General features: G+C 65.9%; 106 protein-coding genes (2 of these 106 cut by a window edge). 57 read left to right on the top strand and 49 right to left on the bottom strand.

The genetic code is table 11. The features are described 5' to 3' along the window. Positions 1–635, top strand: the 3' end of a protein-coding gene (locus BRADO_RS28785; RefSeq protein ID WP_012029723.1) for a TAXI family TRAP transporter solute-binding subunit. Its footprint begins 769 nt before the window's first position; the window shows 635 of its 1,404 coding nt (coding positions 770–1,404); the start codon falls outside the window, past its left edge; its stop codon occupies positions 633–635. 339 nt (positions 636–974) lie between these two features. Next, positions 975–2,126, top strand: coding sequence for a serine hydrolase (locus BRADO_RS28780; RefSeq protein ID WP_050781051.1), 1,152 nt, complete (start codon positions 975–977; stop codon positions 2,124–2,126). A 69-nt stretch (positions 2,127–2,195) separates the two neighbouring features. Here BRADO_RS28780 and BRADO_RS35190 read toward each other — a convergent pair whose 3' ends face one another. Next, entirely contained in the window at positions 2,196–2,357 is a 162-nt protein-coding gene (locus BRADO_RS35190; protein WP_012029721.1) for a hypothetical protein, read from the bottom strand. A 182-nt stretch (positions 2,358–2,539) separates the two neighbouring features. Beyond that, positions 2,540–3,106, bottom strand: coding sequence for a hypothetical protein (locus BRADO_RS28775; protein ID WP_041757091.1), 567 nt, complete (start codon positions 3,104–3,106; stop codon positions 2,540–2,542). Positions 3,107–3,428: 322 nt separating this feature from the next. Here BRADO_RS28775 and BRADO_RS28770 point away from each other — a divergent pair, with 322 nt between their 5' ends. Continuing rightward, positions 3,429–4,328, top strand: a complete 900-nt coding sequence (locus tag BRADO_RS28770) for an NAD(P)-dependent oxidoreductase (protein ID WP_012029718.1) — start codon at positions 3,429–3,431, stop codon at positions 4,326–4,328. 171 nt (positions 4,329–4,499) lie between these two features. On the opposite strand, the gene BRADO_RS28765 is transcribed toward BRADO_RS28770, so the two are convergent. The 5 genes from BRADO_RS28765 to BRADO_RS28745 all read right to left on the bottom strand — a co-directional run bounded on the left by BRADO_RS28765 (position 4,500) and on the right by BRADO_RS28745 (position 9,595). Further along, positions 4,500–5,279, bottom strand: a complete 780-nt coding sequence (locus BRADO_RS28765) for an ABC transporter permease (protein ID WP_012029717.1) — start codon at positions 5,277–5,279, stop codon at positions 4,500–4,502. After that, positions 5,276–6,385, bottom strand: coding sequence for an ABC transporter permease (locus BRADO_RS28760; RefSeq protein ID WP_012029716.1), 1,110 nt, complete (start codon positions 6,383–6,385; stop codon positions 5,276–5,278). Before BRADO_RS28760 ends, BRADO_RS28765 begins: the two co-directional genes overlap by 4 nt. Before the next feature lie 35 nt (positions 6,386–6,420). Continuing rightward, a complete protein-coding gene (locus tag BRADO_RS28755; RefSeq protein ID WP_012029715.1) occupies positions 6,421–7,515 on the bottom strand; it encodes an ABC transporter ATP-binding protein in 1,095 nt (364 codons plus the stop codon). Between the two features lie 90 nt (positions 7,516–7,605). After that, a complete protein-coding gene (locus BRADO_RS28750; RefSeq protein ID WP_012029714.1) occupies positions 7,606–8,721 on the bottom strand; it encodes an ABC transporter substrate-binding protein in 1,116 nt (371 codons plus the stop codon). Positions 8,722–9,160: 439 nt separating this feature from the next. Next, positions 9,161–9,595: a helix-turn-helix domain-containing protein gene (locus tag BRADO_RS28745; protein WP_012029713.1), complete on the bottom strand. Its 435-nt coding sequence runs from the start codon at positions 9,593–9,595 to the stop codon at positions 9,161–9,163. Positions 9,596–9,738: 143 nt separating this feature from the next. Here BRADO_RS28745 and BRADO_RS28740 point away from each other — a divergent pair, with 143 nt between their 5' ends. Continuing rightward, positions 9,739–10,626 carry an SDR family oxidoreductase gene (locus tag BRADO_RS28740; RefSeq protein ID WP_041757792.1) on the top strand — a complete coding sequence of 296 codons (888 nt, stop codon included), beginning with the start codon at positions 9,739–9,741 and terminating at the stop codon, positions 10,624–10,626. A 58-nt stretch (positions 10,627–10,684) separates the two neighbouring features. Here BRADO_RS28740 and BRADO_RS28735 read toward each other — a convergent pair whose 3' ends face one another. The 3 genes from BRADO_RS28735 to BRADO_RS28725 all read right to left on the bottom strand — a co-directional run bounded on the left by BRADO_RS28735 (position 10,685) and on the right by BRADO_RS28725 (position 16,057). Beyond that, positions 10,685–10,891 carry a hypothetical protein gene (locus BRADO_RS28735; protein ID WP_012029711.1) on the bottom strand — a complete coding sequence of 69 codons (207 nt, stop codon included), beginning with the start codon at positions 10,889–10,891 and terminating at the stop codon, positions 10,685–10,687. Between the two features lie 250 nt (positions 10,892–11,141). Next, a complete protein-coding gene (locus BRADO_RS28730) occupies positions 11,142–14,324 on the bottom strand; it encodes an efflux RND transporter permease subunit (protein ID WP_012029710.1) in 3,183 nt (1,060 codons plus the stop codon). 500 nt (positions 14,325–14,824) lie between these two features. Then, the gene (locus tag BRADO_RS28725; RefSeq protein ID WP_012029709.1) at positions 14,825–16,057 is read right to left on the bottom strand and encodes an efflux RND transporter periplasmic adaptor subunit; all 1,233 of its coding nucleotides are present in this window, start codon (positions 16,055–16,057) and stop codon (positions 14,825–14,827) included. Positions 16,058–16,248: 191 nt separating this feature from the next. On the opposite strand from BRADO_RS28725, the gene BRADO_RS28720 reads away from it, so the two are divergent. Next, complete coding sequence (locus BRADO_RS28720) at positions 16,249–16,851, top strand: TetR/AcrR family transcriptional regulator (protein ID WP_012029708.1); 603 nt, start codon at positions 16,249–16,251, stop codon at positions 16,849–16,851. Between the two features lie 72 nt (positions 16,852–16,923). On the opposite strand, the gene BRADO_RS28715 is transcribed toward BRADO_RS28720, so the two are convergent. Further along, positions 16,924–17,793 carry an adenylate/guanylate cyclase domain-containing protein gene (locus tag BRADO_RS28715; protein WP_041757089.1) on the bottom strand — a complete coding sequence of 290 codons (870 nt, stop codon included), beginning with the start codon at positions 17,791–17,793 and terminating at the stop codon, positions 16,924–16,926. Between the two features lie 130 nt (positions 17,794–17,923). Between BRADO_RS28715 and BRADO_RS28710 the strand changes: the two genes are divergently transcribed. After that, positions 17,924–19,399, top strand: coding sequence for a M81 family metallopeptidase (locus BRADO_RS28710; RefSeq protein WP_012029706.1), 1,476 nt, complete (start codon positions 17,924–17,926; stop codon positions 19,397–19,399). Positions 19,400–19,647: 248 nt separating this feature from the next. Here BRADO_RS28710 and BRADO_RS28705 read toward each other — a convergent pair whose 3' ends face one another. The 3 genes from BRADO_RS28705 to BRADO_RS28695 form a co-directional block, all read right to left on the bottom strand. Continuing rightward, positions 19,648–21,240 carry an OprO/OprP family phosphate-selective porin gene (locus tag BRADO_RS28705; RefSeq protein ID WP_085972825.1) on the bottom strand — a complete coding sequence of 531 codons (1,593 nt, stop codon included), beginning with the start codon at positions 21,238–21,240 and terminating at the stop codon, positions 19,648–19,650. Between the two features lie 232 nt (positions 21,241–21,472). Continuing rightward, positions 21,473–23,122: an MFS transporter gene (locus BRADO_RS28700; protein ID WP_012029704.1), complete on the bottom strand. Its 1,650-nt coding sequence runs from the start codon at positions 23,120–23,122 to the stop codon at positions 21,473–21,475. Beyond that, positions 23,109–24,239: an HlyD family secretion protein gene (locus BRADO_RS28695; RefSeq protein ID WP_012029703.1), complete on the bottom strand. Its 1,131-nt coding sequence runs from the start codon at positions 24,237–24,239 to the stop codon at positions 23,109–23,111. Before BRADO_RS28695 ends, BRADO_RS28700 begins: the two co-directional genes overlap by 14 nt. A 503-nt stretch (positions 24,240–24,742) precedes the next feature. Here BRADO_RS28695 and galE point away from each other — a divergent pair. Next, the gene (galE, locus tag BRADO_RS28690) at positions 24,743–25,738 is read left to right on the top strand and encodes a UDP-glucose 4-epimerase GalE (protein ID WP_012029702.1); all 996 of its coding nucleotides are present in this window, start codon (positions 24,743–24,745) and stop codon (positions 25,736–25,738) included. A 32-nt stretch (positions 25,739–25,770) separates the two neighbouring features. Here the strand turns inward: galE and BRADO_RS28685 are convergent, their stop codons facing one another. From BRADO_RS28685 to BRADO_RS28670, 4 genes are all read right to left on the bottom strand, one after another. Continuing rightward, the gene (locus BRADO_RS28685; RefSeq protein ID WP_244422909.1) at positions 25,771–26,100 is read right to left on the bottom strand and encodes a hypothetical protein; all 330 of its coding nucleotides are present in this window, start codon (positions 26,098–26,100) and stop codon (positions 25,771–25,773) included. A gap of 113 nt (positions 26,101–26,213) precedes the next feature. Beyond that, the gene (hydA, locus tag BRADO_RS28680) at positions 26,214–27,668 is read right to left on the bottom strand and encodes a dihydropyrimidinase (RefSeq protein WP_012029700.1); all 1,455 of its coding nucleotides are present in this window, start codon (positions 27,666–27,668) and stop codon (positions 26,214–26,216) included. Positions 27,669–27,800: 132 nt separating this feature from the next. Beyond that, positions 27,801–29,054: an acyltransferase family protein gene (locus tag BRADO_RS28675; protein WP_012029699.1), complete on the bottom strand. Its 1,254-nt coding sequence runs from the start codon at positions 29,052–29,054 to the stop codon at positions 27,801–27,803. 94 nt (positions 29,055–29,148) lie between these two features. Further along, the gene (locus BRADO_RS28670) at positions 29,149–30,309 is read right to left on the bottom strand and encodes a helix-turn-helix domain-containing protein (protein ID WP_012029698.1); all 1,161 of its coding nucleotides are present in this window, start codon (positions 30,307–30,309) and stop codon (positions 29,149–29,151) included. A gap of 181 nt (positions 30,310–30,490) precedes the next feature. On the opposite strand from BRADO_RS28670, the gene BRADO_RS28665 reads away from it, so the two are divergent. Continuing rightward, a complete protein-coding gene (locus tag BRADO_RS28665) occupies positions 30,491–30,979 on the top strand; it encodes a hypothetical protein (RefSeq protein WP_244422908.1) in 489 nt (162 codons plus the stop codon). Between the two features lie 213 nt (positions 30,980–31,192). On the opposite strand, the gene BRADO_RS28660 is transcribed toward BRADO_RS28665, so the two are convergent. Both BRADO_RS28660 and BRADO_RS28655 read right to left on the bottom strand, forming a co-directional pair. Further along, the gene (locus BRADO_RS28660) at positions 31,193–32,818 is read right to left on the bottom strand and encodes an ABC transporter substrate-binding protein (RefSeq protein WP_041757085.1); all 1,626 of its coding nucleotides are present in this window, start codon (positions 32,816–32,818) and stop codon (positions 31,193–31,195) included. A 365-nt stretch (positions 32,819–33,183) separates the two neighbouring features. Continuing rightward, entirely contained in the window at positions 33,184–33,798 is a 615-nt protein-coding gene (locus BRADO_RS28655) for a TetR/AcrR family transcriptional regulator (protein ID WP_083795069.1), read from the bottom strand. Between the two features lie 102 nt (positions 33,799–33,900). On the opposite strand from BRADO_RS28655, the gene BRADO_RS28650 reads away from it, so the two are divergent. The 4 genes from BRADO_RS28650 to BRADO_RS28635 all read left to right on the top strand — a co-directional run bounded on the left by BRADO_RS28650 (position 33,901) and on the right by BRADO_RS28635 (position 37,359). Continuing rightward, on the top strand, positions 33,901–34,599 hold the full coding sequence (locus tag BRADO_RS28650; protein ID WP_012029694.1) for a PspA/IM30 family protein: 699 nt from the start codon (positions 33,901–33,903) through the stop codon (positions 34,597–34,599). A 64-nt stretch (positions 34,600–34,663) separates the two neighbouring features. Further along, the gene (locus tag BRADO_RS28645) at positions 34,664–34,939 is read left to right on the top strand and encodes a YiaA/YiaB family inner membrane protein (RefSeq protein WP_012029693.1); all 276 of its coding nucleotides are present in this window, start codon (positions 34,664–34,666) and stop codon (positions 34,937–34,939) included. A gap of 219 nt (positions 34,940–35,158) precedes the next feature. Continuing rightward, positions 35,159–36,163: a hypothetical protein gene (locus BRADO_RS28640; protein WP_012029692.1), complete on the top strand. Its 1,005-nt coding sequence runs from the start codon at positions 35,159–35,161 to the stop codon at positions 36,161–36,163. Next, complete coding sequence (locus BRADO_RS28635; protein WP_012029691.1) at positions 36,163–37,359, top strand: hypothetical protein; 1,197 nt, start codon at positions 36,163–36,165, stop codon at positions 37,357–37,359. Before BRADO_RS28640 ends, BRADO_RS28635 begins: the two co-directional genes overlap by 1 nt. Here the strand turns inward: BRADO_RS28635 and BRADO_RS28630 are convergent, their stop codons facing one another. Further along, a complete protein-coding gene (locus BRADO_RS28630; protein WP_012029690.1) occupies positions 37,360–38,208 on the bottom strand; it encodes an SDR family oxidoreductase in 849 nt (282 codons plus the stop codon). It lies immediately after the preceding gene. A 146-nt stretch (positions 38,209–38,354) separates the two neighbouring features. Beyond that, entirely contained in the window at positions 38,355–38,744 is a 390-nt protein-coding gene (locus tag BRADO_RS28625) for a winged helix-turn-helix domain-containing protein (protein WP_012029689.1), read from the bottom strand. 100 nt (positions 38,745–38,844) lie between these two features. On the opposite strand from BRADO_RS28625, the gene BRADO_RS28620 reads away from it, so the two are divergent. From BRADO_RS28620 to BRADO_RS28580, 9 genes are all read left to right on the top strand, one after another. Next, positions 38,845–39,969 carry an alkene reductase gene (locus tag BRADO_RS28620; RefSeq protein WP_012029688.1) on the top strand — a complete coding sequence of 375 codons (1,125 nt, stop codon included), beginning with the start codon at positions 38,845–38,847 and terminating at the stop codon, positions 39,967–39,969. A 149-nt stretch (positions 39,970–40,118) separates the two neighbouring features. Next, on the top strand, positions 40,119–41,783 hold the full coding sequence (locus BRADO_RS28615; protein WP_012029687.1) for a thiamine pyrophosphate-binding protein: 1,665 nt from the start codon (positions 40,119–40,121) through the stop codon (positions 41,781–41,783). Positions 41,784–42,580: 797 nt separating this feature from the next. After that, positions 42,581–43,963 carry a M20 family metallopeptidase gene (locus BRADO_RS28610; RefSeq protein ID WP_012029686.1) on the top strand — a complete coding sequence of 461 codons (1,383 nt, stop codon included), beginning with the start codon at positions 42,581–42,583 and terminating at the stop codon, positions 43,961–43,963. Positions 43,964–44,524: 561 nt separating this feature from the next. Further along, positions 44,525–45,439 (top strand): amino acid ABC transporter substrate-binding protein, encoded by a 915-nt coding sequence (locus BRADO_RS28605; RefSeq protein ID WP_012029685.1) that lies wholly within the window; start codon positions 44,525–44,527, stop codon positions 45,437–45,439. A gap of 124 nt (positions 45,440–45,563) precedes the next feature. Then, positions 45,564–46,295, top strand: a complete 732-nt coding sequence (locus tag BRADO_RS28600) for an amino acid ABC transporter permease (RefSeq protein ID WP_012029684.1) — start codon at positions 45,564–45,566, stop codon at positions 46,293–46,295. 1 nt (position 46,296) lies between these two features. Beyond that, complete coding sequence (locus BRADO_RS28595; protein ID WP_012029683.1) at positions 46,297–46,989, top strand: amino acid ABC transporter permease; 693 nt, start codon at positions 46,297–46,299, stop codon at positions 46,987–46,989. Between the two features lie 9 nt (positions 46,990–46,998). Further along, the gene (locus BRADO_RS28590; protein WP_012029682.1) at positions 46,999–47,730 is read left to right on the top strand and encodes an amino acid ABC transporter ATP-binding protein; all 732 of its coding nucleotides are present in this window, start codon (positions 46,999–47,001) and stop codon (positions 47,728–47,730) included. Positions 47,731–47,998: 268 nt separating this feature from the next. After that, positions 47,999–48,859 (top strand): D-amino-acid transaminase, encoded by an 861-nt coding sequence (locus BRADO_RS28585; protein WP_012029681.1) that lies wholly within the window; start codon positions 47,999–48,001, stop codon positions 48,857–48,859. A gap of 93 nt (positions 48,860–48,952) precedes the next feature. Continuing rightward, complete coding sequence (locus BRADO_RS28580) at positions 48,953–49,552, top strand: DUF1080 domain-containing protein (RefSeq protein WP_173363517.1); 600 nt, start codon at positions 48,953–48,955, stop codon at positions 49,550–49,552. On the opposite strand, the gene BRADO_RS35530 is transcribed toward BRADO_RS28580, so the two are convergent. The 3 genes from BRADO_RS35530 to BRADO_RS28570 form a co-directional block, all read right to left on the bottom strand. Further along, positions 49,539–49,697, bottom strand: a complete 159-nt coding sequence (locus tag BRADO_RS35530; RefSeq protein ID WP_173363516.1) for a hypothetical protein — start codon at positions 49,695–49,697, stop codon at positions 49,539–49,541. The genes BRADO_RS28580 and BRADO_RS35530 overlap by 14 nt on opposite strands. Positions 49,698–49,768: 71 nt before the next feature. Next, positions 49,769–50,368, bottom strand: coding sequence for an NAD(P)H:quinone oxidoreductase (gene wrbA / locus BRADO_RS28575; RefSeq protein ID WP_012029679.1), 600 nt, complete (start codon positions 50,366–50,368; stop codon positions 49,769–49,771). A gap of 36 nt (positions 50,369–50,404) precedes the next feature. Next, positions 50,405–51,103 (bottom strand): pirin family protein, encoded by a 699-nt coding sequence (locus BRADO_RS28570; protein WP_012029678.1) that lies wholly within the window; start codon positions 51,101–51,103, stop codon positions 50,405–50,407. Positions 51,104–51,230: 127 nt separating this feature from the next. Between BRADO_RS28570 and BRADO_RS28565 the strand changes: the two genes are divergently transcribed. Next, on the top strand, positions 51,231–52,139 hold the full coding sequence (locus tag BRADO_RS28565; RefSeq protein WP_012029677.1) for a LysR family transcriptional regulator: 909 nt from the start codon (positions 51,231–51,233) through the stop codon (positions 52,137–52,139). 13 nt (positions 52,140–52,152) lie between these two features. Here the strand turns inward: BRADO_RS28565 and BRADO_RS28560 are convergent, their stop codons facing one another. Together BRADO_RS28560 and BRADO_RS28555 are read right to left on the bottom strand one after the other, a co-directional pair. Then, positions 52,153–52,620, bottom strand: a complete 468-nt coding sequence (locus BRADO_RS28560; RefSeq protein WP_012029676.1) for a YbaK/EbsC family protein — start codon at positions 52,618–52,620, stop codon at positions 52,153–52,155. Positions 52,621–52,634: 14 nt separating this feature from the next. Beyond that, complete coding sequence (locus BRADO_RS28555) at positions 52,635–53,519, bottom strand: 4-hydroxyphenyl-beta-ketoacyl-CoA hydrolase (RefSeq protein WP_012029675.1); 885 nt, start codon at positions 53,517–53,519, stop codon at positions 52,635–52,637. Positions 53,520–53,785: 266 nt separating this feature from the next. Between BRADO_RS28555 and ykgO the strand changes: the two genes are divergently transcribed. The 3 genes from ykgO (at position 53,786) to BRADO_RS28540 (ending at position 55,013) form a co-directional block, all read left to right on the top strand. Next, positions 53,786–53,911 carry a type B 50S ribosomal protein L36 gene (ykgO, locus tag BRADO_RS28550; protein ID WP_006611362.1) on the top strand — a complete coding sequence of 42 codons (126 nt, stop codon included), beginning with the start codon at positions 53,786–53,788 and terminating at the stop codon, positions 53,909–53,911. Between the two features lie 96 nt (positions 53,912–54,007). Then, the gene (locus BRADO_RS28545; RefSeq protein WP_041757082.1) at positions 54,008–54,652 is read left to right on the top strand and encodes a tetratricopeptide repeat protein; all 645 of its coding nucleotides are present in this window, start codon (positions 54,008–54,010) and stop codon (positions 54,650–54,652) included. A gap of 100 nt (positions 54,653–54,752) precedes the next feature. Next, complete coding sequence (locus BRADO_RS28540; protein ID WP_012029673.1) at positions 54,753–55,013, top strand: hypothetical protein; 261 nt, start codon at positions 54,753–54,755, stop codon at positions 55,011–55,013. Positions 55,014–55,074: 61 nt separating this feature from the next. Here BRADO_RS28540 and BRADO_RS28535 read toward each other — a convergent pair whose 3' ends face one another. Beyond that, complete coding sequence (locus tag BRADO_RS28535; RefSeq protein WP_006611365.1) at positions 55,075–55,257, bottom strand: hypothetical protein; 183 nt, start codon at positions 55,255–55,257, stop codon at positions 55,075–55,077. 251 nt (positions 55,258–55,508) lie between these two features. Between BRADO_RS28535 and BRADO_RS28530 the strand changes: the two genes are divergently transcribed. Next, entirely contained in the window at positions 55,509–56,468 is a 960-nt protein-coding gene (locus tag BRADO_RS28530; protein WP_012029672.1) for an alpha/beta fold hydrolase, read from the top strand. A 62-nt stretch (positions 56,469–56,530) separates the two neighbouring features. Here BRADO_RS28530 and cycA read toward each other — a convergent pair whose 3' ends face one another. Then, on the bottom strand, positions 56,531–56,926 hold the full coding sequence (gene cycA, locus BRADO_RS28525; RefSeq protein ID WP_012029671.1) for a cytochrome c-550 CycA: 396 nt from the start codon (positions 56,924–56,926) through the stop codon (positions 56,531–56,533). Positions 56,927–57,128: 202 nt separating this feature from the next. Here cycA and BRADO_RS28520 point away from each other — a divergent pair, with 202 nt between their 5' ends. Beyond that, a complete protein-coding gene (locus BRADO_RS28520) occupies positions 57,129–58,622 on the top strand; it encodes an FAD-linked oxidase C-terminal domain-containing protein (RefSeq protein WP_012029670.1) in 1,494 nt (497 codons plus the stop codon). Positions 58,623–59,819: 1,197 nt separating this feature from the next. On the opposite strand, the gene BRADO_RS28515 is transcribed toward BRADO_RS28520, so the two are convergent. The 3 genes from BRADO_RS28515 to BRADO_RS36040 form a co-directional block, all read right to left on the bottom strand. Beyond that, a complete protein-coding gene (locus tag BRADO_RS28515) occupies positions 59,820–60,443 on the bottom strand; it encodes a hypothetical protein (protein ID WP_012029669.1) in 624 nt (207 codons plus the stop codon). A gap of 514 nt (positions 60,444–60,957) precedes the next feature. Beyond that, on the bottom strand, positions 60,958–62,124 hold the full coding sequence (locus BRADO_RS28510) for a DUF262 domain-containing protein (protein ID WP_197535371.1): 1,167 nt from the start codon (positions 62,122–62,124) through the stop codon (positions 60,958–60,960). 149 nt (positions 62,125–62,273) lie between these two features. Beyond that, entirely contained in the window at positions 62,274–62,429 is a 156-nt protein-coding gene (locus tag BRADO_RS36040; protein ID WP_012029666.1) for a BrnA antitoxin family protein, read from the bottom strand. 649 nt (positions 62,430–63,078) lie between these two features. Here BRADO_RS36040 and BRADO_RS28500 point away from each other — a divergent pair. The 4 genes from BRADO_RS28500 to BRADO_RS28485 all read left to right on the top strand — a co-directional run bounded on the left by BRADO_RS28500 (position 63,079) and on the right by BRADO_RS28485 (position 67,584). Then, positions 63,079–64,317, top strand: coding sequence for an FAD-binding protein (locus BRADO_RS28500; protein WP_012029664.1), 1,239 nt, complete (start codon positions 63,079–63,081; stop codon positions 64,315–64,317). Further along, a complete protein-coding gene (gene glcF / locus BRADO_RS28495) occupies positions 64,314–65,633 on the top strand; it encodes a glycolate oxidase subunit GlcF (protein WP_012029663.1) in 1,320 nt (439 codons plus the stop codon). Before BRADO_RS28500 ends, glcF begins: the two co-directional genes overlap by 4 nt. A gap of 74 nt (positions 65,634–65,707) precedes the next feature. Continuing rightward, the gene (locus tag BRADO_RS28490; protein WP_012029662.1) at positions 65,708–66,175 is read left to right on the top strand and encodes a hypothetical protein; all 468 of its coding nucleotides are present in this window, start codon (positions 65,708–65,710) and stop codon (positions 66,173–66,175) included. A gap of 416 nt (positions 66,176–66,591) precedes the next feature. Next, the gene (locus BRADO_RS28485; protein WP_012029661.1) at positions 66,592–67,584 is read left to right on the top strand and encodes a TorF family putative porin; all 993 of its coding nucleotides are present in this window, start codon (positions 66,592–66,594) and stop codon (positions 67,582–67,584) included. A 236-nt stretch (positions 67,585–67,820) separates the two neighbouring features. On the opposite strand, the gene BRADO_RS28480 is transcribed toward BRADO_RS28485, so the two are convergent. Beyond that, entirely contained in the window at positions 67,821–69,581 is a 1,761-nt protein-coding gene (locus BRADO_RS28480) for an ABC transporter ATP-binding protein/permease (RefSeq protein ID WP_012029660.1), read from the bottom strand. Between the two features lie 319 nt (positions 69,582–69,900). Here BRADO_RS28480 and BRADO_RS28475 point away from each other — a divergent pair, with 319 nt between their 5' ends. Continuing rightward, positions 69,901–71,565 carry an L-lactate permease gene (locus BRADO_RS28475; RefSeq protein ID WP_012029659.1) on the top strand — a complete coding sequence of 555 codons (1,665 nt, stop codon included), beginning with the start codon at positions 69,901–69,903 and terminating at the stop codon, positions 71,563–71,565. A gap of 220 nt (positions 71,566–71,785) precedes the next feature. After that, positions 71,786–72,145, top strand: a complete 360-nt coding sequence (locus BRADO_RS28470) for an META domain-containing protein (protein ID WP_050781113.1) — start codon at positions 71,786–71,788, stop codon at positions 72,143–72,145. Between the two features lie 298 nt (positions 72,146–72,443). Here the strand turns inward: BRADO_RS28470 and BRADO_RS28465 are convergent, their stop codons facing one another. The 3 genes from BRADO_RS28465 to groES form a co-directional block, all read right to left on the bottom strand. Next, positions 72,444–73,634 (bottom strand): hypothetical protein, encoded by a 1,191-nt coding sequence (locus BRADO_RS28465; RefSeq protein ID WP_012029657.1) that lies wholly within the window; start codon positions 73,632–73,634, stop codon positions 72,444–72,446. 150 nt (positions 73,635–73,784) lie between these two features. Then, positions 73,785–75,428, bottom strand: coding sequence for a chaperonin GroEL (groL, locus tag BRADO_RS28460; protein ID WP_012029656.1), 1,644 nt, complete (start codon positions 75,426–75,428; stop codon positions 73,785–73,787). Positions 75,429–75,563: 135 nt separating this feature from the next. Continuing rightward, entirely contained in the window at positions 75,564–75,860 is a 297-nt protein-coding gene (gene groES / locus BRADO_RS28455; protein ID WP_008961387.1) for a co-chaperone GroES, read from the bottom strand. A gap of 331 nt (positions 75,861–76,191) precedes the next feature. On the opposite strand from groES, the gene BRADO_RS28450 reads away from it, so the two are divergent. Continuing rightward, positions 76,192–76,701, top strand: coding sequence for a hypothetical protein (locus BRADO_RS28450; RefSeq protein ID WP_012029655.1), 510 nt, complete (start codon positions 76,192–76,194; stop codon positions 76,699–76,701). A 90-nt stretch (positions 76,702–76,791) separates the two neighbouring features. Here the strand turns inward: BRADO_RS28450 and BRADO_RS28445 are convergent, their stop codons facing one another. Beyond that, a complete protein-coding gene (locus BRADO_RS28445) occupies positions 76,792–77,571 on the bottom strand; it encodes a protein phosphatase CheZ (RefSeq protein WP_012029654.1) in 780 nt (259 codons plus the stop codon). 306 nt (positions 77,572–77,877) lie between these two features. Here BRADO_RS28445 and BRADO_RS28440 point away from each other — a divergent pair, with 306 nt between their 5' ends. Next, positions 77,878–78,681 (top strand): L,D-transpeptidase, encoded by an 804-nt coding sequence (locus tag BRADO_RS28440; RefSeq protein WP_012029653.1) that lies wholly within the window; start codon positions 77,878–77,880, stop codon positions 78,679–78,681. A 79-nt stretch (positions 78,682–78,760) separates the two neighbouring features. Here the strand turns inward: BRADO_RS28440 and BRADO_RS28435 are convergent, their stop codons facing one another. The 6 genes from BRADO_RS28435 to BRADO_RS28410 all read right to left on the bottom strand — a co-directional run bounded on the left by BRADO_RS28435 (position 78,761) and on the right by BRADO_RS28410 (position 84,700). Then, positions 78,761–79,570 (bottom strand): DUF2076 domain-containing protein, encoded by an 810-nt coding sequence (locus tag BRADO_RS28435; RefSeq protein WP_012029652.1) that lies wholly within the window; start codon positions 79,568–79,570, stop codon positions 78,761–78,763. Positions 79,571–79,744: 174 nt separating this feature from the next. Next, on the bottom strand, positions 79,745–80,587 hold the full coding sequence (locus tag BRADO_RS28430; protein ID WP_012029651.1) for a ChbG/HpnK family deacetylase: 843 nt from the start codon (positions 80,585–80,587) through the stop codon (positions 79,745–79,747). After that, positions 80,584–81,624 (bottom strand): glycosyltransferase family 2 protein, encoded by a 1,041-nt coding sequence (locus BRADO_RS28425; RefSeq protein ID WP_012029650.1) that lies wholly within the window; start codon positions 81,622–81,624, stop codon positions 80,584–80,586. Before BRADO_RS28425 ends, BRADO_RS28430 begins: the two co-directional genes overlap by 4 nt. Before the next feature lie 70 nt (positions 81,625–81,694). Next, positions 81,695–82,672: an ATP phosphoribosyltransferase gene (gene hisG / locus BRADO_RS28420; protein WP_012029649.1), complete on the bottom strand. Its 978-nt coding sequence runs from the start codon at positions 82,670–82,672 to the stop codon at positions 81,695–81,697. Next, positions 82,669–83,829: an ATP phosphoribosyltransferase regulatory subunit gene (locus tag BRADO_RS28415; protein ID WP_012029648.1), complete on the bottom strand. Its 1,161-nt coding sequence runs from the start codon at positions 83,827–83,829 to the stop codon at positions 82,669–82,671. Before BRADO_RS28415 ends, hisG begins: the two co-directional genes overlap by 4 nt. 121 nt (positions 83,830–83,950) lie before the next feature. Next, on the bottom strand, positions 83,951–84,700 hold the full coding sequence (locus BRADO_RS28410; RefSeq protein ID WP_012029647.1) for a 16S rRNA (uracil(1498)-N(3))-methyltransferase: 750 nt from the start codon (positions 84,698–84,700) through the stop codon (positions 83,951–83,953). Between the two features lie 219 nt (positions 84,701–84,919). On the opposite strand from BRADO_RS28410, the gene BRADO_RS28405 reads away from it, so the two are divergent. The 3 genes from BRADO_RS28405 (at position 84,920) to ubiA (ending at position 87,235) form a co-directional block, all read left to right on the top strand. Continuing rightward, the gene (locus BRADO_RS28405; protein ID WP_041757078.1) at positions 84,920–85,396 is read left to right on the top strand and encodes a hypothetical protein; all 477 of its coding nucleotides are present in this window, start codon (positions 84,920–84,922) and stop codon (positions 85,394–85,396) included. A gap of 235 nt (positions 85,397–85,631) precedes the next feature. Beyond that, positions 85,632–86,306: a hypothetical protein gene (locus BRADO_RS28400; protein WP_012029645.1), complete on the top strand. Its 675-nt coding sequence runs from the start codon at positions 85,632–85,634 to the stop codon at positions 86,304–86,306. After that, complete coding sequence (ubiA, locus tag BRADO_RS28395; protein WP_012029644.1) at positions 86,303–87,235, top strand: 4-hydroxybenzoate octaprenyltransferase; 933 nt, start codon at positions 86,303–86,305, stop codon at positions 87,233–87,235. The genes BRADO_RS28400 and ubiA overlap by 4 nt, the downstream gene beginning before the upstream one ends. Here the strand turns inward: ubiA and BRADO_RS28390 are convergent, their stop codons facing one another. Next, on the bottom strand, positions 87,236–87,760 hold the full coding sequence (locus BRADO_RS28390; protein WP_012029643.1) for a DUF6101 family protein: 525 nt from the start codon (positions 87,758–87,760) through the stop codon (positions 87,236–87,238). 283 nt (positions 87,761–88,043) lie between these two features. On the opposite strand from BRADO_RS28390, the gene BRADO_RS28385 reads away from it, so the two are divergent. The 6 genes from BRADO_RS28385 to lpxK all read left to right on the top strand — a co-directional run bounded on the left by BRADO_RS28385 (position 88,044) and on the right by lpxK (position 93,658). Next, positions 88,044–89,438 (top strand): TldD/PmbA family protein, encoded by a 1,395-nt coding sequence (locus tag BRADO_RS28385; RefSeq protein WP_012029642.1) that lies wholly within the window; start codon positions 88,044–88,046, stop codon positions 89,436–89,438. Positions 89,439–89,496: 58 nt separating this feature from the next. Beyond that, a complete protein-coding gene (locus BRADO_RS28380) occupies positions 89,497–90,243 on the top strand; it encodes a 3'(2'),5'-bisphosphate nucleotidase CysQ (RefSeq protein WP_012029641.1) in 747 nt (248 codons plus the stop codon). A gap of 87 nt (positions 90,244–90,330) precedes the next feature. Further along, the gene (locus BRADO_RS28375) at positions 90,331–90,570 is read left to right on the top strand and encodes a DUF4170 domain-containing protein (RefSeq protein ID WP_008961403.1); all 240 of its coding nucleotides are present in this window, start codon (positions 90,331–90,333) and stop codon (positions 90,568–90,570) included. Positions 90,571–90,587: 17 nt separating this feature from the next. Then, complete coding sequence (locus BRADO_RS28370; protein WP_012029640.1) at positions 90,588–91,358, top strand: lysophospholipid acyltransferase family protein; 771 nt, start codon at positions 90,588–90,590, stop codon at positions 91,356–91,358. Further along, on the top strand, positions 91,351–92,658 hold the full coding sequence (locus BRADO_RS28365; RefSeq protein WP_012029639.1) for a 3-deoxy-D-manno-octulosonic acid transferase: 1,308 nt from the start codon (positions 91,351–91,353) through the stop codon (positions 92,656–92,658). The genes BRADO_RS28370 and BRADO_RS28365 overlap by 8 nt, the downstream gene beginning before the upstream one ends. Next, entirely contained in the window at positions 92,651–93,658 is a 1,008-nt protein-coding gene (gene lpxK / locus BRADO_RS28360; RefSeq protein ID WP_012029638.1) for a tetraacyldisaccharide 4'-kinase, read from the top strand. Before BRADO_RS28365 ends, lpxK begins: the two co-directional genes overlap by 8 nt. Here the strand turns inward: lpxK and BRADO_RS28355 are convergent. Next, entirely contained in the window at positions 93,655–93,882 is a 228-nt protein-coding gene (locus tag BRADO_RS28355) for a DUF2093 domain-containing protein (RefSeq protein WP_012041933.1), read from the bottom strand. The genes lpxK and BRADO_RS28355 overlap by 4 nt on opposite strands. A 185-nt stretch (positions 93,883–94,067) precedes the next feature. On the opposite strand from BRADO_RS28355, the gene BRADO_RS28350 reads away from it, so the two are divergent. Beyond that, the gene (locus tag BRADO_RS28350) at positions 94,068–94,892 is read left to right on the top strand and encodes a dienelactone hydrolase family protein (protein WP_012029637.1); all 825 of its coding nucleotides are present in this window, start codon (positions 94,068–94,070) and stop codon (positions 94,890–94,892) included. A gap of 7 nt (positions 94,893–94,899) precedes the next feature. On the opposite strand, the gene xseA is transcribed toward BRADO_RS28350, so the two are convergent. Beyond that, positions 94,900–96,516, bottom strand: a complete 1,617-nt coding sequence (gene xseA, locus BRADO_RS28345) for an exodeoxyribonuclease VII large subunit (RefSeq protein ID WP_012029636.1) — start codon at positions 96,514–96,516, stop codon at positions 94,900–94,902. A 135-nt stretch (positions 96,517–96,651) separates the two neighbouring features. Here xseA and BRADO_RS28340 point away from each other — a divergent pair, with 135 nt between their 5' ends. From BRADO_RS28340 to BRADO_RS28300, 9 genes are all read left to right on the top strand, one after another. Then, the gene (locus BRADO_RS28340) at positions 96,652–97,635 is read left to right on the top strand and encodes an alpha/beta hydrolase (RefSeq protein WP_173363515.1); all 984 of its coding nucleotides are present in this window, start codon (positions 96,652–96,654) and stop codon (positions 97,633–97,635) included. Between the two features lie 14 nt (positions 97,636–97,649). Beyond that, positions 97,650–98,198, top strand: coding sequence for a hypothetical protein (locus BRADO_RS28335; protein ID WP_012029634.1), 549 nt, complete (start codon positions 97,650–97,652; stop codon positions 98,196–98,198). A gap of 5 nt (positions 98,199–98,203) precedes the next feature. Continuing rightward, positions 98,204–98,518, top strand: a complete 315-nt coding sequence (locus BRADO_RS28330; protein ID WP_012029633.1) for a transcriptional regulator — start codon at positions 98,204–98,206, stop codon at positions 98,516–98,518. Between the two features lie 70 nt (positions 98,519–98,588). Continuing rightward, the gene (gene purD / locus BRADO_RS28325) at positions 98,589–99,872 is read left to right on the top strand and encodes a phosphoribosylamine--glycine ligase (RefSeq protein ID WP_012029632.1); all 1,284 of its coding nucleotides are present in this window, start codon (positions 98,589–98,591) and stop codon (positions 99,870–99,872) included. Between the two features lie 155 nt (positions 99,873–100,027). Then, positions 100,028–103,258, top strand: a complete 3,231-nt coding sequence (locus BRADO_RS28320) for an adenylate/guanylate cyclase domain-containing protein (RefSeq protein WP_012029631.1) — start codon at positions 100,028–100,030, stop codon at positions 103,256–103,258. A 57-nt stretch (positions 103,259–103,315) separates the two neighbouring features. Then, the gene (locus BRADO_RS28315; protein ID WP_244422906.1) at positions 103,316–103,804 is read left to right on the top strand and encodes a hypothetical protein; all 489 of its coding nucleotides are present in this window, start codon (positions 103,316–103,318) and stop codon (positions 103,802–103,804) included. Next, positions 103,801–104,499, top strand: a complete 699-nt coding sequence (locus BRADO_RS28310; protein WP_012029629.1) for a class I SAM-dependent methyltransferase — start codon at positions 103,801–103,803, stop codon at positions 104,497–104,499. The genes BRADO_RS28315 and BRADO_RS28310 overlap by 4 nt, the downstream gene beginning before the upstream one ends. Positions 104,500–104,555: 56 nt before the next feature. After that, entirely contained in the window at positions 104,556–105,800 is a 1,245-nt protein-coding gene (locus BRADO_RS28305) for a cytochrome P450 (RefSeq protein ID WP_244422905.1), read from the top strand. A gap of 27 nt (positions 105,801–105,827) precedes the next feature. Further along, positions 105,828–106,733: an alpha/beta fold hydrolase gene (locus BRADO_RS28300; protein ID WP_012029627.1), complete on the top strand. Its 906-nt coding sequence runs from the start codon at positions 105,828–105,830 to the stop codon at positions 106,731–106,733. Positions 106,734–106,735: 2 nt separating this feature from the next. Here the strand turns inward: BRADO_RS28300 and BRADO_RS28295 are convergent, their stop codons facing one another. Continuing rightward, positions 106,736–107,182, bottom strand: a complete 447-nt coding sequence (locus tag BRADO_RS28295) for a nucleoside deaminase (RefSeq protein ID WP_012029626.1) — start codon at positions 107,180–107,182, stop codon at positions 106,736–106,738. Positions 107,183–107,313: 131 nt separating this feature from the next. On the opposite strand from BRADO_RS28295, the gene BRADO_RS28290 reads away from it, so the two are divergent. Next, on the top strand, positions 107,314–109,365 hold the full coding sequence (locus tag BRADO_RS28290) for a pseudouridine synthase (RefSeq protein ID WP_012029625.1): 2,052 nt from the start codon (positions 107,314–107,316) through the stop codon (positions 109,363–109,365). Positions 109,366–109,587: 222 nt separating this feature from the next. Next, positions 109,588–110,142, top strand: coding sequence for a 16S rRNA (guanine(966)-N(2))-methyltransferase RsmD (gene rsmD, locus BRADO_RS28285; protein ID WP_012029624.1), 555 nt, complete (start codon positions 109,588–109,590; stop codon positions 110,140–110,142). Between the two features lie 224 nt (positions 110,143–110,366). On the opposite strand, the gene mutL is transcribed toward rsmD, so the two are convergent. After that, positions 110,367–112,208, bottom strand: a complete 1,842-nt coding sequence (gene mutL / locus BRADO_RS28280) for a DNA mismatch repair endonuclease MutL (RefSeq protein WP_012029623.1) — start codon at positions 112,206–112,208, stop codon at positions 110,367–110,369. A 204-nt stretch (positions 112,209–112,412) separates the two neighbouring features. On the opposite strand from mutL, the gene BRADO_RS28275 reads away from it, so the two are divergent. Continuing rightward, complete coding sequence (locus tag BRADO_RS28275) at positions 112,413–112,724, top strand: ribbon-helix-helix domain-containing protein (RefSeq protein ID WP_012029622.1); 312 nt, start codon at positions 112,413–112,415, stop codon at positions 112,722–112,724. 216 nt (positions 112,725–112,940) lie between these two features. On the opposite strand, the gene BRADO_RS28270 is transcribed toward BRADO_RS28275, so the two are convergent. Then, a protein-coding gene (locus BRADO_RS28270) for a GMC family oxidoreductase (RefSeq protein ID WP_012029621.1) crosses the window boundary here: on the bottom strand, positions 112,941–114,293 show its 3' portion. Its footprint extends 216 nt past the window's final position; the window shows 1,353 of its 1,569 coding nt (coding positions 217–1,569); its start codon lies off the right edge, out of view; its stop codon occupies positions 112,941–112,943.

The following is a 114,293-nucleotide window of genomic DNA, read 5'->3' as shown; positions in this document are numbered from 1 at the left end:
GCGCGAAACCGGCCTGGCCGGAGGACAAGGTCGACACGATCAGCGTGAACCATCTGATTCTGGCCAAGAAGGAATTGTCGGAAGCCAGGGCGGCGGCCTTCTTCCGGCAGCTCTTCGCGGTCCGCGACACGATCACGCAAGGTCTCGCCGGCGCCGCCCACATCGCGAAGCCCGATACCGAGAAGGAGACCGAACCATCCGTGCATCGCGGCGCCGCGGCGGTGATCAACGGCACCGAGCGAACCTTTCTGGACAAATACAGCGACTACTTCTGGTTTGCCCTGCTCGTTCTCTCCGGCCTCGGTTCGGCCGCCGAATGGCTGCGCCGCTATCTGAATCGGGATGAGCCGGACGACGACACCAGCCGCCGCAGCCGCGTTCTCGCCGCGGTGTCCGAGGTTCGCAATGCCGCGTCTGAGCAGGATCTGCTGACATGGCAACGCGAGGTCGACGCGATCATCGTCGAGACTCTCAAGGGCTATGACGACGGCGCCATCGACCAGGACGACCTGAGCGCATTCAGCCTGGTGCTCGAGTTGTTCAACCACGCCGTTGCCGAGAGGCGAGCGACGCTGCAGAGCGGCGCCGCCGATCAGCCATGGACAACAGGTCCAACTCTCGCCTCCAGGCGATAGGGCGGGGCCTGACGAGGATCATCGGCGCGTCGGCCTGCGGCAATCGGACGTCTGCTTCTGGGGATCAACCGTGGGTCGCCCATCATCGGACCAAGCACTGTCTCTGACTGATGTCGAACCCTGAAGTCGTCGCAGCCGACGTCTGCCTATTGAGGGTGCCCGGAAATAAGTCGTCGCATGGCGGACGGTCGCTTCTGACCGGTGAGAAGTCGGGCTATCACTGCGCAGAGCGTGCGGGGGCGCAAACGTCTGGACGCAACGTCTCGCTCGAGACCATTTTGGTGTAGTGTCTCGGCCAAGTCAGAACTGTCCCATCTTGCCAGGAATGGAGCAAACCGCATGCGACTCCAGATTGTTGCGCTGGCAGCATTGCTCGCGTTCAATCCGCTCCCGTCTCGCGCCGAGCAGGCGGATTGCGGCACGCCAGCGGCCCTGGACGACGGCTGGACGATCGCGAGGCCGGACGAGGTGGGCCTCGATGGGGCGCGTCTGTGCGCGATCGCCGAGCGGCTCAGGGTGACGAATGCGAACGTTCATGGCGTGGTGATCGTCCGCCGCGGCAAGCTGGTGTTCGAGCAGTATTTCGCAGGCTACGATGAACCTTGGGGCGGTGATTCAGGGCGCTACGAATTCAAGGCCACGACGATGCACGACCTGCGCTCGATCACGAAGAGCGTCGTGTCGCTCCTAGTGGGGATCGCGCTTGATCGCAAGCTGATCGAAAGCCTCGACGAGCCCGTCACCAAATACGTCCCGGACTATTCGGATGTGAAGGCAGCTGGCTGGGACAGGATCACGCTGCGGCATCTGATCAAGATGTCGTCCGGCCTGCAATGGAATGAAAACCTGCCGTGGGACGACAAGAATGACGAATGGCATCTGGTGAATGATTCGGACCCGCTGCGTTACGTGATGCAGAAGCCGTTCGTTTTCGAGCCGGGCACGTTCTTCACCTACAATGGCGGGGGGACCGAGCTCCTCGGCAAGGTCATCGAAAAAGCGTCCGGGAAACGGATCGACGTGTTCGCCGACGAGGTGCTCTTCAAACCGCTCGGGATCACCGATTGGCAGTGGAAGGACTATCGCAACGGCCATCTGGCCAAGGCCTCCGGGCTGCGCCTGCGTCCGCGCGATGCCGCAAAGATAGGGCAGCTGATTCTTGACGGCGGCGAGTGGCAGGGGCGCCGTATCCTCCCCTCCGCGTGGATCGCCGAATCGATCAGGCCCCGGCTTCAGGCGACGAACATGTTCGGTGGCCTGTTCTTTTATGGCTATCAATGGTGGATCGGCCGCTCGCTCGTCAACGAGCGAGCGGTCACGTGGATCGCCGGTCAGGGCCTGGGCGGGCAGCGATTGGTCATCGCTCCAGCCGAACAACTCGTGATGATGGTCACCCAGGGCCTCTATGGCAGCGCGCGGCAGGGGCAGGCGACGTTCGATCTGCTGGCCAACTTCGTTCTGCCGACGGAGCTTATCGAGGGGCCTCGCTGACGGCCTGCTGCGACAGAGCCGATATGGCAGATAGTCCAGCGGGCTCGGTCGAACTGCGACGCCCCCCGCTCAGAAAAAGCCGGGACTGAGGTCGACGCCGTAGGTCATCGTCATTGCAACGACGAACAAGCCGGCGGCCAGCAACAGCAGGAGCTGCTTGAGCAGCGCGTCTGAAATGCGATCCGATCTGTCAGAAAAGGCTTTTGAAACAACTTTGGCCAGAGCCGCCATTCGCGACCTCCATCTCGCCCCAATACAAAGTCAGTCGGTCGGGCGAGCGCAAAGGTTCACGCCGGCAAGGCGATAGAGGCCATTTACAGGGCGGGCAGTCTTGTCGCGGCCTGCAGACGCGCAGGCCGCGATGGCTTCACCTCAGATGAGGCGAGGAGTCGACATGGTCCGCGTGGTCGCAACTAGCGCGAGCTTTTCGACCGCCTGATGTCGGCGACCTTGAACTTGCCCCCGGCCATCAGGCTCGTGCAATGCCACCAGACCTTGTTGCGATCCCAGCCAAGGAAGCGCTTGGTGTCGTGGCAATCCGCATAGTCGGTGTAGGTGAGCGTGTCCGTGCACTGCGTGTCCATCTTCTGGAATTCATGGTCGGACGCGTTGCATCCGACCCAGGGCTTGTTGCCGGTCGGGAAGCTGGTTTCGCAGCCACCATCGCAGCTCGAGGCGGACTTCTCGAGCTGAATGAACTTGCCCTGGATCGCCGCCGTCTGGGCCGACATCCTCATCTCGGCGCCCAAGGGCGTGAAGTCCGCGTCAGCCTTCGGCGCAGCGGTCGACGCGACCCTGCGCGCGGTCGACGGGCCCGCCGCCTCATGCGGCCGATGCGGCTTCGCCAGCTTCGGTGCGTCGACCGTGACGCTCGGAATCGAGGTGGCGGGTGCGATCTGTGATGCTGCCGGGCCGCACAGCAACACGGCTGCCAACCCAGCGACGGCTGAGGGCACGACGACGCTTAACGACTTTCTCATGACAACGTCCTTTCCCGGGCGGCCGCAGCCCCCGCTTGCGTATACCACACCGAATTACCTATCACGAATTCGGGAACAAGGCTACGGGAGCGCCGCGAAAAATCATGGCCCGCCAACATGCGACGGCCGCAGGACGTGGACTGATGACGATGCGTGGCTGGTCTGGCCTTGAGCCCACCGAGGCTCGGAAGCCGTGGTCCAATCCATCCATCGGAACGTTTTGAGCTGCTTGCTCCGGAGGTCGCTTCGGAGGTTCCTATGGATCGGCCATGAGCGAAGCTGATAGAACCGACCCGACGCAGTCAGAAGGATCACAACAACAATGACAGTCAAGCGCGTAGTGTTCACCGGGGGGACGGGCAAGGCCGGCAGGCATGTGCTGCCGCATCTGCAGAGCAAGGGTTATCAGTTGCTCAATGTGGATCTCAAGCCGTTCGATCATCCCGGCATCAGCACGCTGATCGCCGACCTCTCCGACAGCGGGCAGGCGTTCAATGCGCTGACGACGCATTACGGTTTTGGCGGTTTCAACGCCGGCCGGCCGGCGCAGGCGCCGGACGCGGTCGTCCATTTCGCGGCGATCCCGCGCGTGCTGATCGCGCCCGACAACGAGACCTTCCGGGTCAACACGATCTCGACCTACAACGTGATCGAGGCGGCCGCGAAGCTCGGCGTGCGCAAGATCATCATCGCCTCCAGCGAGACGACTTACGGCGTGTGCTTTGCCGAGGGCGACAAGGACTTCCACAGCTTTCCGCTCGAGGAGGATTACGACATCGACCCCATGGATTCCTACGGGCTGTCGAAGGTCGTGAACGAGAAGACCGCCCGCGCGTTCGCGATGCGCTACGGCATCGACATCTATTGTTTGCGGATCGGCAACGTCATCGAGCCGCATGAATACGACATGTTTCCGCGCTTCCTCGCCGACCCGCCGTCACGCAAGCGCAATGCGTGGTCCTACATCGACGCGCGCGACCTCGGCGAGATCGTGCATCTGGCGATTCAGAAGGACGGGCTCGGCTTCCAGGTGTTCAACGCGGTGAATGACACGGTGACCGCCAACATCCCGACCCGCGAATTGCTCCGGCGTTATTGTCCGAACGTGCCCGTCACCCGCGAGCTCGGCGAGCGCGAGGCGCCGCTGTCGAACCGCAAGGCGCGCGGGGTGCTCGGGTTCAAGGAAGAGCACGACTGGCGGAAATATGTGAAGGTGGGATAGGTCGGAGCGATCTGCGCGACGATCGACGTCGCAGCCCTGCCTCTTTCCGTGGTCATGGCCGGGCTTGTCCCGGCCATCCACGTCGCACCGCTCGCGAAGCACCACGTGGATGCCCGGGACAAGCCCGGGCATGACGAGTAACCCAATCGGCAGACGTCCTCGCAGCCTCGCTCACGCCATGCGCCGCCGGATCGCCAGCATTGCGAGCGACAGCGCAATGGTGCCGACGATGAACACGGCCGCCGCCGAGACGATCGCCGGGCTGATGTTCTCGCGGATGGTGGCGAACATCTGCCGCGCCAAAGTGCGCTGGTTGGGGCCAGCGACGAACAGGGTCAGCACGACCTCGTCGAGCGAGGTGGCGAAGGCGAATAGCGCGCCGGAGATGATCCCGGGCAGGGCGATCGGTAGAGTGACCGAGAACAACACGGTCGCCGGCCCGGCGCCGAGGCTGGCGGCAGCCTGTTCCAATCGGATATCGACGCCCTGCAGCGCCGAGGAGACGTTGACCAGCACGAACGGCACGGCCACGACGGTGTGGGCGATGATGACGCCGAGATAGGTGTTGGTGAGGCCGTAGCGCGCGAACATCAGCTGCATGCCGACGCCGAGCACGACCGCCGGCACGACCATCGGCAGCAGGAAGATTGTGCGAAGCGTGGAGAACAGCAGCGAGGCGCGCTTGCCGCGCAGGCCGAGCGCGGCGAGGGTGCCGAGCAGCGTCGCGAGCGCCGTGGTGCCCGCGCCGATCAGCAGGCTGTTGACGATGGAGAGGCGCCAGGAGTCGGCGGTGACGAGCTCGCGGAACCAGCGCGTCGAATAGCCGGGAATGGGATAGTTGAGAAAGACGCTGTCGGTCAGCGACAGCGGCAGCACGGCCACCAGCGGGCCGAGCAGAAACACCACGGCGAGCGCGGCGAACACCGCTTTGAGGATCGGCAGCGGCCTCATGCGCGCTGCTCCTCGACCGTCAGGCGCATATAGATGGCGTAGAGCAGGATGGTCATCACCAAAAGCACCAGGCCGAGCGCGCCGGCCATGCCCCAGTTCGCCGCCCCGGTCGCGTAATAGGCGATGACAGACGAGATCATCTGGTCATTGGCGCCGCCGATCAGCGCCGGCGTGATGTAGTAGCCGAGGGCGGCCATGAACACGAGCAGCGCTCCGGAGACGACGCCGCGCATCGACAGCGGCAGCAGCACATGAAGGAAGGCGCGCAAGGGATGCGCGCCGAGCGAGGCCGCCGCCGGCATCAAATTGCGCGGGATCGCGATCAGCACGCTGAAGATCGGCAGCACCATGAACGGCAGCAGCACATGGGTCATCGCGATGACGACGCCAAGCCGGTTGAACATCAGCGGCACCGGTCCTGAGGTCAGGCCGAGTCCCCTCAGCGTGGCGTTGATTAGCCCGTTGTCCTGCAGCACGACATACCAGGCCGCGGTGCGCACCAGGAGCGAGGTCCACAGCGGCAGCAGCACGGCGCCGAGCAGCACCTGCCGGCGCCAGCCCTCGACGGACGCTGCGACCATCGCATAGGGCAGGCCGATCAGGATGCAGGCGAGCGTCACCAGCGCCGACGTCACGAACGTCCGGATCATGATCAGGCGGTTGGCCGACGCGCCCTCCGGCATCGCCGCGACGTTGCCCGCAGAATTGCGCTCCAGATCGACGGCGGCGAGCAGGTTCTTGTCGGTCCAGGGCGAGGCGACGGCCTCGCCGATGGTCACCCAATACGAGGTCTCGGTCCAGCGCGAGTCGATGTTTGCGAGGTCAACCGTACCCGCGCCGTCGAGCGCGCGGCGGGTCTTGCCGAGCAGGCTACGGAAGCCGGACTGCGCGCTGTTGAGGCGGCGGACGAGATCGCCGAACTGCTCGTCGTTCCGGAGCGCGCGGATGTCATCGGCGAGGGCGGCCTGTGCCGTCGCCGGCGGCGTGCCGCTGCGGTCCCAGTCGGACAATGCGCGCGCGGTGCGCGGCAGCGCCTCGGTCGCGACGGGATCGGACACGGCCGATTTCATCATCGTCACCAGCGGCACGACGAAGAAGGACAGCATGAACGCCAGCAGCGGCGCGAGCAGCAGGGCGGCCTTCAGGCGCTGGCTGATGTCTGGCCGCATGATCCCACCACCCAGACATCCGACGCGGCGAACGACAGCGAGACGTCGCGGCCGACCTCCGCCGCCTCGCTCGTCCGGTCGCCCTTGATGATCAGCCGCTGCTCGCCCACAGCAGCGACGAGTCGCATGTGATCGCCGAAATAGACGGCGTCGAGGATGCGCGCGGTCATACGATTTGCCGTGGCCGCGGCGTGATCATTGATATGGATCGCCTCGGGGCGGATCGAGACCCGCACCTTGCCGCCGTCGATCCGTTCCGTGCCGGCATGCGCCGACAAGGAGAGTCCGGAGTCCGTCGTCAGTCGCATCGCGTCGCCGGCCTGATCATCGACCTTGCAGGTCAGCAGATTGGTCTCGCCGATGAACTCGGCGACGAACGGCGTGCGCGGCAATTCATAGATTTCGCGCGGCGTGCCGATCTGCTCGATCTTGCCGTGGTTGAAAACGGCGATGCGGTCGGACATCGTCAGCGCCTCGTCCTGGTCATGGGTGACGAACACGATGGTCAGGCCGAGCCGGCGGTGCAGGTCGCGGATGTCAAGCTGCATCTGCTCGCGCAGCTTCTTGTCGAGCGCGCCGAGCGGCTCGTCCATCAGCACGACCTGTGGCTCGAACACCAGCGCGCGGGCCAGAGCCACGCGCTGCTGCTGGCCGCCGGAGAGCTGGGCCGGCTTGCGCTCGGCCATCGCCGACAGCTTCACCATGTCGAGCACGCGCGCGACGCGCGTCGCAATCTCGGTCTTCGGCGCGTTCCGCATCTTCAGCGGAAAGGCGATGTTGTCGCGCACGCTCATATGCGGAAACAGCGCGTAGTTCTGGAACACCACGCCCATGTTGCGCTTGTGCGGCGGCAGCCCGTCGACCCTGATGCCGCCGACCTCGATCGTGCCGCTGGTCGGCTGCTCGAAGCCGGCCAGCATCATCAAGAGCGTGGTCTTGCCGGAGCCGGAGGGGCCGAGCAGGGCGATGAACTCGCCTCTGGTGATGTCGAGATCGAGATGGTCGACGACGGTCAGCGGGCCGAAGCGCTTGACCACCTGCCGGAACGAAATGAAGGGGCTGTCCATGAACGCTGGCTTTTCAGCGCCGATTGCGCCGGAACTCATGCACGAGGAAGGCGGACGCGCGAAGGATCGCGCGCCCGATCGGCGATGGCCTCAGCGCGCCAGCCAGGCGTTGAAGCGCTTCGACAGCTCTTCGGAATTGTCGGTCCAGAAGCCGACGTCGAGCGCGATCGCCTGCTTGAGATTGTCCGGCGTGGTCGGCAGCTCCGCGGCGTACTTCTCCGGCACCAGCTTGGCGGCGGCGATGTTCGGCAGGCCGTAGGCGATGTATTCCGGCAGCTTGGCCTGGTTGTCGGCCTGGCTCGCAAAGGCGATGAAGGCCATCGCGGCGTCCTTGTTCGGCGAGCCCTTCAGCACGACCCAGCTGTCGACCGCATAGATGCTGCCCGGGAAAACGAAGCCGAAATGCTTGCCCTCGGTGCGGTTGATGGCGGTGATGCGGCCGTTATAGACCGAGGTCATTGCAACCTGGCCCGACGACAGCAGCTGCAGCGGCTGCGCGCCGGCTTCCCACCAGACGATGTCGGCCTTGAGCGCGTCGAGCTTCTTGAAGGCGCGCTCGACACCCTCCTTGGTCTTCAGCACCTTGTAGACGTCGGCGGCCGGCACGCCGTCGGCCATCAGCGCGAATTCCAGCGTGTATTTCGCGCCCTTGCGCAGGCCGCGCTTGCCGGGAAACTTCGTCGTGTCCCAGAAGTCCGCCCAGGTCTTCGGCCCATCCTTGATCTTGTCGCTGTCGAACGCCATGCCGGTGGACCAGACGATCGCGCCGACGCCGCAATCGCTGACGCCGGCCGGAATGAAGCCCTCCTTGCCGCCGAGCTTGCTCCAGTCGATCTTCTCATAGATGCCGTCGCTGCAGCCGAGCTCGAGCTCCTCGGCCTCGACCTGCACCGCATCCCAGTTCGGCACGCCCGCCTTCACCTTGGCCTGCAGCACGCCGTAGCCGCCATCCCAGCTCTCGTCGAGCACGGTGGCGCCGAGCTTGGCGGCGAACGGCTGGAAATAGATCTTGCGCTGCGCGTCCTGGTAGTTGCCGCCCCACGACACGACGGTGAGGTCGCGCGCCTGCGCTGACGCCGCGACGCTGATCAGAGCGGCCGCGGCGACCAGAATCGCGGTCGCGACGCGTATCGGCGCGCGCGATGCGGCCCGATCCGTCCTGTTCGACATCATTGCGTTGGTGGGGGTGGTCCGCAGAGACAACATGCTCGATGATCCGTCGCGCTTTTGAATGGTACAAAAAAGCTACCGGCTGTCCAAAGCTCTGGCAAGCGCGAGTTTTGACCTGATCCTGATGCTAGTTTGGCGTTAGCGCTCCGTTGGGCGGCAGCACAGCAAGGCCAGAACGGTCGCATATGACGATCGCAGTGTTGCGCTCGTTTGTCCCCACGTCGTCATGGCCGGGCTTGTCCCGGCCATCCACGTCGGCCGGCGTGCTGAGAACGACGTGGATGCCCGGGCCTTCGCCGCGCCGAAGCGGCTTCGGCGGCGCAGGCGGGACGGAGCCCGGGCATGACGACGTGGAGACGGATTCGCGAAAAGCTCAGAGTGGGCAGATGCGATGGCTGCTTAGCAGGTGGAGCGCTGCTGCAAGACCCTTAAGCCATAGCTGCGTGCGAACAAGACGCGTCTGCGTTGCGATCGCTCACTCCGGCGCGACGCTCTCGTCGAATCTCTGCCGCGCCGATTTGATCTCGGCCTGGTGCTGCTCGGCCCAGCCGATCAGGCGCGACATCGGCTCGAGCAGGCTCTGCCCGAGCGCCGTGACGCTGTACTCGACACTCGGCGGCACGGTGGGGATGACGCGCCGCGCAATCAGCCCGTCGCGCTGCAGGTCGCGCAGGGTCTGCGTCAGCATGCGTTGCGAGATGTCATCGATCTCGCGCCTGAGCTCGCCGAAACGATGCGGACGGGTGCCGAGCACGGCGAGGATCAGCACGCTCCATTTATCGCCGATCTGATTGATCACCGTGCGGATCGGGCAGTCGTCGATCGAAACGAACTTCTCCTTCCAGGCGCGCGGCCCCTCCGCAGGCGCCGATGCGTCAGCGAACGCCTTGGCCGGGGCAGTTCCCTTCATGTGCCTATCTCCCAGAAAACTGCCTTCTTTCGACAAACGATGCCCGTTCCTAATGTAGTGCAGGTCTCAGAAAGAGACCTTAGCCCGCTGCGCGCAGCGTCGCCAACATTTTGACCCCAGCAGCCCCTCGACGAAAGTTAATGATGTCCAAATCTCTCCTCGTGACCGGCGCCGCCGGCCAGCTCGGCCGCGCCGTCATCCGTCACCTCCTGACCACCCTGAAGGTGCCGGCCACCAGCATCGTCGCGACGACCCGCAAGCCGGAGCAGTTGCAGGAGCTGGCCGCGCAAGGCGTCACCGTCCGGGCGGCGGATTTCGACGATCCGCAGTCGTTGGCCGCAGCCTTTGCCGGTGCGCAGCGCATGCTGCTGATCTCGACCGACCGGCTCGATCGCCCCGGCTATCGCGCGGAGCAGCATGGCCGCGCCATCGCTGCCGCGGAGCAGGCCGGCGTCGAGCATGTCGTCTACACGTCGATGCCGAAGCCGGAGAACTCCCCGCTGCTGATTTCGCCGGACCACGCGCTGACGGAGGCCGCTCTCCAGAACAGCCAGCTCGCCGGTTGGACCGTCCTGCGCAATCACTGGTACTTCGAGAACCTGCTGATGTCGTTGCCGCAGATCCTGGGTTCGGGACGCTGGTTTACCGCGGACGAGGGCGGCGGCGCAGCCGATATCTCCCGCGACGATCTTGCACGTGCCGCCGCGACGGTGCTGGCCGGCGACTTCACGGGTCAGCAGAGGTTCACGCTGAGCGGCGCCAAGGCCCTCACGAAGGTCGAGCAGGCGCAGATCATCTCGGCTGCGCTGGGCAAGCCCATCGAGGTGGTGCAGGTGCCGCTTGAAGGCTTGATCCAGGGCATGGTGGGCGCCGGTCTGCCGCGGCCGTTAGCCGAGGTCTTCGCCTCGTTCGACACGAACACCGCGCAAGGCCGCGTCGCCGAGGTCACGCGCGACTATCAGATGATCACCGGCGCCGCGCCCCAGAGCTTTGCGGATTGGGTCGGGACCATCAAGGCGACCCTCGCGTAAGCCCCAGACCGATACGTGGCGGGCCGGGTCCCGCCACGTGCGCTGCTGTTGACGGCGATCAGACGCTCTCGGCGCCGGGACAGCGTTGTGCGGCGCTTGGATCGTTGGCTTGACGATCCACCACCAGCGCCAATGTCGTCGGAGTCGTCCCAAAGCGCGTGGTCGGCGCAGGCAAACGACGGGGCAGGCCGTGGACGCCGATGCGCTCGAAACCCTGCGCCGTCTTCATCAGCCTGGCGGCAACGAGATGATTCAAAAAATCCATATTGCAACTCCTTCAGTCAGATGACCCGGCGGCCTGGTGCGGGAAAGGCCGCCGGGTCGGCGCAACGTGCTGGAGTTGGCGTCCTCCATCTCGCTGCGCTGGTCTGTGATCCGTTTCACAGTCGTGCAGAAGTGATCGTGAATTGGATCATCGGGGATGCTTGACGGGGACGCCGACTGTCACTTGCCTTTACGGAGCAAGAGACGATTGGGTTTGCGGCGTCCGACGGCAGGCCTGTTCACATTTCTGTTTACTCCGCGGGTTGAGCTGCGACCGTGCCGTGGTCGTTGTGCTGGATCAGCGGCTTCATCCCGGTCAGCGTCCGCAGCAGCACGTAGAACACGGGCGTCAGGAACAGGCCGAACACGGTGACTCCGATCATGCCGGAGAACACCGCGACGCCCATCGCGCGCCGCATCTCCGAACCGGCGCCGGTCGACAGCACCAGCGGCAGCACGCCCATGATGAACGCCATCGACGTCATCAGGATCGGCCGTAGCCGCAGACGGCTGGCCTCGATCGCCGCGCGGAGCGGCGTGCGCCCGGCGAATTCGAGCTCGCGCGCGAACTCGACGATCAGGATCGCGTTCTTGGCGGAGAGGCCGACGAGCACGATCAGGCCGATCTGGGTGAAGATGTTGTTGTCGCCCTTCGAGATGTAGACGCCGGCCATTGCCGCCAGCAGGGCCATCGGCACGATCATCAGGATCGCCAGCGGCAAGGTCAGGCTCTCGTAGAGCGCCGCCAGCACCAGGAACACCAGCAGGATCGCGAGCGGAAACACCCAGAGCCCGGAGTTGCCGGCGATGAACTCCTGATAGGTCAGGTCGGTCCATTCGAAGGCGAAGCCCGGCGGCAGCACCTCCGCGGCGATCCGCTCGGCGGCGGCCTGCGCCTGGCCCGACGAGAACCCGGGCGCCGCGGCTGCGTTGATGTCCGCCGACAGGAAGCCGTTGTAGCGGATGGCGCGCTCAGGCCCGGCGCTCTGCCTGACGTTGAGCAGTGCCGACAGCGGCACCATGTCGCCGGAAGCCGAGCGCACCTTGAGCTGGCGGATGTCGTCGGCGCGGGCCCGGAACGGCGCATCGGCCTGCACGCGCACCGAGTAGGTGCGGCCGAACTTGTTGAAGTCGTTCACGTAGTAGGAGCCGAGGTAGATCTGCAGGGTGTTGAACACTTCCGTGACGGGAACGCCGAGTTGCAGCGCCTTGGTGCGGTCGATGTCGGCGAACAGCTGCGGCACGTTGACCTGGAAGCTTGAGAATGCGCCGGCGATCTCCGGTGACTTCTGCAGGGCTCCCATGAAGGCGGTGGTGACGTCGTTGAGCGCGTCGTAGCCGCGGCCGGCGCGGTCCTCGATCTGCAGCTTGAAGCCGCCGATCGTGCCGAGGCCGTTGACCGGCGGCGGCGGGAACATCGCGATGAACGCGTCCTGGATCCCTGCGTATTTCTTGTTGAGCTGCAGGGCGATCGCGCCGCCCGACAGCGACGGATCCTTGCGCTCGTCGAACGGCTTCAGCCCGGAGAACACGATGCCGGCGTTGGACGAGTTGGTGAAGCCGGAGATCGACAGGCCCGGAAAGGCGATCGAGCTCTCGACACCAGGCTGCGTCAGCGCGATATCGCTCATCTTGCGGATCACCTCTTCCGACCGGTCGAGCGTGGCGCCGTCCGGCAGCCGCGCGAAGCCGACCAGATATTGCTTGTCCTGGCCCGGCACGAAGCCGCCCGGCACCTGCTTGAACAGAAAGCCTGTCGCGCCGATCAGCAGCACGTAGAGCATCATCACGGCGGCCTTGCCCGAAATCACCCGGGAGACGCTGCCACTGTAATTGTCGGAAGCGCGGACGAAGGCGCGGTTGAAGCCGCGGAAGAACCAGCCGAGCGAGCGGTCGAGGATGCGGGTGAGGCGGTCCTTCGGGTCGTGGTGGCCCTTGAGCAGCAGCGCCGACAGTGCCGGCGACAGGGTGAGCGAGTTCACGGCCGAGATCACGGTGGAGATCGCAATCGTCAGCGCGAACTGCTTGTAGAACTGACCGGTCAAGCCGGAGATGAAGGCGAGCGGCACGAACACCGCGACCAGCACCAGCGCGATCGCGATGATCGGGCCGGACACCTCACGCATCGCCTGATAGGTGGCGTCGCGCGGCGACAGTCCCGATTCGATGTTGCGCTCGACGTTCTCGACCACGACGATGGCGTCGTCGACGACGATGCCGATCGCGAGCACCAGGCCGAACAGGCTGAGCGCGTTGATCGAGAAGCCGAACAGATGCATCACCGCGAAGGTGCCGACGATCGAGACGGGCACGGCCAGCAGCGGGATGATCGAGGCGCGCCAGGTCTGCAGGAACAGGATCACTACGATCACGACCAGCACGATCGCCTCGAACAGCGTGTGCACCACGGCCTCGATCGAGGAGCGCACGAACTGGGTCGGATCGTAGACGATGTGATATTCGACGCCTTCCGGCATCGTCTTCTTGATCTCCGCCATGGTGGCGCGGACGTTGTCGGAGATCTGCAGCGCGTTGGAGCCGGGCGCCTGGAAGATCGGGATCGCCACCGCCTGCTTGTTGTCGAGCAGCGAGCGCAGGCCGTATTCGGAGGCGCCGAGCTCGATGCGGGCGACGTCGCGCAGCCGCGTGACCTCGCCATGCGCGCCGGTTTTGACGACGATGTCGGCGAACTGGTCCTCGTTGGACAGCCGTCCCTCAGCGTTCACCGAGAGCTGCAAATCGAGGCCCTTGACGCTCGGCGACGCACCGACCACGCCGGCGGCGGCCTCGACGTTCTGCGCCTGGATCGCCTTGACGATGTCGCTGGCCGACAGGCCATGCTCGGCCGCCTTCTGCGGGTCGACCCACACCCGCATCGAATAGTCGCCGGCCCCGAACAGCTGCACGTCACCGACGCCGTCGATGCGCGCCAGCCGGTCCTTGACGTTGAGCACCGCGTAGTTGCGCAGATACGTCGTGTCGTAGCGGCCATTGGGCGAGATCAGATGCACGACCATGGTGAGATCGGGCGAGCTCTTCTTGGTGATGACGCCGAGCTGGCGCACGACGTTGGGCAGCCGCGGCTCGGCCTGCTGCACCCGGTTCTGTACCAGCTGCGTCGCCTTGTCCGGATCGGTGCCGAGCTTGAAGGTGACGGTGAGCGTCATGGCGCCGTCGGTGGTCGCCTGGCTGCTCATATAGAGCATGTTCTCGACACCGTTGATTTGCTCCTCGATCGGCGTCGCCACCGTCTCGGCGATCACCTTCGGATTAGCGCCGGGATAGGTCGCGCGCACCACGACGGAGGGCGGCACGACGTCGGGATATTCCGAGATCGGCATCGAGAACAGCGCGATGAGACCGCCGAGAAAGATGAGCGTCGACAGCACACCTGCGAAGATCGGCCGGTCGATGAAGAATTTAGAGAGGTTCATGGAAGGCCCCGTGGTCGGGAGAGGTCAGCGCGTGGCTGACGTTGTGAGTTGTCGGTGGGCTTGTTCAAAGACGCTGAGCGGCGCCAAATAGGATCTCGCTGTCGCCTCACCCTCGGCGTCGTCCCGGCGAACGCCGGGACCCATACCGCGGATGGATGATTGGAGAAAAAGACTGCGGGTTATCTTTCTTTGTCGACAAGCGAGGCCGGTGGCTATGGGTCCCGGCGTTCGCCGGGACGACGACTGTGGGTGGCGTTGGCAGCTGAGCATCATCAGCAGGTGACCTCTAAGGCTGTGTTTGCTCGTGTTGTTGTGCTCGTCGCCGCCTCACCCTCGGTGTCGTCCCGGCGAACGCCGGGACCCATACCGCGGACGGCTGATTGGTGAAAAAGACTGCGGGTCATCTTTCTTTGTCGATAAGCAAGTCCGGTGGTTATGGGTCCCGGCGTTCGCCGGGACGACGGCTGTGGGTGGCGTTGGCAGCCGTGATCCATTGACGCTCAGCGCTGCGCCACCTGTTTCGCATCCGCCCCATCCCGCGCGCCCATCTCGGCGACCTGCGTCTTCAGCAGCGCGCCCGGGCGCACCCGTTGCAGGCCGTTGACGACCACGCGCTCACCAGGCTTCAGCCCGGCCGAGATGATGCGCAGACCCTCGATGCTGCCGCCGATCGTGACCGGGCGGTACACCGCGCGCTCGTCGTCGCCGACCACCATCACGAACTTCTTGTCCTGGTCGGTGCCGATGGCGCGCTCGTCGAGCAGCACCAGGGATTGCTGTTGCGGCTGGCCCATGCGGACGCGGGCGAACTGGCCGGGGATCAAGGTGCCGGTCTCGTTCTCGAACACGGCGCGGACGCGGATGGTGCCGGTCTGGCCCTGCACCTGGTTGTCGATCAGCTGGATGTGGCCGGAGGCCGTGATGCCGCCCGACGTCGTCATCTCCACCGGGATGCGGTCGAGATTGCCGCGCTTGCCAGACCCATCGGCCACAGCCGCCAGCGCCCGCAGCACGACATCCTCGGTGGCGTCGAAGCTCGCATAGATCGGATTGACGGAAACGAGGTTGGTCAGCACCGGCGAGGCGGAGCCGGCGGCGACGAGGTTGCCGACGGTGACCTCGATCCGGCCGACCCGGCCGTCGACCGGCGCGCGAACCTGCGTGTAGTCGAGATTGAGCTTCGCTGCCTGCAGCGCGGCTTCCGCCGCCTTGACGTTGGCGATCGCCTCGCGATTGCCGTTGTCGCGCTGGTCGTAGTCGCGCTTGGTCACGATCGAATTGCCGACCAGCTGGGCGCCGCGCTCCAGCTCGCTGGCGGCGAAGGCCGCGCGGGCGCGGGCGGCTTCGAGTTGTGCCTGCGCACGGTCGACCTCGGCGGCATAGGGCGCCGGATCGATCTTGAACAGGACGTCGCCGGCCTTCACCAGCGAGCCCTCGGTAAAATTGGTGGCGAGGATGGCGCCGGCAACGCGCGGCCGGACCTCGACGCGCTCGACCGCTTCGAGGCGGCCGGAGAATTCATCCCACAGGCTGGCCTTGCGCGGCTCGACAACGGAGACGGTCACCGCGACGGCCTGCTCAGGCGCGGCGGCCCGGGCGGCCTGCGGCATCGGGCTGACATGGAAATAGTGCGAGCCGGCATAAGAGCCGGCGGCGATCACCGCGCCGACGACGGCAGCGGTGCTGAGCCACCGCTTCAGGCGGCCGGAGGAAACGGGGGTGGGCGAAGGCATTGGCGCGCTCCAGATTTGTAGTGCTCGCTACAAATGTGGCGCTGGCAACTCGTTCGCAAGAGACTTATGTAACGGATGCTACGAAAAACCTAGACGGAACTTTGGCGGCTGCGGCAGATCAAAGAAATGGCCAGGAATCGCAAATAGATAAGAAATCGATCGGGGCGGAGACGAAGACAGGAGATTTGCAGATGGGTATCGGACGGCCCCGGACTTTCGACCGCGACACCGCGCTGGAGCAAGCCATGGAGGTGTTCTGGCGCCATGGCTATGAGGGCGCGACCATCGCCCAGCTCACCGACGCCATGGGCATTAACCCGCCGAGCCTCTACGCCGCGTTCGGCAGCAAGGAGGCGCTGCTGAAGGCTGCGCTGGATCGCTACACGGCGCGTCGCGAGGCGTGGATGGAGGAGGTGCTGAGCGCGCCGACGGCCCGTGAGGTCACCGCGCGGATGCTGATGGGTGTCGCCGAGAAGCAGACCGACCCGTCCAATCCACCGGGCTGCCTTCTGGTGCAGGGCGGGCTCGCCTGCGGCTCGGGCTCATCCAATGTCCCGTTCGAGCTCGCCGCCCGCCGCGCCCAGACCGAGGAGCAGCTCCGCCATCGCTTCGAGCGCGCGAAGGAGGAGCGCGATCTGGCCGCGACCGCCGACCCCGCCGCGCTCGCGCGCTATGTCTCCGCCGTGATCACCGGCATGAGCGTGATGGCGTCGTCTGGCGCCGACCGCGAGGCGCTGGCGCAGGTCGCGGCCGTGGCGGTCAAGGCCATCGAGGATCAGTCGGTGCGCGCGTAACGGCGACATGTCCGGCAAAGGGCCGTCGAGGACAGCAACCGCGGATTCGACCCGGTGACGGTCGATGCCCGCTCAGTCCTGGCGTGTCCGGCCCCGCTCACGCTCATCGGACGGCTTGTTCTGGAGCATCGTCCGCATGATGCCGCCGAACAGCAAGACTGCGACGGGCCAGTGAAACCAGATTTTGTGCAGGCCGGTGAACACATTGATCAGAAACAGAAAGGCCGACACCGTGAGGCTCGTTGCGAGCGGGCGGGGCAGAGCTGCGAAGTAACTCGACACGGTGCTCGATACGGTGCTTGCCGATGCGGATCGGTGGTCCCCGTCGCGTAAGGAAGGTCGCGCGGCCGAGGCCGCGAATGCGCGCGTGCGCAGCGCGCCGTCGTCAACCGGAGTGTCCGGTCGCTGGCCGGCGTGGCCGCCGACCGTGACACGATAGCTGGTGACGGGCGCGACGTTCTTGAGCTGTTGCTGACCGAGACAGTCAAAGCCGATCGAGAGCTTGTTATGAACCTGATCGTAGACAGGGGCAGAGACCACGATGCCGCCGGGCTCCGCCAATTCCTGCAAACGCGCGGCGATGTTGACGCCATCGCCGAAGATGTCCGAGCCGTCCACCATCACGTCGCCGAGATTGACGCCGATGCGAAACTGCATCCTCTGCGCGTCAGGAGCGGTCGATGGCTGACTCGAGATTTCCTGCTGAATCTCGACCGCGCATTGCACGGCCTCGACGACGCTGGGGAACTCCGCGATCACGGCATCGCCCCAGGTGTTGACGACGCGGCCCTCGTGGCGCTCCACCAGTCGCGCAATGGCTGCGCGATAGCGGCGCAGTGTCTCCAGCGTGCCGGCCTCGTCCGCGCCCATCAGGCGGGAATAGCCGTGCACATCCGCGCACAGCACTGTCGTCAACCGCCGTTTCAATTTATCGTCCGCCATCGGCCGCATGGTAGCCTCTCCGGCGGCCAAATGCATCAGGCATCGGTGGCTGCGGCCGGGTCGCCGCTGCGGCGGGTCGGACAGGACGAGCCGCCTGCCTTCCCTCGACACCGAACGGATCAGCTTTTTCATGCGTGTCTTCTCTGCCGCCCTCGCGACTGAAACCAACACGTTCGCGCCGATGCCGACCGGCATCGCGACGTTCCACGAGCGGGCGTATTTTCCCGCCGGAACGCATCCGGACAAGATGCAGATGCACGGCGGGCCGTTGTGGGCCGCGCGGCAAGTCGGACCGGCCAGGGGCTGGACGCTGATCGAAGGCCTCGTCGCCGCCGCCGTGCCGAACGGGCTCGTCACCCGTGCGGCGTTCGAGACCTTGCGCGACCAGATCCTCGCCGACCTCAAGGCCGCGCTGCCGATCGACATGGCCCTGATCGGCCTGCACGGCGCGATGATCGCCGACGGCACTGATGATTGCGAGGGCGATCTGCTGTCGCGGATCCGCGAGATCGCGGGCCCTGACGTCGTGATCGGCGCGACGCTCGATCCGCACGTCCATATGAGCGATCTCATGGTCGAGAGCGCGGATCTCCTGATCTGCTGGAAAGAATATCCGCACACGGACATCCTCGAGCGCGCGCAGGATCTGGTGAAGCACTGCACCGAACTGGCCGAGAAGCGGCTGACGCTGCGCAAGGCGCTGGTCGACACCGACATGATCGTGACCCTGCACACCACGCGCGAGCCGGTGCGCAGCTTCGTCGACCGCATCACCGCGCTGGAAGGCAAGGACGGCATCGTGTCGGCGTCCATCGTGCACGGCTTCGGCTGGGGCGACACGCCGGCGATGGGCACCAAGGTGCTGGTCTATAGCGATGCGGCGGTTGATCCCGACGGCGCGAAAGCGCAAGGCTTGGCGCGCAAGCTCGCGGATGAGCTGATCGGCATGCGTGAGGCCGTGACCGAGCGCATGCCCGGCGTCGATGCCGCGCTGGACCAGGCGCTGGCGAAGCACGGCACCATCGTGCTCGGCGACGCCAGCGACAATCCCGGCGGCGGTGCGCCGGGCGATTCCACCTTCATCCTGCGCCGCGTGCTCGAACGGAACATCGAGAACGTCTGCGTCGGCCCGATGTGGGATCCGATCGCGGTGCGCATCGCCTTCGATGCCGGCGTCGGCGCCAAGCTGCCGTTGCGTATCGGCGGCAAGATCGGGCCGCTGTCCGGTGCTCCGGTCGATGCGACCTGGGAGATCAAGGCGCTGAAGGAAAACATGGTGATGACGGGGCTTGCCGGCACGCCGGCCAAGCTCGGCGATTGCGCGCTGATCGAAAGCCAAGGTGTGGAGGTCGTGATCACGACCTTCCGTTGCCAGGCCTTCGGGAAGGACTTCTTCACGCAGCTCGGCTGTGATCCTTCGACGCGCAAGCTCGTGGTGGTGAAATCGGCCCAGCATTTCCGCGCATCATTCGCGCCGATCGCGGCCGACATCATCATGGTCGATGCGCCCGGCGTGGTCGCGCGCGACGTGACGACGTTGCCGTACACCAAGATCAAGCGTCCGAAATGGCCGCTCGACGAGCTGCCGCAACCATCGCGGGAATGATGTCCCAGAATGCGACGCTCACGGCGATGCGGTTAACGTTCGGAACGCGGCTGGAACGAACCGCGTCCGAATCGCTGGCGAATCACGGGTTGGGGGTCTGTTCACGGCTAGATGTCGTGTCTCACCGCAGGCGCCCACGAGATGCAGCGAGCGCATGCACCGAAATGGCGACCGCAGCCGGCCAATCGTAAACGCAAAAGGCCCGGCAGATGCCGGGCCTTCATCGTCAAGAGCGCGTCCTGCGTGCCTCAGAACGCCACCTGGGTGCGGAAGCCGACCGCGTCGAACTTCGAGCCCGTGTTGACCGTGCTGGTCGCGCTCGCCTGCCGCGCGATGTCGCCATGCAGGTAGTTGAGCATGAAGCGGATGTTGCCGCTGACGTACCAGTTGAGGCCGGCGGTGTAGATGTTCTGGCGGCCGCCGGCGATGCCGGCCGCGGTGGCGAGCTGGTCGTTGAGATCGACGGTCGAGAACCGGCCGGCGATTTCCCACGCGCCCCAATCGCCGGACTGCCAGGCGAACGGGCGCGCCGGCGTGATGCCGGAATAGGAGGCCGTCGCCGGGTTGTATTTGTGCCGCTCGCCCGTCAGCACGTAGCTCGCCTCAGCATAGCCGCCGTCCAACTTCAGGTTGCGCGCGCCGAACGGCGGCAGGCCGGTATTGGCGCCGCGCTCGACATTGTACCAGTAGTACTCGCCCTGGAAGAAGAACGAGCCGTAGGTTGCGGCCGCCTCGATGCCGTACACCTGGGCGTTCGAGACGTTGGCGATCGCACCGGTCGAGATCAGCGTCGTCGGATCGATGCGCAGCTCGGGCCGGTCGCTCAAGGTGAGCGTCTGTGCGCCGGTGACGGTGTTGCGCGCCGGCTGGATCAGGTCCTCGAAATTGCCGCCGAGATGCAGCGAATAGTCGGAGCCGCTGACGAGCTGTCCGGCCGCGCGCGCGACCACGCCATATTGTTCGGTCGAGCCGTTGGGGGTCACGCTCGAATAGGAGTGGATCTGGCCCGTCGTCGGCCCGGTGACATAGGCGCCGGCCCAGAACGTGTCGTTCCACCAGCGGCTGCCGATGGCGGAGCGGAAATCGCCGGCCGCGATGTTGGTCGCGATCACGTTGGAGGAAGCACGCTCCATGAACAGGATGTCGTTGGAGCTCGTCGCCTCGGCGAGCGTCCACGGCACGTCCATGATGCCGCCTTCGATGGCCATCTTGCCGCCGAACGGCCGGATGCCGGTGTAGCTCAGATAGGCGTTCTCGATGCCGGAGACGCCGCCGCCCGGCAGCGAGCCGGCCGCGGTGCCGCCGAAGCCGTCGGACGTGCCGCCGAAATCATAGACCAGGGCGTAATTCCAATCGCCGAGGAATTTGCCCAGCACGCCGATGCGGGCGCGCCGGACGTTCTCGCCGTTGTCCAGGCGTTGCGGCGCGGTCGCCGCGCTGTTCGGACGGAAGTCGTAGCCGCCGACATCCCAATGCACGCGGCTGGTGAGCGAGATGCAATTCTGCTCGTCCGCGGTGCAGATCGTCGGCCGGTTGTTCGGCATGGTCACGACCACGCCCGACGGCGCCACCGCGCCCTTCACCGGGATCGCCGCATTGGCATTGGCCACCGCGGTCTTGATTTCCGCCTTGGCAGTGTCGGCCTTGGCGCTCGCGCTGGCCGCGGCCTGGGCGTTGGCCGATGTCTGCCTCTGCAGGCGATCCAGCTTCTGCTCCATCAGCCGCAGCTGCTGCTTGAGCAGCGCGATCTCGGCATCGCTGCCGTTGCCCGATTGCGCCTGTGCTGATGAAGTTGTCAGTGTTCCGATCACGGCCAACGCCGCCGCGGCATGCTTGCGCATGATGTCAAGTCCCCGTTGTTGTTTGATCCGCCCTGCCGTCAACGACTTTAGGAATCGCAGATGAACGCAGTGCGACAGCGTGGCGGTGATCGGGCATTCAGGTGTTTCAAACAAGTCGGATTTTCGAGTTCCATGCGAGGATGATCATCATTTGATCAACTGCTCGCGGATCCGTCTGTCGCGAATAAGCAACAGATGATTAGTTGTTAGTCACGCTGGCCCGGAGATTATCTTATGTGAATCTTGCGGCGATGCGCTTCACCCAGCCTGCGCCGAAGCGGACGGGGGTCGGGGAGAACGGACCCGGCGGCGCGCGCGTGATCAATGCGACCAGCCCGAGTGCGGTGATCGCGAGCCAGAAGCATAGCCAGAACGCATCGAGATAGGCCAGCACATTGGCCTCGCGCTGGACCTCGGCGGCCAGCGTCCCGATCGCGCGGGCCTTGGCCTGGGCGCCGCCGTGGGCGGTGAAAAAGCCGGTCAGCCGCTGCAGCGCGCGGGCGACATCGCCGTCGCCGCGCTGGATGTTGAGGCCGAGAGTGGCCGAATGCATTTGCTCGCGCACCCGCAGCCACGTGCCCATCAGCGCGACGCCGATCTCGGCGCCGCCGAGCCGCATGATCTGGATGTAGGCGGCGAACGAGGTCGCGCGCGCCGGATCGGAGTTGGACAGCGCCAAAATGATGATCGGCAGCAGGGTCAACGCTTGACCAATCGATTGCAGTACCACGATGACGATGAAGTCCTCGCGCGCCCAGGCGTGGGTCAGCTGCGTGCCCATCAGATTGGCCGCGGCGAACGCGCTGAGGCCGAACACGACGACGATGCGGGGATCGAGATGGCGCAGCATCGCGATCGAGAGCGGGACCAGCACGAGCATCGGCAAGGCGCCATAGAGCAACAGCAGCGAGCCGCTCTGCTCGGGGCGCAGTTGCGTGATCGTAGCGAGGAAGTTCGGCACCAGCGACGCGTTCGACAGGCTGGTCAGCGTGTACAGCAGAATGACCGCCAGCGAGAGCCCGATGTTGCGCGAAAGCAGCACGTTGACATGCGCCCATGGCTGCGGCGCCAGCGCCTCGTTGACGAGAAACAGCACGAACAGCACGGCGCCGCCGGCCAGCAGCGCCACCACCGTGCCGGATTGCAGCCAGTCGAGCCGGTTGCCCTGATCGAGGCCGGCATAGATCATCGACACGGCGCTGCCGAGCAGCAGCATGCCGCCCCAGTCGGCGTTCTCGAGCAGCGTGCGATTGACCGGTTCGCTCGGCGTCCCGAGATAGACCATCAGTGCCATCAGGGGGGCCAGCACGACGCCCTGCCAGTACAGCCACTGCCAGCCGAGATGCTCGACATAGAAGCCGACCAGCGACGTCGAGGTGTCCAGTGCGACGCCGACGCGGATCGAGTAGATCGAGATTGCCGGCAGCCACCAGCGGATCGGCAGGTTGCGGAAGACGATCATCAAGGTTGCCGGCACGAAGGTGCCGAGCAGCATGCCGTGGATGATCGCGAGCGTGATCAGGGTCGGGTAGTCGCGCACGAACGGAATGATGAGCGACACCGCGGCATAGATCAGGCTCGGAACGCCGAGCACGCGGCGCAGGCCGAACGCCGTGGCGAGCCAGGCCACGGCGGGCGCGATGAAGATCTGCGAGCCGATCGCGGCGGTCGACAGCCACGCGCCCTGGTCGAAGCCGAGCCCGAACGCGCCGCGCAGATCGGGCAAACCGACCGAGGTGAGACGGCTGTCGAAATTGGCGAGGAAGGAGCCGAGCAGCACGGCGCCGACCGCGAACAGCGGCTGCGGCGCGACGCCGCCGCGCGACAGCGGTCCGCGATCGGCGGCGCTGATGCTCTCGCTCGTCGGGTCACTTGCCGCCATCGGCAGCGCCCGCGGTGCGGATGTGGGTCACCACCGACATGCCCGGCAGCAGGCGCGCGAGCAACGGCTGATCGGCATCGAGCGCGATGCGCACGGGAATGCGCTGCACGACCTTGGTGAAATTGCCGGTCGCATTGTCAGGCGGCAGCAGCGCGAATTGCGAGCCGGAGGCCGGCGCGATCCGCTCGACCCGGCCGTGCAGCTTCTCGCCCGGAAACGAGTCCACGGTGACGTCGACCGGCTGACCGGGCGCGACATGCGTGAGCTGGGTCTCCTTGTAATTCGCGATGATGAAGACCTGCGGCAGCGGCACCACGGCGATCAGGCTGCTGCCGATGTTGACGTAGTCGCCGGTCTGCACCTGGCGCTGACCGACGACTCCGTCGAACGGCGCCGTGATCTTGGTGTAGCCGAGCTTCAGCCTGGCGGCGGCCAGCGCCGCTTTGGCGCCGGCGAGGTCGGCGCCGCGCTGCGTCTTGGTGCCGGTGAGCACCTCCAGCTGATGGCGCTGCGCGGCGATGACGGCGCGGCTGGCGCGCACGTCTGCCTGCGCCTTGGCATAGGCGGCGGTGGCTTGCTCGAGCCGTTGCCGCGTGCCGGCCTCGGTCTGCGACAGCGACTGCTGGCGCTCCTCCTCCTGCCGCGCCTGCACCTCGGCGGCGCCCGCCGAGACCTGCTGCGCCTCGGCCTGGGCGATGGTCGCGTATTGCAGCTCGATCTGGTTGCCGAGATTGTCAAGCGCCGCCTGTGCCGCCGCGACATTGGCCTCGGCCTGCGCGACCTGCGCCTCGTAGTCGGCCGGATCGATCTGGATCAGGATGTCGCCGGCCTTGACCTGCTGGAAATCGCTGACCGCGACCTTCAGCACCTCGCCGGCGACGCGGCTCGAGAGCTGGGTGAGGTCGGCGCGGACATAGGCGTCGTTGGTCGACTGCGTCGTGGCGTTGCCGGTCCAGGCGTCCCAGCGCGTCGTCGCGAGCGCCACGAACCCCAACGCAACGATGACGGCCAGCAGCGGAATGGCGAGGCGCGCCCAGAGGCCGGGCGACGCAGCGGGCGAGGGCGGTTGCGGCGCTGCCGCGCGCGACGCCGCATCGACGTTGCTCGTTTCACTCACGATGCGCCCTCCTGCATCACGTTTCGACGCCGGACTATTGCTACCTCATTCTGCGTCCCGCGCCACCTCGACTCCGGAATGGCGCCTGCGCGCGCACACCGATGGAACCGGGTGGATCGCGGTCGTCGCCACGCGAAGACAATCTCAGCACCGCCCCGATGCAGGATTGTTCCAGAACGCGACACCGAAGAGCTCCGCTGTTAACGCTCGGAACGCGGCTGGAACGAACCGCGTCCGAATCGATTGCGAATCGCGGTACGATACTTGTTCACTGCCAGATCTCGTCGCTCCGCGTTGCGGCTCTCTATATGCAGTGTTTGCCCGGTCCGCTCTCCTACGAATGACGCCACGACGGTTAACCGGTGAGCGACGAGCGCAGCGAACGCCGTCCGGCGCCACCTTGCAGGTAGTTGAATTTGCTCCGACTGCAACGCTCGCTTATGGTGCTTGGTATTTGGCGCTCAGCTTCATCCATTGATTGCAGGTAAAGGGCATAACGACTCATGAGTACGAAAGGCGCGATCCTGATCGCCGGCGGCGCCGGCTATATCGGAGCTCATTGCAGCAAGGCGGTCGCCGAAGCCGGCTTCACGCCGGTCGTCTATGACAATCTGACGACGGGCCATCGCGGCTTCGTGCAATGGGGGCCGCTGATGGTCGGCGATATCGCCGACAGCATCAAGATCGCGAGCACGATCCGGCAATACGACGTCAAGGCGGTGATGCACTTCGCGGCCTGGAGCGCCGTCGGCGAGTCGGTGGCCGATCCGCAGAAATATTACCTCAACAACGTCGCCGGCACGCTGGGCCTGTTGCAGGGCATGCGCGAGGCCGGCTGCACGCGGCTCGTGTTCTCCTCGACCGGCGCAGTCTACGGCAATGCCGGGCGCGAGCCGATCCCGGAGAGCGCGGCGGGGCCGACCGTCAATCCTTACGGCCGTTCCAAATACATGATCGAGCAGATCCTGGCCGACTATCGCGCCGCCTACGGCTTCTCCGCCACCGCGCTGCGCTACTTCAACGCCTGCGGCGCCGACGCGTCAGGCACGATCGGCGAGTTGCGCGATCCCGAGACGCATCTGATTCCGCGCGCGCTGATGGCGATCCTCGGGCACGTGCCCGACTTCGCGATCTTCGGCACCGACTACGAGACACCTGACGGCACCGCAGTGCGCGATTACATTCACGTCGACGACCTCGCCGCCGCCCATATCGCCGCGCTCGGCCGGCTGCTGGAAGGGGGTGCCGGCGGCGCCTACAATCTGGGGACCGGCAGCGGCTATTCCGTGCGCGAGATCGTCGATGCGATCCGCAACGAGACCGGCGAGCAGGTGCCGCTGGTTTATCGCGAGCGCCGCGCCGGCGATCCGCCGATCCTGGTCGCCGATCCCACCCGCGCCGAGCAGGAACTCGGCTTCAAGGCGCGCCGCTCCGATCTCGGCCACGTCATCCGCTCGGCCTGGGCCTGGCATCAGAAGGCGCATCCGCGCATCGTCTGAGCGCGACGTGTCCGCGCCTGTCGCGGGACAGGTTACGCCGCCGCCGGCGGCGTGTGCGCGAACGCGTCCATCACGATCATTTCCGCGTGCTCGTCGTCGACAGACCAGCACCCGATTTCCGCGTGGTCGCGGAAGAAGTGCACGCTGTGGACCGGCGAGCGGACGTCGTCGCCGCGAATCATCCGGAGCAGGCTCTGCGCCACGCGGCAATGATCGCCGGGCAGCCTGAGATCGAAGAATGCGTCGCCATAGCCCGGCAGGATGGTGCCGGCCGAATCGCGAACTTCCATGCGCAACTGTGCCATGCTCGCATTTGACGACAGCAACAGTTTCCGCCCGGTAAATGCCGCCGCGCCGGGCATGATTCGCGCGACGATCTGAGGCGAGCAATTCGCCGCTGCGCCTCCGCCGACGATGACAGCGGAGGGCGGGATGGCCGCGGATCACTTCCGACAGGACTTCGGAAGCCGATCGTCTAGGGCGTGACCATCTCGCGCGCGACGGCGCGCGGCGCGGTGATCTCCTTCCAGGTGGAATTGGCGACATGCACGGACGGAAAGGCCGGCCGCTCGACATAGCGGCCGTCGCCGGCTTGCGCGCGCAACTCGCCGTCGCGCCAGGCGATGCGTCCACGCGACACCGTCATGGCGGGGCCGCCGGTGCAGGTGAAGCCTTCGAAGACGTTGTAGTCGATGCGGCTGACCTGACGGCTGGCGCGGATCGTCTTGTGGGCGGCCGGGTCCCACACCACCAGGTCAGCATCGGAGCCCGCCATGATCGCGCCCTTGCGCGGGAAGATATTGAGGATGCGCGCGATATTCGCCGAGGTGACCGCGACGAACTCCTCCTTGGTCAGCCGTCCGGTGCCGACGCCGGCCGTCCACAGCAGCGGCATCCGGTCCTCGAGCCCGCCGGTGCCGTTCGGAATCCTGCGGAAGTCGCCGCGGCCGAGGCGCTTCTGCGCCAGCGTGAAGGCGCAATGATCGGTCGCGACCACCTGCAGCGAGCCCGATTGCAGTCCGGCCCACAGGCTGTCCTGATGCGCCCGGTCGCGGAACGGCGGCGACATCACGCAGGCCGCGGCATGGTCCCAGTCGTCACGGCGATATTCGCTGTCGTCGAGCAGCAGATGCTGGATCAGCGGCTCGCCATAGACGCGCTGGCCGGCGGCGCGGGCGCGCGCGATCGCCTCGTGCGACTGGCGGCAGCTGGTGTGCACGACATAGAGCGGCGCGCCCGTCATGTCGGCGATCATGATCGCGCGGCTGGTCGCCTCGCCCTCGACCTCCGGTGGGCGCGAGAACGCGTGGCCCTCCGGCCCGTCGATGCCGCGCGCCAGTATCGCCTCCTGCATGCGTGCGACGACGTCGCCGTTCTCGGCATGGACCAGCGGCATTGCGCCGAGCGCTGCGCAACGCGCGAACGAGTTGTACAACTCGTCGTCATTCACCATCAGCGCGCCCTTGTAGGCCATGAAATGCTTGAAGGTGTTGATGCCGTAGGTCTTGACCACCACCTCCATCTCGTCGAACACCTGCTTCGACCAGGAGGTCACGGCCATGTGGAAGCCGTAGTCGGCCGCAGCCTTCTCCGATTTGCGCCGCCAGTCCTGATAGGCCGCGAGCATCGACTGCCCGGGGTCGGGGATGCAGAAATCCACCACCATTGTGGTGCCGCCTGACAGCCCCGCCTTAGTGCCCCATTCGAAATCGTCGGCCGACACCGTTCCCATGAAGCCGAGCTCGAGATGGGTGTGCGGATCGATGCCGCCAGGAAGCACATAGCAGCCATCGGCATCGATCACCTCGGCCGACAGCGGCGGCTCGATCGCGGTGCCGACGGCAACGATCGTCCCGCTTTGGATGAGCACGTCGGCGCGGCGGGAATGATCGTGGTTCACCACCGTGCCGCCACGGATGAACAGGGACATGGGCTGGCCTCGCGCTCGTCGCGACGCAGTTGCAGGACGCCGCATCTTGAATCTAGCGCGGCCGCGCCGACTCGCGCTGATCAAAATTTGACCAGGAGCGGCGCGGCAGCAGGCATCGGGGATGCGTCGGCGCTACGTGCGCACGGAATCGCCGATGACAGGCATCGGTGCCGCTGGCCGATTGATGCGCTTGCCGTTCAGCATCCGGCCCAGGACGGTATCGCGTACGAGCCAATGATAGCTCGCCAGCATGGTCGGCATCGCCACGAGCAGGATCAACGCGTATTTCGCCGGCCATGGCCAGTCGAGTTGCGACACCGCGACCTGCAGCGCCATCACGATCGGCAGGTGGATCAGATAAAGCCAGTAGGAGGCATCGGCGAGATAGCGCCTGGCGGGGCTGAAGCCCGCCATGAAGCGCAACGCCAGCCCGATCGCCGCGAAGCTCGTGGTCCAGATCGCCAGCGCATAGACGATCGCGCCCGCGAGCCTGAGGGTTGAGAGGTCGACCGGTGCGGCCCAGACGCGCCGGGCCACCATGGCGACGCCGAGCGCCAGCGCGAAGCTGAGGCCGGTCAGGACGATCGCTGCGGCCGCGTTGAACATCCAGCGCTGCTCCAGCACCTTCAGCAGCGCGATCTGCCGATGCAGCAGCCAGCCGACCGCGAAGGCGGTGCCAAAGCCGATCCAGGCCTGCCCGTTGGTGATCAGCGACTGGTCCGGCGTGCGCACGCCGATGAAGCCGACCCATCTCGGATCGAGGCTGAGCGCGATCATGATCGGCAGCGCGAGGATCGCCGGCGCGAGCCGGCTGTGCATGATCCGCGCGAACAGCCGATCGGCCGCCGCATGCCACCGTCCGTCGGTGTCGATCACGGCCACGCCCCAGCGCAGCAGCAGCGCCGCGGCGTAGAGTTCGATCAGCACGTAGAGAAACCACAGATGCGTCAGCGGAAAGCGCGGCAGATCCGGCGGCCAGCCGCCCATGCTGGGCACCGGTCCACCATGTGGAAACTGGCTGGCCCACATGACGACGACAGCCATCGGCACGAACAAGATCGGCCAGGTGACCACCAGCGGCAGCGCAATTCTCAGCAGACGGTCCTTGACGAAGCCCGTGACGCCGCGCCGGTGCAGGCTCATGCGGGCGAACAGGCCGGCCATCAGGAAGAAGGTGGTCATCCGGAACACGTGGATGACGAAAGTCACGATGCCGAGCATCGCGCTCGGATGCGTGTCCTCTATGAACCAGGTCCGCGTTGGTCCCGGCGGCACGAACGAGATTGCCGAATGCAGCACGATGCCGAGCAAAAGGGCGATCGCTCTGACCGCATCGAGCGCATGCAGCCGTTCGGACGTGGAGGCAGGTGAGGTGGTGCTGGGCATGAAATCCTCGCGAGCGACGAAACGGTGCCTTTCACCCTTGCGTCCGCCAGCCCTTGCGTGTCGGCCGGATCGCGAATTCGGCCAGCCGAATCTTTCAGTCGGCTTGCCGAATCTTCAAATCGGCCGTCGTGGCCGGCGCCTTGCGGCGGAATTCCGTCGGCGTCATGCCCGTTGCCGCCTTGAAGGCGCGGTTGAACGGTCCGATCGACTGGAAGCCGGCATCGATTGCGATCGTCAGCACCGGTACCTCGCGCTGGCTGGGATCCGCCAGCGCGGCCTTGGCATCGTCGATCCGGTAGCGGTTGAGAAAGGCGTTGAAGTTGCGGTGGCCGAGGCCCTCGTTGATCGCCTGCCGCAGCCGATATTCCGGCACGTTGAGCTTGGCGGCGAGACCGCCGATCGACAGCCCTTCCTGGCGATAAATTCGCTCGGCGGTCATGAGATGGTCGAGCCGGCGCAGCAGCAGCGGTGCGACGACCGGGCGCGGGTCGGCCGGCCCGGCGGCTGGCGTCTCGTCGGAGATGCCGGCCGTCACGACGACCGGACTCGCTAACGCCGCGGCGGCGTTCGCTCCGAAAAGCATCCAGCTTGCCAGCATCGCCAGCGCGCAGAGCGTCAGCGCGCTGATCAAGCTGCCGACTCCGCCGGTGTTGGCGACGAGCCCGAGCGGCGCCACGGGCAGTGGCAGCAGAGGCGGCCCCGCGACGAAGACGATGAAGCCGAGGTTCAGGACGACCACGGCCATGCGCAGCAGCCGGCGCCGCGCGATCAGGTCGTCACGCCAGGTCGACACCGTCTGTACGATCGCGAGCAGCGATAAGACGAGCGCCACGGCCGACAGGCCCTTGGCGCAGACCTTGGTGACGGCGGGCCACATCGGCCAGCTCAGCGACGCCGTGAAGCCGAGCGCGATCACCGCCAGCCAGACCGCGCCGTGCCAGCGCCGCAGCGTAAACTCGTCGTCGAACGCCGCGCGCGCCCATAGCCAGAACACCACCGGCTGCGCCGACAGGATCGGCAGCGTCCACCAATAGGTGGATGCCGGGACGAACGGCGCGGTGGCGATGGCGAAGCCGGCGCCGCCGGCCGACATCACAAGACCGAGAATGGCCAGCGCATTTGCAGGGCGCAGCCTGATCAGCACCAGAACGATCATCGTGAACAGGCCACTCGCGGCGCCGCGCAGCCCGAGATCAATCGCAGTGAGACCGATGTCGTGCACGCCTGCCGAGCTCCGTTGTGGCAACCCGGCCATCTTGCATCCTGAGCGTGCCGTCGACAATGCCGACGAGCTAAAGGAAGGTGCAACCGTGAGCGGATTGCGGCGTCGGCGACTCCGAGCTGCGAGGATGTTGCGGGATCGAAAGCGGTTAGGCTAACTTCACCCATGCGAGAACATGGATCGATCTCGTGTGCGCGATCGCCTATCACGACAAATGAGCATCAGCGGCGTGTTCATGGAGAGGCGAGAAGCGATGTGGATTGTTCTGGCGTCGGCCGTGCTTTGGTCGTCGATCCGGCCGGCCGTCGCGGGGCTGGACGACTTCAAGGTCGCCGCGATCGAGGTTGTCGACGACTATGATCCGGCCGACATCAGTCCGATGGGCCATCGGCCGCGGCCGCTGATCAAGGTGACGCTGTCCTCGGATGTGGACCTGCGGGACTTTGCCAAGGATGGCTTTCATGTTGGCGTCAACGTCGGTGTTTGCCTGCAGGGCAGCTTCACCATCGACGAGACCAAGAACTTGAGGGGAGCGTATGTCTACGACACGTCCGGCAATCTGATCGAGCATCGGGTGATCGTGTCACCCCCTGCGTCCCAGCATGCTTATCACTTCTATGTCGCCGTTGCATTCAGGCCTCTGTTCGAGCCGATACCGGGACAGCTTCAGCCGTTTTCATGGGACCTTCGCACGAGGCCGTAAGACGTCTGCTTCGTGAGCAGGGGCGGTACCATGCTCGGAACGCGCTTTGCGACGAATCTCGTGATGATCCCGGCAACTGATATTACTGAGGCCATCGCGCGCAGTGAGCGTGCGAAGTAGGCCGCCGGCGCCAAGAGAAGCGTCATTCGAGATCGGCGCTGACCGCCCCTCGCCATGGCTGCCGTGCCGCCCGATGGACGTCGGCCGGACCTGCTAGTCCAGATCGATCGCGTGATACTGCCCGGTCTTGTCGAGCTGGGTGCCCCAGACTTTGTGCAGCGCCTGGTGGTCGGAGGGGCCGAAGCTCACCTTGGAGCCGACGCCGAGCTCGTAGTTCTGCATCGCCTCGAGATTGGTGACCAGCGACTCGGTATCGAGCGCGGGACCAGTCCGTCGCAGCCCCTCGATCAGGATATTGGCCGTGAGATAGGCTTCCAGCGATGTGTAGTCGGCCGGCTCGCCCGGAAAATACTTGGCGAGCGCCTTCTTGTAACTCAGCGTGACAGAGGCGTAGCCGTCGACGGCCGGGGTGACCTGGGTGCAGATCACGCCATCGGCATATTTGGGTCCGAGCACCATGAGCTCGCCGGCGAGCCCCGTGCTGCCGACGCCGGAGATCGTCGCGTAGATCATGTCGGGATAGAGGTCGCGGGTCTTTTCGATGAACTTCGCAGCGGCCCGGAAGGTGGCGACGAGGACGACGGCCTTGATGACAGGCCGCTGCCGCTTCAGCTGCGCGATGGCCTCGTCGACATTGACGGTGTTGCGGTTGTAGCTCATGCGGAAGATCTCGCCGGCATTGCCGCCGCGCAGCCCGCGCATCGCCTTGACAACGCCGTCCCAGCCGGCATCGCCATAGGCGTCCTGCTGGGTGAGTACGCCGATGTCCTGCGGACGCAGCCGGCGGTTCTTGACGAGATAGCGCACGATCGCGTCGGCCTCCTCGGCATAGCCAGCCCGGTAGTTGAAGACGTAGCGGTCGGGCGGATCCCGTCGCAGCGAGGGCGCGCCGGTGAAGGCGCCGAAATACAACGCATGGCGCTCGAGCGCGTAGGGGACGGAGATCAGCGCGGTCGGGCTGCCATAGTTCTCCACGAAGCCGAACACCTTCTGCTGCTCGTAGAGGTCCTTCATCGCATTCAGCGTTCGCGTCGGCTCGTAGGCATCGTCGGCCGTGGTGAGCTTGAGCTGACGGCCATGCACGCCGCCGTCCTCATTGACCTGCGCGAAGGCGAGCTCGATGCCGAGCTTGAGCTGGCGGCCCATCTCCCGGGCTGGGCCCGAGAACGGAGCGGCCATGCCGAAGCGGATCTCGGTGTCGGTCACGCCCTGGACCGCGGGCTGCGCGCTGGCCTGCGCGGCCACGGCCGCATTGGCCATCCGCGTGTCGAACTTCGGCACACGGTCCTCCTCCCTCAGGCGCGCGCCAGCATCGGGAGCAATCGCGGGAGCGGCGTTCGCCGATGGCGCGTCTTGCACCTGGGCGAACGCCTGCGAAGCGCGAATCGAAACCGAGGGGACGCTCGCGGTCGCTGTCGCGTCCGTGCTGCTGTCGGCGGCGACCGAGGCAGGCCAACGGATCGGCAGCTTGATCGCGGCAAATCCGGCCACGCCCGCGGCTATAACGACGAGTCCGAGGATTCTGAACACACCGAACGAGCGTCTTTGCCGCGGCGCTGGCGGCAGTTCCTGCACGCCGAAGCGCGCGGCGAACTCCGCGGGCGTCGGCCGGTCGCGCTCGTCGCGCCAGGCTGGTTCATACAGCGCACGCCGGTCATCATCGTAGCCCGGGGCGAAGGGCGGATCACGGTCGTCATTAGGCGCACGCAAATGTCTCACGAATTCCCCCTCGCCTCGCGCATCCCATCTTTATTGGCGTTTTCTTCCTGGGATGCGGCGGCCATCCACTGCAGATGCTGCCGGCCTGACGGCCGCGGCCATGCAGCCAGCCGGTGCAGACCTGACGAACTAACACTCATCGTCGAGTGCCGGTCGATCGGCAAGTTCCCGATAAATTGTCTGGAACAAGTCCGAACGTTGCCATGATAGTGCGAAGCAATGCGGCGTTAGTTTGTTCGCGCCACCCTTGTGGACAGGCGTGATCGATCAGGCGGCGTCTCCCCGAGACGTCATCTCATTTGATAGTTGGGAGCGCCGGACGCCGCTCGCGTCCGGCATGGCAGAGCCGTGTCAATCTTGCCTGGCTAAGCGGTCTTTGCCGCCGACACGAGTCCCGTCACCATGGCCTGCACCATGGTTGCGATCTGCTGGCGCAAGGCTGCGAGCGGTACCGCGATCAGCTTCTGCTCCAGACCGAGTGCGACCATGCCGTGGACCGCGGAGAACAGGCTGCGCGCGGTGACGCTGATGTCATCGAACGAGCGCTGCGGAAACAGCGCGGCGAGCGGCTGGTGGATGTGGCGGAACAGATGCATCTGGTCGGCGATCGCCCAGTCGGGCAGCGGCTTCTCCGGCGGCATGCGGTGCTCGAACAGGGCGCGCCAGAGCTCCAGATTGTGAGCGGCGAAATCGCAATAAGCGATGGCGATGCGCACCAGCGCGCCTTCCGAGTCGGGTGGTCCCGCGCTCTCCGCTTGCGACAGCTCGGCGTCGAGCCGGGCCAAGGTGCGCGATCCGACCATCAGCACCAGTTCGTCGACATCGGCGACGAGATTGTAGACTGCGCCGTTGGCGACGCCGATCTCCTGGGCGAGATCGCGCGTCTTTAGGCCCGCGAGCCCCTTGGTCCGGATCATCCGCTCAGCGGCCTCGATCAGGGCCTCGCGCTGTTTCGCGCGTCGTTCCAGTGTTTTAGACATCATTAACCAAAATATTGAGCGACGCTCAAAAATTCTCTTGAGCAACGCTCAGGGTTGCGCTATAACAAACCTATGAGCGATGCTCATAACAGGGAGTTCACAATGTTCAAGACCGTTCTGACGCTGTTTCGGGGCACCGTCGCCGTCGCAGAGGAGGAGCTGCAGGACCGGACCGCGCTCTTGATCCTGGATCAACAGATGCGCGACGCGGCGGCGGCTGTCGAGCGCAGCAAGCGCGCGCTGGCGCTGGCCACCGCCCAGGACCAGCAGGAGGGCAGGCGGCTGGAGGCGACGCTTGCGCGCATCACCGATCTTGAGGTGCGCGCGACGGCCGCGCTCGATGGGGGCCGCGAGGATCTCGCGCGCGAGGCCGCGCAGGCGATTGCCGGTCTGGAGGCCGAGCGTGATGCCGCCAGGACCGCGCGGGCGCTGTTCGCCACCGAGATCGCGCGGCTGAAGCGGCATGTCGCGAACGCCGAGGCGCGGATCGCCGAGCTCGATCGTGGCCGCCGCATCGCCCGCGCCGCAGAGGCCGTGCGCAATCTGCGCCGCGGTGGCATCGAGGCGGCGCGTCCCTACGAATGCACCTTGCCCGAGGCGGAGGCGACGCTGAAGCGGCTGCGCGAGCGGCAGATGGAGGCGCAGGCCGCCGACGAAGCCCTGATGGAGCTCGACGCCGCCAGCGGCCCGATCACGACCGCCGAGAAGCTCGCCGAGCAGGGCTTCGGCCCGCGCATCAAGACCACCGCCGATGATGTGCTGGCGCGGCTGAAAGCCGCCCGCAGCGCGCCGGCGAATTGAATTCTCGTCACGACGATCTCCACCCGCTTCCGTCCATCAACGTCAATCATCACAGGAGCCGACCATGAACCAGAACGTCCAGCCGCACTCGAGCGCCTTCATCAGCTTCGCCTACGCCTCTTTCGGAGCTTCCGCCTTCCTCGTCGCCCTCGGCGTGTTCTTCATGCCGATCGATCTCTGGATGAAGGGCTATCTGACGATGGGCATCGTGATGCTGGTGCAGACCTGCGTGACCTTGACCAAGACGCTGCGCGACCGCCACGAGAGCAGCAAGCTCGTCAACCGCATCGAGGACGCCCGCGCCGAGCGCCTGCTGATGGAAGTGTCGAAGGCGGCATGACGACGTGGCCTCCATCATCCTCGAGACGCCCCCTTGAGTCTTGAACCACGAGGTCCGTGATGGCAGGCGGTGGATGCGGCGGCATCCGCCGCCTGCCGTCGTTCAACGCGCGTTTACCGTGACTGACGCTTCGTCGCCGACCGTGGCCACGCATTAACGCCAGCGGGGCAAACATCGCGACGAGCAAGCCGTTGGCGGCCACGCCGAGCGAGGAAGGGAATGAACGTCGTCGCAGCCGCCAAGCGCATCACCGGCCATGTCGGTTTCTGGCTCAGGGCGCTCGGCCAGGAGGCGATGGACCTGTCGCTGCGCACCCACGCGGATCTGCGCACGCGCATCGTCGAAAGTCCGGGAACGACGCTGGACGATACGGCATTGGCTGCGCTGGTGGCCGATCTCCGTGCCGTCGCCGGCAACACGCTGCCCGCGGGCGATCTCACCTACGGCATCTTCTCAGGCCAGCGCGAGGCGCTCGCCCGCGCCATCATTACGCTCGTCTCCGACGCCACGACGGGCCGGCCGATCGCCTTCAACGCGCTCGCCGTCATGCAGGTCGCGCGCGACGGCGAGACGCAGCAGGTGATCCATCTCGGCCTGGTCATGGTCGATCCCGACGCGCGCGGCAAGGGCCTGTCCGGCGTACTCTACGGCCTGACCACGCTGCTGCTGTTCATCCGCGACGGCTTGCGGCCGAAATGGATCTCCAACGTCACCCAGGTGCCGGCGGTGGCCGGCATGGTCTGCGAGACGTTCTCCGACGTCTATCCCTCGCCGCAGCCGGAGGCGCGGCAAAGCTTCACCCATCTGCAGCTCGCACGCGGCATCATGCGGGCGCACCGTGCGGTATTCGGCGTCGGCGACGAGGCCGGCTTCGACGAGACGCGCTTCGTCATCACCAATGCCTATACCGGCGGCTCGGACGCGCTGAAGAAGCGCTTCGACGAGGCGCCGAAGCATCGCGACGACATCTACAACGGCTTCTGCGCGCGCGAGCTGGACTACGACAGGGGCGACGACCTCTTGCAGCTCGGCCGCATCGATATGGCCGCCGCCCGACGTTATCTCCTGCGCGAGATTCCCTCCGGCTCGCTGCCCGCGCTGCTGGCGACCTCGGCCGTGCTGGCGCTGCAACGGATGATCCTGCCGCTGCTGCACTGGCTCGACGACAGCAGAACCTTCGGCATCTTGCGGCCGCGGCGGCCGTCCGGCGAGGCCGCGCCATGATGCCGGTCGTGATCGCCGATTCCGTCGTCAATCTCTGCGGCGCCATCGGTCTTGCGGTGGCCGCCGCGATGTTGCACCGGCGTGACCCGAGGGGAGCACTGACAGCACGGCTGGTCGCTCTCTTGGGGCTGGTCGCTGTGCTGTTCCTGCTGCGCGGCATCGCCTGGTGGAGCGACAATGCCACGCTCGACCGCATCTCGCTGATCCCCGCTGCGCTGATCCCGCTCGGCGCGCTCGCCGTCACCGAGGGCCTGCTGCGCCGGCACGCCCGTCGCGGGCTGAAGCTTGCCGCGCTGCTCGGCGGCGCCGCGCTCGCCGCGGCCGGGGCGCTCGGCCCGGTCGAGCTCGAGACCCATCACACCGCGGTGCTGTCGGCATTCCAGCTCGCCGGCTTCGCCATCTGCGCGTTACTCCTGCTTCGTCGCGACCAAGCGAGCCTGCTCGCGTGGGAAAACCGGGCGATCGATCGCGTCGCGCTCGGCGCGCTGATCGTCATTCCCTTCATCATCACCGATTTCCGCGTGCTTGCGCCGGACATGCCGGTGCGGCTCGGCGCGCTCGGCGCGCTGCTCGCCGTGACCGCGATCCTGATCGCGGGCACGAGCTCGGAGGCGCAGCGCCAGGGCGTGTGGCTGACGGTGCTGCGGATCGCCGGCGCGGCCGTGCTCGGCGCGGCCGCGGCAGCCTTGTCTCCCGATGTCGACGCCGCCCAGTTGTCGCGCTTCTGCGCGGTTGCGATGGCCGGCGTGCTCACGATCGGGCTGCTGGGCGATGCCCTGCGCGCCGTGCTCGAAGCCCGCGAGCCGGGCGTGCTGGATTCGATCGGCGCCTCGGGCGCTGCCACCCGCGACGAGCTGATCGCCGAATTGACCCGCCAGCCGATCTTCGAGAGCGCGCGCCGCTATCGTGAGGATTCGCTTGCAGCCTTCGATCCGCCGCTGCTGCGGGATTTTCTCGCCGCACGCCGCGTGTTGCGCCGGGCCGACGCGCCGTGGGGGCGGGCCGCCACCGATCCGGCCGTCGAGCGCATGGTGGCGCTGATGGACGCGCGCCATGCGACGCATGTCATCGTGCTGTCGCACCAGCCGGTCGATCTCATCGTGCTCGCGGTGTCTGTGATCGCGGCCGACCCGGCCACCGAGACCGCGCTCGCGCTGGTCAGGCGCCTGCTGGTGCAGGCGCCCGAGACGTCCTGATCACTGCTTCACGAACGCCGCGAACGCCTCCGCGTAGTCCGCATGCCAGCGCGAAAGCGGCGGCCGGTTCTCGACGATGTCGCCGGCGGCCCAAAGGATGCGCCGCTCGTCGAGCGCGCGCGGCACGTCGTTGTCCGGACACAGTACGTAGAAGTCGCCGGCCTGCACGCGCTCCAGCATGAAGTCCACCGTCTGCTCCGGCGTCCACGCGGCAGCCGGCTTCTCGACGCGGCCGTTTGCCGTAAGCGGCGTGAACACGAAGCCCGGAATGAACAGATGCGCCGTCACCTGGCAATCCCTGGTGTTGCGCAGCTCGTGCTGCAGCGCCTCGGTGAACGCCTTCACGCCGGCCTTGGAGACGTTGTAGGCGGGATCGCCGGGCGGCGTGGTGATGCCCTGCTTGGAGCCGGTGTTGATGATCAGCGCCGGCCGCCCTTGCGCGATCATGCCGGGGGCGAACACCTGCGAGCCATGGATGATGCCCCACAGATTGACACCGAGAATGCGCTGCCAAGTCTCCTCCGGTCCGAACATCCTGCTGCCCGGCTGGATGCCGGCATTGTTCATCAAAACATCGACGGCGCCGAACCGCTGGCGCACGGCTTCTTCGAGCGCGGCCACGCTGTCGCGGCTGCCGACGTCGACCTTCGCCGTCATGATGGCGGCCCCGCCGCGTGTCGCTTCCGCCGTCACTTGGGTGGCGGCCTCGCGGAGGCGCGCGTCATCGACATCGGCGATGCAGACATTCATGCCGCGTGCGGCGAAGCGCTTCGCCGCGGCGAGGCCGATGCCGGAGGCGCCTCCGGTGACGACGGCTGTTTGATCGGGGGACAAGGCAGGGTGGGACACGGGCAGGCTCTCCGGCAAGGATGATGACGACATTTGTCTATGACGTTCTGGCGCGGCCGCAAGATCATCGCGTCAGGTCATGACAGGTCTTCGCGGCTGCAACGCAGCCCGCAGCTTCCGGTTGCTGCCCTGTCGCGTCGGCCGGGCTACGACGCGGCCTTCTCGCCGCGTGCCTTCCTCGGCTTCTCGATCTCGCTGCGAAGTGCGGCGAGATCCTTCTTCACCGCGTTCGCGGCATCGCGCTCGATGCGGCGGTAACGTTCGACCAATTGCGCGCCGAACGCGGTCAGCGCAGCGCCGCCGCCGTTCCGGCCGCCGGTCTGCCGCGCCACCGCCGGCTGCCGGCAGACCCGGTTGATCTCGTCGACGAGGTCCCAGGCGCGCTTGTAGGACATGTCCATGGCGCGCCCGGCCGCCGAGATCGAGCCGTGCTTCTCGATGTTCTCCAGCAGCGCGATCTTGCCCGGTCCGATCCGGCTGCCGTCATCGAGATCGATGCGCAGGCTGAGGGAGGGCAGGGCGTTCGCTTTCGGCATGGAGGGTCTGCTCGGACTGAGGTGGCGCGGACATTGCCACCATCATGTTTTGCGAACAAGATGATCCCAATCGACAAACACAACGTCCTCAGGGGGAGAAATGCTGCCTGCGCTGTTTTCGCCGCTCACGATCGGTCCTTACCATCTCAAGCATCGCGTCGTGATGGCGCCGCTGACCCGCATGCGCGCCGCCAGGGAGACGCTCGCGCCGCGCAAGCTCAACGTGGAATACTATGCGCAGCGCGCGACGCCGGGCGGCCTGATCATCGCCGAGGCCTCGCCGGTGCTGCCGACCGGCACCGGCAGTCCGAACGTGCCGGGCATCTATAGCGAGGGGCAGGTCGCCGGCTGGAGACAGGTGGTCGACGCCGTCCACGCCAAGGGCGGACTCATCTTCCTGCAGCTCTGGCATGTCGGCCGTGTGTCGCATTCCTCGTTCCAGCCGGGCGGCGCGCCACCGGTGGCGCCCTCGGCGATCGCGATTCCCGACGATCTCAAGGCGATGACGGCGGACGGCAAGGGCGCAGCCTATGAGACGCCGCGCGCGCTCGAGACCGATGAGATTCCGGCGCTCGTCGCCGCCTATGGTCAGGCCGCGCGCAATGCGATGGCGGCCGGCTTCGACGGCGTCGAGGTGCACGGCGCGAACGGCTATCTGATCGAGCAGTTCCTGCAGACCCGCAGCAACCAGCGCACCGACCGCTATGGCGGCTCCATCGAGAACCGATGCCGCTTCCTGATCGAGGTGACGGAAGCCGTGATCGCCGCCTGCGGCGCCGACAAGGTCGGCGTGCGGCTGTCGCCTTACGGCATCGCCAACGGCTCCGGCGAGGCCGATCCGATGCCGCTGTATACGCACGCGATTGAGGCCCTCAACAAGCTCGGCATCGCTTACCTGCACCTGATCGAGCCGCGCTCCTCCGGTGCCGGCCGCGCCGATGTCAACTGGCAGAACGTGCCGTCGGCGATCGCCCTGTTCCGGCTGGTCTGGAAGGGCGTGCTGATCGGCGCCGGCGGCTTCACCGGCGAGCCGGCGGAGGCCGCGATCCAGGCGGGGCATGCGGACGCCATCGCCTTCGGCCGCTACTTCATCAGCAATCCGGACCTGCCCGCCCGCCTGCAGCACGGCTGGCCGCTGACGCCCTACAACCGCCCGACCTTCTACGGCGGCGAGGAGAAGGGCTACACGGACTATCCGGTGTATGACGCGACGGTGACGGCATAGTCCGCAGCTCTCTCCGTCGTCATTGCGAGGAGCGCAGCGACCAAGCAATCCAGAGTCGCGCGCGCCGCCCCTGGATTGCTTCGCTTCGCTCGCAATGACGGGGAGAGCCTGCAATTACAAACAACATCGCAGCCCGGAGGAAACGCACCATGAAAAACCGCACCACCGGACGCTCGGCCTTTCTCGCGCTGCTCAAGGACGAGGGCATCACGCATCTGTTCGGCAACCCCGGGACCACCGAGCTGCCGGTGATGCATGCGCTGAAGGACCATCCCGATCTCACCTATGTGATGGCGATGCAGGAGAGCCTGGTGGTGGCGATCGCCGACGGCTTCAGCCGCGCCTCGGGACGGCTGGTCGCCTGTAACGTCCATGTCGCGCCGGGGCTCGGCAATGCGATGGGCTCGCTCTACAACGCGCAGTTCACCGGCACGCCGATGATCCTTACCGCCGGCCAGCAGGAGCAGAGCCACGGCCTGATGGAGCCGCTGCTTTATGGCCCGCTGGTGCGCATGGCCGAGCCGCTGGTGAAATGGGCGGTCGAGGTGACGCGGCTCGAGGATCTGCCGCGCATTGTCAGACGCGCCGCCAAGGTCGCGACCACGCCGCCGACCGGACCGGTGTTCATCTCGCTGCCCGGCGACATCCTCAACGCCGAGGCCGGCATCGAGCTCGGCCGCGCGACGCGGGTCGATGCCCGCGTGCTCCCCTCGGCGAGCGCATTGCAAGCATTGGCGCAGCGCATTTTGAAAGCCCAGCGGCCGGTGATCATCACCGGCGACGAGATCGTCAAGAGCGATGCGCTGCGGGCCGCCGCCGACTTCGCCGCGGCGATCGGCGCGCCCGTGCATCAGCAGTCGGCGCCCTATGGGGCGCATTTCCTCTCCGAGCATCCCTGCTACATCGGCTCGTTGTCGCGCACGCAGAAGCAGGTGCGCGACCTCCTGGCGCCGCATGATCTCCTGATCGTGCTCGGCGCCGATCCGCTGCGCATGTCCGTCCACAGCGAGACCGAGCCGCTGCCCGAGGGCCTGCCGATCGTCCAGATCGGCCTCGTGGACTGGGAGCTGGGGAAGAATTTCGGCGCCGAGATCGCGCTCAAGGCCGACGTCCGCGAGACCTTGCTGCAACTGACGCCGCTGCTGCGCGCGCTCGGCGGTTCGGCCCTGCAGGCCGCCGCGCAAGCGCGCATCGCGGAGCTGTCACCGAAGAACTGGAGCGCCCGCCGCCGCACGCTGACGACGCAGATCGAAGCCGCGCGCGAGCGGACGCCGATCGATCCGGACTATCTGGCGCTGCAGGTCGCGCAGGCCGTGCCGGAGCATGGCATCCTGGTCGACGAGGGCCTGACCTCGGCGCGCTACATGACGGCGTTGTGGCCGTATCGCGACCGCTACAATTATCACGGCCTCGCCTCCGGCGGCATCGGCTGGGGCCTGCCGGCCTCGGTCGGCGTCAGCCTCGCCAATCCCGATCGCCCCGTGGTGTGCTACTCCGGCGACGGCAGCGCGATGTATTCGATCCAGGCGCTGTGGACCGCCGCCCACCACAAGCTTCCGCTCTCGGTCGTCATCGTCAACAATGGCGGCTATCGCATCATCAAGCAGCGCCTGCTGTCGTTCCACGGCGACGACAACTACATCGGCATGGATTTCGTCGACCCGCCGGTGGATTTTGCCAGCCTGGCAAAGTCGCTCGGTTGCGAGGCGCTGCGCGTCAGCGATCCGCGCGAGCTGAAGCCTGTGCTGTCGGAGGCCTTCCGCCGCCCCGGCACCAAGCTGATCGAGGTGATGGTCAGCAACGCGGTGAATTGAAGAGCGCGAACTCCTTCCCCTCATGGTGAGGAGCGCCGCTTGCGGCGCGTTCGGGCGATGCGCTTGCATCGCCCTGAGAACCATGAGGCCACGGTCCGGGCCTCGCCCTTCGAGACGCACGCCTGCGGCGGGCTCCTCAGGGTGAGGGTTCAAAGTTCGTATGGAGCGCGTCTAGAACCGTGAGACTCCAGGCGAATTTCGCTTTACGAATACCCGAATATATGCTTTATTTCCGAAATCCCGCCTCACACGGAGGGGCGCATCGCGATCGTCACGACTCGCGAGGTGGGGATGCGACGGCTGTCGGTATGCCGCAGCGTGGGGAAGCCTGCGCGGACGAACGGCATCTGGCGGACGCAAAGGCGTGTGGTCCTGGCACCCCGACGCTGGTGCCAAGCTGGCGGGCGATGATCCTGCCGGCGACGGTGGCTATCGAGCCGGACACCGGGGAGAGCGCGCTATACGCGTAAAAACCGTCGCGCGGGGAATGCCGGGATGACCGGCTGAACCTGTGGTGACTGCCGCCTGCTTTTTTTCTGCAGGCGGGCCATGGGTGAGGCCTTCACCCGGCATTCCCCGCGCCCTCCGTTGATCGAGGGTGTTCAAGGCGACAAGCTCGGATGCGCAATTGCATCGCGAGAACGAGGGTGCGCGTGCCGGTGTTCATGCCAAGGCGCGAGACGGGCGGTTCCGAAATCCGAGACCAGGCCGATGCTCTACTGAATTCAAAGCCAGCCCCTTCCGCTGGCCCCATGATCCCGATATGACGCCGCCTTCGTCGTGACTGGAAAAGCGCCATGACCAGGATTGATGCAATCGCCCGTGCCCGTCAGAGCCTGACCAGCGGTGACTTCCTGGCCGAGCTCGGCCGCCGCGTCGCCTATCGCACCGAGAGCCTCAATCCCGAGCGGAAAGAGGAGCTCGCATCCTATCTCACCAACGAGCTGACGCCGTCCTTTGCCGAACTCGGCTTCACCTCCGAGCTCGTGGCCTCGCCGAGCGGCCGCTCGCCGTTCCTGATTGCAACCTGTCATGAGAGCGACAGCGCCCCGACCGTGCTGAGCTACGGCCATGGTGACACCGTCGACGGCATGACCGGCGAATGGCGTGACGGCCGCGATCCCTGGTCGGTGACGCCGGCGGGCAATCGCCTTTATGGCCGTGGCACCGCCGACAACAAGGGCCAGCACAGCATCAACATGGCGGCGCTGCGCGCGGTGCGCGAGGCCCGCGGCGGCAAGCTCGGCTTCAATGCCAAATTCATCATCGAGATGGGCGAGGAGATCGGCTCGCCGGATCTCGCCAAGGTGGCCGACCTCAAGCGCGAGGCGCTCAAGGCCGACGTCTTCATCGGCTCCGATGGCCCGCGGCTGTCGACCGCGCGTCCCACCATCTTTCTCGGCTGCCGCGGCGGCATCCGGCTGCATCTCGACGTCAATCTGCGCGAGGGCGGCAATCACTCCGGCAATTGGGGCGGCGTGCTCGCCAACCCCGCCACCATCCTCGCCAATGCGATCGCGACGCTGGTCGACGGCCACGGCCGCATCAAACTGGAGTCGCTGAAGCCGCCGCGCCTCACCAACGCGATCCGCGCCATCCTCGCCGACGTGAAGGTCGAGCCGACCGCCGACGAGCCGGCGCTGTCGGACAATTGGGGCGAGGAAGGTCTGACGCCGGCGGAGCGGCTGTATGCCTGGAACACGCTCGAGGTGCTGGCGATATCCTCCGGCAATATCGACAAGCCGGCGAACGCGATTCCGGGCCGCGCCCGCGCCGTGCTGCAACTGCGCTTCGTGGTCGGCACCAAGGTCGACACCATCGTCGAGGACGTGAAGGCCCATCTCGTCGCACACGGCTTCCCGATGATCGATGTCACCATGACGCAAGGCTTCGCGGCCTCGCGCGCCGACATCGACAGCCCCTGGATCAAATGGGCCGCGGACTCCATCAGGATGAGCACCGGCAAGCCGCCCGCCGTGCTGCCGAACTTCGGCGGCTCGCTGCCGAACGACGTGTTTGCCGACGTGCTGAAGATGCCGACCATGTGGGTCCCGCACTCCTACCCCGGCTGCTCGCAGCACGCGCCGGACGAGCACATTCTTCTGGATGTTACGGAAGAGGCGTTGGGTTTGATGGCGGGACTGTTCTGGGATCTGGGCGAGTTGCGGAAGCCGCTGTGAGTTGGGGAGAAGGATGAGAACACCTCGCTTGGAGCCGGTGGTGCTGATCGCTCACTGCTTGAGACGGCTAGGCAAGAGTTGTTGCGGCGATGTTCATCGCCTGCGGCCGCCCTTCGAGACGCCCGCTTTAGGCGGGCTCCTCAGGGCGAGGACTGGTGGATTTGATAAAGCTCGGTGGTGCCCCTCATGGTGAGGAGCGACGCGCCGATTGAGCAGACGTTAGTCAAGCTGACGGCGCGCGGCGCGTCTCGAACCATGAGGCCCGCCGGCCGCGGTTGCAGCGCGCCGGGGAACCGCTCGCGTGAGGCTTTCGTCTGGTCGTCCGACTGCTGTGGGCCTCGTAGTTTACCATCACGGCGTTTGGCGCGGCATCGGCCGGAACGTCTTGTCGAAGGGGATGCCCGACAGGCAATTTGTCGCAAGCGTCCGAGAACTTCCCGCCGCGGGGCGGTCTATGGTGCCCGCGCTCTCCCGGGCCGGAGATCGTCCGAAGCCGGGGCATTTTGAGTTTGTTCGGGTTCATGCAAGCATCCGGCACTCAGCCGAATTGAGGAGATACAGATGAAGCAGCTTCGCCTATTCGGCCTCGCCTTCGCCGCCGCGCTTTGCGCCGGCCAAGTGCAGGCGGAAGACCTGACGGGGACCTTGAAGACCATCAAGGAGACCGGTGCCATCACGCTCGGCGTCCGCGACTCCTCGATCCCATTCTCCTATCTCGACGACAATCAGAAGCCGGTCGGCTTCGCGATCGACATCTGCATGGGCATCGTCGATGCCGTGAAGAAGGAGCTCAAGCTCGACAAGCTCGAGGTCAAGCTCAACCCGGTGACGTCGTCGACGCGCATCCCGCTGCTCGCCAACGGCACCATCGACCTGGAATGCGGCTCGACCACCAACAATGCCGAGCGCCAGAAGCAGATCTCCTTCACCAACACCCACTTCCTGACGGCGAGCCGCTACGTCTCGAAGAAGGCGAGCAACATCACCAAGATCGATGATCTGAAGGGCAAGCCGGTCGTATCGACCGCCGGCACCACCAACATCAAGCAGCTGACCGAGGCCAATGCCGCGCGCGGCCTCGGCATCAACATCATCCCGGCCAAGGATCACGCCGAAGCCTTCCTGATGGTCGAGACCGATCGCGCGGTGGCCTTCGTGATGGACGACATCCTGCTCGCCAGCCTCGTCGCCAGCTCGAAGGATCCGGCCGCCTACGTCATCTCCAGCGACGCGTTCTCCAAGCCCGAGCCCTACGGAATCATGCTGCGCAAGGACGATCCGCAGTTCAAGAAGGTCGTCGATGCCGCCACCGCCAAGATCTACACCAGCGGCGAGGGCGCCAAGCTGTACGACAAATGGTTCATGCAGAAGATCCCGCCGAAGGGCCTGAACCTGAATACCCCGATCTCCGCCGAGCTGAAGGCCGAGTTCGCCAAGCCGTCGGATTCGCCGGACCCGGAATCGTACAAGCCGTAAGTTAGGCCAACTCCCGCGGCAAACTCGCTGCGCCCCTCCCCCTTGCGGGGAGTGGAGCGCAGCGTCGCTCGTGGCGACGTCCCGTGATCCGGCTAACGAGTCAGTTTTTCCTCAGGACAACCCCGTGAACTACACCTGGAACTGGCACATCTTCCTGGAGCCGAACCCGACCGGGGCCGGCACCTATTTCGACATGCTGCTGGCGGGGCTGAAGGTCACGATCGTGACCTCGCTGTCGGCCTGGTTGATCGCGCTGATCTTCGGCACGATCGTCGGCATCCTGCGCTCGCTGCCGTCGAAGCTCGCGGGCTGGATCGGCTTCCTCTACGTCGAATTCTTCCGCAACATGCCGCTGCTGGTGCAGCTGTTCCTGTGGTTCTTCGTGCTGCCGGAGCTGTTGCCGCGCGCCGCCGGCCTGTGGCTGAAGCAGATGCCGAATGCGCCGTTCTTTACAGCCGCGGTCGGCATCGGCCTGTTCATGTCGGCGCGCGTCGCGGTGCAGCTGGCGGCCGGTATCGGATCGCTGCCGCGCGGACAGAAGATGGCCGCGACCGCGCTGGGGCTGACCACCTTGCAGGTCTATCGCTATGTGCTGCTGCCAATGGCCTTCCGCATCATCCTGCCGCCGCTGACGTCGGAGTTCCTCAACACCGTCAAGAACAGCGCGGTGGCCATCACCATCGGCTTGATCGAGCTGACCGGCGCGGCGCGCGCGATGCAGGAATTCTCCTTCCAGGTGTTCGAGGCGTTCAGCGCGGCGACCCTGATGTATCTCGTCATCAACATCATCGTCGTGATCGGCATGCGCCTGCTGGAGCGCGCGGTGGCGATCCCTGGCTACATCACGGGCAAATGAGATGCTGGCCAATTTCGACTTCGACGTCATCCGCCGCTCGCTGAGCTACCTGTTCATCGACGGCATGACTTTCACGCTGACGCTGACCGCGCTGTCGGCGTTCGGCGGTCTCGTGTTCGGCACCTTGATCGCGATGATGCGGCTGTCGGGCTATCGCGTGATGGGCTGGATCGCCGGGCTCTATGTCGACTTCATGCGCTCGCTGCCGCTGGTGCTGGTGATCTTCTGGTTCTACTTCCTGGTCCCCTATATCGGGCAGTGGATCACCGGCTCGTCCAGGCCGATCAAGGTCGGCGCCTTCGCCTCGTCCTTGATCACCTTCATCATGTTCGAGGCGGCGTATTTCTCCGAGATCATGCGGGCCGGCATCCAGTCGATCTCGCGGGGACAGCCGGCCGCGGCCTCGGCGCTCGGCCTCACTTACGCGCAGACCATGCGCTACGTCGTGCTGCCGCAAGCGTTCCGCAACATGCTGCCGGTGCTGCTGACCCAGACAATCGTGCTGTTCCAGGACACCTCGCTGGTCTACGTGCTCTCGATCCCGGACTTCCTCGGCGCGGCGTCGAAGGTGGCGCAGCGCGACGGCCGGCTGGTCGAGATGTACCTGTTCGCCGCATTGGTCTACTTCACCATCTCCTGCATCGCGTCCTACGGCGTCCGCCGCCTGCAGTCGCGCATCGCCATCATCAGGTAGTCGGCTCCCATGATCGAAATCAGCCACGTCAACAAATGGTACAGCCCGACCTTCCAGGTGCTGAAGGACTGCACCACGTCCGTCGCCAAGGGCGAGGTCGTGGTGGTCTGCGGCCCCTCGGGCTCGGGCAAGTCGACCCTGATCAAATGCGTCAACGCGCTGGAGCCGTTCCAGGACGGCACGATCACGATCGACGGCCTCAAGGTCAATGATCCCAAGACCAACCTGCCGAAGCTGCGCTCGCGCGTCGGCATGGTATTCCAGCACTTCGAGCTGTTTCCGCATTTGACGATCATCGAGAATCTCTGCCTCGCCCAGCAGAAGGTGCTGGGGCGCGGCCGCGAGGAAGCGATCGCCAAGGGCCGGAAGCTTCTCGAGCGCGTCGGGCTGAAGGAGCAGGCGGAGAAGTTTCCGGCGCAGCTGTCCGGCGGCCAGCAGCAGCGCGTCGCCATTGCACGCGCGCTCGCGATGGACCCGATCGCGATGCTGTTCGACGAGCCGACCTCGGCGCTCGACCCGGAGATGATCAGCGAGGTGCTCGACGTCATGGTCGACCTCGCTCGCGAGGGCATGACCATGATGGTCGTCACCCACGAGATGGGTTTTGCCAGGAAAGTCGCCCACCGCGTCATCTTCATGGACCGCGGCGAGATCGTCGAGGACGCCAAGAAGGAAGACTTCTTCGGCCAACCCCGCAGCGAGCGCGCGCAGCAGTTCTTGTCGAAGATCCTGTCGCACTGATTTTTGGGGTTCTACGCGAGCTGTCGCGCCGACGGCGGTCAGCTCCCTCTCCCCGTTCTTCACGGGGAGAGGGTTGGGGTGAGGGGCAGCCGCACGGGAGGTGCATGCCGTGAGACCTGTACCCCCTCACCCGGATCGCATCTGACGATGCGATCCGACCTCTCCCCGCATCCGCCTTCGCTCTTCGAGCTACGGCGGACAAGAGCGGGGAGAGGTGAAGAGAGAGCGGTGTACTCGTCGTACACTTCGTACATAAGGAGAAGTTACCTTGGACCCGATCGCTTACGTCAACGGCACCTTTGTGCCGCTCTCCGAGGCCAAGGTCTCGGTGCTCGATCGCGGCTTCCTGTTCGCCGACGGCATCTATGAAGTCGCCGCCGTGCTCGACGGCAAGCTGGTCGACAGCGAGTCCCATCTCGCCCGCCTGGAACGCTCCGTCGGCGAGATCGGCCTCGCGCTGCCGGAGAGTCTGTCGCGCATCGAGGAACTGCAAAAAGAGCTGGTCGCGCGCAACCAACTCGACCAGGGCATGGTCTACCTCCAGGTCACCCGCGGCGCCGACAAGGGCCGCGACTTCCCGTTCCCCAAGGGTGACGTCAAGCCGACCCTGGTGATGTTCGTCACGGCGAAGAACATCGTCGATGCGCCCTCGGCCAAGACCGGCATCGGCGTCATTACCGTCCCCGACATCCGCTGGGCACGCCGCGACATCAAGAGCGTCGCGCTGCTCGCACAGGTGCTGGCGAAGCAGGCGGCGGCAGCCGCCGGCGCCAGCGAGGCCTGGATGGTGGAGGACGGCCATGTCACCGAGGGCGGCTCGTCGTCGACCTTCATCCTGACCCAGGACGATGTCATCGTCACCCGGCCGAACTCGAACGCCATCCTGCCGGGCTGCACCCGCAAGGCGGTTGTCAAGCTCGCCGAGGAGCGCCAGCTCAAGGTCGAGGAGCGGCTGTTCACGGTCGAAGAGGCGCTCGCCGCCAAGGAAGCCTTCATCACCAGCGCCAGCTCGTTCGTGCAGCCGGTGGTCACGATCGACGGCAAGCCGGTCGGCGACGGCAAGGTGGGGCCGGTGGCGACGCGGCTGCGCGAGATCTATGTCGATTTTGCGCGTGCCACGGCGGTGTAGTTGAGAGAGCAGGTGCAGCATCGAAACTCGTTTGCATTGTCCGGCGCTTTGCTATCGTGGCGGAGCAACACAAGAATGCAGGGAGGAGTTTCGATGCGTAAATGCTGGGGCGTGCTCGCGGCTGGTGTGGTGATGACGGGCGCTGCGTTGACGATGATCCGGGCGGCATCGGCCGATGACGGCTGGGTCACTCTGGTCGACGGCGACAAGAAGGTGGAGTTCACCGAGGTCGGGAAGGCCAATTGGGAGGCCAAGGACGGCGCGCTGATGGCCGACAAGCTCGATGGCAAGGATCCGTCCTATCTGGTGACCAAGACCAGCTACAAGGATTTCCAGATCAAGGCCGAGTTCTGGGTCGACGATGCCGCCAACAGCGGCATCTTCATCCGTTGCGACCAGGCGGACAAGATCGACTCCAACATCTGCTACGAGGTCAACATCTTCGACAAGCGGCCCGACCCGAAATACGGCACCGGCGCGATCGTGGACGTCTCGAAGGTCGATCCGATGCCGAAGGCCGGCGGCAAGTGGAATACATATGAGATCACCGCCAAGGGCACACGGCTGACCGTGATCTTCAACGGCGAGAAGACCGCCGATGTCGATGACAGCAAGCACGCGGCAGGTCCCATCGCCCTGCAATACGGCTCCGGCATCGTGAAGTTCAAGAAGGTGCAGATCAAGCCGCTGTAGCGGCTTTGGCGGCCGCGCATTCCGGGCAGCGGCGCTGGCCTCGGCTCGCGCGATAGAGGCCCTTGCAGTACCAATGGCGCGCCATCATCTGCAGGGGATGGCGGGCCAGCCGGGCCAGCGTCACCAGTTCAAGCATGGCGGGCATTGCGGACTCCACGACTTTCTTTCGATGAGATGGGGCGGCACTTCGAAGCCAGAAGTGCCGCCCCGGTCGCATCAGCCATGCAGCTTCTTTGCGGTTTCGGCGATCACGCGCCCCTGATAGCGCGCCCCCGCCAGTTCGTTCTCGCTCGGCTGCCGGCTGCCATCGCCGCCGGTGATCGTGGTCGCGCCGTAAGGCGAGCCGCCGGTGACCTCGTCGAGCTTCATCTGGCCGGCAAAGCCGTAGTTGAGGCCGACGATGGTCATGCCGAAGTGCAGCAGGTTGGTGATGATCGTGAACAGCGTGGTCTCCTGGCCGCCATGCTGGGTCGCGGTCGAAGTGAAGGCACCGCCGACCTTGCCGTTCAGCGCACCCTTGGCCCAGAGGCCGCCGGCCTGGTCGAGGAAATTGGCCATCTGCGAGGCCATGCGGCCGAAGCGTGTGCCGGTGCCAACGATGATCGCGTCGTAGTCGGCGAGCTCCTCGATCTTGGCGATCGGCGCGGCCTGGTCCAGCTTGTAGTACGAGGCCTTGGCGACGTCGTCCGGCACGAGCTCCGGCACGCGCTTGATGTCGACGGTGGCGCCGGCCTCGCGGGCGCCTTCGGCGACGGCATTGGCCATCGCTTCGATGTGGCCATAGGCGGAGTAGTAGAGGACGAGAACCTTGGTCATGGCAGTCTCCGTGGGTATGAAGCTGAAAAGAAGCGGTTAAGCGGCGTCCACCAGCACCAGCTCGGAATCCTCGAGCGCGGTGATCTTGAGCGTGGCCTCGTCGCGGATGGCGGCGCCGTCCCGGGCGTTGACTCGGACGCCGTTGACTTCGACGCTGCCGGCGGCGGGCACGAGATAGATATGCCGCGCTTTGTCGGCACTGTATTCGGCGGTTTCGCCGGCCCTCAGCGTGGTGCCGAGCACGCGCGCCTTGGCGCGGATCGGCAGCGCATCGGCGTCATCAGCGAATCCCGAGGCGAGCGTGACCAGCTTGCCGGAGCGGTCGGACTTCGGGAACGGCTTGGCGCCCCAGGTGGGCTGGCCGCCATCGGTGGTCGGCTCGATCCAGATCTGGAAAATTCGCGTCGTGGTCGGCTCGAGATTGTATTCGGAGTGGCGGATGCCGCTGCCTGCGCTCATCACCTGAACGTCGCCGGCTTCGGTGCGGCCCTTGTTGCCGAGGCTGTCCTGGTGCGTGATCGCGCCTTCACGGACATAGGTGATGATTTCCATGTTGCGATGGGGATGCGCCGGGAAGCCGGTGTTCGGCGCGATCTCGTCGTCGTTCCAGACGCGCAGCGCGCCATGGCCCATGTTGCTGGGGTCGTAATAGCTCGCGAAAGAGAAGTGGTGCCTGGCCTTCAGCCAGCCGTGGTCGGCGCCGCCCAGCGCCGCAAAGGGCTTGAGTTCGATCATGGGTCTGCTCCTCAGGTTGCAACGGCGGACTGGCCGCGTCGCGTTGGGCATTGGAATAAGGGAGCGGTCGGAGTATATAAATAGAAACTGTTGAAACCTATTGTTTCCAAAAACGAGATTTGAGTCGATGGCGCGACTTCCGGATTTCGAGGCGATGGCGATCTTCGCCAAGGTCGTCGAGCTGCGCTCGTTTGCCGGAGCTGCGCAGGAGCTGAGCCTCTCCAAAGCCTCGGTCTCGAAGGCGGTCAGCCGGCTCGAGGAGCGCCTGGGCACGCGGCTGTTCAACCGGACGTCGCGGCGGCTGGCGCTGACCGATGCCGGCCAGCGCCTCTCCGAGCGTGCGGCACAGCTGCTCGCCGATGGCGAGGCCGCGGAGACCGAGGCGCTGGCGCAGTCATTGACGCCGCGGGGCCTGGTGCGCTTCGCGGTGCCGATGACCTTCGGCGTCAAGAAGATCGCTCCGCTGCTGCCGGCCTTCCTGGAGCAGTACCCCGAGGTCTCGATCGACCTGCATATGAGTGATGCCACCGTCGACCTGATCGGCGAGGGTTTCGACCTCGCTTTGCGTATCGCGCGCCTGCCGGATTCCTCGCTCGTCGCGCGCCGGCTCTGTCCGATGCCGCGCTACACGGTGGCTGCGCCATCCTACCTGAAGCGCCACGGGCGGCCGACGCATCCGATGCATCTCGCCGAGCACAAATGCTTCGGCTACGCCTATCTCTCGACGGCCGGCGTCTGGCACTACACCAATGCCGCGGGCGAGCCGGCGAGCGTGCGCCCCGCCGGACAGCTGCGCGTCAACAATGGCGAGGCGCTGTTGCCGGCGGTGCTGGCGGGGCTCGGGATCGCCGATCTGCCGGACTTCATCGTCGGTGATGCCATCGCGTCGGGCGAGGTCGAGGTTGTGCTGGAGGGCTGGAGCCAGCCGGAGGGCGCGATGCATCTGGTGATGCCGCCCGGCGGCCCGCGGCCGGCGCGGGTCGAGGTGCTCTCGGAGTTCCTGGTCAAAGAGCTCGCAAAAGCAAAGAAGCGGTGATCGCGTGCGCCGCTCAGGCCTGCACCTCGCAGACGTCGACCCATTCGGCCGATGTCAGCTCGGCCATCCGCTCCGGCGTGATCTTCACCGCGCTGTGGGTGGAGCCTGCCGCTGGCACCACGATGTCGAATGCCTTCAGCGAGAGATCGCAATACACCGGCAGCGGCGACTTCAGCCCGAACGGGCAGACCCCGCCGACCTCGTGGCCGGTGATGTCGGCGACCTCGTCGAGGCCGAGCATCTTCGGCTTGCCGCCGAACAGTGCCTTGACCTTCTTGTTGTCCATCCGCGCATGGCCCGCCGCGACGATCAGGATGACGCGGTCGCCGACACGCAGCGAGAGTGTCTTGGCGATGCGTGCGGGCTCGACGCCATAGGCCTCAGCCGCGAGCGCGACGGTGGCCGAACTATGGGCGGAGACGAGCACCTCGATGTTGGGGGCCTTTTCGGCGAAGAACGCGCGGACGGATTCGAGGCTCATGCTGGCTGACGATCTCAGATCCCGAGCAGCTTGCGGGCGTTGGCCTTCAGCACCTTCGGCCGGATCTCCTCGCGGATCTCCAGCTTGGCGAAATCGGCCAGCCAGCGGTCCGGCGTGATGACGGGCCAGTCGGAGCCGAACAGCATCTTGTCCTGCAGGATCGAGTTGATGTAGCGCACCAGGATTGGCGGGAAGTACTTCGGCGACCAGCCCGACAGGTCGATGTAGACGTTCGGCTTGTGGGTCGCGACCGACAGCGCCTCCTCCTGCCAGGGGAAGGAGGGGTGGGCGAGGATGATCTTGAGGTCGGGGAAATCGGCCGCGACGTCGTCCATGTACATAGGGTTCGAATATTTCAGCCGCATCCCCATGCCGCCCGGCATGCCCGAGCCGACGCCGGTCTGTCCGGTGTGGAACAGCGCGATCGCGCCGCCCTCATTGATCGCCTCGTAGAGCGGATAGGCGAGACGGTCGTTGGCGTAGAAGCCCTGCATCGTCGGATGAAACTTGAAGCCGCGGACGCCATACTCCTCGATCAGCTTGCGCGCCTCGCGCACGCCGAGCTTGCCCTTGTGCGGGTCGATGGAGACGAACGGGATCAGCACATCGAGATGGTCGGAGGCGACCTCGAGCATCTCGTAATTGTTGTAGCGGCGGAAGCCGGTCTCGCGCTCGGCATCGACCGGGAAGATCACGGCCGCGATGTTCTTGGAGCGGTAATAGGCCGCGGTTTCCGGCACGGTCGGCGGATGCTTGTGCGGCGACTTGAAGTACTCGGCCATCTGGGCCTGGAAATCGTCGTAGCCGTCATCCGCATGCATGCCGCAGGGCTCCTCGGCATGGGTGTGGATGTCGATGGCGACGACGTCGTCGATCTTGGGCAGAGCGAGCTTGGGCATGGGCGTTCCCGGCGGTTGGTTCTTGGCTTTGTAAAATTGATTATACCATATAACGAATTTGGCAATCGGCAATTGGGCCGCCTGCCGAGTTCCGATCTCCTCCACCGGCCGGCCTCTGTTGAAGCCGGCGCCACAATCGTTGACATCCGCCGGGCCGGTGGCTAGAAACCGGCCACTCCGGGCGACCTAGTCGCCAGCGGAAATCCATTCCTATTTGCCACTTCCGGCCTGTCCAACACGGCCTTTCAAACGCATCAGGATGTCCCATGAAGGTCCGTAACTCGCTGAAGTCGCTGCGTGGCCGCCACCGTGCCAACCGTCTGGTCCGCCGCAAGGGCCGCGTCTATGTGATCAACAAGGTCCAGCGCCGCTTCAAGGCGCGCCAGGGCTGATCCCGTAGTTTCCCCCTCGCCATGAGGGGCTTTCTCACAGGTCTTTGAGGCGTGTCCTGCTTTGCAGGACGCGCCGACTGCGTTTAGACTTGAGGGATGGTCAAGCGATCCTTGCGGGCGCTCCTGCTCGCCACCCTTGTGTCCTCGGTTCCGGTTCTTTCGGCTCCGCACCTTGCCTTCGCGCAGGGTGAACCTCGATCGGCCGTCAAGCCCAAGCCTCCCGAGGCGCCCCCGAAGCTGCCCAAGGTCGGTGCCGACAAGACCAAGGGCCTCGATTTCCTGTTCGGCGCCTTGAAGGCGGCCCCCGACGAGATCAGCGCCAAGCACGTCGAGGCTCGGATCTGGGCGATCTGGCTGCAGACCCCCAGCGACACCGTCGCGCTGCTGATGGCGCGGTCCAAGGCCGCGATGGACGCGAAGCAGAACGAGGTCGCGCTCAAGCTGCTGGATTCGGTGATCAAGCTGCGGCCCGACTATGTCGAGGCCTGGAACCGCCGGGCCACCATATATTACCTCCAGAACGACTATGGCCGTTCGCTCTCGGACATCCAGCAGGTGCTGGTCAGGGAGCCGCGGCACTTCGGCGCGCTCGCCGGCCTCGGCATGATCATGCAGGACCTCGGCGAGGAAAAACGGGCGCTTGATGCCTTCCGCAAGGCGCTCGACGTCAATCCGCACCTCGAGAAGGTGCCGGAGCTGGTCAAAACCCTGACCGAGAAGGTCGAGGGCCGCGACATCTAGCCGTAACGGCCGATTAACCATGTCTGGACGGCCGTCCTTGCCGGTCCGGCCGCGCGAGCCTAGCTGCCTTGAATCGAGGAAGGTCGGCAGGAGAGACGCGATGCGGCGTGCGGTGCTGACGGCAGCGCTGGTGATGATGATGGCTTCAACCGCTTCGACCGTGGTCTGGGCCGAGGATCCGGATTTGTTCTGGGTGGTCGGAAACCGCGCCGCAAATCGCTGCGAGATCGTGACCAGCAACCCCGTCATCATTGGGGACATCTGGTTCGCGTCAGGGCCGTTCAAGTCGAAAGACGACGCCAAGCTGGCGCGCTCGACGATCAACGCGTGCCCGAACAAGGACGTGACGCAGGAAGACTGAACGCAGGATAACTGAACGCCAGAGGACTGGTCGGCGGCGTGATCCGCCCCGGTCAGCCCGATCAGTGAAACGCGGTGCTGCGGCGCTCCGGCATGCCGTACTGCGCGGCTGCGGCATACAGCTGCGCGATCTCGGCCTCGAGATGCTCGTTGACCAGCAGCAGCGCCTTCAGCGCGCCGCGGATATCGCCGTTGCAGCTCGCGACGATCTCGTCGATCGCTGACTCGCTTGAACGAAAGCTCATCGGTAACCCCCTCCCAAAACACCAAACAAAACGCAGGGCCGGTCATCGTAGTTCGACGCCACAATGACCCGACCGGAAGTAATTCACGGTCATCAGCCGATTGCGAGGAAAAGTCCCGACCATGGTTATAAAATGGCCGACGACGCGGTGATGACAGGTTTCCCGGGCTAAACGACCGGATGCGGCCAGTGGATCTGCAACCCGCGCCGGTCGCGTCCGTAACTGTCTTGGTGACAGGCAGAAAACTCTCAATGATTTCAATGTTCTTAGTGGGCATTCTGGCAGTGCTCGCGCTCATCACCCGTGCCGGCGTCGCCCTCGTCGAGCGCCGGTACCCGGCGCAGGGGCAGGTCATCGATGTCAACGGCGCCCGCATCAATCTTGTGGATATCGGGCCGCGCGACGTCCGGACGCCGCCTTTGTTGCTGCTTCACGGCGCCAGCTCGAACCTCGAGGCGATGCGCAAGCCGCTCGGCGACATGCTCGCGCAGCGGCATCGGGTGCTGCTGGTCGACCGTCCCGGCCATGGCTGGAGTCCGCGCATGCGCGAGGAGGACTCCACGCCGGCCGCGCAGGCGCGGATGCTGAACGAGGCGCTCGGCCGGCTCGATGTCGGGCCGGTGATCCTGGTGGTGCACTCCTGGAGCGGCGCTCTCGGCCTGCGCATGGCGCTGGATTTCCCGGAGCGGGTCGCCGGTCTCGTGATGCTGGCGCCGGTGGCCTATCCCTGGCGCGGCGGGGTCGGGCAATACAACGCGGCCGTCACGACGCCGGTCATCGGCCCGCTGCTGGCCCACACCATCACTCTGCCGCTCGGGCTTGCGCTGATGGGGCCGGGCGCCCGCGGCGTGTTTGCGCCGCAGCCGTTGCCGGATGATTTCGTCGACCAGAGCGCGACGCCGCTGCTGCTGCGCCCGCGCGAGTTCCTGGCCAATGCGCGCGACCTCGTCACCCTCAAGCAGGCGGTGATCGAGCAGGCGCCGCGCTATGGCGAGATCAAGGCGCCGGTCACGATCCTGGCCGGCGATGCCGACAAGACAGTCTACACCGACATCCATGCGCGGCGGCTGGCGGAGGTGTTGCCGCAGACCCGCCTGATCGTCGTGCCCGACCTCGGCCACATGGTCCAGAATGCGGTGCCGGAGCTCGTCGCCGACGAGGTCGACCGGATGGCCGGCGCGCTCACCGCGACCGAGGCTGCCGCGCCTTGAAAACGAAAAAGCCCCGGCGCGCGGCCGGGGCTTCGAAGGCGGAGCGGACGTGGCGCGGCCGCTTACTGCTTCTGCTTGCCGTCCTTGTCGAACGACGAGACATAGGCCCAGAGGTTGTTGACCTCGGTCTCGTTCTTGATGCCGGCGAAGGTCATCTTGGTGCCTGGGATCTTGGCCTTCGGATCCTTGATGTATTCCTTGAACACGGCCTCGTTCCAGGTGATGCCCGAGTTCTTGTTGGCTTCGGAATAATTGTAGTCCGGCACGGTGCCCGACTTGCGGCCGTCGAGGCCGTTCAGCTCCGGGCCCACCTTGTTCTTCGCACCCTCGCCGATCGCATGGCAGGGCAGGCACTTGTTGAAGGACGTCTTGCCGGCGGCCGCGTCCTGCGCCAGCGCGGCAGTGGCCAGCGACGACGTGGCGAAAATGACGAACGCGCTCAAAGTCAGTTTCTTCATGGATCAGGCTCTGTGGGTTACGAGACGAATGGGTGGGCAGGTTGTTGCATGGCCTCAGGCGACGCACAAGCGCCGAAGCGGCGACCGGAATCAGCACATCGGCGAAGCTTGCTCTGTCGCAAACAACGCAGCTGATCCGCTGCCTGTTCAAACCGTTTCCGTTGTGCTTGATATCCAACAGAAATCGATCCGGAGGACCACGATGGCCATCATGATGCCGGAAGCTGATCAGGCGGTGCTGGCGCGCCGCGGCGACATCGTCGCTGCACTGCGCGCGATCGTGCCGGGCGAGGGCGTCATCGACAGTGCCGCCGAGATGCTGCCCTATGAGTCCGACGGATTGATGGCCTATCGCCAGCCGCCGATGGTCGTGGTGCTGCCGGAGACCACGGCACAGGTTTCGCAGGTTCTGAGATATTGCCACGGCCAAGGCATCAAGGTGGTTCCGCGCGGCTCCGGAACCTCGCTGTCCGGCGGTGCCTTGCCGCTGGCTGATGGCGTGCTGCTTGGGCTGGGCAAGTTCAAGCGCATCCGCGAGATCGACTTCGATAACCGCGTCGTCGTCACCGAGCCTGGAGTCACCAACCTCGCCATCAGCCAGGCGGTGGCGCATGCCGGCTTCTACTACGCGCCCGACCCGTCGTCGCAGATCGCCTGCTCGATCGGCGGCAATGTCGCGGAGAATTCCGGCGGCGTGCACTGCCTGAAATACGGCATGACCACCAACAACGTGCTCGGCTGCGAGCTCGTGCTGATGAATGGCGAGGTGTTGCGCATCGGAGGCAAGTGCACGGAGAATGCCGGCTATGATCTGATGGGCCTGATCACCGGCTCGGAGGGGCTGCTCGGCGTGGTCACCGAGGTCACCGTGCGCATCCTGCAAAAACCGGAGACGGCGCGCGCGCTGATGGTCGGCTTCACGCAAGTCGAGGCCGCCGGCGAATGCGTCGCGCGCATCATCGGCGCCGGCATCATCCCCGGCGGCATGGAGATGATGGACAAGCCGGCGATCCACGCCGCCGAGGCCTTCGTCCATGCCGGCTATCCGCTCGACGTCGAGGCGCTCTTGATCATCGAGCTCGACGGCCCCGGCGTCGAGGTCGACGAGCTGATCAGTCGCGTCGAGGCCATCGCCAACGGCTGCGGCTCGACCACCTGCCGGATCTCCACCTCCGAGGCCGAGCGCAACCTGTTCTGGGCCGGCCGCAAGGCGGCGTTCCCCGCGGTCGGGCGCATCTCGCCGGACTATCTCTGCATGGACGGCACCATCCCGCGCGGCGCGCTGCCGAAGGCGCTCGCGCGCATCCGCGAGCTGTCGGAAAAATATCAGCTCGGCTGCGCCAACGTCTTCCATGCCGGCGACGGCAATCTGCATCCGCTGATCCTCTACGACGCCAACAAGCCCGGCGAGATGGAGCGCGCCGAAGCCTTCGGCGCCGACATCCTGCGCTGCTGCGTCGAGCTCGGCGGCGTCCTCACCGGCGAGCACGGTGTCGGCATCGAGAAGCGCGACCTGATGCCCGACATGTTCACCGAGATCGACCTCAACCAGCAGCAGCGCGTGAAATGCGCGTTCGATCATTTGGGCCTGCTGAATCCGGGCAAGGTGTTTCCGACCCTGCACCGCTGCGCCGAGCTCGGACGGATGCACGTGCACGCCGGCAAGCTGGCGTTTCCGGATCTGCCGCGGTTCTGAGGCGCGCAGGCCTTTCCGCGCCGTCATTGCGAGCGCAGCGAAGCAATCCAGGGGCGTAGGCGGGACTCTGGATTGCTTCCGCCTTCGAGCTTCGGCGGACAAGTCGCTTCGCTCGCAATGACAGCGGAGAGAGTCCGACTCCATATCCGCCCGATCACGCGACGACGAAATCGTAGGGTGGGCAAAGCGCCGCCGAAAGGCGGCGCGTGCCCACCGTCCATCAGCGCCCCGTGCGTCAAGACGGTGGGCACGGCGCCACTGCGATCGTGCGCGAGGAAAACTCCGTGCCTCGCCTTTGCCCACCCTACGGCTCCGTCGCTTGTCTCTCCCCACGTCACCTGCCCGATCGCGCCCACGCTCTCTCCCCACGTCATTCCGGGGCGCCCGCAGGGCGAGCCCGGAATCCATAACCACAGGCCGCTATGTGAGGCACGCCGGCAGCTCCACCTCGCTCCACCAACATCCGCTCGTGGATATGGATTCCGGGCTCATCGCTGCGCGATGCCCCGGAATGACGGTGGAGAGAGCCTGCCTTCATCCATATTCCACCCTTCAGACACACGCCCGCAATCCCGCGGCGTCCTCCGCCCAGGTGATGCGTCCGTCCGCCCCCCAAACCAAACGAGAGGGCACGGGGAATGCCGGGTGAAGGCCTCACCCATGGCCCGCCTGCAACAAAAAAAGCAGGCGGCAGTCACCACAGGTTCAGCCGAACATCCGGCATTCCCCGCGTGGCGGTCTTAACGCTTATACGTGCTCGCCCCGGGGATCGGCGTTCTTGTCCCCGTCGCCGACGCGACGCGCCAAGGCGTCATCGCCGGCTTAGCCTCAGCACCGGGAGGCCAGGCCTACACGATTTCACGTCCGCATCGGACTCGTTCGTCGGCGCGACACAAAGCCACGCTGCGACCCGACACGGCCACCACATCCCCACCCCACGTATCGTGACGACCGCGCGTACGCCCCTCTCGGAGGGGTGAGTCGGGTGGAGTATGGCATGGATTTCGGGAAAATGGAATGTGAATCGTGGTTGTATCCGACGGGGTGAAGTCTTGCTTTGAAACTGTTAGAAAAAAACGAGTTCTAAAGCACGCAGATTCTTGCTCTGTCTGTCGCTTTCCGCATTCTCGTTGCGAGAGAAGCGCAAAGTTGATTTGCCGCAACGGGCGGCACGAGACCGGCTTAGTCACAGGCCTTTTACTTCGAGTCCTTCGAAGCTGCGCAGACGGCATCAAGGCCAAGAACTAGCAGAACAACTACCGCCACAGCTACGCCTGTGGCAGGAATAGCACCGAGAGGCGGCCCCAAATAGGCCAGAAGGCTGCCAGCTCCGACTTTTATCATCCCCTTTGGGGTTGCGATATCGGCTGCTTCCTTCAATCCAATCTCCGTAAGGATATCCTTCACTTTCTTGCGGGTTTCTGCATCGTCGCAAATATACTGATGTACCGACTTTACAAACGCTCTTGCCAGAAACGTTTCACGCTTGAGCCTTAAAGCGACGTCTTTGCCCGACTCTCCGGGACGCCTGTCGGGGTAAACGGTCAGCACTCGTATTTGCCAGTCTTTCGAAGACTTCTTAGCGAGAAGGGGAGGATCAATTATCCAACGATGGGGGACTTCACCTGCCTTGTGAGGAACTACAAGACTGAAATCCATCTTCATCGATACGCCCAGAATATGCCGGAACCGGCGGAGCCGACGACGATTATCGGCGTCTTCAAGGATTTTCCTGAACGACTGGCCGTAGTCTTTGCGCGCAATGGCATCAAAGGTGCTCAATACGCTTTCGTACTCGTCGGAGATTGTGGCTTTGGGCATCCGCGGAATCCCTAAACGTGTTTCGATCAGATTTCGTGCGCGATGATGTTGAGGCGGCGCGCAATGTCTTAAAAATAACTACGAAGTTTTTCTCTTAGAAACGGCTCCGCCGTTAAGTAATTGTGCGGCATACGCCGTCAGAAGTACTGATCGATCCTCGGCGAATTTCTCAAAGTTGTCCTCCCATGTAGACGGCGGAAGGAAGTTAGCCTCTTCGAGTTCTTGAATATCTTCGCTTAGCTTTTTGCGATATGCGCTGGGAGCGCTTCCAGAAATGATATTGTTGTCGGTCCTCGAAAGAAAGCAAATGTTGGCCAAGCAAGAGTCATCAATGTTCGATTTTTTGGCGCCCTTTAAGAAACTTCTGGGGTGAATATGATGAAACTCGTTTCGATTATAGTCCTTGAGTGCCTTGCGCAGGTCGATCTTATTTCCACTTAGAAATGATCGCGGGCCGTTTTGTGCGAGAAGTAGAATGAACGTGCGGGAAATTACGGAGTTAAGGCGAAAAGTGTTATTGAGAAAAAAAGGTGTTGCCAAGCCCCGCAGTGGGGTGAGTGAGTGTTGTAATTGAGCCCTCCGACAGCTTAGCGAACTCAATGACGTCCTCACGCAAACTCTTGATCGGCTGGCTATTGTACTTCCTATGAATGCATGTGTGCCAAAACCACCGTAGAATTTCTCTGCGCTGAGTATTACTAATTTTCTTTTGTTTTTGCGGATCACCCGCGAAAAATACGCTTAGTGGGACGAGAAGGTTGTCGTATGGGAGATTGTCAAGCCCTTCGACATGCAGATTCTTGCGAAGAAAGTCGATGGCGCCCTTAATTCCGGTAACGACGTTATCAAAGTTGTCGCGAACCTTCGATCCATTCAATGAAATCAAAGAGTCTGGTGAAGGGTCGCGCTGCATGACTGCGCTGCAGCACCTCAGTAGAAGATTTTTATCGCTTCCCACATCTTTGAAGCCGAATGGGGTGAGGTCAGCCGCCAATTCTTCAAAACGCTGATTGAGATCGAAATCGCCACTCCACGTCCAAGCGCTTAGTAGCTGCACGGTGTCCAGTTCAACGCCTCTCTGATTGACGCGCTCGAACACAATTGCGACAGCGGTCTTGTCTTCGGTTGTAATCGTTTGGACCGGGATAAGGGCCTCCTTAAAGCGCGCCTGAATTTTGTCGAGCCGTGCGATTGTTGTGTCATCGTACTGGCTAGTCTCCTTTCGATACCGGACTGGATCAAACAAGCACCCTATCGGAAAGTGCTTTTCCTGGATCACATCCTCGTCTTCCAGCGCAGTGAAGGATGATTCTTGCGCGTTCTCGCTCGCCTTCATGTCATAGTAGATCTTTGTCCAAAGCGGTTTGGGAGTTGCCGCGACTTCTGTTTGAAAAACGCCAAATATTGATGTGATCCGCTGTTGACCATCGAGAATATAGTCTGTTGGATATTCGGGGTCGTTCTGCGGAAGGTGGAACGGCCCAAGGTCGCGCTCCCGGGTTAGCTCCTGCCTGGTGCGCCAAAGTAGAATCGAGCCGAAAGGGTAGCCCTTGTAGATGCTATCCATAAGGTAAGCGACTCTCTCTGGATTCCAAACGAAGCCCCGCTGAAAGTTTGGGACGCGCATGCGCCCAGCGATCAGCTCTTGAATAATCTTGCGGATATTGAGGGGCTCAGACACCAATCTGCTCCAGAACAGCTCGTGCAGGTTGTGGCAATTCTGTGCAGAAATCAAGCGTAAGCGCGGAGGGCCGATTAGCCGAAGGCGTAATCCGCGGCGCGGCTCGAAGGTCGGCGGGTTACGCTTCGTCAGCCCGCCTTACGGACCATTCAGGCGGCCCGGCCGGGTGACTTCTTTGCTGCCTTGCGCTTGGTCGTGGGCTTCTTGCTGACGATCTCGACCAGGGCGTCATCTATTTTCGTCTGCCAGCCCGGTCCCTTCGATTTGAAGTACTTCACGACCGCGGGGCTCAGGCGGATGCTCACCGGGATCTTGGTCGCTGCTTTTGCGGACCCCGCTGGGCGATGGTTTTCGCAATCTCGGGGAAGACCTCGGAAAATGGCTTGGCCCTGGAGAAGTCGCTCGCGGTCCATTCCGGATTGTCCGAGACAGCTTTCATGTCGGCCTTGGAGTAGGCGCGCTTCGTCTTAGCTGGCGGCATTGAACAGCTCCCTTTCCTTCTTGGAGGCCGGGCGCATCGAGATCACTGATGTTCCTTCGAGGCTAAGGATAGCTCGTAGGGCGGATTAGCCGAAGGCGTAATCCGCCGTGTACCTCGAGAGTCGGCGTCCGAGGGAACGCTCCATCGGACCCGCACGTCCGTGCGCGACAGGGTGCACCACCCGTGGGGCGCCCCTCACCCCGACCCTCTCCCCGTGAAGGACGGGGAGAGGGAGCGCACTGTGCGTGGATTGATGGCTCGTGTCATCTCGACGGCGCTGCTGGCGAGTTCGCGGTCCAAAAGCTCGAACGTTCCACCGGACGCGTCCGTCGTTCCTTTCCATCCCCTTGTCCGCGCACGATCTTTTCGCCACACCGGGGTGCCCTTTTCACTCCTCATGCTCTAGAACGAGTCCAACGCCGGTGGCCGCGCGTCGCGGCAGCCGTCATCATCAACAAGCAAGGCGAGCAGTGGTGGACGCCCTCAAAGTACGTAATGCGGCCGATGTGGAGGAGGTGGTCCGGTCGGCCATCGCCAATGAGCAGCCGCTGGATGTGATCGGGCATGGCTCGAAGCGCGGGATCGGGCAGGTGACGGCGACCAACGCGGTGCTGGACTTGTCGGCGCTGAGCGCGGTCGTGGCGTATGAGCCGAACGAGCTCATCATCACGGCGCAGTCCGGGGCGCCGCTTGCGGACCTGTTGTCGCTGATCGATTCGAAGAGCCAGCAATTCGCGTTCGATCCGATGGACACCGGGCCGCTGCTGGGGACCACCGGCCGGGGCACGCTCGGCGGGATGATCGCGGCGGGGCTGGCGGGGTCGCGTCGCGTCCGAGCCGGCGGGGTGCGGGATCATCTGCTCGGGGCGCATGCCGTGTCCGGGTTCGGCGAGAGTTTCAAGACCGGCGGCAAGGTGGTGAAGAACGTCACCGGTTACGACCTCTGCAAGCTGCTGGCGGGCTCCTGGGGCACGCTCGCTGTCATGACGGAGGCGACGCTGAAGGTGATGCCGCGGCCGGAGGCCGAGCGCACGCTGGTGCTGCGCGGGCTAGACGATCCCAGGGCCAATCTGGCGATGACGGCGGCGCTGGGCTCGCCGTTCGACGTGTCGGGCGCGGCGCATCTGCCGGCCTCGTCGCTGCGGCCGGAGGTCGAGGGCCTGGGCGCGGTCGGCTCGCCGCGCGAGGCGGTGACGCTGGTCCGGCTCGAGGGCATCACGGCCTCGGCGGCGCATCGCGCGGGCTCGCTGACCAAGCTGCTGGCGCCGTTCGGTGCGGCCGAGATCATCGCCGACGACGCCTCGGCGGCGCTGTGGAGCGCGGTGCGGGACGTGCTGCCGTTCGCGGCCCATGGCCAACTCGGCGCCTGGACGGTGTGGCGAATCGTCTGCCCGCCGGTCTCCGGCGGCGCACTCGGGCAGGCGCTGGCGCGGCAGACCGGCGGCGAGGTGATCTATGACTGGGGCGGCGGGCTGATCTGGGCGGCGCTGCCGCCGGCGGCCGACGCCTCAGCCGGCGTGGTCCGCAAGCTCGCCGGGGCCGCGGGCGGGCACGCCACCCTGCTGCGCGCCTTCGACGAGGTGCGCCACGCGGTTGATGTGTTCCCGCCGCAGCCGCCCGGCGTCGCCGCGCTGGAGGAGCGGGTGCGCGTGTCGTTCGATCCCAAGGCCATTCTCAACCGGGGCCGTCTGCGTCGGAGCGTTGCGTCATGAAGACCGAGTTCACCCTGGCGCAGCTCGCCGATCCCGACATCGCGGTCGCCGACAAGATCCTGCGCGCCTGCGTGCATTGCGGCTTCTGCACCGCGACCTGTCCGACCTATGTGCTGCTCGGCGACGAGCTCGACAGCCCGCGCGGCCGCATCTACCTGATCAAGCAGATGCTGGAGAAGGACCAGGCGCCGACATCGGATGTCGTCAAGCACATCGACCGCTGCCTGTCGTGCCTGTCCTGCATGACGACCTGTCCGTCGGGCGTGCACTACATGCACCTCGTCGACCAGGCGCGGGTGCGGATCGAGGAGACCTATCAGCGGCCGCTGACCGACCGCCTGCTCCGCGCCGTGCTGGCCTATGTACTGCCGCGGCCGCAGCTGTTTCGGCTGGCGATGACCCTGGCCCGGCTCGGCCGGCCGTTCAAGGCGCTGCTGCCGGCGTCGTCGGCGTCAGCGCCGACGCCGAGCCTGTGGCGGCGGCTGCGGGCGATGCTGGAGCTCGCGCCGGCCGCGGCGCTGCCGCCGCCGGGGCCCTCGGGCGGCAGCGTGTTTCCCGCGCAGGGCGCGCGGCGCGGCCGTGTCGCGTTGCTGCAGGGCTGCGCGCAGGCCGCGCTGGCGCCGCGAATCAACCAGGCTGCGATCAACGTGCTGACGCGGCACGGCATCGAGGTGGTGCTGGTCAAGGACGAGCAATGCTGCGGTGCGCTCACCCATCACATGGGGCAGGACGACGATGCGATGGCGCGGGCGCGGGCCAATGTCGGCGTATGGACCGCCGAGGCATCGCGCGGCGGGCTCGATGCGATCCTGGTGACGACATCGGGCTGCGGCACCGTCATCAAGGACTACGGCCACATGCTGCGCGAGGACCCGCAATTTGCAGCACCTGCGGCAGCCGTCTCGGCGATGGCGAAGGACATCAGCGAGTATCTCGCAGGGCTCGAATTGAAGACGACGGCGGAGTCGCGCGGCCTCAGCGTCGCCTATCACTCCGCATGCTCGCTGCAACACGGGCAGAAAATTACGAGCATTCCGAAAGAATTGCTTTCCAAGTCCGGCTTCGTGGTGAAAGATATACCGGAGAGTCATTTGTGTTGCGGTTCGGCGGGGACCTACAACATTCTCCAGCCTGACATCGCGATGAGACTGCGCGATCGCAAGGTCGCCAACATCGCGACGGTCAAGCCGGATGTCATCGCGGCAGGCAATATCGGCTGCATGATGCAGATTGCCAGCGGCACCGGCATCCCCGTCGTCCACACCGTTGAGCTTCTCGACTGGGCGACGGGCGGTCCGCGCCCGGGACTGAATTGAGAGATGGGCGCGAGCGGTCTGCCGGCCCGTCCCGCCGATGACGCGTTTCACTCGGCGCAACTGGAGGATTTCGGATGGCGAAGGACAAGAAAGACAAGAAGGATAAGAAGAAGGACAAGAAAGAAAAGAAGCTGATGGCCCAGGCCAAGTCGGCCAAGGGCACCAAGAAGTCCGCCAAGAAGGCCGAGAAGAAGGCCGCGAAGGCCGCCAAGAAGGCGGCGAAGGCGCCCGCCAAGAAGGCGAAGAAGGCCGCCAAGAAGGCTGCGAAGGCGCCTGCCAAGAAGGCCACCGCCAAGAAGGGCGCTGCGAAGAAGGCCCCGGCAAAGAAGGCCGCGAAGGCTCCTGCTAAGTCGGCTGCCAAGTCGGCTGCCAAGGCTCCGGCCGCGCCGAAGAAGGCCGCCAAGAAGCGCGCGCCGAAGAAGGCCGCCTTGGTCGAGACCCCCGAGCTGCACGAGACCGAGACCGCCGAGAAGACCAGCTGGGCGACGCCCGCGCCTGCCGAAGCGCATGAGGGCGAGGAAGGGACGAGCTCCGAGAGCTGATCGCCCGATCATCGAGACGGGCCGGACGAGGCCGCAGCGACAAGCGCTGCGGCCTCGTTTGTTTGTTGACGACTCGCGGCCGCAGCCACCCCCGTGAATCCACGGCCGGGCGAATCCGCGGGTCCTTGCGGCGTGATTCGATGTCGTCCGACGTAGAAAATCCCGGGTGCGGCCCGCTTTATCTGCACGGGGGGATGCGCAGCTACACGGAAATTTGTTGTTCAAATGCAACACGCCCCGACAACCTGCCGTAGATTTGTCAAAACGCCCAAAAAGGCGGCAGATGCCGTGCTTTTTTGCTTCACCTGCGGCCGGACCTTGTCACAAATTGCGTCCGGATGACGCAGTCGATCGTGTTGTGCCCTGGGGGGCCGGTCCGGGGTCGATGCTTAGAACCTAGGGTGATGGGGATTCTCATGAAGAAGTTGGCTTTGTTGGCAACGGCGCTGGCAATGTTTTCGGGTTCGGCCTCGGCCGCTGACATGGCGGTGAAGGCCCTGAAGGCGCCTCCGGCTCCGGCGTTCGATCCCTGGGACATCGCATTCGGCGGCGGTATCGTCAGCGACTACGTGTTCCGCGGCATCACCCAGTCGAACCACAAGCCGTCCGTGACGGCCTATTTCGAGCCGCGCTTCAACGTCAACAAGGACCTGCAGTTCTACGTCGGCGTCGCCGGCGAGAGCATCTCGTTCACCAACCGCGCCGCGGCCGAGATCGACGTGTACGGTGGTATCCGCCCGACCTTCGGCGCCTTCGCCTTTGACATCGGCGTGTGGGGCTACCTGTATCCGGGCGGGACCTGCTTCTACGGCGCCGCGACCGATTTCACCGGCCGTCCCGTGGGTGCAGAGTGCGCCGCCAACCTGCTGCTGAACGGCAACACCATGAAGAAGGACGTCAGCTTCTTCGAAGTCTACGGCAAGGGCACATACACGGTGAACGACAACTGGGCGTTCGGCGTGACCGAGTTCTACACCCCGAGCTTCCTGAACTCCGGCGCCTGGGGCAACTACACCTCGGCCACGGCCAAGTACACCGCCCCGTCGACCCTGTTCGGCTCGAGCGGCGTCGGCATGTACGTGTCGGGTGAATTCGGTCGCCAGTGGTTCGGACGGACCGACAGCTTCTACGGCACCCCGGCGTTCCCGAACGGCATCCACTACGCCGACTACAACACCTGGAACATCGGCGTGGGCTTCACCTACAAGGTCTTCACGCTGGATCTGCGCTACTCCGACTCCAACCTGTCGAAGGGCGATTGCAGCGTCTTCACGGGTGCGTTCAACGCGGCGGTGGGCACGGCTCCCGTCACCGGCAACAATCCGTTCGGCGCAGGCTCCAACTGGTGCGGCGCCACCGGCATCGCCAAGCTCTCCTTCGACCTGACCGCGATGACCAACCTGAAGTAATCATCGCCACGGCGGATCGGACTTTTCGAAAGGGCGGCAGAGCAATCTGCCGCCCTTTGCTTTTGTGCCGACGCCGTCGCACGGCGCCCTCGCCAGGTCGGAGATGCCGGGCGCGCGGGCAGCACACTGGAAACCTGGTCATGTTCAGGCCTATCGCGGCCGGCCCGGCCGTCATGCGTCGGAGGCCTGACACGCGCCTGTGTTCACGTCCCCGCAATGTCCCACCGGGCGGGCCGCTACTCCGCTCCGCCCGCGGGGGCGTCGGCGGCCCGCGCGGCCGTCCGCAGCGAGAACCGGTCGCCGTCCCGAAACAGCTCGACCCTGCGGTCGTGGAACGCGTGCAGCGTCGAGCGGTGGCCGATCGAGACCACGGTGGTCTGCGGCAGCTTTTCGGCGATCACCTCGTAGAGCCGGGCCTCGCTCGGCTCGTCCAGCGACGCCGTGGCTTCGTCCAGGAACAGGAATTGCGGCGCGTGCAGCAGGGCGCGGGCGATCCCCAGACGCTGCTGCTCGCCGAGCGACAGCATCCGGTTCCAGTGCCCGTCCTCATCCATCCGGTCGGCCAGCTGCGGCAGGCCGACCGCGACCAGCGCTTGCTTGATGGGCTCGACGCCGAATGCGTCCGCCCCCGCCGGGTAGACGACGGCGTCCTTCAAGGCGCCGATCGGGAAGTACGGCCGCTGCGGCAGCATCATCAGCTTGGCATGGCCGGGCACACTGATCGCGCCGCTGCCGAACGGCCAGACGCCGGCGATCGCGCGGAACAAGGTGGACTTGCCGGCGCCGGAGGGGCCGGTCAGCAGAGTCCGCTCGTTGCTCCTGATGGAGAAATCGTCGGCCGCGATCAGCGGCAGGCCGTTCGGCAGCTTCAAGAGCAGCTGCGCGAGCTCGATGCTGTCGCCGGCATGGCTGACGACGTCGATGGTCTGCGGCTCGCCGGAGAGCTTGGCCGCGCTTGCGATCGACATCTCGAAGCCGTCGAGACGGGCGACGGTCGAGCGCCAGTCGGCCAGCGTGCGGTAGGTGTTGACGAAGAACGACAGCGCGCGCTGCACGCTCGAAAACGCCGACGCCGTCTGCATCATGCCGCCGAGCTGCACTTTCTTGGCGAAATAGGCCGGCGCGACGATGACATAGGGAAAGATCGTCGCGACCTGTGAGTAGCCGGCCGTCACCGCGGTCAGTCGCTTGGTCCGGGTCATGATCTGATACCAGTTCTGCACCACGCGGCCGTACCGGCTCGACAGCAGACCATGCTCGGCCGCCTCGCCGCGCAGCATCGCGATCTGCTCGGAGTTCTCGCGAACGCGCACCAGATTGAAGCGGAAATCGGCCTCGAAACGCTGCTGCTCGAAATTGAGGTTGATCAGCGGTGAGCCGATCCAGTGCGTCAGCGCTGTCCCCGCGATGGCGTAGACGAGGGCCGCCCAGACCAGGTAGCCGGGGATATTGTACTCCATGCCGAACAGCGTCAGCGGCGCCGCTTCCGAGAGGCCCCACAGGATGACCACGAACGAGGCCAGCGTCACGACCGAGCTGAGCAGGTTGACCGTGATGTAGAGCGTCTGCTCGACGAACTGCTTGACGTCCTCGGCGATGCGCTGGTCGGGGTTGTCGGCCGCGTCGCCCTTGAGCTGCATCCGGTAATGATTGGCATTGTTGAGCCAGTGCCGGAGGTAGGTTTCCGTCAGCCACCGCCGCCAGCGGATCTGCAGCCATTGATTGAGATAGAGCTGGTAGATCGCGAGCACGATGAAGGTCGTCGCGAGCACGACGAAGACGCCGATCTCCCAGATGAAGCTGTTCCAGTCGTATTCCTGCAGCGCGTTATAGAACCGGGCCTGCCACTGGTTCACCAGCACGTCGATCGCGACCAGCGCGAGCTCGATGGCGATGACGGCGGCGAGCAGAGCGCGGCCGGCGACCTTGTCCTCGGAGCGGAAATAGGGAATGGCGATCCGCCACACGATGGCGAGCGTCGAGCGCAAATTGTTCACAGAGAGGCTGCTCCTCAGAAACGGGCTTAACAGGCTGGCGTGGAACGAGAATTCCGTACCCTGGGGCGCCTGTCTAGACGAAAGTCGTAAGGTGCCCGGCGACCACCGGCTTGTCGGTCACGTGCGGCAAACCGTAGCATGCTGCATACAAGAGGCACCCCAGCCGCTGCCAGATTTCGCGAGAATTTGAGCAGAGTGGGGCGCTGCCGTGTTTGTGATCGGGTTTCGTGACCGTCCCCGTACGGTCGTGGCACCTGCAGACAGACCTGATCCGCCCCGCCGGACCGGGTCCAACAACAAGAATTGGGGGGAAGTCACGATGTGGAATCAAGTCTACGACCCGTTGGGGAGCCCGGCGCTGTCGACGCTGGCCGCCGCCGTCCCGGTGGTGACGCTGCTGGTGTTGATCGCCAGCGGCAAGGTGAAGGCGCATATCGCCGCGATCATCGCGGTGGTGCTGACCAACATCATCACGATCTTCGTCTTCACCATGCCGGCCAACATGTCGCTGCGCGCAACCGTGCTCGGCGTCGTCACCGGCTTCTTCCCGATCGGCTGGATCGTGCTGAACGTCATCTTCCTCTACCAGGTGACGGTCTCGACCGGCCGCTTCGAGCTGCTCAAGCGCGCGATCGGCGGTGTGACGGAAGATCGCCGGCTGCAGCTGCTGCTGGTCGCGTTCTCGTTCGGCGCGTTCTTCGAGGGCGCGTCCGGCTTCGGCACGCCGGTGGCGATCACCGGTGCCGTGCTGATCGGCCTCGGCTTCTCGCCGCTCGCCGCCTCCGGCCTGTCGTTGATCGCCAACACCGCGCCGGTCGCCTATGGCGCGCTGGGCACGCCGATCCAGGGCCTCGCCTCGGTCACCGGCCTCGATCCCTACATCCTCGGCGCGATGGTCGGCCGGCAGCTGCCGGTCTTCTCGCTGATCGTGCCGTTCTGGGTGATCTGGGCGTTCGCCGGCTGGAAGGGCATGAAGGACATCTGGCCCGCGATCCTGGTCACCGGCGTGTCCTTCGCCGTCCCGCAGTTCCTGATCTCGAACTACATCAATCCGTGGATCGTCGACATCGGCGCCTCGCTGATCTCGATGGGCGCGCTGATCCTGTTCCTGAGGGTCTGGCAGCCGAAACAGCTGTGGCTGTCGCCGGCGCTGCGCGGCCGCGACGAATCGGCCGCCACCATGGCGGCCGCCAAGCCGCTCGACCGTACGCCGCTGACGCAGGCCGAGCTGTGGGGCGCGCTGCTGCCCTGGATCATCGTCTGCATCATCATGCTGATCTGGGGTAACGGCGCCTTCAAGAGCTGGGCGAACTCGATCTTCACCTGGAGCTATCCGGTGCCGGAGCTCGACAAGCTGATCAACAAGATGCCGCCGGTGGCCGCGAAGCCGACGCCCGAGGGCGCGGTGTTCTCGTTCACCTATCTGACCTTCACCGGCACCGGCATGCTGATCGCGGCGATTATCTCCGGCTTCCTGATGGGCGTCGGACCGGGCAAGCTGATCGCCGAATATGGCCGCACCATCCGTCTCTGCGCGATCTCGCTGATCACGATCTCGGCGATGCTCGCGATCGGCACGCTCACGCGCCTGTCCGGCGTCGACGCGACGCTGGGCCTCGCCTTCGCCGCGACCGGCGTGCTCTATCCCTTCTTCGGCACTTTGCTCGGCTGGCTGGGCGTGGCGCTGACGGGATCGGACACCGCCTCCAACGTGCTGTTCGGCAATCTGCAGAAGATCACCTCCGAGCAGCTCGGCCTGTCGCCGATCCTGATGGGGGCGGCCAACTCCTCGGGCGGCGTGATGGGCAAGATGATCGACGCGCAATCGATCGTCGTCGCCTCGACCGCCACCAATTGGTACGGCCATGAGAGCTCGATCCTGCGCTACGTCTTCCTGCACTCGATCGTGCTGGCCTGTCTGGTCGGCCTGTTCGTGACCCTGCAGGCCTATGTCTACCCGTTCACCGCGATGGTGCTGAAGTAGCACCACGCCTGCGACAAAAACCCCGCGCCGCAACCGCGGCGCGGGGTTTGCTATGTTTGGACCACATTTCTGCGGGAGCCGTGCTGGCGGCCACTCAGCCGATCGCCTACAAGGCGGCCCCGTGCGTGATGATCTGTCGAGAGGAACGATGCGAGTTGTGAAGCGAGCCATGACGCCAACCATGATGCGGACCATGGCCGGTGTGGTTGCAAGCCTGTTGATGTCGGGGGTGCCGTTGGCCGCCGCGTCGGCGGAGGAGTTTCCGTTCGGCATGGAGATGACGCTCGACGCGCTGCCGCAGCCTGGCTCGAAGCGGGTGCCGGATCTCGACATCGGCGATAATGGAGAGACCGTGCTGGAGCTCTGGTGCAAGGGCGGCAAGGGTCAGTTCTCGGTGGCCGGCAACACCGTCGTGTTCATTGCAGGCACCATCGAGGACCGCAACTGTCCTGCGGCGCGTGCCCAGGCCGATGACGAACTGATCGCCGCGCTGAGCGCGGCGACCAACTGGAAGCGCCAGGGCGATCTCATCACCTTCATCGGCCCGAAGACGCTGCGCTTCCGGCTGAACACGAATTGAGCCGGGGCAGGCATCTCCAGGCTTCTCGTCACAATGATATCGAGATGCAGGCCTCCGCTGTCATCGTCCGCGAAGGCGGACGATCCAGCACGCCGTGACATCTCATTTCAATATCTTCTGCTGCGGAGTACTGGATGCTCCGCCTTCGCGGAGCATGACAGCGGTGGAGAAGGCGACAGCTCAACCTGGGAATGACGGTCGTTCCCGCCAAACGCTCGTTTCAAACACGGCCCGGTCAAGAATGGTCCGGAAAACATAAACCAGCTTTCAAAGGACCATGCTCAGGAAAGGGGAGGCCTTACTTCCACACCGAGTTGTCCGCGTCCCAGCGCTTGGCCTTGAAGGCCTTGGCGAGCTCCTCGATGGTGCCGCTGTCGTCGCGCGCATCGCTTTCCTCATCGCCCGACGATTCGTCGGACAGGATAAGTTTGGCAGCGGAGCTTTCGTCGACGGTGGTCGTCGTCGGGCTGCTGATCCACAGGATCAGCGCGTCGGCTCCGCCGGGCTTGTCGGGCGAGACCAGGCCGGTGAGCTCGATGACATCAGTGAGGTCGAGCGAGGGCATCAGCTGGCTCGGTCGCTTCAAGGTCAGCTTCAGCTTGCCGGTCACCGGGTTCCAGGCGGCGCTGGTCGGCTTGGCGGCATAGGTTTTCGCAAGCACGTCTGAGATCGCGTTTGCCAGCTTGTCGCGGTTGATCTTGTCGCCGTCGCGCCAGTCGGCCGCGGCGAAGCGGATGGTGCGGTCCATCTCGACCGTGCCTGCGGTCCAGCCGGCCGTGACAACGCCGGTCGTCGCGCGCGCCTTCGCGATCAGGGCCCCGGCGCGCTCGGGATCCACCGTCATGCTGATGGTCTGCTCGCCCGCGCGCAAGGCGTCGCAGCTCACGATCAGGCTGGACAGCGAGACCTCCACATGCTCGCCCTTCAGACTCTTCAAGAAATCAGGCACCGCATCCAGCTTCAGGCGAACGGAAACGGCCTCCGGCGACACATCCGTGAAGTCCTTCGGCTGCGCCGTGATGCCGTCGTCGTTCGACTGGCTCTCCTGGAACTCCTTCTCGCTGACATCGGCGTTGTCGGTCGACGCCACTTCGGTCACCGTCTTGCCGATGACGATCTGGCCGCGGAACTCGAAATTGTCACCGGTCGGCTTGCGCGTCAGCTTCACCGTGACAGGCTCCTTGGCGCCGTTGCTCTGGGTCGCGCCGGTCAGGGTCTGGCCATTGACGGTGAGGTTGACGACGAAGCGATCCTTGCGATCGGAATTCTTCGCGACGGGATAGCAGACATCGAGCGTGGCCGCGGTGACGGTCTTGCCTTGGCGCGTCTCCTTCAGGATCACGTCGGCATTGCCGTCCATCAGGCCGTCGAGGGCGGTGAAGTAGCGAGTCTCGTTGGCGGGGGCCTTGGTCCCGCTCTTGCTCTGGGCCCAACCGAGTTCCGGCGCGGCCGCTGCAATCACGGCCAGCGCAAGCAAAATCGCGCGCATCTGAAAATCCTTGTGGGAGCGGAATCGGCGCTAGCTGTAGCGCCGATTTGCAATCACTGCACCCCCACTCGGACACTCGGCCAAAAAGAAGGCCGCCCGGAGGCGGCCTTCGTGAACGTCTCGTGATGGGGGCTTGAGACTGGGTTGGGCTCAGAAGCCCATGCCGCCCATGCCGCCCATGCCGCCGCCGGCCGGCATCGCAGGCGCCGCGTCCTTCGGCAGCTCGGCGACCATGGCCTCGGTGGTGACCAGCAGGCCGGCGACCGACGAGGCGTCCTGCAGCGCGGTGCGGACGACCTTGGCCGGGTCGATGATGCCCTTGGCAACCATGTCGACATAGTCCTCGGTCTGGGCGTCGAAGCCGAAGGTTTCGGACTTCTCCTCGAGGATCTTGCCGACCACGATCGAGCCTTCGACGCCGGCGTTCTCGGCGATCTGGCGCATCGGAGCCTCCAGCGCCTTCAGCACGATGTTGATGCCGGCCTGGACGTCCGAGTTCGGGTTGGTGATGCGGCCGACCGCCTTCTTGGCGCGCAGCAGGGCCACGCCGCCGCCGGGGACGATGCCTTCCTGCACCGCGGCGCGTGTCGCGTTGAGGGCGTCCTCGACGCGGTCCTTCTTCTCCTTGACCTCGACCTCGGTCGCGCCGCCGACGCGGATCACCGCGACGCCGCCCGCGAGCTTGGCGAGGCGCTCCTGCAGCTTCTCACGGTCGTAGTCCGAGGTGGTCTCCTCGATCTGCGCCTTGATCTGGCCAACGCGCGCCTCGATGTCGGCCTTCTTGCCGGCGCCGTTGACGATCGTGGTGTTCTCCTTGTCGATCACGACCTTCTTGGCGCGGCCGAGCATCTTGATCGTGACGTTCTCGAGCTTCATGCCGAGATCGTCCGAGATCAGCTGACCGCCGGTCAGGATCGCGATGTCCTCGAGCATGGCCTTTCGGCGGTCACCGAAGCCCGGCGCCTTGACGGCGGCGACCTTGAGGCCGCCACGCAGGCGGTTGACGACCAGGGTGGCCAGCGCCTCGCCCTCGACGTCCTCGGCGATGATCAGGAGCGGACGGCCCGACTGCACGACGGCTTCGAGCACCGGCAGCATGGCCTGCAGGCCCGACAGCTTCTTCTCGTGCAAGAGCACGTAGACGTCGTCGAGCTCGGCGGTCATCTTCTCGGCGTTGGTGACGAAGTACGGCGACAGGTAGCCGCGGTCGAACTTCATGCCCTCGACGATGTCGACCTCGGTCTCGAGCGACTTGTTCTCCTCGACCGTGATGACGCCCTCGTTGCCGACCTTCTGCATCGCCTGGGCGATCATCTTGCCGATCGCGGCGTCGCCGTTGGCGGAGATGGTGCCGACCTGGGCGACCTCGGCGGAGGACGCGACCGGCTTGGCGCGCTTCTCGATGTCCTTGATGACGGCGGCCACCGCGGTGTCGATGCCCCGCTTGAGGTCCATCGGGTTCATGCCGGCGGCAACCGCCTTGGCGCCCTCACGGACGATGGCCTGGGCGAGCACGGTCGCGGTGGTGGTGCCGTCGCCGGCGAGGTCGTTGGTCTTGGAGGCGACCTCACGCAGCATCTGCGCGCCCATGTTCTCGAACTTGTCCTCGAGCTCGATCTCCTTGGCGACGGTGACGCCGTCCTTGGTGATGCGCGGAGCGCCGAAGCTCTTCTCGATGACGACGTTGCGGCCCTTCGGGCCGAGCGTCACCTTGACGGCGTTGGCGAGAATGTCGACGCCGCGCAGCATGCGGTCGCGCGCGTCGCCAGAAAATTTGACGTCCTTGGCTGCCATTTGAAACTCTCCTGGATGTGGGCCTCGGCAGGCCAGGGGCGTGAACGCCCGTCTGCCGCCTGAGCGAGGTTGTAAAAGCGCTATCGCCTGGGGCCGCTGTGGCCGCCCCAGGCGTTTCGGATCAGACGGTTCGAATCAGGCGACCACGCCCATGATGTCGGACTCCTTCATGATGAGGAGCTCCTCGCCGTCCAGCTTGACCTCGGTGCCGGACCACTTGCCGAACAGCACGCGGTCACCGACCTTGACGTCGATCGGGATCAGCTTGCCGCTCTCGTCACGGCCGCCCGGGCCGACGGCGACAACCTCGCCCTGCGAGGGCTTTTCCTTGGCGGAGTCGGGAATGATGATGCCGCCCTTGGTCTTCTCTTCGGCGTCGATGCGCTTAACCACGACGCGATCATGCAGGGGACGAAACTTCGATTTGGCCATGACAGGTCCCTTTGCGGGTGCTTTGGTAACGGTGATTGTCCGGGATTTCTGAATCCGGCCACATTTGGCGCCCAGGTGGGACCATGTGACTCGGGGCTTTAGCAATCGTGCCCTCCGAGTGCTAAAGGCCATCGCCGGAATATGGCTTGCCGCTGTTCCTGTCAAGCAAGGGCCGGATGGTTAAGCCATTGTTCAGGCTGTTCAGGGGATGTTGTCCTGGGCGAGACATGTTAGTGGAGCGGCGTCGTCAACCGACGTCGTTGCTCTGACGCGCGTTTTGCGCTTGGTTGCCGGGTGGGGCAGCCACGTTCTTGTTCCTTAAGGGGATGCCATGACGAGTTCACGGTGCGCGCGACCGATCGCCAATTTCGGTGTCGCGTCAGCGCTCACGATGCTTCTGGGAGCGTGCACGGGCTTCAGCCTGTCGCCGTCGTCTCCCATGCAGCAGACCGAGGCGCCCATCGAGCCGGAGGTTCCGGCGACGATTCGGGCTGAGGATCTCGTGGGGAAGTGGGGCCTTGCCGCCTACAACAATCCCAATGACCGCGCCCGTACCGAGAAGATGGCGCTGGCGCAGTGCAAGCAGCCCTATACGATCGGCCAGGGACAATCCGGCGGCGTGATCATGCATCTGGCCGACCAGGCGACCCCGCAGGAACTGCGGCTGAAGGGCTCGGCCAGCGGCAAGAACTACATCGGTCCTGCGGGACCGCCGGCCGGCGAGCAGGATCGCGAGGTCATCTCGTTCGACGGACGGGTGCTGATCACCCGCTTCGTCGACAAGGATGCTGCCACCCGCTACCAGACCATGGTCTATGTCCGCTGCGGACCGCGCGCCTGAGATCCGGGCGTATGTCGAGACGTGAGGACATCCATGAAAAACGCCGGCGGATCGCCGGCGTTTTTGTCGGGTGTGAAGGCGGATCGCCGCTCAGTTGAACATCGCGTCGATGTCGTCCTGCGAGGCGTGGCCGATGTCGCCGTCCATCTTCGGACCGTTGAGCAGCTTGGCGTCGCCCTCGCGGGTGTCGACGATCGGCGGCACATGCGCCTTGATGGCGTCGACGCCGCCCCAGATGTCCATCATCACCACGATGTGGTGCTCAATGAACTTCATCGTGGTCATGACCTTGTTGATGCGCTGGCCGGTCAGGTCCTGGAAGTTACAGGCCTCGAAGATCGAGACCACGCGCTCCTGGATGTCCTCGCTCAAGATCTTCTGCTGGTCGGCGGAGTCGACCTTGCCGAGTGCGCTGGCGGCCTGGTCGATCGCCTCGGCGGCCTCGAGGATCTGCTGGGTGGCCTGCTCGGTGCCGCCGACGACGGCGCCGAGCTCGCCATTGACCTTGGCCATTTCCTCGCCGTTGAAGCTCTTGGCGTGGAGAGTGGCGATCTCGCCCTTGGTGCGGTTGATCGCGTCGTGGATCAGGTCGAGCTCGACCTTGAGCTTCTCGCACTGCTCGATCTGCGCGCGATAGGTCTCGAGCAGCGCGCGCGCCTCGGCGACCTCGCGCTGGGCAGACTCTTCGATGGCTGCGGCGGCCGTGCTGTGTCCACCGCTGCGAATGGCGTTGGCCATCTGGGCGCGGATGGCGCGCAGCTCGTCCATGATTTCCTTGTGGTTGGGGCCGATCTCGCCGCCCACGAAGTCGGGCTCCGGCATATGGCCGACGATTGCTTCTTCGATACGGAAACGCTTGCGAACAGCCATGATAGTATCCCTGACCTCTTGCTGCGCTCAGTTCTAAGCTGTGCCTATTTAACATCGCGTTCACGCCAGGAACTGGCGCAGGCGCCGCGATCTCGTGTGCTGACAGGATCGGTTAACCATCATCCCAGGGCTTCACTCAATAGTAACGCTAGCTACCAAATCCGCGTCCGCATGCAGCAATGGTGAATCCCGAAAGGGCCCGCGTTTACCAAAGCGAGCGGGTTTTGCTCTTTATTGACGATAAGCGACGGCCTGCTGGCCTCGTGCGACGAACGATCTCCAGACGAAACAGTACAGAGTACGTCGATGTTCAGATTAGTCCCTACAGCGCTGCTGGCCGGCGCATGCGTCTTCTCTTGCGGTCTGGACCGGGCTGCGGCCCAGGGATTTCAGGCGGGATTTCAGCAGCCGACGGTGATCTATAGCGGGCCGCCGCCGCAGAGCGCGCCGGTGCGCACGGCCTATGTCGAACGCTCGCGGATGGGCGGCGGCTTCATCGAATTCCTGTTCGGCGATCAGCAAGGCGGCCGCGGCGCGCCGCCGCCGGGGCAGCCGATGTATCAGCAGCAGCCGTCCTATTACGGGCCGCCGCAGGCCGCGCCGGGCGCCGTGCCCCAGCAGGGATACCCGGACGAGGAGGCGTATGATCAGACGCAGCGCCCGCTCGACCCGAAATACGAGAAACAGGTCGTTGACTATGACGGCAAGGAGCGGCCGGGGACCATCGTCATCGATACACCTAACAAGTTCCTCTATCTGGTTCAGGGCGAGGGCAGGGCGCTGCGCTACGGCATCGGCGTCGGCCGGCCCGGCTTCACCTGGTCGGGCGTGAAGACGATCTCGGCCAAGCGCGAATGGCCGGACTGGACGCCGCCGGCGGAGATGCTGGCGCGCCGCCCCGATCTGCCGCGCCACATGGAGGGCGGACCGCAGAACCCGCTCGGCGCCCGCGCGATGTATCTGGGTTCGTCGCTCTATCGGATCCACGGCTCGAACGAGCCCTGGACGATCGGGACCAACGTGTCGTCGGGCTGCATCCGGATGCGCAACGAGGACGTCATCGACCTCTATACGCGCGTGAATGTCGGCACCCGGGTCATCGTGCTCTAGGTCTCGCTCCGTCATCCCGGCCATCAAGCAAAAGGCCGCCCCCTGGGGCGGCCTTTTCCTTCCGTGGTGTGAGAGGGCCTCAGGCGTAGTCGCTGCCGCCGTCGTCGTCGCCGCCATAGCCGTCGTCGCCGTCGAAATCGGCGGGATCGCTGTCGTTGCCGCTGTCGTCGTAATTGGCCTGGTCGAACAGGCCGGCGCGGCTGCCGCCGTCGCCGGAGCGGCCGATATCGTCGAGGCCGGCGTCACGCGCCAGCGAGCCGCTGGACGCGTCGCCGCCCCACGGGCTGGCACCGCCGCCACGCTCCTCGATGATCGTGGTGTCGCCGAACGCCTGATGCGAGCCGCCGCCCATCATCGAGCGGATGCCGCCGAGCAGCAGCGAGCCGCCGACCATGCCGGCCGCCGCAGCCGCGGCCGTACCCAGGAACGAACCGCCACCGCCGCCGAACACGCCACCGCGCGGCTGGCCGAAGCCGCCCTGATCATAAGGGCCGGGCTGGCCGGGATAGCCGGGCTGGCCCTGATAGCCTGGCGGCATCGCCTGGCCGCTGTTCCAGACCGGCCGGCTCGGGGACGGCGGCGGCACATTCGGCACCGAGCCACGGTTGCCGGTCGAGCCGAAGATGCTGTCGCGCATCGAATCCAGGAAGCTGCCGGACTGCGCCTGCGGCGCGCTCTGAGCGTGCTGCAGCTCCTCGATCCGCGCATTGGCGCGCTTCAAGGCCTCGTCCTGCACCAGCACCGTCTGCACCAGCGCATAGGCGGCATTGGGCGCCTGCTGCAGCCCTCGGGCGATGGCGGCGGCAGCCTCCGGATCACGCGGCGCATTCTCCAACTTGGCAAGCCGGTCGAACAGATCGTCGATGAGTTGGCGTTCTTGCGGTGTCATGTGGTTCTCCTGCCGCTTGGCCTTGTTCCGGCGAAGCGCGGCCAAGATCTAGGGGGACTTTGTGGTGCGGCTAGTTGGGCTGCGGATTAAATTTCCGTATGCGACAAAGCGTCTGCCGGGCTTGCGACGCAAACGCGGCCAGCCGGCATTTTGTTCGCCGCTGGCGCGAAAGGTTCAGGCCAGCGTCATCTGGCGGCGCGCGAGCAGGTCCGGGAAGTGCTCGCCGGCGAGATAGGCATGCTCGTGCTCGCGCTGCACGGTCAGCGGATCGAGCTCGATCAGGACGTCGTCGACGAAGCCGGGATGGCACATCACCAGTCCATCCTCCGGCAGGTCGTTCAGGAAGCCGTCCATCAGCGCCCCGAAGTCGGAGGCTTTCGTGAAATCGTAGGCGCCAGCGAAAGCGGGGTTGAAGGGGATTCTGGCGCGCGCGGCGTGGCGGCGGAATTGCGCGCTCAGTACGTCGAGCAGCAGCGCCTTTGGCGCCGCGAGCCGCTGCATCAGCGGCAGGTTGCGGCCGCCCTGGCGGACCCAGGCCGACGGCGCCGCCTCCTTGACGGCGGCCAGAAAACCCTCGCGCACCTGCGGGTACAGCTGGGCATGCTGATGCCCGTCAACGAAATCCGGCGCCCGGCCGAACAGCTCGCCGAAGGCGGTGAGCTGAACCGCCACCTCGGCGCGGATCATCTCCGGATCGAGGCGGCGCAGCAGCCCTGCGCGCAGCAGCCTGGGAAACGGCAGGAACATGCCGCCCTCGGCGGGACGGAAATGCATCGTCAGCGGCCGGAAGGGCGCGGTCAGCGTGACGTGCAGGCCGATGGCGCAACGCGGGCTGTCGGCGGCGACCTTGGTCAGCTCGGCCACCTCGTCGCGTCCGATCGCCGCGCCGACGGTCATGACCGAGGTCGCGTTCAGGCGGCCGCGGGCGATCAGGTCGCGGATCGCCTTGTTGACGCCGGGGCTGATGCCATAGTCATCCGCGCACAGCCAGATGCGCCGGTGCGGCGCCTCGCTCATTCGGCGGCGTTCCTCTCGCCGTCGCTGCGCGCGTCCAAGGTGGCGCGCTTCTCGCTGTGCTCGGCGACGAAGTAGATCGGCCGCGCCTTCAGCTCGGAGAGGATCTTGCCAATATATTCGCCCATGATACCGATCATGATCAGCTGCACGCCGCCGATCGTCATCAGGCCGACCATCAGCGAGGGATAGCCGGGCACCGACTTGCCGGTGGTGAAGGTCTCCCACAGGATCGAGAGGCCGAACAGGAAGGCGGCTGAGGCGAGCAGGATTCCGAGCAGGCTGGCGAAACGCAGCGGCGCCACCGAGAACGAGGTCAGGCCTTCGATCGACAGGCCGAGCAGGCTCGTCACGTTGAAGGTCGTGACGCCGTGTGCCCGTGCGGCGGGCTCGTAGTCGACGCGGATCTGGCGGAAGCCGATCCAGCTGGCGAGGCCCTTGAAGAAGCGGTTGCGCTCCGGCAGCTGGCGAAGTGCTGCAACGGCGCGCGGCGACAGCAGGCGGAAGTCGCCGGCATCCTCCGGAATCTTCTGCCGCGCCCCCCAGTTGATCAGCGCGTAGAAGCCATGCACGGCGACGCGGCGCAGGAACGGCTCGTTGTCGCGATGTGCCTTGGCCGTATAGACGACGTCATAGCCGTCCTTGATCCAGTGCGTGACGAGCTGCTCGACCAGCGCCGGCGGATGCTGCCCATCGCCATCCATGAACAGCACGGCGCCACGGCGGGCATGATCGAGGCCGGCCATCAGCGCTGCCTCCTTGCCGAAATTGCGCGACAGCGACACCACCTGCACGTCGAGCGCATCGGCCTGCAGGTTGCGCGCGATCGCCAGCGTGTTGTCGCGGCTGCCATCGTCGACATAGACGAGCTCGCAAGCCAAGCCGAAGCGCTGCCGCAGCGTGCGGGCGAGCGTGTTCAGCCGCTCATGCAGCGCCGTCAGTCCCGCGCCTTCGTTGTAGACGGGGATAACGATCGACAGGCCCTGCGACGCGGCATCCGCCGCGGTCGTGGTCAGGTCGGACACGTCAGTTCCCAGCATTGCTCAGCATCCTCGTTCGCCCACCAACATATGGTAGCTGCCGCTGCCTGTCGCTACGATGAACGGCGATTTATGATCGCAGGAAGGCTTCGAGGCGGGCAAACAGCGGATTCTCGCGGTCGAGCACGTAGTCGAGCGAGGCGACCGACACCGTCTCCGCCCCATGCGCGCGGAGGAAGCTGCCGAGCGAGTAGATCTGCGCCGGCGGGCAATGCAGGGTCAGCATGCCCGACGATGTCGGGCCGCCGAACGGCGCGACGACCCCGAAGCGGTTGTGCGCCTCGGTCAGCATTGCTGCGTCGCAACCTTTGAAGCGGGTGCGGACCTCGCGGTACTTGCTGGCGCGCGCGCGGGCATGGATATGGTCGAGGATGATGCGGGCGCTCTCGCGCGGACCCTCCGACCAGTCGGCGTCGCGCGACGCGACGAGATTGGCCTGGCTGCGCAGGATGACGCCGTCGTCGAGCACCTTCAGCCCGTTCGCAACCAGCGTCGAGCCGGTTGAGGTGATGTCGACGATCAGCTCGGCGGTGCCGACGGCCGGCGCGCCCTCGGTGGCGCCGGCGCTCTCGACGATGCGGTAGTCGACGATGCCGTGGCTGGCGAAGAAGCCCCGCGTCAAATTGATGTACTTGGTGGCGACGCGCATGCGGCGATTGTGCTGCGCGCGGAAGCCGCTGGCGACATCGTCGAGATCGGCCATGGTGCGGACGTCGATCCAGGCCTGCGGCACGGCGACCACGACATTGGCGCCGCCGAAGCCGAGCGTGTCGATCAGCAGCACGCGCTTGTCGGCATCGGTGATTTCCTCGCGCACGAGGTCCTCGCCGGTGACGCCGAGATGCACGGTGCCGCGTGCCAGTTGCGAGGCGATGTCACTCGCAGAGAGATAGGCGATCTCGACATTGTCGAGACCGGAGATCGTGCCGCGATAGTCGCGCGCGCCGCCCGGCTTGGACAGGTTCAGCCCGGCGCGGCCGAAGAACGCCTCCGCGTTCTCCTGCAGGCGACCCTTGGAAGGAACGGCGAGGACGAGGGGGCCGCTCATGATGCTCTCCCGCGCGCGGCCTTGCCCGCCGTGCTGCTCTGCGCCAGCCGCTCGATCCAGATCGAGAAGCCGACGGCCGGAATGAAGGACGCGGCGCCGAGCTGGTTCAGCAGGCCGTCATAGCGGCCGCCGGCGACCAGCGGCTCGTCGCCATTGCCGGGGTGGTGCAGCTCGAACTCGAAGCCGGTGTAGTAGTCGAGGCCGCGGCCGAATGCGGTGGCGAAGCGCACTCTGGCGACGTCGATGCCGCGCTGGGCCATGAAGGCCGTGCGCGCGTCCAGGGCGTCGATCGCAGCCGAGATGTCGAGCTTGGCGTCGGCGGCGAGCGCGCGGAGCTGTTTGACGGCGTCAGCCGGGCTGCCGCTGATGGCGAGAAATCTTTTGATGCGGTCGAGCGCGTCGCGCGGCAGTGCGCCGCTTTTCAGGGTGGATTGCTCCAGGAATCGATCGGCGATCTCGGCGACCGTGCGGCCACCCACGGCGGTGGCGCCGGCGATCGACATCAGGTCGGTGACCAGCGCCAACGCTGCCTTGCGGTCTGAGCCGGCCAGCGCGGCGAGCACGCCCTCATATTCGTTGCGCGGTGCCACTTCGGCCGTCGCCAGGCGCTCCAAATCCTGAGCCAAGGTGCGCTGGCGGTTGAAGTCCTTGATCAGCCGGCGCCGCCACACCGGATAAAGATCGAGCGCATCGATCAAGGCCGTGAACAGCGCGACGTCGCCGGTGCGAATCTCGACCTCGGCAAGGCCGGCCGCGGCTGTCGCCTCGATGGCGAGCGCCAGCATCTCGGCGTCGGCGGCGGGACGATCCTGGCGGCCGAACGATTCGATGCCGCCCTGCAGGAACTCGCTCGGGCGGCCGCCGCGGTAACGAAACACCGGGCCGAGATAGCTGAATCCGGCGGGCTGGCCGGCGCGAGCCGAGCCGAGATAGTCGCGCGCGACGGGAATGGTCAGGTCCGGGCGCAGGCAGAGCTCCTCGCCGCCGCCATCCGTCGTCAGATACAGGCTCTTGCGAATGTCCTCGCCGGAGAGGTCGAGGAACGGCTCGGCCGGCTGCAGGATCGCCGGCTCGGCGCGGGCATAGCCGGCCTCGGCGAAGGACTGCAGCAGCGTGTCCGCCCACGCGGCGGGTCCGGTCGGAGCGGGTCCGGTCATGTCGGTCTTGGTTCCAAATCGGGATGCGCGCCGCCCGGCGGGCAGCGGCAGCCCCTTAGCATGCTCATTGCGCGGTTTCGACACCGAATGGTCGCTCCTGCGCGACAATCGCCCGCGGCCCTTAACGGCTTTGTCGCCAATCCCCGAGCGTTGCCTGCAGCAAAGCGAGCGCCGCGACCCCCGCGGTATCAGCCCGCAGGATCCGCGGCCCGAGCGCCAACCTGGTCACCTGTCTTTGCCGCAGCAACAGCTCACGCTCCTCCGCGGCGAAGCCGCCTTCAGGGCCGATCAGGAGATCGATGCCGGCGTTTGCGGCCGCGCCGCGCAACGCCTGAACGGGATCGGCGATCTCGGCCGCCTCGTCGCAGAACACCAGCAGACGTGAGGCCATGCGCTCGCGCAGGAACCGCTCCAGTGGCACTGGATCCCTGACCTCGGCCAGGCTGAGGATGCCGCATTGCTCAGCCGCCTCGATCACATTGGCGCGCATCCGCTCGCCGTTCAGGCGCGACACCTGCGTGTGCCGGGTGAGGACCGGCTGCAACACGGCCGCGCCCATCTCGACCGCCTTCTGCACGATGTAGTCGAGCCGCGCATGCTTCAGCGGGGCGAAGACGTAGGTGATGTCGGGGAGCTGGTCCTGCGGCCGGAGGCGCTGCTGGATGGTCAGCAGGTCCGCCCGCTTGCGGCCGGCGATCGTGGCCTGCCACTCGCCCTCGCGGCCGTTGAAAACCAGCACCTGATCGCCGGCGCCGAGACGCAGCACGTTACCGAGATAGTTGCTCTGGTTGCGATCCAGCGCGACCGCGCCGCCCTCGATCAGCGGAGCGTCGACGAACAGGCGAGGGGCGGTGAAGTCGTAATCGGGCATGGCAATTGGGCTGTGAGGTCAGGGATGTTGCTTATCCGACCGGGTGCCGGCCGGAAAGCCACGAACGGTTTGCAGGGTGCGCGCGCGATGGCTCGTTTTGGCCGTGCTGCCGACAGATTCTAGCGCTTCGATCGCATCCGGACGGGCGATTTGCATCCGGGCGCAAATGCGGGGTGACGCCGGAAGCCGTGGCTTTGAGCCTGGCGAGGAGAGACAGCCGTGATCAACAGACATTCCACTTGGGCCCCCTGGGCCCTTGCCGTAGCCATCACGGCGATGGTGGTGCCCGCGAGGACGTCGCGGGCCGACGACAAGAGCGTCGCTGCGCCGCAGCCGGCGGCTCCCGGCGGGGCTGCCATGAGCGGCTTCCGTCCGCCCGAGAGCTGCCTGAAGGAGTTCACGCCGCTGCGCGACGAGGCTGCCCGCCGGGCCCAACTCCTGAAGATGTCCCCGGGCCGCCGTTTCGCGCCCGGAGAGGCTTGCCGGCTGGTGCATGATTACGAACTCGCCCAGAATAAGATGCTGGACTACGCCGTCGCGCACGCCTCGACCTGCGGCATCCCGGCCAAGATCACCGACCAGCTCAAGGCGAATCACGAAAACACGCTGACGGTGATGCGCAAGGTCTGCACCGTGACGTGGAACGTCGCGCCCGGTGGTCTCCGGCCGTCCGCGGGACCGCACGGGTCGTCTTGACCGGCTCGCGATCTGCGGCGAGGGCGCTGATCGAACGAAATCGAAGCCTGAAGACAGGATTGCGGGGCGATCGCCGGACGGTTCTGGGATGGGGAACTCCGGCTGCGTCCCTGCGCCGCGGAGGCCGTCAACTCCGCAGTTGTGCTTGCCGGGCGAGAATCGTAAAAGCCCCGGAATTGGATCGCGCTTTCGTCCGGAAGTGTTGAGGATTCTTGGTCTTGCCGGAGAACCAGCCTTGATCATCCGCCATCCCGTTGTGCCCGTCGTCGTTGTCGCAGTCCTGCTCTCGGCCGGACAGGCGATGGCACAAAGCGCGTTTCCCGCGCCGCTGCCGGGCCAGACTCAGACCCAGAGCAACGCGTCGCCGTTTCCACCGATCAACGGCAATGCACCGGCACCGATGGCCGCGCCGGCCAATGCCTTTCCCGCGCCTGGTCCGGCGGCTTTCGGGGGCGGCGGCGGAGGTGGTTTTGCACCTCCTCAGCAGGCCGGCCCGTCGGAGAGCTGCATGAGGGATTTCACCCCTCTGCGTGAAGAGGCGGAGCGTCGGGGCAAGCTGATTCAGGCCGCGGGCAAGAACAAGAAGACGACGCCGATCGAAGCCTGCAAGCTGTTCAAGAACTTCAGCCAGGCCGAGATCAAGATGATCAAATATGTCGAGGCCAACTCGGCACGCTGCGGCATTCCGAGCCAGATCGGCGACCAGCTGAAGGCCAACCACAAGGGCACGGAGGGCATTCAGCAGAAGGTCTGCACCGTCGCCGAGCAGATGCAGAAGGGCGGCGGCCCGGCCGCCGCGCCCGGTCTCAGCGACGTGCTCGGCACGTCGGCCGCACTGCCGGAAGCCAACACGGCGAAGAAGGGCGGCTCGGCGTTCGATACTCTCACCGGCAACGTTCTGACACGATGAGCGACAGCGCCGTCCGCGTTGCTGACGCGACCGGCAATTGGGTCGACACGCTGGCGCCGGTCTGGAGCCGGCCCTATCTGCGGCTCGCCCGCTACGATCGCCCGATCGGCTCCTGGCTGCTGCTGATGCCCTGCTGGTGGTCGGCCGCACTGGCCTCCGGCATCTCCGGCGATCTGTCGATGCTTCCCCTCTGGGTCGGCCTGTATTTTGTCGGTGCCTTCGCGATGCGCGGCGCCGGCTGCACCTGGAACGACATCACCGACCGCGATCTCGACGCCCAGGTCGAGCGCACCCGGTCGCGGCCGATCCCGGCCGGACAGGTTGGGGTGAAGCGGGCGCTCGCCTTCCTGGTGGCGCAGGCTCTGATCGGCCTCGCCGTGCTGCTGCAGTTCAACCGGTTTGCGATTCTGACCGGCATCGCGTCGCTGCTGATCGTCGCGATCTACCCTTTCATGAAGCGCATCACCTGGTGGCCGCAGACGGTGCTGGGACTCGCCTTCTCATGGGGCGCGCTGATGGGCTTTGCCGTCGCGTTCGGGCGCCTCGATGCCACCGCGCTGCTGCTCTATGCCGGCTCGATCTGCTGGGTCATCGCCTATGATACGATCTACGCGCACCAGGATGCGGAGGACGACGCGCTGATCGGCATCAAGTCGACGGCGCGGCTGTTTGCCGAGCGCACGCATCTGGCGCTGGTGGTGTTCTATTCGCTCGCGGTCGTGCTGATCGGAGCAGCCTTCGCCACCGCTCATGTGCGCGTCGCGGCGTGGCTCGGCCTCGCCTGCTTCGCCGCGCATCTCGCCTGGCAGGTTCGCCGGCTCGACACTGCGGATCCCGCGCTGTGCCTGCGCGTCTTCAAGTCGAACCGCGACGCAGGATTGCTGCTGTTCGCCGCTCTCCTGATCGATGCCGTGTTGCGCGCGAGCTGATCAGCTCCGCGCGATGATCTCGCGCTCGCCGCGATGGACCGGGGCCGGATTGAGCAGGTGACCGACACGGCGCCGCATCAGGAAACGTGGACGGCGTGAGCGGATGGCGTTGCGGCGCCGGCGCCGCGGCGCAGCCTCACGCTTTGGTTCTTGAAGCTGCGGCAGCGCGAAGGTCTCGCTCCACATCGCCCAGGCCCTCACGATCTCGTCTTGATCATCACTGACGCAGATCGGGATGCTCAGCGACGGGTCGCGGTGCAAGAGGATCAGCATCATCTGCGTGTCGTCGACCTCGCGCAGCGCGATGCCGAGGAAATCGCTGACCCGGACGTTCACGGCCATGCGCATGCCGCTCACGGCACGGCGCAGGACCACGCGCTCCCGGTGCAATTCGATCTGCCGGATCCCGCCATCGGCACGGGTGTCGTGCGCGCTGTACGAGATGGGCAGGGAAAGAGGGTCGAGCCGCAGGACGCGGCCCGACCCAGCGGAATTGCTTCCGCCTGTTGCTGTTTGACGCCTCACGGCTCGGTCTCCCCGCCGGGATTATGTTCCCGGTCGATGCGTGAGACCTTGCCACGCGAGCGGCCCGTATCCGCTTAAGAAGCCTGGTTAATCAGTCCTCACGCCTGATCCTCTTACCGTCATGATTGACAAGCGCTTGCCCAGCATGATTGACGAGACGTTGCCGATTTGCCGACAATCCGATGTGGTGCTTGACCTGCTGCTTGAAGTCGGCGTGATCAGGCCACATTTCGTCTGGATTGAGCCGTCTTCGCCGCCACCTGACATCGATCGGATCGTGTTCGTGACCTCCTCCCCAACAGCTGCTGCATCATCGACCTCCGCCCATTCAGATCTGCTCGATCAGTCCGCCCTGAGAACGCTTGCCGAGCGGCTGGTCGAGGCCGCGAAGAAGGCCGGCGCCGATGCCGCCGATGCGATCGCCGTGCGCGGCATCTCGCAGGGCGTGGAGGTGCGTGACGGGCGCGTCGAGGAATCGGAACGCTCCGAAGGCGACGATGTCGGCTTGCGCGTGCTGGTCGGCAAGCGGCAGGCGGTGGTGTCGACCAACGATGTCAGCGGCGATGGCGTGGCGCGGCTCGCCGAGCGCGCCGTGGCCATGGCGCGCGTGGCGCCCGACGACAAATATGTCGGCCTCGCCGATCCCGAGCTTCTGGCGCGCGACATTCCCGAGCTCGATCTGCTCGACGCGAACATCCCTGGGACGACCGAGCTGGAGCGGCGCGCCCAGGAGGCGGAGGCCGCCGCCCTCGCCGTGAAGGGCGTCACCAAGTCCGGCGGCGCGTCGGCCTCGGCCGGTATCGGCGGCATGGTGCTCGTGACGAGCAGCGGCTTTCACGGCGCCTATCTGCGCTCGAGCCAGAGCATCTCGACGACCGCGATTTCCGGCGAAGGCACCGGCATGGAGCGCGACTACGACTACACGGCCGCGCCGCATGGCGCCGACCTGCTCGCGCCGGCCGCCGTCGGACGCAGCGCCGGCGAGCGCGCGGTGGCGCGCGCCAACCCCCGCAAGGTCGCAACCTGCCAGGTCCCGGTCGTGTTCGATCCCCGTGTGTCGGGCTCGCTGGTCGGCCATCTCGTCGGCGCTATCAACGGCGCCTCGATCGCGCGCAAGACCAGCTTCCTGAAGGACAAGCTCGGCGCGCAATTGTTCGCCAAGGGCATCCGCATCATCGACGATCCGTTGCGTCCGCGGGGCCTGCGCTCGCAGCCGTTCGATGCCGAGGGCGTCAAGGTGAAGAAGACGGCGCTGGTCGATGACGGCGTGCTCACCACCTGGCTGTTGGACTCCGCGACGGCACGCGAGCTTGGCCTCGTCACCACCGGCCACGCCCATCGCGGCGTCTCGTCCTCGCCGTCGCCGGGCCCGTTCAATCTGCATCTCGAGGCCGGCGTCGTGACGCCGAAGGAGCTGATCTCCGACATCAAGCAGGGCTTCTATGTCACCGACCTGATCGGTTCGGGCGTCAACGGCGTCACCGGTGATTACAGCCGCGGCGCCTCGGGCTTCTGGATTGAGAATGGCGAGATCGGCTACGCCGTGAGCGAGGTGACGATCGCAGGCCATCTGTTCGAGATCTTCAAGTCGATGACCCCCGCCAGCAATCTGGAATTCCGCTATGGCGTCAATGCGCCGACGGTGCGCATCGAAGGGTTGACGCTTGGCGGACGGTGAGATCGAGACATCCAGTGAGACCGGCTTGGCGGCTGATGCCGGGCTGCTGAAGGAGGCGGTGCGCGAGGCCGGCGAACTGGCGCACGCGATGTTCGGCACCGAACTGCGCAAATGGACCAAGGGCGCATCCTCGCCGGTGTCGGAAGCCGACATGGCGGTCAATGCACTGCTCGAGAACAGGCTGCGATCGGCAACACCGGAGTATGGCTGGCTGTCCGAGGAGAGCGCCGATGATCCGGCCCGGCTCGGCCGGCGGCGCGCCTGGATCGTCGATCCGATCGACGGCACGCGCTCCTATCTCGGCAGCCGCAGCGACTGGTGCGTCAGCGTCGCGCTGGTCGAGGACAATGCGCCGATCCTGGCCGCGGTCTATGCCCCGGTCACCAGCGAGTTCTTCTTTGCCGCGCGGGGACAGGGCACGCTGCTCAACGATCAGCCGGTCCACGCCGGCGAGGGGACTGCGCTCGACTTCGCGCGCATAGCCGGTCCCAAACCGCTGGTTGAACGACTCGCGCATGCTTCGCAGCCGATCGAGCTGCATCCGCGAATCGGCTCGCTGGCGCTGCGGCTGTGCCGTGTCGCGCACGGCGCGCTCGATGCCGCTTTTGCAGGCGGACAAAGCCGCGATTGGGATCTTGCGGCGGCTCATCTGATCGTGCAGGAAGCGGGTGGTAAAATGACCGCGTTGTCCGGCGAGACGATCCACTATAATCGTCCGGAAGTGGTGCACGGGGTGCTGGTGGCAGCGGGCCGCGACCGACATGCTGATATCGTCGCGCGGTATCGCAGATTACCGCCGGTCTGAACGCTCCCCGGCCGCACTCTCCGGACTTCACTCGCCCGGACTGCCCCTTCGAGCTCGCCCGCAAGGCGTTGATTAGGAACGGACCCGATGACAGATAGCGCCTCGCAGCAGCTCCTTCACCTCGTGATCGGCGGCGAGCTCGTCAACCTCGACAAGAACGAGTTCAAGGATCTCGACAAGGTCGACATCGTTGGCGTGTATCCGAACTATGCGGCGGCCCACGCCGCCTGGCGCGCAAAGGCGCAGATGACGGTCGACAACGCCCACATGCGCTATTTCATCGTTCACCTACACCGGCTGCTCGATCCCGGCCAGGACGCGAAGTAAGCCGCAAAGCTCACACGTTGAAACATCTGATCCGCAATACGCTGCGCAGCGGCTGGTTCCAGCGCGCCGTCGGGTTCCTCGCGGCCGAGTATCTGCGTCTGGTGTGGCTCACCAACCGCTTCACCTTCGAGCCGCCCGACGTCTACGAGATCGTCGAGCCGCAGATGCCGGCGATCTTCGCGTTCTGGCACGGCCAGCATCTGCTGACGCCGTTCATCAGGAACAAGCCGAGCTATCGCGCCAAGGTGCTGATCTCCAAGCATCGCGACGGCGAGTTCAACGCGATCGCTGCGGAGCGGCTCGGCATCGGAACCATCCGAGGCTCCGGCGATCACGGCGGCTCCTTCCACCGGAAAGGCGGGGTCGGGGCGTTCAGGGAGATGGTGCAAGCGCTCGAAGACAACTATAACGTCGCATCGACTGCCGATGTGCCGAAGCGTGCGCGGATCGCGGGTCTCGGCATCATCATGCTCGCGCGTGAATCAGGACGTCCGATCATGCCCTTCGCAATGGTCACGAGCCGCTTCGTCCGCCTGAAGAATTGGGACAGCACCACCATCAATTTGCCATTCGGCCGCGGCGCATTGGTGGGAATCAAGGAAATCAGCGTGCCGCGCGATGCCGATGCCGCCACCATGGAGCAGGCGCGCCTCGATCTCGAGGCGACGCTCAATGAATGCATGCGCCGCGCCTATGAGATCGTAGGCCGCCCCGAGGCCTGCCCGCCGCCGGTGAATTCGGGCGCGGACTCTTCAAGAGCGGAATCTTCGGGAGCGTCCAGTGGCTAGCCCGCTGCCGATGGCCCTGCGTGTCTACCGCGGGTTGTCCTCGGCGGCGGTGCCGCTTGCTCCGGCGCTGATCAGGCAGCGGCTCAAGCGCGGCAAGGAGGACCCGGAGCGCAGCGACGAGCGGCGCGGCCTCAGCCACGACACCCGCCCACAGGGACCTCTGGTCTGGATTCACGGTGCTAGCGTCGGCGAAGTCCTGGCGGCCGCGGCGCTGATCGAGCGGCTGCGAGAGCTGAACATCCGTATCCTGATCACCTCGGGCACCGTGACGTCCGCTGCGATCGTCGCCAAGCGTTTCCCGCCCGACGTCATCCACCAATACGTCCCCTACGACACGCCGCGTTTCGTCGAGCGCTTCATCGACCATTGGCGGCCATCGCTCGGCCTGTTCATCGAATCCGATCTGTGGCCGAACCTGATCCTGGCCGGCGCGTCGCGGCGGGTGCCGATGGTCGTGATCAACGGCCGCATGTCGCAGCGCTCGTTCCCGCGCTGGCGCCGCATGGCTGGTACGATCTCCGCACTGCTCGGACGCTTCGATCTCTGCCTGACGCAGTCGGAAGCCGATGCCGAGCGGTTCTCCGCACTCGGGGCGCGCAACGTCATCACGACAGGCAATCTCAAGCTCGACGTGCCGGCGCCGCCGGCCGATGCGGCGAAGCTCGACCGGCTCACCGCGATGACGCGCGGCCGTCCGGTAGTGGTCGCCGCCTCGACGCATCCCGGCGAGGAGGAGATCCTGATTGGCGCCCACAAGGCGTTGGCGGCGACTCACCCGTCTCTGCTCACGGTGATTGTGCCGCGGCATCCGCATCGCGGTCCGGCGGTTGCCGAGCTCATCGCCGGCGCGGGACTGCACGGCGCGCTACGCTCGCGTGAGGAGCAGCCGCTCGCCGGCACCGACATCTACGTCGCTGACACGATGGGCGAGCTCGGCCTGTTCTACCGGCTGGCGCCGATCGTGTTCATGGGTGGCTCGCTGGTCGAGCATGGCGGCCAGAATCCGATCGAGGCGGTGAAGCTCGGCGCCGCGGTCGTGCATGGGCCGCATGTCTTCAACTTCACCGATGTCTACGAAGCGCTCGACAAGGCGGCCGGCGCGCGTCTCGCCCATGACCGGGAGGCGCTGGTGCGGCAACTCCGGCAACTGCTTGCCGCGCCCGAGGCCTGCGCCACGATAGTGGCGGCGGGCTCGCGCGTCGTCGACCAGCTCGGCGGCGCGCTGGAGCGGACGATGGCCGCGCTCGAGCCTTATCTTTTGCAGGTCAGGCTCGAGATGGGGGCCGCCGGCGATGCGTGAGCCGGCCTTCTGGCATCGGCCCCCCTCCTGGCAATCGCATCTGTTGTCTCCGCTGTCGATGCTGTACGGCGCCGTCGCTGCGCGCCGCATGGCGCAGCCTGGCATCAAGGCGGGCGTGCCCGTGATCTGCGTCGGCAACTACCATGTCGGCGGCGCCGGCAAGACGCCGACGGTGTTGGCGTTGACCGCGTTGCTCCGCGGGCAGGGTGAGCAGCCGGTCGTGCTGAGCCGCGGTTATGGCGGCCGGTTGCCAGGGCCCGTCCTGGTCGATCCAGCCGCTCATGGCGCAGCCGATGTCGGCGACGAGCCGTTGATGATGGCCGCGCATGTCCCGGTGGTGGTCTCGCGCGCGCGCGCCGACGGTGTCGGACTCGCGAAGGCGCATCGCGCATCCGTCATTCTGATGGATGATGGATTTCAGAATCCGTCGATCACAAAGGATCTCGCGCTGATCGTCGTCGATGGCGGGCGCGGGCTCGGCAATGCTCGGGTGTTTCCCGCCGGACCGCTGCGCACGCCGCTGCCACCGCAACTGGCGCGGACCGACGCCTTGATGATCATCGGACGAGGTGAGGCCGGCGAAGCCGTCGCCTCACGCGTGGCCGCGGCGGGCAAGCCAGTGTTCAGGGCGCAGCTGCAGCCCGATGCGGGCGTCGTCGCGTCGCTCGCCGGCCGGCCCCTCCTGGCCTTCGCAGGCATCGGCGATCCCCAACGCTTCTTCAGGAGCTTGCGAGCCAGCGGGCTCGAGATCAGGGCCGAGCGGCCGTTTCCCGATCATCATCCGTTCACAGACGGTGACATCAAGGCGCTCGTGGACCAAGCCACGCGTGAGCAGCTCGCTCTGGTCACCACAGAGAAGGATCTCGTCCGGCTGCGCGGCCGCGGATGGGATCATCCGGAGCTTGCGCCCATGGCGTTTCCGGTGACCTTGCAGTTCGATGATGAGACGGCGGTACGTTCCCTCGTGGCGCGACGGCTGTCAGCGGCGCGTGCGTCCTAGCCGTTCGCCTTGAGCGCGCCGGGGTAGTGCCGCTGCAGCACGGCGCTCGGCAACGCATAGGCTTCCTGGAGGTCGACGCTCCAATATTTCAGCTCGTCGAGCGGAATCCGCGCATCGGTGACCGCGCAACGCACGTAGCTTCCCGGGGAGATCACGCGGAAATCGCCATCCAGATACTGCACCTGCGCTTCCCCCTGGCCCGAGGGACCGAACTTGTTGAGCACGTCCGCGATCTCCAATTCACTTGCGCCGCCGCCGGGCGCACACCCCGTGATGTCCGGTGATTTCAGTAGCATAGATGGGAGGCACTGTCGCTTCCGCAAGCCCACTGATTTGTGATGCGGCGCCTCAAAGGACCGTGCTAGCTAGGATTTCGGGTCTCCGCCGCTTGTGTCCTCCGGCTGGTTTGATGCGCTTCCTCATCACCGTCGTCGCCTTTCTGCTCTGCGCCACGGCACCGGCGGCCGCGACGGAGCCGTTGCCGACGCCGGTCGAGATTCCGGCCGGCAGCTACGTGCTGCACGCTCAGCTCTATGTGCCGGCAGAGAAGGGGCCTTTTCCGACCGTGATCGCGCTGCATGGCTGCGGTGGTCTCGGTGGTCGCTCCGAGCCGGTCCAGCCGCGCTACCGCGACTGGGCTTTGGACCTCCTCAAGGGCGGCAAGGCCGTGCTGTTTCCCGACAGCTACGGCTCGCGCGGCCTGGGCCCGCAATGCCGCGTCAAGGACCGTCGCATCAGCGGCCGCCGCGAGCGTGTCGCAGACATCGTCGCCGCGCAAAAATGGCTGACGCAGCAATCCTGGGCGATGCCGGATCGCATCAGCCTGGTCGGCTGGGCCAGCGGCGCCAGCGCGCTGCTGTGGGCCGTGCGTCCGCAACTGCCCGACCATGCTTCGCCGGACTTTCGTGCGGCAATCGCCTTCTATCCGGACTGTCGCGCCTCCTCGGGACTCGGATGGAGCGCGCGCGTCCCGACGCTGATCCTGATCGGCGGTCTCGATGACGTCTACTCGCCGCCGGCCTGCCGGCAGATGATCGATGGCGCGCGCGGCCGCAGCGCGCTGACGCGCATCGTCGTCTATCCCGGCGCCTATCATGATTTCGACCGGCTCAACCTGCCGGTTCATCAGGTGGCCGGCGCCGATGCCGCCGCGCCCGAGCGCGGCCATGTCGGCTCCGATCCCGAAGCGCGCGCCGATGCGCAGAAGCTCGTGGCCGACTGGCTCGCGCGCTGATCTGCCGTCAGAACAGGCTGCCTTGATCCGCGGGATCGGGCGTGCGCTTCGCTGCGGCGGGTTTGCTTTCTCGCACAGGCTTCGGCGCGGCAGGAGCTGACGTCGGGAGGGGACTTCCCGCGCCCGCCGTCGCCGCGACCCTGCCGTCGGCGAACTCGATCGACAAGGCCGCGCCCGACTCGATGCCCGCCGCCTGATGCAGCGGATGGCCGGCCTCGTCGCGCACCAATGCGAAGCCGCGCGCCAGCACGCTGCGATAGGACAGCGCCGACAGCAACTGACCCGCGTGATCGGTGCGCGCCCGCAGACGCAGGATCGAGGTCGCGAGCGCGCGGCTGGCGCGATCGGCCAGCCGCTCGGCGCGGTCGCGCTCGCGCGCGATCGCCTGGCGCTTGGCCTGCGCATAGGCCTGGCGCGACGCCTTGAAGCGGGCGTCGAGCGCCTCGAAACGCTCGCGGCGCCGGTGCAGCAGCGCGCGCGCCGACAGCGACAGCCGTTCTGACGACACGACGAGACGATGATCGGCCTGTGAGATCTGCCCATGCAGCACGCGCAATGTCAGCTTGGCGCTGGCGGCCGCGAACTGGCGGAAATGCACGTGCGTGTTGGTCTTGAGCGCGCGCGGCAGGCTGGACGACGCGGCATCAAGCCGCTGCCGCGGAATGGCCAGCAGGTCGCTCGCGCCGGGCAAAGCGCGCGCGGCGGCGCGCAGCTCGTTGCGGCGGCTCTCCTGGCCGCGCTGCCAGCACACGCTGACGCGGCGGGCGAGGCTCGCGACCTCCTGCATCAGCTCGCTGCGGACAGGCACTGCCATTTCGGCCGCGGCCGTCGGCGTCGGCGCGCGCTTATCGGCGGCGAAATCGATCAGCGTGACGTCGGTCTCGTGGCCGACGGCGGAGATCAGCGGGATCATGCTCTCCGCGGCCGCGCGGACCACGATCTCCTCGTTGAACGACCAGAGATCCTCGAGCGAGCCGCCGCCGCGCGCGACGATCAGCACGTCCGGACGGGGGATCGGGCCATCCTCCGGCAGGTCGTTGAAGCCGCGGATCGCGGCCGCGACCTGCTCGGCCGAGCCGTCGCCCTGCACCTTCACTGGCCACACCAGCACCCGGCGGGGAAAGCGGTCCTCCAGCCGGTGCAGGATGTCGCGGATAACCGCGCCGGTCGGCGAGGTGACGACGCCGATCACCTCGGGCAGCCAGGGCAGAAGCTGCTTGCGCGCGGGATCGAACAGGCCCTCGGCGCCGAGCTTCCGCTTGCGCTCCTCCATCAGCGCCATCAGCGCGCCGATGCCGGCCGGCTCAAGCGCCTCGATCACGATCTGGTACTTCGAGGAGTTCGGATAGGTGGTGAGCTTGCCGGTCGCGATGACCTCGAGCCCCTCCTGAGGCTTGAAGCGCATCCGGCCGTGCACGCCCTTCCAGATCACCGCCTCGATCTTGGCGCTCTCGTCCTTGAGCGCGAAATAGCAATGACCCGAGGAATGCGGGCCGCGAAAGCCGCTGATCTCGCCGCGCACGCGGACGTGCCCGAACTGGTCCTCGACCGTGCGTTTCAGCGCGGAGGACAGCTCGGAGACGGTGAATTCGGGCGCGTTGGGCAGGGCTTCCGCGGGCGGCATCGCTGGCTGATTCGGGTTTGGGAGCAGCCGCCAAGGTAGGGACTTTCGGCCGGCACCGCCAATCAAGCGATTGTCTTTTCGATAACTCTGTTATACAGAGTACTCTATAAACGACGATCTCCGGAGAGAGTGGTCATGAGGGGCGTCAAAATGGTGCTTCGGCTGGTTGGTTGGGGCCTCGGTCTTGCGGGGGTCTTGGCGCTGATCCTGGGCGCGATGCTTGCTAACCCGCTGGTGCACCCGCCGGAGCTGAAATCGATCTCCGAGACAGCCGGTCAGGTCGACCGCAGCACCATGCCGCCCCTGCAGCGCTTCAGCGCGCGGGATGGCACCGAGCTCGCCTATCGCCACTATCCGGCGCGGGGGACGCCGGCCGGCAAGATCGCCATCCTGGTGCATGGCTCGTCGGGCTCCAGCGTCGCGGTGCATGCTCTCGCCGATGGGCTGGCCGCAGGCGGGATCGAGACCTTTGCGCCCGATATCCGCGGCCATGGCGGCTCCGGTACCCGCGGCGACATCGGCTATCGCGGCCAGCTCGAGAACGATCTCGCCGACCTCGTCGCCGAGGTCCGCAGATCGGTGCCGACGCAGCCCATTGTGCTGCTGGGGCATTCCGCCGGCGGCGGGTTCGCGCTGCGCGTCGCCGGTTCGCCGATCCAGGACCTGTTCGCCCGCACCGTGCTGCTCGCGCCCTATCTCGGCTACGATGCGCCGACCAACCGCGACAATTCCGGCGGCTGGGCGAGCCCCGACATTCCGCGCATTCTCGCGCTTGGCCTGCTGAGCCGCGCCGGCCTGCCGTGCTGCGAGGCGCTGCCCGCCTTGGCCTTCGCCATCCGGCCGAACGCGGAGAAGTACGTCGTTCCGGCCTACAGCTATCGGCTGTTTCGCAACTTCGCGACCGCGGGCTACAAGGCCGATCTCATCGCGGCGAAGCATCCGGTCAGCGTGATCGCCGGCGCCGCCGACGAGCTGATGCTTGCGGACAAATATGCCGATGCCGTGCATGCAGTCGCGCCGGCAGTCGACGTCAAGCTGGTCGCCGGCGTCAATCACATGGAGATCGTGTCGGCGCCCGCCGCGGTCGCGGCGATCGCCGAAGATGTGGCCACGCGCTAGAGGGTTCAATCCGCATGATCGATCACCTGGAAGCCGCGCGCGCGTTGAGCGACATCGAGGATATCACCAAGCGCGTCCGTCAGTCGCAGATCTACAGGCTCTCCAGCCTGCTGATGATCCTGTGGGGCGTGCTCGTGTTTGCAGGCAATCTCGCGACCTATCTGGCGCCGCTCTACGCCGGCATCACGTGGCGTTCGGTCTACGTGCTGGCGATCGGCGGATCAATTGCGGTGGGGGTGGTCAGGAAGGCGCGTTCGGGGACAAGCAGCTTCGATCTGCGATCGTTGCTCGCCTTCGTCATGTTTTCTGCCTTCGGCTCCTTCGTCGAGACGATCGGCCATTTCGGGCCGCGCGAGATGGGCGCGTTCTGGCCGATCTACTTCATGCTGTTCTACTGCCTTGCCGGCCTGTGGTTCGGGATGGCGTTCACGATCTTCGGACTCTGCGTCATCGCCCTGACCCTGATCGGCTACGCCTTCATCGACGGCGCGTTTCCGTTGTGGATGGCCTTCGTCAATGGCGGCGGCCTGATCCTCGGCGGCTTGTGGATGCGGCGGAGCTAGCGGCATTGGCGGAGCTCGACGAGATCATCCACCAGCCGCTGCGGCTCAGGATCATGGCGGCGCTCAATGCGCTGCCGGCCGGCGCGGGCCTCGAATTCGTCCGGCTGAAGAAGCTGACAGGGGCGACCGACGGCAATCTCGGCGCCCATATCGAGACGCTGGCGCGGGCCGGCTACGTCACCGTCGACAAGGCCTTCGTCGGCAAGAAGCCGCAGACCACGGTGACGCTGGCCGCCTCGGGCCGCGCCGCCTTTGCCCGCCACGTCGCCGGCCTGCAGGAAATCATCGCCGGAGCCGCCGCAAAGCCGCCCGAGCCATGATTTGACTCTGCGGCGAGGGCCGGGCAAGTGGGGCCTCCAGACCGACCCACTCCCTTTGACGGCATCGACGATGAATATCCTCCTGATTGGTTCCGGCGGCCGCGAGCATGCTCTCGCCTGGAAGATCGCCGGCTCCCCGCTGCTCACCAAGCTGTGGTGCGCTCCGGGCAATGCGGGGATTGCCAAGGAGGCGGAATGCGTCGCGCTCGATACGACCAACCATGCTGATGTGATCGCCTTCTGCAGGGCGAACAAGGTCGATCTCGTGGTGGTAGGGCCGGAGACGCCGCTGGCGGCGGGAATCGTCGACGATGTCAGCGGCGCCGGCATCAAGATCTTTGGGCCGCGCAAGCTGGCCGCGCAGCTCGAGGGCTCGAAGGGCTTCACCAAGGATCTCTGCGCCGAATACGGCATCCCGACCGGCGCTTACAGCCGCTTCGACAATGCGCCGGAGGCGCTGGCCTATGTCCGCGAGCACGGCGCGCCGATCGTCGTGAAGGCCGACGGTTTGGCGGCGGGCAAGGGCGTGGTCGTCGCCAGGACGCTCGTCGAAGCTGAAGAGGCTGTGCGGATGATGTTCGATGGCGGCTTCGGCGTTGCCGGCGCAGAGGTGGTCATCGAGGAGTTTCTCGAAGGGCGCGAGGTCTCGTTCTTCGCGCTCTGTGACGGCGAGACTGCGATCCCGCTGGCCTCGGCGCAGGACCACAAGCGGGTGTTCGACCACGACCAGGGGCCGAACACTGGCGGCATGGGCGCGTATTCGCCGACGCCGTTCGTCACGCAGGAAATTCATGATCAGATCATGAAACGCATCATCCTGCCGACCATCGACGGCATGAATGCGCGCGGGACGCCCTTCAAGGGCATCCTCTATGCCGGGCTGATGCTGACGGCCGAGGGACCGAAGCTGTTCGAATACAATGTCCGCTTCGGCGATCCGGAGTGCCAGGTGCTGATGCTGCGGATGATGTCCGACCTGGTGCCGGCGATGCTCGCCGCATGCGATGGGCAATTGAAGAATTTCGACCTGCGCTGGTTTCCCGACGCGGCGGTCACCGTGGTCATGGCCGCGGAAGGCTATCCCGGTGACTACGCCAAGGGGAGCGTGATCGAGGGGCTGGACGACGCTGCCAAGGTTGACGGCGTTGAAATCTTCCACGCTGGGACGGTGGTGAAGGATGGTTCGATCATCGCCAATGGCGGCCGCGTGCTGAACGTCTGCGCCACCGGCAAGACCATCACCGAGGCGCAGGCGCGCGCCTATGAGGCGGTCGACCGCATCCGCTGGACCGATGGCTTCTGCCGCCGCGACATCGCCTGGCAGGCGCTGGCGCAGGAGCGTGGCCAAGGTTGAGATTCACCTCGGCGTCACAACCGGCGGGCCGTGCGAGCTCCACGTTGACAAGGACACGCATCCGCCTTGAGGCTATGTTTCCCGCGAAAATTGTGGCAGTTCCATAGTCTCATGCCGTGAGGCGTGAGTCAGTTCCGCCGTGGAACGGAGGGGCCATGGAATGCGCACGTTGCGGTAAGCAGAATCAGCCGGGGACGGCCTCGTGCGATGCCTGCGGCGAGCCGCTCGGCCTCAAATGCGAGGCTTGTAGCCACACCAACAGCCCCTCGAACCGGTTCTGCGGCCAATGCGGCGCGCCGCTCTCCGGGCGGCTTGCTCCGAGCGACCAGTCGGCGCAACGCGTGCTGCGGACGCTGAGCAGCAAGGGCGGCGAGCGCAAGCGGCTGACCATCCTGTTCGCCGACATTCGTGATTCGACCCAGCTGATCGACAGTCTCGGCGATCCCGAACTCGCGATGCAGCGGCTCGATCCCGTGCTCAACCTCATGAAGGAGGCGGTTCATCGCTTCGATGGCGTCGTCAACAAGACGCAGGGCGACGGGGTCATGGCGCTGTTCGGGGCCCCGGTGCCGCATGAGGACCATGCGGTACGCGGTTGTCTCGGCGCGCTCGCGATGCAGGATTCGATCGGCCGGCTGGGCGATCCGCACCTGCAGGTCCGCGTCGGGCTGCACACTGGCGAGGTCATCGTCCAGGTCGTCGAGAACAGCATGTACCAGACCTACGATGCGGCCGGCGCCAACGTCCATCTGGCCAACCGCCTCGAGCACATGGCCGAGCCCGGCACGATCCTGGTCAGCAAGGAGACCTACACCGGCGCGCGACAATTCGTCGAAGCCGAGCCGCTCGGCACCCACACGGTGCGCGGCATCGCCTCACCGGTCTCGATCTACAAGCTGATCGGCCGCCTGAACGCGCCGGCGAGCGACGTGTTCCGCAGCGGCCAGCGGCTGCTGCCGCTGATCGGTCGCAAGGCCCAGTTCGATGTCCTTGAACGCGAACTCGACAACGTGCTGGCGGCGCGCGGCGCCGTGGTCGGCATCGTCGGCGAGGCCGGCATCGGGAAGAGCCGGCTGTGCTTCGAATTCGCCGAGCATTGCCGCCGCCAGGGCATTCGCGTCTACGAGGCCCGCGTGCTGGCGCATGGCCGCACGACGCCGTTCCAGCCGGTGCTGGAGCTCTTGCGCGATTTCTTCGGCATCCGGCCGAAGGAGCCGGTCGAGGTGTCGCGGCAGCGTGTGGTCGAAAAGCTCGAAGCGATCGGCCTGCCGGACACCGCGCTGGTGCTGCTGCTGGACTTCATGGGACTCGCCGATCCCGCCCGCCCCGCGCTGCGGCTCGATCCTGGCGTGTTCAAGAGCCGCCTGCTGAACGTCTTCAGAACGCTGTTTCGCGCGGCGCCGGCCGATGGCGGCAGCGTGATCATGATCGAGGATCTGCACTGGATCGACGAAGCGAGCGAAGAGTTCGTCGAGGCGCTGGCCGAGGCCACGATCGGCACCAAGACGCTGCTGGTGGTGAACTACAGGCCGGGCTTTGCCGCGTCCTTCATGCAGCGGGCGGCATTTCACGAGTTGCACATCGTGCCGCTCGCCTCGGCCGAGGCACGTGAATTGCTGCGCGGCGTGTTCGGCGACGACCCGTCGTTGCAGGCGCTGGCCGGCGACATCGTCGAGCGCGCGCAGGGCAATCCGTTCTTCCTCGAAGAGCTGGCGAGCGCGGTCTCCGAAAGCAGCGACTTCGAGGGCGAGCGCGGAGCCTACCGCCTCAAGGGCGGCATTGGTCCCATTCCGCTGCCGCCGACGGTGCATGCAGTAGTGGCGGCCCGGATCGACCGGCTCGGCGAGACCGCGAAGAACGTACTGGAGACGGCAGCCGTGATCGGCCGTTCGGTGGCACTGTCCGTGCTCAAGCCCGTGACAGGGCTCGTCGACGCCGAACTGTTCGACGCGCTCGCGCAATTGCGCAACGCCGATCTGCTTTATGACCTGCCGCCGTTCGACATGGGCGTGCTCGCCTTTCGCCATCCGCTGATCCAGGAGGTGGCGTATGCGATGCAACTGCGTTCGCGGCTGAGCACGGTCCACGCTGCCGTGGCGAAGGCCATCGAGGCGCTCGATTGGGGCAGCCAGGACGAGTTCGCGGCCCTGATCGCCTCGCATTACGAGTTCGCCGGTCAGACGATCCAGTCCGTCGAGCATCTGCAGCGCGCGGCGCGCTGGATCGGCCGCACCAACACCGCCGAGGCGCTGCGGTTGTGGAAGAAGATCCGGGCCATGCTGCAGGCCATGCCGGAGTCGGAGCATGTCGAGCGACTGCGTTCGCTCGCCAGCGCGCAGATCCTCAACTTCGGATGGCGCGAGGGCATCTCTGCCGAGGAGGTCAAGCCGTTCGCGGAAGAGGCGCTGCGTTATGCGCGGTCCTCGGACAAGATGCATGAGCCGCTCGTGCTCGGCGCCTACGGGCGCGTGCTGGCCTCGACGGGGGCGGCCGACGACTACGTCACTCTGGTGCAGAATGCGGTCAAGCTGACCTCCGAGGAGGGGGATGTCGGCCGCTATGCCACCGTCAACGCCATGCTGTCGCAGGCCTATCTGCTGTCGGGGCGGGTTCGAGAGGCGCTTTCCGCTGCCGAGACCGCGCTGGAGGCCATGGCCCGGCAAAGCGGCTTCGAGAGCAATGTGACATTGGGCCTGAACCCGAACCAGATCATGGGCTTCGATGTCGAATACTGGATCAAATGCCTGCGGGCCCGGACCCTGATTCAACTCGGTCGATTCGGAGAGCTCCAGATACAGCTGACCGAGCTGCTGGAGACGCCACCGGACCAGGCGGCTCCTGTCGTAAGATTCATCCCTCATTTCGCGGCGATCGAATTCGCCAGATGCGAAGGGCGCGCCGAAGATGCCGCGATGCATTCGGCCGAACTGCATCAGATCGCCGAAGCGGCGGGCATGCCATATCTCCGGGTCCAGGCTTTGGCGGGCGCCGGCATCGCGCGGGCCATCGCCGGCGATGTAACGCACGCGGCCTACGATTTTCGCGAGGCCATTGACTACGCGAGACGCGCCAGGGCAGGTATGGAGTTCGAGGCGCGGATGCTGGGTGATCTAGCTGACGCCTTGTACCGCGCGGGAGACATGCAAGGCGCCTTGGACACTGCGGGCGAGGCGATCAGCGTAGCCCGCCGCCGAACCGACCGCATCGGCGAGCTGCATGCGACGTTGCTGCGATGTCTGATCCGCACCTCGCATGCCGGCTTCCGCAATGATGAAGAGGCGTTTCAATCGCTGCTCGACGCGGAGCGCTTGCTGGAGGTCTCTGGCGCCGAGATCTACAAACCGATGTTGATAGAATGCCGTTCCTCCCTTGAAGGTACCAGGTGACCCGTGCACTAATACGGCTTTCCATGAATCATTTTTTGGGAGTCTGGGCATATGGGAATGATGATCAAGGACAGTACGACACTTGATATCCTTGTGCAGTTGAACAGGCGCTTCGAGGCCGAGGCCTTGCACGAAATGGTCGAGCTGCAGCGCGAATTCGGCGTCTTTTCACTTCAGCATGGTCTGCAACAGTCATTCGCGTTGCTCGGGATCGTGCCGCAGGATTGGACCGAGCGGCGGCGCTGGTATCGCTTCCTGGAGCATCTTCGGACCTATCCATCGGATATCGCTGGCGTGAACGGCCACGACCGCGTCATCAGGGCCTTCAAGGACGACCTGGAATCCGAAAAGCCCTTGCCGGTTTCGATCGTCTGTCATTCGGCCGCCCAGGATCCGCGCGTGACCGTGTCGAACGGCCGCCCGGTGGTGTTCTCGCTCGAGACCCACGTGATCGTTTCGATTCCCACCACGCCCGGTCGCGAGGCGCGTCAGAACCTCGCCGAGGAAGCGCGCACCAGGCGTGTCCAGAAGCGCGGCAAGAAATGAGGACGAGGGCGGGCGGCGACAACGAGCGTGACCGATCCTCGCTCGACGCCATCTGCTCCGACGTCGACGCCTACTACACGGCCTGCGTCTCGCGTCACGGCGCGACGCCGCGTGGCGTCGACTGGTCGTGCGAGGCGACGCAGGGGCTGCGCTTCGTGCAGCTGATGAAGCTGTGCGATGCGTCGGCGCCGTTCAGCCTCAACGACATCGGCTGCGGCTACGGCGCGCTTGTGCCATTCCTGGCGACCCGCTTCGCGGCCAATGAGATCGATTATCTCGGCATCGATCTGTCACGCGCCATGATCAGTCGCGCGCGTCGCCGCTATGCCGGCCCGCAGCGGCGCTTCGCCGTCGGAGCCGCGAGTCCGCGTATCGCCGACTACTCAGTGGCCTCCGGCATCATGAACGTCAATGTCGGCCACGCGCGCGAGGCCTGGGAGGACTACGTCAGGGCCATGCTGGCGCGCATGGACGCGACCAGCCGGCGCGGCTTTGCCGTGAATTTCGTAAGCGCTATCGAGGAGGCGCCAGACAGCGATCCCGCCACGACGCGGCTGTATCGCACCACACCGGACATCTGGGCCGCCCATTGCGAGCGGGCCTTCGCGGCGCAGGTCGAGGTCATCGGCAATTACGGCATGAAGGAGTTCACCCTCCTGGTACGCCGGGCGTCTCCAGTCAGTGCCGCGCACTGATGTCGGCGGGGTGGTCGAGAATCGATCGGTCCGGCGCCGTCGCGCGGGCGGTCGACGTGCTGATCTCGGCACGAGGTCACGCCAGCCCCGCCCGGCTGGAGCACGCCTGCGCGCTGCTGCGCGAGCGCGCGCCGCTGCTTTGGGTCGAACGTCCCGGCGTGCGGCCGTTCTGGGCCGTCACGCGCTACGCTGATATCGTGTCCATGGAGACGCGCAGCGGGCAGTTCGCGGCGGGACCGCGGACCTATCTCGCCAGCGAGACCTCGGAAGCCGTGCTGCAAAGGGTCACCGGCAAGCCGCAGCTGGTGCGAAGCCTGACCGAGATGGATCCGCCCGATCACGGCGTCTATCGCGCCATTCTTCAGAATGCCTTTGCTCCGCCGGCCCTGCGCGAGATGGAGGCCTGGCTGGCGAGATGGGCCGCCGAGATCATCGATCGCGTTGCCGCGCGCGGCAGCGTCTGCGATTTCGCCTGCGACGTGGCCGTACCGTTCACCTTCCGGGTCATCGGCCACATGCTCGGAACGCCGGAAGCGGACGACGCGCAGCTGGCGCGCCTCGCACAAGCCTTCGTCGGCGCCGAGGATCCGCAGCGGCGTCTGGCCGAGGCGCCCGGCGACACCATGCGCATGGCCATGCTGGCGCTGCGTGACTATTTCGAAGCCGTCGTCGCCGATCGCCGCGCGCAGCCGCGCGCTGATCTCGCCACGCTGATCGCTCGCGCCGAGCCGCATGGAAGAGCGATGCCGCATTATGAGCTGATCTCCTTTTTCATCCTGCTGGTGACCGCGGGCCATGACACGACGGCGTTCGCCTTGTCCGGCGGCCTGGAAGCGCTTCTCGCTGCGCCTGACCAATTCGAGCGGCTGCGCACCGCGCCCGATCTCCTCGACAGCGCCATCGAGGAGATGTTGCGCTGGACCACGCCGGTGCGTCACTTCATGCGCACGGCGCTGTGCGACACCGAGGTCGGCGGCCGGCGCATTCGTGAAGGCGAGGCTCTGGCGCTGTTCTTCCATTCCGCGAATCGCGATGAAGCCGTGTTCGCGGATGCCGGTGAGTTCCGGATTGATCGCAGTCCGAACCCGCACATCGCCTTCGGCCGCGGGCCTCACATCTGCATGGGTTTGCAACTCGCGCGGATGCAGATGCGCGCGATGTTCGCGGAACTGCTGCGCCGCACCGATCGGATCGAACGGGCAGGGCGCGTCCGCCGCGTGCAGTCGCAGTTCATGAGCGGCGTCGGCGCACTGCCGGTCCGCATCTCGCTTTGCGCCGCGCGCCGGTCGACGGTAGCATGACGCGCGATCATCGCCCGTGAGGCCGACATGTCTGATCTCGCCGATCTGTTTCCAGGCTATGCGTCCGAATGGATCAACACCGCATCGGGGCGGATTTTCGCGCGCGTCGGCGGCAACGGTCCGCCGCTGCTCCTGCTGCACGGCTTTTCCGAGACGCATGTGATGTGGCACCGCGTGGCCCCGGCGCTGGCCGATCGCTTCAAGTTGATCATCGCCGATCTGCCGGGTTACGGCTGGTCGGACATGCCCGACAGCGATGCCGACCACACGCCCTATACCAAGCGCGCAATGGCCCATGCGATCGTCGAGGCTATGGAGCAGCTCGGCCACGTCCACTTTGCGCTGGCCGGCCACGACCGCGGTGGCCGCGTCGCCTATCGCCTCGCGCTCGACCATCCTGGCCGTCTGTCGCAGCTCGCCGTGCTCGATATCCTGCCGACCTACGATTATTGGGAGCGCATGAACCGCGCCTACGCGCTGAAGATCTATCATTGGGCCTTCCTGGCCCAGCCGGCGCCGCTGCCGGAAACACTGATCGCGGGATCCGGCGAATTCTTCCTCAAGCAAAAGATGGCGAGCCAAACCAAGTCGAAGACACTGGACGCGATCGACCCCCGCGCGCTGCAGCACTATCTCGCGCCGTTCCGCGATCCCGCCCGTATCCATGCGATGTGCGAGGACTATCGGGCCGGTGCTTACGCCGACTACGAGATCGACAAGGCCGATCTCGCGGCCGGCAGGAAGATCACGACCCCGATGCTGGCGCTGTGGGGCGATGCCGGGATTGCCAGCGCAGCGGCGACGCCGCTCGACACCTGGCAGAGATGGGCGACCAACGTCCGCGGCGTGGCGGTCGATTCCGGGCACTTCCTCACCGAGGAGAACCCGGCCGAAACGGCGCGGCTGTTGCGGGAGTTCTTGCTGAGCAAGTGACATCAGCGCCGCGCCTTAAAGAACTCCCTGAGCATTTGCGCCGACTGCTGCTCGCCGACCGCCGAATAGACCTCCGGTGCGTGATGGCACGTCGGCGCGGCGAAGAAGCGCACGCCTGACTCCACGGCGCCGCCCTTGGAGTCGGCCGCCCCGTAATACAGCCGGCGGATACGGGCGAAGGAGATGGCGCCGGCGCACATCGTGCACGGCTCCAGCGTGACGTAGAGGTCGCAATCGATCAGCCGCTCGCTGCCGATCGCCTGGGCGGCCTGGCGCAGCGCCAGGATCTCGGCGTGCGCGGTCGGGTCGCGGTCGGTCAGGGTGCGGTTGGCGGCGGCGGCGATCACTGTGCCGTCGCGCACCACGACGCAGCCGATCGGCACCTCGCCGGAAATTGCGGCCGATTCGGCCGCTTTTAGGGCCAAATCCATGAAAGAAGGGCTGTTCATGGCTCGTCACGCTCGTCCAAGTCTGCTACTGGATCGCCCTTCAGCACAACCGGACCCCATTTTCGCGTGACATGCGCTGCTTCCGAAGCGCGCGTATCACCCAGCGTCCTGCCCCCCGAAGTGAGACCTTCATGCCCCGCACCACCGACAAAGACAACGATTCCCGCGGCCGCCGCGGCGGCGCCCCACGGGGGCGGTCCGAGGGCGGCAAGGGGTCCAAGGCGGGCCGCTCGGGCGCCGCGCGCGGGCCGGAGAAGAAATTCGCCAAGCGCTCGTTCGACGACGGCCGCGCGCCGCGCCGCCGCGACGACGGCGATGCGCCTCGCAAATCCTATGGCGGCAAGCCGCGCTTCAACCGTGACGAGCGGCCGCGCGGCGACCGACCGTATGCGGCGCGGTCGGGCGAGGGCGAGAAACGCGCCTTCAAGCCGCGCGGCGATCGGCCGAAGTTCGACCGCGACGATCGCGGCGGCGAGAAGCGTCCGTACACGCCGCGTGGCAATCGCGACGATGCGCGGCCGGCTGGGCGGTCGTCGGAGCGCAAGTTCGGCGAGCGCAAGCCTTACGCGCCGCGGGAGCGCGATGGCGAGAAGCGGCCGTATACGCCGCGCGGCGAAGGTGCGCGGGATCGCGGCGACCGGCCGGCGCGCAGCTTCGGAGACCGGCCTTCGCGCGGAGGCGATCGGCCGGAACGCAAGTTCGGCGGCGAACGCAAATTCTCGCGCGGTGCCGAAGGTGATCGCGGCGAGCGCAAGTTCGGTGGCGGCGCGCGTGGACCGCGCAAGGAGTTCGGTGATCGTCCGCCGCGCGGGGAGAGCAAGCCCTGGCAGAAGCGCGGGGCGGAAGGCGAGCGTGCTGAACGCGGCCCGCGCGCGACGCGCGAGGGCGGACGCAGCTATGATCGTCCGCGCTCCGACCGCACGCGAGAGGATCGTCCGAAGTTCGACCGGCCGAAATTCGATCGTTCGCGCGATCGCGGCGACGATCGAGGCTTTAACAAGCCGCGTCGTCGTCCCGAGGGCCCTACCGACTGGCAGGAGCATCCGCGCAGCGAACGCCGCGAGTTCGGCGACCGGCCGCGCCGTGACAATGAGAACGACGGCGAGATCTTTGCCAGGCGCCCGGCGTTCGGCGGCCGTGGTCCGTATCGCGCGCGCAAGCCAGAGCCAGAGAAGCGCAGCAAGCGTGTGGTGCCCGACGAGGCGCCGAAGCCGCGCAAGACCGGAGAGCGCATCGCCAAGGTGCTGGCGCGTGCCGGCCTCGCCTCGCGCCGCGACGCCGAGGAGATGGTGACGCAGGGCCGCGTCAGCGTGAACGGCCGGATCATCAATTCGCCGGCGCTCGACGTCACCGAGAACGATGAGATCAAAGTCGACGGCGCGCCGCTGCCGGAGCGCGAGCGGACGCGGCTGTTTCTGTACCACAAGCCGCGCGGGCTGATGACGACGCACAGCGACCCCGAGGGCCGCCCGACGGTGTTCGACAATCTGCCCGAGGGCCTGCCGCGGCTGATCTCGATCGGCCGGCTCGACTTCAACACCGAGGGTCTGCTGCTGCTCACCAATGATGGTGGCCTCGCGCGCGTGCTGGAACTGCCGGACACCGGCTGGACCCGGCGCTATCGCGTGCGTGCGCATGGCGAGATCACGCAAGGACAGCTCGATCAGCTTGCCGCAGGCGTCGAGGTCGACGGCGTGAAGTACGGGCCGATCGAGGCGACGCTCGAGCGCGACCAGGGCGCCAATGTCTGGCTGGTCGTCGCGATCCGCGAAGGCAAGAACCGCGAGGTGCGCAACGTGCTGGCACATCTCGGCCTCGAGGTGAACCGCCTGATCCGCGTCTCCTACGGCCCATTCCAACTCCTGGAGCTGCCCGAGGGCGAGGTGCAGGAGGTCAAGACGCGGGTGCTGCGCGAGCAGCTCGGCGAGAAGGTCATCGCGCAGTCCGGCGCCGATCTCGGTCCGGCGGGCAGTAGCAATCGCGAGCCGCTGCCGGATCCGAAGCCCAAGCCGAAGCGCGAGATCGTCGCCGACCGCAAGGGCCGCCGCGTGCTGGTCCAGCGTACCGGCAGCGAGGAGGCCCGCGAGCGCCACGAGGCTGAGGCCCGCTTCCCCGGCCCGCCCCGGCGGCCGAAGCGCGGCTATCACGGCAAGCGCGATATCAGCCCGCGGGACGACGAGTAGGGCGATGCGGCCGGCTGCGAACTTGTCAGCTACGGGTCTCGTCACCGACGCTTGGACGGTCTCTCCGCTCCCTCCCCCCTTGTGGGGGAGGGCTGGGGAGGGGGGTGGCCCAGGAAAGATTCGCGCTCGTGGCACCCCCACCCCCAACCCCTCCCCGCAAGGGGAAGGGGAGCGCAGCTCGCGCGCCGCTACGGCTTCTCCCAAAATACTCAGAGGCGCGTGATGCGGGTCGTCGGGGGACGGCTGAAGGGCCGCAACATCGCGTCGCCGGCGTCGCGCGATATCAGGCCGACGCAGGACCGGCTGCGCGAGGCGCTGTTCAACATCCTCGTCCACGCCTACGACGATCCGATCGAGGGCGCGCGCGTGCTCGATCTGTTTGCCGGCACCGGAGCGCTCGGCATCGAGGCGGTGTCGCGCGGCGCGGCGTTCACGCTGTTCGTAGACAATGGCGCCGAGGCGCGGGCGCTGTTGCGCAACAATGTCGAGGCGCTGGGGCTCGGCGGTGTCACCAAGGTGTATCGCCGCGATGCCACCGATCTTGGTCCGGCACATCCGGTCGAGCCGTTTGCGCTGGTGTTTCTCGATCCGCCCTATGGCAAGGGGCTGGCGGAGAAAGCATTGCTCTCGCTGCGCGACGGCGGCTGGCTCGTGCCATCGGCGCTGCTGGTCGTGGAGGAGTCCAAGGCCGCGGCGTTCAAGGCGCCTGAGGGATTCGAGGAGCTTGAGCGTCGCGCTTACGACGACACCGAGTTCGTGTTCTTGCGCCGCTCGTGATCCCTGCTCGGTGTCGCCCCTGCGAACGCAGGGGCCCATAACCACAGGATTGCGTTGGGACGCACAAGCCTCGCCACGCCATTCTTTTTCCTCACATCTGCTGCGGCGTATGGGTCCCGGGTCGGCGCCTCCGCGGCGCGTTGCGCCGCTGCGGCTTGCCCGGGACGACACCGTATTTGGAGCTGGCGTCGTTTTCCTCCTAGTGTATTTCCAGGCCGTCTTCGCTATCTCCTCCCGAACAGCTTCTCGACGTCGGCGAGCTTCAGCTCGACATAGGTCGGGCGGCCGTGGTTGCACTGGCCGGAGTTGGGCGTCTCCTCCATCACGCGGAGCAGCGCGTTCATCTCCTCCGGCTTGAGGCGGCGGCCGGCGCGGACGGAGCCGTGGCAGGCCATGGTGGCGGCGACGTGCATCAGACGGCGCTCCAACGGCAGCGCCTCGCCCCATTCCTCCATGTGCTCGGCGAGGTCGCGCAGCAGGCCCGCCGCATTGATCTTGCCGAGCAGTGACGGTGTCTCGCGCACGGCTACCGCGCCGGGGCCGAAGGATTCGACGGCGAGTCCGAACGCGGCGAGTTCATCGGTGCGCGCGAGCAGTGCCTCGACGGTGGCCTCGTCGAGCTCGACGATATCGGGAATCAACAGGATCTGCCGCTGCACGCCATGCGCGGCGAGCGAGGTCTTCAGCCGCTCGTAGACGATACGCTCATGCGCGGCGTGCTGATCGACGATGACAAGGCCGTCGCGCGTCTGTGAAACGATGTAGGTGTCGTGGATCTGCGTGCGCGCGGCGCCGAGCGGGCGGTCGAGCATGTCGGGCGCGGCCGGCTGCTCGTGCAGGCGGAGATCGGCGCGCGGGCCGCCGACGTCGAACGCGGCCTGCATCGGCTCGGCGAAGGCGGCGGACGAGACGGCCGGGGGCATGGAGTCCACGTCGTCATGGCGCGGGATCGGAGCGGATGGCGAACGCTGCCAATCCCAGTTCATCGGTCCCGCGCTCGGCCGCGGTGGCGTGAACGCCGGGCGGAACGCCGCGATGGTCGCGCCGCCGTCATTGGCGGCGGTGCGGCGGCCTTCGCGGGCGAGGCCCTCCTTCAGCGCGTGGATGATCAGCGCGCGCACCAGGCCGGCATTGCGGAAGCGCACTTCGGTCTTGGCAGGATGCACGTTGGCGTCGACCTCGCGCGGATCGAGCGTCACGAACAGCGCCACCACCGGATGCCGGTCGCGCGGCAGATAGTCGGCATAGGCCGCGCGCACCGCGCCGAGGATCAATTTGTCGCGCACCGGGCGGCCGTTGACGAACAGATACTGCCCGAGCGCATTGGCGCGCGTCAGCGCCGGCGCGGCGGCGAAGCCTTCGACCGCCACATGGTCGCGCTCGCTGCGCACCGCGATCGCATGGCTGCGGAAGTCGGTGCCCAGGATGTCGCCGAGCCGCGTCAGTTGCCCCGGCGCGCCGGGCAAAGCGGCGGCCCAGGTCACCGGCGCCCGCTCCTCTCCGGCGACCGTGAAGGCGATGTCGGGGCGCGCCATCGCCAGCCGCCGCACCACCTCGCGGATCGCCTCCGCCTCGGTGCGGTCGGTTTTGAGGAACTTCAGCCGCGCCGGCGTCGCATGGAAGAGATCGGCCACTTCGACGCGGGTGCCCTGGTTGAGTGCGGCCGGTACGATCTGTGACTTGTCGCCGCAATCGACCGTGATGCCCCAGGCATGCGGCTCGCTCTTGTGCCGCGTCGTGATCGACAGCCGCGCCACCGAGCCGATCGACGGCAGCGCCTCGCCGCGGAACCCGAGCGTGCGGATCTGCAAGAGGTCCTCGTCGTCGAGCTTCGAGGTCGCGTGGCGTTCGACGGCGAGTGCGAGATCGGCCGCGGTCATGCCGCCGCCGTCGTCGGTGATCGCAATTTTGCGCCGGCCGCCGCCATCGGTGAAGATGTCGATGCGGCTCGCACCGGCATCGATCGCGTTCTCGACCAGCTCCTTGACGACACTTGCGGGCCGCTCGACCACCTCGCCGGCGGCGATGCGGTTGATGACCTGTTCGGGAAGCTGGCGGACGGGCATGGCGCGGGACTGTCGTCGGATTCGGGTACGCTGTTGTAGCCCTCGCAGCGCAGGGGAGCCACGTTGCGACGCCACAATGTTGGCCCGGAGAATAGCCTTTTTCATGCAGTGCGGCAGACGAATACGCTGTTCTCCAACGGGATTGTGGGGAGGGCGGGGCCAGTATATCGTTTCAGGAAAATCACAATCTGCCGGAGGAAGCCCATGTGCCGTCTGTTCGCACACCAGCCTCAGCGCGATTATGAATCGCAGACCCGCTCTTTGCGGATCGGCGGCCATAGCACGTCGATCCGGCTCGAACTGGCGTTCTGGGACACGCTCGAGGAGATCGCAGCGAAGGAAGGCATGAGCGTCGCCAAGTTCGTGACCACGCTCTACGCCGAGGTTCTCGATCATCACGGCGAGGTGAAGAATTTCGCGTCGCTGCTGCGCTGCTCCTGTCTGATCTATCGTGCGAAGGCAACCGCCGCGATGCCGGGGTTTACCGCGGCGGCGATCATGGACGCGGCCGAGTAGCCACCCGGGCCGCCTCTGTCTCCCTCCCCCGCTTGCGGGGGAGGGCGGGGTGGGGGCCCACGGGCAGTCCTTGCCGTATGAGCTTCATCATCAGCGGTCTTTGCTGAGCTTTCCCCCACCCGCATCGCATCTTCGATGCGATACGGCCTCCCCCGCAAGCGGGGGAGGCGCTGACCGTCGTTGCGGTGACGGGGATGCCCCATACGATTGAGCAGCTCAAATCTCCTTCTTCTGCATCGCGCCCGCGATGTAGTCGGCTTGTCGGATCGCCAGCGCCACGATCGTCAGCGTCGGATTGCACGCCGCGCCCGTGGTGAACTGACTGCCGTCCGACACGAACAGGTTCTTGACGTCGTGCGTCTGGCCGAACTTGTTGACCACACCGTCCCTCGCCTTCTCGCTCATCCGGTTGGTGCCGAGATTGTGCGTCGAGGGATAGGGCGTGGTCGGATAGGTGACGGTGGCGCCGACGGCCTCGTAGATCGCCGAGCCCTGCTTGTAGGCGTGGGCGCGCATCGCGAGGTCGTTGGGGTGGTCGTCGAAATGCACTGACGCCACAGGCATGCCGAACTTGTCCTTGGCGACCGGATCGAGCGTGATGCGGTTGGTCTCCTGCGGCATGTCCTCGCCGACCAGCCACATGCCGGCCATCCGCGGATAGGTCTCCATCGCCGCAGTGAAGCTGCGGCCCCAGGCGCCGGGATTGAGGAACGCGGCCATGAACGGCAGGCCTAGCGACAAGGTCTCCATCTCATAGCCGCCGACGAAGCCGCGCTTCGGATTGAACGCCGCCTCGTCGCGGACGATGCCGGCCATCGTGGTGCCGCGATACATGTGCACGGGGTTCTCAAATGTCGCGTAGACGCTGCCGGTCATGTGCCGCATGTAGTTGCGCCCGACCTGGCCGGACGAGTTCGCAAGCCCATCCGGAAACAGGCTGGACGCGCTGTTGAGCAGCAGCCGCGGGCTCTCGATCGAGTTGCCGGCGACCGCCACGATGCGGGCCTTCTGCTGCTGCATCTTGCCGTCGGCGTCGGCATAGACCACGCCCGTGACCTTGCCGGACGCGTCGTGCTCGATCTTGATCGCCATGCAGCCCGAGCGGACCTCGAGATTGCCGGTGGCCTCACCTTTTGGAATCTCGGTGTAGAGCGTCGACCATTTCGCACCGGACTTGCAGCCCTGGAAGCAGAAGCCGATCTGCTGGCAGGAGCCGCGGCCGTCGCGCGGCTGCGAATTGATCGCCATGTTGCCGGTGTGCACGGTCTTGTAGCCGAGCCGCTTGGCGCCGGCCTCGAGGACCTTGAAATTGTTGTTGCCGGGCAGGCCAGGAATGTCGTTGGTGCGGGTCACGCCCATCTTGAACTCGGCCTTGGCGTACCAAGGCGCCATCTCGGCGAGCGTCACCGGCCAGTCGAGCAGGGTCGTGCCGGGCACGCCGCCATAGGTGGTGCGCGCCTTGAACTCGTGCTCCTCGAAGCGCAGCGAGGCGCCGGCCCAGTGCACCGTCGAGCCGCCGACGGCCTTCACGATCCAGGCCGGCAGATTGGCGAAGTCCTTGGCGACGCG

This window comes from Bradyrhizobium sp. ORS 278 (assembly GCF_000026145.1).
Classification (GTDB): Bacteria; Pseudomonadota; Alphaproteobacteria; order Rhizobiales; family Xanthobacteraceae; genus Bradyrhizobium.
This window is presented reverse-complemented; position numbering and strand designations above follow the sequence as displayed.

Coding starts and splice junctions, on each gene's coding strand:
- BRADO_RS28320 (WP_012029631.1), top strand. CDS start 100,028: ATGGAATGCGCACGTTGCGGTAAGCAGAATCAGCCGGGGACGGCCTCG.
- BRADO_RS28590 (WP_012029682.1), top strand. CDS start 46,999: ATGATCGAAATCAGCCACGTCAACAAATGGTACAGCCCGACCTTCCAG.
- BRADO_RS28310 (WP_012029629.1), top strand. CDS start 103,801: ATGAGGACGAGGGCGGGCGGCGACAACGAGCGTGACCGATCCTCGCTC.
- BRADO_RS28560 (WP_012029676.1), bottom strand. CDS start 52,620: ATGAGCCTCGAATCCGTCCGCGCGTTCTTCGCCGAAAAGGCCCCCAAC.
- BRADO_RS28750 (WP_012029714.1), bottom strand. CDS start 8,721: ATGTTGTCTCTGCGGACCACCCCCACCAACGCAATGATGTCGAACAGG.
- groES (WP_008961387.1), bottom strand. CDS start 75,860: ATGGCCAAATCGAAGTTTCGTCCCCTGCATGATCGCGTCGTGGTTAAG.
- BRADO_RS28295 (WP_012029626.1), bottom strand. CDS start 107,182: ATGAACAGCCCTTCTTTCATGGATTTGGCCCTAAAAGCGGCCGAATCG.
- glcF (WP_012029663.1), top strand. CDS start 64,314: ATGAAGACCGAGTTCACCCTGGCGCAGCTCGCCGATCCCGACATCGCG.
- cycA (WP_012029671.1), bottom strand. CDS start 56,926: ATGAAGAAACTGACTTTGAGCGCGTTCGTCATTTTCGCCACGTCGTCG.
- BRADO_RS28580 (WP_173363517.1), top strand. CDS start 48,953: ATGCGTAAATGCTGGGGCGTGCTCGCGGCTGGTGTGGTGATGACGGGC.
- BRADO_RS35190 (WP_012029721.1), bottom strand. CDS start 2,357: ATGGCGGCTCTGGCCAAAGTTGTTTCAAAAGCCTTTTCTGACAGATCG.
- BRADO_RS28300 (WP_012029627.1), top strand. CDS start 105,828: ATGTCTGATCTCGCCGATCTGTTTCCAGGCTATGCGTCCGAATGGATC.
- BRADO_RS28725 (WP_012029709.1), bottom strand. CDS start 16,057: ATGCCTTCGCCCACCCCCGTTTCCTCCGGCCGCCTGAAGCGGTGGCTC.
- hisG (WP_012029649.1), bottom strand. CDS start 82,672: ATGAGCGGCCCCCTCGTCCTCGCCGTTCCTTCCAAGGGTCGCCTGCAG.
- BRADO_RS28700 (WP_012029704.1), bottom strand. CDS start 23,122: ATGGCGGCAAGTGACCCGACGAGCGAGAGCATCAGCGCCGCCGATCGC.
- BRADO_RS28290 (WP_012029625.1), top strand. CDS start 107,314: ATGCCCCGCACCACCGACAAAGACAACGATTCCCGCGGCCGCCGCGGC.
- BRADO_RS28445 (WP_012029654.1), bottom strand. CDS start 77,571: ATGGCTGTTCGCAAGCGTTTCCGTATCGAAGAAGCAATCGTCGGCCAT.
- BRADO_RS28640 (WP_012029692.1), top strand. CDS start 35,159: ATGAACGTCGTCGCAGCCGCCAAGCGCATCACCGGCCATGTCGGTTTC.
- BRADO_RS28340 (WP_173363515.1), top strand. CDS start 96,652: ATGAGGGGCGTCAAAATGGTGCTTCGGCTGGTTGGTTGGGGCCTCGGT.
- BRADO_RS28430 (WP_012029651.1), bottom strand. CDS start 80,587: ATGAGCGAGGCGCCGCACCGGCGCATCTGGCTGTGCGCGGATGACTAT.
- ubiA (WP_012029644.1), top strand. CDS start 86,303: ATGAGCGACAGCGCCGTCCGCGTTGCTGACGCGACCGGCAATTGGGTC.
- BRADO_RS35530 (WP_173363516.1), bottom strand. CDS start 49,697: ATGCCCGCCATGCTTGAACTGGTGACGCTGGCCCGGCTGGCCCGCCAT.
- BRADO_RS28530 (WP_012029672.1), top strand. CDS start 55,509: ATGATTTCAATGTTCTTAGTGGGCATTCTGGCAGTGCTCGCGCTCATC.
- BRADO_RS28770 (WP_012029718.1), top strand. CDS start 3,429: ATGACAGTCAAGCGCGTAGTGTTCACCGGGGGGACGGGCAAGGCCGGC.
- BRADO_RS28475 (WP_012029659.1), top strand. CDS start 69,901: ATGTGGAATCAAGTCTACGACCCGTTGGGGAGCCCGGCGCTGTCGACG.
- BRADO_RS28440 (WP_012029653.1), top strand. CDS start 77,878: ATGTTCAGATTAGTCCCTACAGCGCTGCTGGCCGGCGCATGCGTCTTC.
- BRADO_RS28485 (WP_012029661.1), top strand. CDS start 66,592: ATGAAGAAGTTGGCTTTGTTGGCAACGGCGCTGGCAATGTTTTCGGGT.
- purD (WP_012029632.1), top strand. CDS start 98,589: ATGAATATCCTCCTGATTGGTTCCGGCGGCCGCGAGCATGCTCTCGCC.
- BRADO_RS28635 (WP_012029691.1), top strand. CDS start 36,163: ATGCCGGTCGTGATCGCCGATTCCGTCGTCAATCTCTGCGGCGCCATC.
- galE (WP_012029702.1), top strand. CDS start 24,743: ATGAGTACGAAAGGCGCGATCCTGATCGCCGGCGGCGCCGGCTATATC.
- groL (WP_012029656.1), bottom strand. CDS start 75,428: ATGGCAGCCAAGGACGTCAAATTTTCTGGCGACGCGCGCGACCGCATG.
- BRADO_RS28620 (WP_012029688.1), top strand. CDS start 38,845: ATGCTGCCTGCGCTGTTTTCGCCGCTCACGATCGGTCCTTACCATCTC.
- BRADO_RS28415 (WP_012029648.1), bottom strand. CDS start 83,829: ATGACCGGACCCGCTCCGACCGGACCCGCCGCGTGGGCGGACACGCTG.
- BRADO_RS28775 (WP_041757091.1), bottom strand. CDS start 3,106: ATGAGAAAGTCGTTAAGCGTCGTCGTGCCCTCAGCCGTCGCTGGGTTG.
- BRADO_RS28670 (WP_012029698.1), bottom strand. CDS start 30,309: ATGGCCGGGTTGCCACAACGGAGCTCGGCAGGCGTGCACGACATCGGT.
- BRADO_RS28760 (WP_012029716.1), bottom strand. CDS start 6,385: ATGCTGTCCTTCTTCGTCGTGCCGCTGGTGACGATGATGAAATCGGCC.
- BRADO_RS28710 (WP_012029706.1), top strand. CDS start 17,924: ATGCGTGTCTTCTCTGCCGCCCTCGCGACTGAAACCAACACGTTCGCG.
- BRADO_RS28375 (WP_008961403.1), top strand. CDS start 90,331: ATGACAGATAGCGCCTCGCAGCAGCTCCTTCACCTCGTGATCGGCGGC.
- BRADO_RS28275 (WP_012029622.1), top strand. CDS start 112,413: ATGTGCCGTCTGTTCGCACACCAGCCTCAGCGCGATTATGAATCGCAG.
- BRADO_RS28675 (WP_012029699.1), bottom strand. CDS start 29,054: ATGCCCAGCACCACCTCACCTGCCTCCACGTCCGAACGGCTGCATGCG.
- BRADO_RS28730 (WP_012029710.1), bottom strand. CDS start 14,324: ATGAACCTCTCTAAATTCTTCATCGACCGGCCGATCTTCGCAGGTGTG.
- BRADO_RS28565 (WP_012029677.1), top strand. CDS start 51,231: ATGGCGCGACTTCCGGATTTCGAGGCGATGGCGATCTTCGCCAAGGTC.
- BRADO_RS28535 (WP_006611365.1), bottom strand. CDS start 55,257: ATGAGCTTTCGTTCAAGCGAGTCAGCGATCGACGAGATCGTCGCGAGC.
- BRADO_RS28645 (WP_012029693.1), top strand. CDS start 34,664: ATGAACCAGAACGTCCAGCCGCACTCGAGCGCCTTCATCAGCTTCGCC.
- BRADO_RS28655 (WP_083795069.1), bottom strand. CDS start 33,798: ATGTCTAAAACACTGGAACGACGCGCGAAACAGCGCGAGGCCCTGATC.
- lpxK (WP_012029638.1), top strand. CDS start 92,651: ATGCGTGAGCCGGCCTTCTGGCATCGGCCCCCCTCCTGGCAATCGCAT.
- BRADO_RS28720 (WP_012029708.1), top strand. CDS start 16,249: ATGGGTATCGGACGGCCCCGGACTTTCGACCGCGACACCGCGCTGGAG.
- BRADO_RS28610 (WP_012029686.1), top strand. CDS start 42,581: ATGACCAGGATTGATGCAATCGCCCGTGCCCGTCAGAGCCTGACCAGC.
- BRADO_RS28515 (WP_012029669.1), bottom strand. CDS start 60,443: ATGCCCAAAGCCACAATCTCCGACGAGTACGAAAGCGTATTGAGCACC.
- BRADO_RS28435 (WP_012029652.1), bottom strand. CDS start 79,570: ATGACACCGCAAGAACGCCAACTCATCGACGATCTGTTCGACCGGCTT.
- BRADO_RS28335 (WP_012029634.1), top strand. CDS start 97,650: ATGATCGATCACCTGGAAGCCGCGCGCGCGTTGAGCGACATCGAGGAT.
- ykgO (WP_006611362.1), top strand. CDS start 53,786: ATGAAGGTCCGTAACTCGCTGAAGTCGCTGCGTGGCCGCCACCGTGCC.
- BRADO_RS28545 (WP_041757082.1), top strand. CDS start 54,008: ATGGTCAAGCGATCCTTGCGGGCGCTCCTGCTCGCCACCCTTGTGTCC.
- BRADO_RS28490 (WP_012029662.1), top strand. CDS start 65,708: ATGGCGAAGGACAAGAAAGACAAGAAGGATAAGAAGAAGGACAAGAAA.
- BRADO_RS28765 (WP_012029717.1), bottom strand. CDS start 5,279: ATGAGGCCGCTGCCGATCCTCAAAGCGGTGTTCGCCGCGCTCGCCGTG.
- BRADO_RS28780 (WP_050781051.1), top strand. CDS start 975: ATGCGACTCCAGATTGTTGCGCTGGCAGCATTGCTCGCGTTCAATCCG.
- BRADO_RS28745 (WP_012029713.1), bottom strand. CDS start 9,595: ATGAAGGGAACTGCCCCGGCCAAGGCGTTCGCTGACGCATCGGCGCCT.
- mutL (WP_012029623.1), bottom strand. CDS start 112,208: ATGCCCGTCCGCCAGCTTCCCGAACAGGTCATCAACCGCATCGCCGCC.
- BRADO_RS28350 (WP_012029637.1), top strand. CDS start 94,068: ATGCGCTTCCTCATCACCGTCGTCGCCTTTCTGCTCTGCGCCACGGCA.
- BRADO_RS28605 (WP_012029685.1), top strand. CDS start 44,525: ATGAAGCAGCTTCGCCTATTCGGCCTCGCCTTCGCCGCCGCGCTTTGC.
- BRADO_RS28755 (WP_012029715.1), bottom strand. CDS start 7,515: ATGGACAGCCCCTTCATTTCGTTCCGGCAGGTGGTCAAGCGCTTCGGC.
- BRADO_RS28685 (WP_244422909.1), bottom strand. CDS start 26,100: ATGCCCGGCGCGGCGGCATTTACCGGGCGGAAACTGTTGCTGTCGTCA.
- hydA (WP_012029700.1), bottom strand. CDS start 27,668: ATGTCCCTGTTCATCCGTGGCGGCACGGTGGTGAACCACGATCATTCC.
- BRADO_RS28665 (WP_244422908.1), top strand. CDS start 30,491: ATGAGCATCAGCGGCGTGTTCATGGAGAGGCGAGAAGCGATGTGGATT.
- BRADO_RS28450 (WP_012029655.1), top strand. CDS start 76,192: ATGACGAGTTCACGGTGCGCGCGACCGATCGCCAATTTCGGTGTCGCG.
- BRADO_RS28425 (WP_012029650.1), bottom strand. CDS start 81,624: ATGCTGGGAACTGACGTGTCCGACCTGACCACGACCGCGGCGGATGCC.
- BRADO_RS28520 (WP_012029670.1), top strand. CDS start 57,129: ATGGCCATCATGATGCCGGAAGCTGATCAGGCGGTGCTGGCGCGCCGC.
- BRADO_RS28470 (WP_050781113.1), top strand. CDS start 71,786: ATGTCGGGGGTGCCGTTGGCCGCCGCGTCGGCGGAGGAGTTTCCGTTC.
- BRADO_RS28715 (WP_041757089.1), bottom strand. CDS start 17,793: ATGGCGGACGATAAATTGAAACGGCGGTTGACGACAGTGCTGTGCGCG.
- BRADO_RS28315 (WP_244422906.1), top strand. CDS start 103,316: ATGATGATCAAGGACAGTACGACACTTGATATCCTTGTGCAGTTGAAC.
- BRADO_RS28625 (WP_012029689.1), bottom strand. CDS start 38,744: ATGCCGAAAGCGAACGCCCTGCCCTCCCTCAGCCTGCGCATCGATCTC.
- BRADO_RS28570 (WP_012029678.1), bottom strand. CDS start 51,103: ATGATCGAACTCAAGCCCTTTGCGGCGCTGGGCGGCGCCGACCACGGC.
- BRADO_RS28410 (WP_012029647.1), bottom strand. CDS start 84,700: ATGCCCGATTACGACTTCACCGCCCCTCGCCTGTTCGTCGACGCTCCG.
- BRADO_RS28735 (WP_012029711.1), bottom strand. CDS start 10,891: ATGGATTTTTTGAATCATCTCGTTGCCGCCAGGCTGATGAAGACGGCG.
- BRADO_RS28615 (WP_012029687.1), top strand. CDS start 40,119: ATGAAAAACCGCACCACCGGACGCTCGGCCTTTCTCGCGCTGCTCAAG.
- rsmD (WP_012029624.1), top strand. CDS start 109,588: ATGCGGGTCGTCGGGGGACGGCTGAAGGGCCGCAACATCGCGTCGCCG.
- BRADO_RS28595 (WP_012029683.1), top strand. CDS start 46,297: ATGCTGGCCAATTTCGACTTCGACGTCATCCGCCGCTCGCTGAGCTAC.
- BRADO_RS28705 (WP_085972825.1), bottom strand. CDS start 21,240: ATGCGCAAGCATGCCGCGGCGGCGTTGGCCGTGATCGGAACACTGACA.
- BRADO_RS28555 (WP_012029675.1), bottom strand. CDS start 53,519: ATGCCCAAGCTCGCTCTGCCCAAGATCGACGACGTCGTCGCCATCGAC.
- BRADO_RS28540 (WP_012029673.1), top strand. CDS start 54,753: ATGCGGCGTGCGGTGCTGACGGCAGCGCTGGTGATGATGATGGCTTCA.
- BRADO_RS28465 (WP_012029657.1), bottom strand. CDS start 73,634: ATGCGCGCGATTTTGCTTGCGCTGGCCGTGATTGCAGCGGCCGCGCCG.
- BRADO_RS28650 (WP_012029694.1), top strand. CDS start 33,901: ATGTTCAAGACCGTTCTGACGCTGTTTCGGGGCACCGTCGCCGTCGCA.
- BRADO_RS28740 (WP_041757792.1), top strand. CDS start 9,739: ATGTCCAAATCTCTCCTCGTGACCGGCGCCGCCGGCCAGCTCGGCCGC.
- wrbA (WP_012029679.1), bottom strand. CDS start 50,368: ATGACCAAGGTTCTCGTCCTCTACTACTCCGCCTATGGCCACATCGAA.
- xseA (WP_012029636.1), bottom strand. CDS start 96,516: ATGCCGCCCGCGGAAGCCCTGCCCAACGCGCCCGAATTCACCGTCTCC.